This window comes from Coxiella-like endosymbiont (assembly GCF_030643785.1).
Classification (GTDB): Bacteria; Pseudomonadota; Gammaproteobacteria; order Coxiellales; family Coxiellaceae; genus Coxiella.
This window is the reverse complement of the sequence record NZ_CP094378.1, coordinates 807,400-922,742: the sequence shown is the minus strand read 5'-3', so window position 1 is coordinate 922,742 and position 115,343 is coordinate 807,400. Positions and strand designations below refer to the sequence as shown.

Sequence of the window (115,343 nt, the reverse complement as noted above, 5' to 3'; positions counted from 1 at the left end):
CCGCCCATCAATTCTGATTCATTTTCATACTTAGCTAACCATCGTGCAGCTTCACTAGTTGCTCCCCGTTGAGATAACGCAAACACAGTTGCCCCATGAGCATCAGAATTTTTATAAGCATCAGCATGAATAGCAATAAACATATCGGCTCGATATTGTCGAGCAATACCTAGTCGTTGGCGAAACGTTAAATAATAATCTCCTTTCCGGGTTAAATAAGCTTTAAATCCCAGCTGCCGGTTAATGTCTTGTTGTAAATACCTTGAAATTTTTAATACAATATCTTTTTCATGAGCACCTCCCAATCCTGTTGCACCTGGATCACGTCCTCCGTGCCCTGGATCAATTACTAAAATCACATCGCGTGATCGATTAGTCGATGAGGAAAATTGGATCGGCGAAGGGGCTGTCTTTTGGGAGTGTGCATTTTTGAAAGAAGAAGGCGCCTTGGCAGAAAAATTCAAATCAATTATCCACTGAGTATCTTTTCCATGATATTCAGGTTTCAACACAAACGTTTTTATTTTCACAGAACGTTTTAAATCAAAAACAATCCGCAACTCATTTTTTTTACGGACTGCATCGCGAATTCTTTCAATAGGTATATTTTTTAACGAAGATTGATCAAAAAGCTTAACCGCATGAACGTTTGGAAAATCAAAAACCAGGCGGTCCGGATGAGATAATTGAAAATAGTGATAATAAAGCCTTGGGCTAATTCGAAATATTAAACGACAACCCAGTTTTTGAGAATAAATATGTAAGGATATGATTTCATTGTTTTTAGTAACCCCACTTAAAGGTATAAGAAAAACAATTAAAAATAGCCAATATTTTCGCATAAGCTACCTTAACAATGCTTATACGTATTTGGCAAGGGAAGGGAGGGGTCTTCAGAGTAAAAACCATAAGCTAAAATAGCCTCTAATTAAGAAAAGAATCAAACACTAAATTTGACAATACGCTTTTTACCTTGAATATCAATTTCAATCCATAAGGTAGGAGAAGGAAGAAATTTTTTAGACTTTTCAGGCCATTCTATCAATAGAATAGGATTATTTTTTAAATAATCACTTAAACCTAAATTCAAATAGTCTTCAGGTTCCTCCAGCCGATACAAATCTACGTGGATGACCTCTAAGGTCGATAATCTATAAATTTCTACTAAAGAATAGCTAGGGCTTTTAACGAAGCCTATATACCCGAGTCTCCGTAAAAATCCGCGCACTAAAGTTGTTTTCCCAGCACCCAAATCTCCTGATAAATAAATAACAGTCCCTTTTGGGTAATAATTTGCTATTTCTTCACCCAGTAAAAGCATGGCTTTCTCACTCGAAATAATTTTAGGAGTAAAAGAAATAATCAAAAGTATTTACTTCCGCTAGGATTCACATTCACTAAAGCACGCAAATGAGGGAACAAATCTGTAGCCAATAATCCTCTCTCCCCACCTTCCTCGGCAGCACGATCTGCCGCCAGCGAGTGAATAAAGACTCCCGCTTGAGCAGCCATCATGAAGCTTAATCGTTGAGCTAACAAGCCCCCAATGACACCACTTAAAATATCTCCCATACCACCGGTAGCCATGCCAGGATTTCCTGCAGAACAAACAGAAATCTCCTTTTCTTTTCCTTTAATTAAAGTGCCGGCTCCTTTTAAAACCACTACACCCCGATAACGCTGGGCCAGTTGTCGAATCGCTTCGAATCGATCGCTTTGAATTTCTTGACAAGAGACATTCAATAATCGCGAAGCCTCACCAGGATGAGGAGTTAATATCCAATCTTCTCGGTAGATAGGGTTTTCTGCCAATAAATTCAAGCCATCAGCATCAAGCACCTTAGGAATTCTCGTAAGTAATACTTTGTTTAATAACGCTTTTGCCCAGTCTGATTTTCCTAATCCTGGCCCAATTACTACTACAGTGGCTGATTCAAGGAGACTCTCTAAGTCATTCGCCTCAGCTACTTGATAACACATTAATTCGGGTCGCGATCCACTTACAATCGGTACATGCTCAGAACGAGTCGCAACAGTCACTAATCCGGCTCCCACCCGAGCAGCAGCTTCAGCCGCCATACGGACTGCTCCCCCATTCCATAATCGCCGCCAACTACTAATACATGGCCATAATTACCTTTATGAGCATCACGTTCTCGTTGGAGAGGGAGCAAAGGTTGTACGTAGGACCAATCCAATAATTGGGTATGCGTTTTTACCTGCGCAAATAAAGGATCAGGAAGACCCAATGAGGCTAATACAAGTTCACCACAATAAGCTGGTGCTCGAACGGTATATAATCCTTGTTTCAATCCTATAAAGGTGATGGTTAAATTGGCTTTTACAGCCGTTGCTTGTACTTCTCCCGTATCGGCATTAACACCCGAGGGGACATCAACTGCTAGCACAGGTTCTGCGGCTTCATTAATCGCTGTGATAATTTCAGTATAGGGTGACTGGATTTCTCCTTTTAGACCACTTCCTAAAAGGGCATCTATGATCACCCCCCTTCGAAACAAAGTGGAGAAGGAAAAGGTTGAATCGAAATGCCTTGTGTTTCACAAACCTGGGCTGCTTGAGCAGCAGGACCGCGATAGTCGGTAGGTTTGACTAGAGAATAAACCGTAACCTTAAAACCTTGCTGATGCGCCAAACGGGCGATAACCAATCCGTCGCCACCATTGTTTCCCTTTCCGCAACAAACTGTGATTTCTTTAAGGGTGGGCCAACGCTTGATCAGGCTTTTAAAAGCAGCCTCCCCGGCACGAACCATGAGCTCGTAAGCATCGATGCCAGATTCGGTTGCCAATTGCTCTAGTTCACGGATTTGGTGATTCTGATAGAGTTTGACCATTCATACCCCAGTAATGCGTATTCTATAACTAATTTTCCTCTTCAACCACAAAGTCGATTTTGCGCTCATCCAGGTCTACACGAACTACAATGACCCGAAGCGGATCACCCAGACGGTAAGTTCGGCCGCTACGCTTTCCTCGCAAGAGATGATGGATGGGGTCATAATGATAGTAATCATTCTTCAATGCCGTTACATGAACCAAACCTTCAACATAGATTTTGTCTAATTCCACAAATACACCGAATCCAGTAACATCCAAGATGCGGCCATCAAACGCTTGACCCACTTTATTCAGCATATACTCACATTTCAGCCAATCTACCGCATCTCGGGTGGCTCGATCCGCTCGCCGCTCCGACATGGAGCAATGTTCACCCAAAACTGTCAACTTTAGTTCATCATAAGGGAACTTCTTCACTGATTTTTTTGCAACCGGTGACAAACTCCCCGGTGAACAATTAAGTCAGGATAACGTCGAATAGGAGAAGTAAAATGACAGTACCCTTCATAGGATAAACTGAAATGACCTACGTTCTCGGGAGTGTAAATAGCTTGACGCAAGGAGCGTAACATAACGGTTTGTATCAAGTGTGCATCAGGACGTTTTTCAATTCGAAGTAATAATTTTGCATAATCCATAGACGTTGGCTTATCCCCTCCAGTTAATCGAAGTCCAAATGCCCGAAGAAATTGCTTAAGATCGTGCAATTTTTGTTCGTCCGGTCCTTCATGAACTCGATATAAAGTGGGGATATTTCCTTCCTGCAAGAAATGCGAAGCTGACACATTGGTAATTAACATGCACTCTTCAATGATCCGATGCGCTTCATTACGAACCACTGGAACGATCCGTTTAATTTTACCTCTCTGATCAAATTCAATTCGAGTCTCAGTCGTATTGAATTCAATGGTTCCCCGTTTTACCCGTTGTTTTAATAATTTTTGATACAACCTATATAAATTTTTAATGTGGGGTATCATTTCTGAATTTTTGGTTTTTTCACCTCGCAACATGGCTGCCACTTGGTTATAAGTTAATCGAGCGTGAGAATGAATAACTGCCCGATAAAACTGATAGGTTTTTATTTGCCCTTCCGAGGAAATATGCATTTCGCAAACGACGGCTAATCGATCTTGGTGGGGGCGAAGCGAACAGAGATTATTTGACAGCGCTTCTGGCAACATAGGTATAACTTTTTCCGGAAAATATACCGAATTACCCCGTACTTCGGCTTCTTGATCTAAGGTGCTGCCTAATTTTACATAATGTGCAACATCAGCAATAGCTACATAAAGCACGAATCCGTTTTTTGTCGGTTTACAATAAACAGCGTCATCAAAATCCTTAGCGTCTTCCCCGTCGATGGTTACTAATGCCAGATGGCGTAAATCATTTCGTTCCGCTTTATCGTGCTCCAGTACCTCAACAGATAACTGTTTTGCTTCTCGGAGTACTTCCGCAGACCATTGATAAGGAAGTTCATAGGAACGAATAGCAAGTTCTACCTCCATGCCCGGAGTTAGGTGATCACCAAGAATTTCTATTATTCGTCCTAATGCTTGTCGTCGTTTGCTTGGTTGTGCTGTTATTTCAGCAACGACGAATTGGCCAGGTTGAGCTTTACCCTGCTGTCCGAAAGGAATTAAAATTTCCTGAGTGATTAGCTTATTATCCGGATCAACAAAAGCAATACCACTTTCTTCAAAATAGCGCCCTACAACTTGGTGAGTATTTCGCTCCAATACCTCAACAATGGCCCCCTCACGTCTTCGCTCTCCTCGATTGGTAAGGCGAACTAAAACCACGTCATCCGTAAATACTATACGAATTTCTCGGGCTGGCAAAAAAATATCTCCCGAGCCATTGTCGGGAATTAAAAATCCAAAACCATCTCGATGAGCTTGAACACGCCCTCGAATTAATTCCATTTCTTGAACTAAAGCATAACTACCACATCGATTTGTGATAAGCTGACCATCCCGAGTCATTGCCACTAAGCGTCGATGCAATCCTTCTTTTTCTTCTGATTTTTTCAACTCAAAAGCTGTTAGTAAATGTTTGAAACTAACCGGGCGATTGATTTCTTTCAAATATTGGATAATAAGTTCTCTGCTGGGAACGGGATGCTTATATAAAGACGCTTCCCGCTCATGGTAGGGATCCTTTTTTCGATAGGGTTTAACCACTGACTCCCCCTTTTGATTGACTTTTCGCGAGTTAGATAATAACTCATCTATACTATTTATTATAATTACAAATCAAAGGAGATGAATCAAAGGAGAAAAGAAATAGATAAAATCCTTATGGTTAGTTGCTTCTTTGCTGCCATGTCGGGATGTGCGGAATACAATCACCTTTCCCACCCGAAATCCACTTATTGAGTGCGGGTTGCAAAAACTGTTGTGCTTCTTTCTGAGTTTATACTCGTTAGTCCCATGGCTTCATAATCATTCCAGCTAATATTGTATTTATAGTTCCAAAGCCATTAATTACGAAATAATTCTTAAGTGAAGGAAGTTAAAATTTGAGCGTAATCATCCGAATAAGTCTCAATATCATCAATATTGGCGTATTGGGGGGCATTGGGGTTTGAATAAATAAAACTCCTTGATTCTTCTTCAGGGGCTACTAGTTCTGAAGTGGTATTAGTATAAAAAAGAAAACAACTCGCTAAAACCGCAATAGCTAAAACAACAATTAATGGATGATGATCCAAAACAGCTGATAATCACCGAGAACAAAATTGCTTCATGCGATCGAATGTCCGATCAACCCATTGAACATAAGGTTGCTTTTTAATATTGGGAATTAATAATCGAGAACACATCCTTGGTGACAAGGTTAGTGCAATAATTCCGTATACAATCACAGTTCTTGTTAAAGTAAATGCGAATTCAGTAAAGAGAGCTCTTGTTAACCCTGTCATAAATCCAATCGAAACATAAACTGCTGCCAGTGTTAACGTCATAGAAATGATAGGTAAAACAATTTCTCGGGCTCCTTTAATAGCCTGCATGAAAACCATTCATCCTTTCTTCAACATGTTGAAACACATTTTTAACAACAATAATCGTATCATCAACAACTAAGCCAATCGCTAACACCATCGCTAATAATGTCAATAAATTAATTGAATAACCTAAGAACCACACAAAAAAAACAAACACTGATTAAAAAAGTAGAATAGTAACTACAGGAATGGTCATGGGCCGGATGGAATCTAGCAAAATAAAAATAACAACAATTATATATAGTTTCTAGAATAGTTTTTAAAACTTCAAAAATTGAATCTCTAATGTATAAGGTCGGATAATATTTTTTTAACGCGCGCCCGATGTCATGTATTCAAATTAGAGTATTTTTTTCTTGTTTGATTACTAAGTTCCAAACGACTGGATGTTTTGAACGTCGGTCTTTGCTTGAATGTAAAGCGTAATAAAATCATTTTTTTATTTGTTTCTCCGCTCCACTGATTGAAAATTATTAGCTAACAAAGCATCAACTACATCTTCAGGAGTCACATTAAGAGCAGCCATGCGTCGAGTATCTAACCAAATTCGCATAGCAAAAAAGGTTCACCACTAAAATCCACACTTGGGAGACCAAAAAAACCGTTTCAATTTTAGGTTGAACGACTCGAGTCAAATAATCATTAATTTGCACCGTAGTCATTTGATCACTTGTAAAACCAATATACATTAATGCTGTTTGCGTTTCCGTTAGTTTTTGAATAACGGGCAATTAAGATTCTTTAGGCAGATCATTTTGCACTTGAGCAACATCACTCATAATATCAGTAAAAGCAACGTTAGAGTGAAAATTAAGTTTAATAAACATTAATTTTGCTGGTACCTTGAGTGCTCGTGGAGGTCATCTAATTGATACCTTTAGAGCCAGCAATTGATTTTTCAATTTGAGTTGTAATAAAACCTTCTACTAATGAAGCTGATTCCCCCAGATAAGAGGTGCTGATTGTAATGAGTGTATTATCCATTTTTGGGTATTGGCGTACCTCCATTTTCGTAATGGCATGCAACCCAAAAATGAAAATAATCACACTCACCACAACGGCGAGAATGGGTCGCGCAATAAATATGTTAGTAAATCTGGTTATTAGCTTCCTGTCAAAGTTGCAGATTTCGATGCTTGTTTATAATACCACACTATTATGAATTTTAACGGGGTGGTACCGTCCTGCAGTTTATTTTGACCTGAAGTCATTACTTATTCGCCAGCCTTTATACCTTTTTATAATTACTTTATTATTTTCTATATCACCAATCGCTGCTGCTCGTTACCGAGAAATCAAAACAGAATTGTCTTTTGCATCTGTGCCCAATTCCACAAAAAATACTGTATCACCATATAAAGAATAACTAACGGCCGTTTGCGGGACAGTAATTACTTGTTTTTCTTCTGGCAAGTAAACCGTTACTTCGACAAATACTCGGGGATAAAGACAATAATTCTCATTGGGAAGCGTCCCTTGAAGATTAATATTACGAGTTTCTTCAGTGATTTCTTCAGTGACAAGCACATTAATAGCCGTAATTTTTTAATTCAACAACGAATCTTTCAAATATTGTTAGAGTAAAGAAAAATTCACGTATAAAGAATTCAGTGATTGCAAGCTAACTAGATTTTCTCCTACATTAACATATTGGGCCCAAATTAATCTGTCAAATATCAATTTTTCTGGGAAAAGAAGCACGAACATTTTTTTGACTGATAGCAACTAATATAGATTGTTAATTTGAGCTTCGGATCGCTGTAAATTTTCCAACGCTTGATCATAATCGCTTTGCGAAATTGCAACTACCTTAAATAAAGCTGCTCTTTGCCCATAAACAATTCGATTTAAGTTGAGTGTTGTGCTTGTTTTTTAAATTTTGGATATCCGTAGAATTATCGAGCTAAATTAAGAATTTCCCTCTTTCAACTAATTTACCGGATTCAAAATTAATTCCTATAATTGTTCCGATCACTTCTGAGCTGACATTGACGCCGTTTATTCCTGCTAAACTACTACCTACCGACGTTAATACTAGCTGCCAATTTTCACGGATTGCTTTCGTCACTGAGACGGTATAACAAGTGGAGGAACATATCCTCTCTTCAGTAACTCTTTTAATAAGATAACCCCCGCAGGGCGGCATGGAAAAGTAAAACTAAGAGTAATATCAGGATTAAAACAGAAACAACAATAACACAAACCAAATCAGGCCCTTGCGTTTTGTCATTTTAAGATACACCCCTGTAAGATGCTTCCTGCCAATAAAATAATCCTATGATATCATTATATATCAAAGTTTCTTAGTTTCTTAATAAGCCCCGGTGGCACAGTTGGATAGCGCAGTCTCCTCCTAAGAGACAGGTCGCAGGTTCAAATCCTGTCCGGGGCACCATTATAAAAATTGAGGTAATTAATTATGGTCACACGAATTGAAAAGGATAGTATGGGGGAAATTGAAGTTCCCGCTGATAAGTATTATGGAGCACAATCCCAGCGTTCATTAATTAATTTCGCCATCGGCCGAGAAACTATGCCGCCTGAGCTTATTCGAGCTTTTGGAATTTTAAAAAAGGCGGCTGCCCTCACTAACAATGAATTGGGTAAACTCTCTTCAGAAATTTTAACTTATATTATTCAAGCGGCTGACGAAGTTATCGAAGGTAAATTAAACGACCATTTTCCACTGAAAGTATGGCAAACCGGCAGTGGCACCCAAACTAATATGAATATTAATGAGGTTATTAGCAACCGAGCTATTGAATTAGCAGGTGGAAAACTCGGAAGCAAAAATCCTATTCATCCCAATGATGATGTTAATAAATCCCAATCATCAAATGATACCTTTCCAACCGTCATGCATATTGCTTGTGCTGAAATGATCGCTCATCAACTTATACCAGCTGTAAAAACCTTACGGAATACCTTGCAAGAAAAATCCAATGCTTTCGCTCATATTATTAAAGTAGGGCGAACTCATTTACAAGATGCTGTCCCTCTTACTTTAGGCCAAGAATTTTCAGGTTATGTGGCGCAATTGGATCATAGTTTAGAAGCAATTACTAATGTTTTACTTGTTCTTTATCGATTAGCATTAGGGGGAACTGCCGTTGGTACAGGGCTAAATGCGCCACCCCAATTTGCTGAAAAAGTAACGGAACATATTGCAAAATTGACAAAATTATCTTTTTACTCTGCTCCCAATAAATTTGGAGCATTAGCAGCACACGATGAAATTGTGTTGGTGAGCGGGGTTTTAAAAACACTCGCTTGCTCATTAATGAAAATTGCTAATGATATTAGGTGGTTAGCCTCGGGACCTCGTTGTGGAATTGGAGAAATTTTTATTCCGGAAAATGAACCAGGCTCCTCGAGCATGCCAGGAAAAGTAAATCCAACCCAATCTGAAGCTCTAACAATGGTATGCGTACAAGTAATGGGAAACGACGCGACAATTACGATTGCAGGATCTCAGGGTAATTTTGAATTAAATGTTTTCAAACCAGTAATGGCATACAATTTAATTCAATCCATCTATTTATTGACAGATAGTTGCCGCTCTTTCAATGATCATTGCGCCATTGGTATTGAACCGCATAAAGAAAAAATTGATGCCTATCTTAGAAATTCTTTAATGCTCGTGACTGCCTTAAACCAAATTATTGGTTACGATAAAGCATCTGAAATCGCCAAGAAAGCTTATAAAGAGGGACTCACACTTAAAGAAGCCGCGTTGAAATTAAAATATTTGACGGCCGAAGAGTTTGAGAAAGCTATTAATTCTCAAAAAATGGTGGGACTTTAAAATTTCTATAATCGATTACCGATACGGTGCCAACGGACACGGCGGTTGTGAGAATCCCAACTCATCCACACAAATAAAGTACGTCCAATAAAGGCATTGGCTGAGACAAATCCCCATGACCGGCTATCATCGCTGTCATCTCGATTATCGCCCATTACGAAATATTTACCTTTAGGTACTAAAAGGTCTTTAAAATTTTGAGCGAAGCGATCGGGGCGACAGAGAATTAAATGCTTAATCCCATCTAGATTTTCTTCATACTCTTTAGCTTTCCAGGTTTTACCATCATCACCAATTTCAAGTGTATCCTTGATAAATCTCTGAGAAATCTTTTTGCCGTTAATAGAGAGAACTTTGTTTTGATAACTAATATGATCGCCGGGAAGTCCAATAACACGTTTGACAAAAGTAACAGCTGGATTAACCATCCATCGGAGCAAAGCGATTTGTCCTCTCTTAGGCTCGCCGATAGTAACAAATTTTTTATTCCATAAGGGAAAATATAATCCATAATTATATTGATTAACTAAAATTAAATCCCCCGGCATAATCGTGGGCTCTAAAGATCCCGTCGGAACTCGGTAAGGTTGGAATAATAATGAGCGAATAATTAATACAATTAATAAAATAGGGAAAAAAGAACGTGCATAATCGATAATCAGTGGATGTTTACCATTTTTCTCGATAGGTATTTTTTTTACGCGACGCCATATAATATCAACTAAGCAAATTATCCCAGAAAAAATAGTCAATAACGATAAAATATTAAGAAAATCAAAAACCATTTTAATTAAGTTCTCTTATTAAATGTTAGGGACAGCATAAATAGCAATGCCTCGGAAAATATAGGAGGATAACTCTCCTTTTACGGCCCCAGGGATAGTATGGCCAAACAGAGTCACGATAATTCCATTAGCCCCACCTTGTGCCGCCATTTTTTTGACATATTGTTGAATTTGCGCCTCTCCCTCCGGAGTAGCTTCTTTCGAAGAATATTCAACATTCATATAACCGAGCTGTTTATATGCATACAGGACTGTTACGGGATTATAAAAATTCACTTGGTCCAGAGAAGTAGGCACGGCTAGCGGAGCCGTTGGCAAAAAAATACCTTGAGGGGCAAGCTTAAGTGGTGGAACCGATAAATAAACAGCAATTACTACAATTAAAGCAATCACTACAGCAACGATACTGCGCTTGGTAGCATCTAAATCCAATGCTATTTCTCCGCTTTTCAAACTTTAACGATCCACACTTTATCACGCAGTCTAAAGAAATCCAAGAATTTAGGAGTTATGTTTAGTGGTAAATATGAGCAATGCTTTGTAAAATTTCTCCTATTCGTATATTCGTACCTCATGATACTACCAAGTTACCTGCTCTTTCCCAACTAAAGCCTCTAAATTATTCTTAATAAAGATTTCATTTATCATTAAGGAATCAACAAGGTATAAACGCCGGCTGGGTTTGTGGTCCAACGGAGTATCTCAGGATTTAATTAATGAATTACCTTTGGTGAAACTCCAGCTAACCGCGCAGCTACACCGCGATCAATTTGAGAATTCGTATTAAAAGAGGAAAAATAAGGGCAATCGGGGGGTATAGGGCTGAGGGCTGCATTTCTAATAATAAACGCCTAATAAACGCCAGAGCTAATAAAACGCCAGAGCTAATAATTTTGGTACATACTCCCAAGAGTCTCATTAGGGAGAGTGGTGGGGCAAGTCCCAGAAATTGGTGCTACAGCCCATACGTGCGTTGTATTGTTGAGAGCTACTTGGTGCACGTCAACTCCTGCATCATAAGGCGGCCATAGTGGCCATCCAATCATGAAAAGTACTCTGTAAATAGAGATAAATAATTTAAAGCAGCCTGAGAGTAGCTACTACAGTGCCTCTCCTGGCGTCATACCACCAATTGATCTCGAGCTATAAACTGGATGCCGTACCCGGCATCATCTGCGATAAATCTGTAGAGCTCCCACTGCTGAATAAGCAAAATGGATCATAACCCCTTTCGAGCATCGGCAACAGTGCAAATTCGGCAGGCATATTATGCCTTTGTTAAGTTTGCTCATATACATAGTAAATATAGGGAACAGTATTGATAGGGAACAGCATTGGAGAGCATTTGGTTTAAAATTTGCTTGTGACTCGAAAACCATATAAGAATACGCAGGACATCGGTAACACTGCACTAGCAATTCTCAACAGCAATAAAAGGTTATGCTACGGTTATGCTAATAATCTTCCTCATTCCCCCCCTTTTTTTAATCTCTTATTAAATGTACCCTAGGAAGCTTAAAGTAGTATTAACACTCTCCCCTTAAAGGACGAAAATGAGCTTTTTATTTTGTCGTGTACAGAGTAGAGTACACTCAGGACTAGAAGAAAAAGTTTCCGCGAAATCAGATTCGGTGGGATACTCAGAAGGCCCACTGGTAGAATTAAAAAGCCGATTACAATTCTCTGTTTGAGAAACTACACTGCCCTTAGCCTCCAGGAGTCCTAACTCTTGCATCTTTTAATTCAGCCAATTTTCCAAACACTCGTGGTTATTTTTCCTCGCTACATCAAGATCAGTAGAAACCTGACGATTCTTACCAAATTGATTAATTTCTATGGTGATTAACAATTTTCGTTGTATTGATTAAAAACTAACAATACTTGTTTATAGTTCTCCGAGATATATTGAAAGATTTTCTTGGCAAGTTCAAAGTGGCGCTAATTACATTTACATGCTGTAAAAAATGCCATATTACAGAAATTAATATCTTAAAATTTTTTGGGTTTAATAGCTCTGTACCAAGCTATAGTTTTTCGCGCATTATTTTCAATCGCTTTATAAAAAGGTTTTGGATTTTCAACCCACTGATCGAATACCTCTTAGGGGATTATCTCCTGAAGCCATTCAACAATAGTGATATGATTGTGTTTACGTGATTTTTTAAATAGTTTTTTATAATTCGCTAATTCATTTGAATCAATCCGATTATCAGTAATCATATCAGCATGATAAGATTTTACAGCTTCTAACCGTCTTTTTTTACAATCTCGCATTAAATCTTCTATAGAAGATTTCGAGAGTACCCATTCCTCACAAGGAAGAAAGGAAGACTTGTGGAAAAGAACCATTCTTCCTATGGAAGAATAGATGATCTTTCTTTTATACTCTTTATTTCTGGAAGCACCTCTTGATAAAACCAAGTCAAAATTTCCCTACTATCGGAGTTACTAACTCCTCTCATAGCATCTCTATAATTATTTACAAATTATAGAAGTATGAGTCTATATATATATTATATTCAGATATTCTTCGCTCAAAGTATCCTGAACAGCATTAATAATAACTTCCAGAGATACATTCTTCTTTTGACCCAATTTCAACAGGAACATTTTCCACAAATTTAACAACTTCAAATTCTTCTGTAATTTCTTCATCATCAACCTGTTCATTAAATTCTGGATTATCCCCTCCATTTCTAATTAATTCCATAGCTTCAACCACTTGATCAACGCTTATTTTTCACTTCAGGTAACATTGAAGATAAGTCAAGCATTCTCTTAATTCCTTCATGATCAATGAAGGAATATATCTAGCTATCTGTGTTCTTTTTGACAAGCAATATATAAAGAATCCCCATAACTAAGTGATCTATCTTCCTTGATAAATAATTTTTATAATTGTTAATCATTAAACACGAGTTCTTCTTTAATTATTTTTTTCTAAATCCGAAAAAACTTCAGCAGCGATTTCTCTTGTAAATTCCTTAAGGGTAGATAAAAAATCTTCTAAATTTCTGGGATATTTTAGGGATATCATCAAAGACATTTTTTCTATATCCATACCTGTAAAGATATTCTCATTTAATTAACTCGCTTATATCTATTTTAAGTTAGAAAAACCTTCCGATTTTCGGGACCCCCATTCTCTCTTAACCCCCAACGGGGATATTCATTCGGAAGTATTTATTGAAATATACTTATAGTTTTGATACGGTATACCTTATGGAGAAACAAAACGATACATCACTCGTTTAATTGAGATCGATCTCGGCCATCGAGAAATGGACGAGCATTTTAAATACTATTCTATTCACGGAAATTGGGTTAAAATCGAACTAAATTTTAGTTTACGGCCCAGACTCATTGGTTATTGCATTTCCCAGGAAATCTTTCTAGCTATGCAGATTTCGTTTAGTGATTTCCCTCATCTTAAAATCTTTTATATCCGACTTTATGAAACGCCCAATTTCTGAGTTGATATTTACGAAAAAAGTATTTCTGAAGAAGAAAGAAAATTTTTTTGATTGTCGTTATAAAAAATCATTAATTTATATAAAATTGAAGAGCAATTAAACTTTTTACAAGAAAAAAATAATTTTGACCGAGCAAATAAAAATATCTCTGATCACGTAGATGAGGAATATTTAGAAATAGCGGAAGCGTCACTTAAAAAAATTGTTTTCGATTATGCTTAAAATTTTGCTTATTGACACCAAAAACGGTTACAACCTCGAAATACTGTATGGACGCTATAAATAACAACCCAAAGCCTATCGTTTTCCCAATATCAATCCTAAAAATGATATCTATATGATTGGACTAAGTAAAAGTTCGCAGTTTATGTGCCCAGCATCTTTTTCCGATCGAAGGAGATTTATGGTGCAGTGTTATGTATGAGAGTAAACTATTAGGCTCATCTAAATTCAAGTGTATCATTCAAGCGTATCGTAGATTGAGTAATGGCAAAACCTCAAATTCAAAAAGAAGCCATTGAGGAAGTAACTGATGTTTTGGAGCAATTAATTTAACCAAAAGGTGTAAGAATTTATATGATGGCAAGGTATTCCTTGTATGCTATGGAGTGGTGTGAAGGGTGATACTATGACATTCTCAAATTATTCCAAACGTATCATTTTCACCAAGGATGATTCTGTTTTTGCTTCTTTCATATAAATGCTCTCTTATACACTACCCAAAATTTAAACTTTCAATACTCAATCATCAACTTACTATCAAAGCATCTCGTAAAAAACCTATATAATATATCTAAAAAAGCCTATAATATATCTAAAGAAGCAGGAGATAATAATGCCAAACATTCTACGCCAATTATGGGAAAACATCGTGCCTATCGTTGGTATGATTGTTTTTGTCATTTTATTTATTTTAGGAATCTTTCTTTTTTTATCTTTTAATTATTGGTGCTCTTATTGGCTTAATCATACTTTTCATCATTGCTTTTATTCAATTAAAAATAACCCAATGGAGGCGACAAAAGAAAAAGAAATCATCTCCATCGGGCTATACTATTGAACACGATGAAAATCTTTAATTTAAAAGAGTTAAAGGTGGGGTGAAATCTTTTTTCAAATCATGAGCGACTCCTTCGTGTGTTAAATGGCCATAATAAACATTTAGTCCATTTAAAAGATGAGGATCCTCTAAAACCGCTTTGCGATAACCCTTATCAGCCAATGCCATGACAAAAGGTAAAGTGGCATTATTCAAGGCTAATGTGGAAGTACGCGGCACAGCACCAGGCATGTTGGTCACACAATAATGAACAATATCATCGACAACGTAAATGGGTTCTTTATGAGTCGTAGGCCGGCTTGTTTCAAAACAACCCCCTTGGTCAATAGCTACGTCAACTATAACCGACCCTGGGCGCATTTGCTTTAGAATCTCGCGTGAGACTAATTTAGGCGCCGACTGACCGGGCACTAAAATAGCCCCCACCACAAGATCAGCATCTATTACGTGTTGCTCTATGCTGCCCCCGGTTGCATAAGCAGTATTTAAACGACCTCCAAATTGGAAGTCTAACTCTTCTAAACAACGTAATGATTTATCAAGCACGGTTACTTGCGCTTTTTTACCCATCGCCATACGGACCGCGTTTGAACCCACTACCCCACCGCCAATAATTGTCACTTTTCCGGGATAAACGCCCGGAACACCACCCAACAAAATTCCACTCCCGCCAGCCGGTTTTTCCAAACAATGAGCACCGGCCTGAATAGCTAGACGCCCTGCCACTTGGCTCATAGGTGATAAGAGCGGCAATCCTCCTTTACTGGAAGTAACTGTCTCATAAGCAATAGCAATACAACCCGATTTCACCAATGCATCTGCTTGTTTAGGATCAGGAGCTAAGTGTAAGTAAGTAAATAAAATTTGCCCTTCTTGTAACAAACTATATTCACTCGGTTGTGGTTCTTTTACTTTAACGAGCATTTCTGCTTGTTGATAAAGAGATTCAGCCGTATCGACAATAGTAGCTCCCGCTGCCATGTAGGCTTCATCAGTAAAATTGATAGCACTGGCTGCATTGTGTTCAACAATAACTTTATGACTTCGATTTATAAGTTCACGAACACTATAAGGAGTTAATCCCACACGGTATTCTTCGGTTTTTACTTCTCTTGGAACGCCTATTAACATCAATTTATCTCCGATTAATAACCAATTTCAGAAAGAGCCTGTTTTCCATTGCGATAAAACTTTTCGTTCAAATCTGCGACTAAGCCGTAATCTGCAACTTGAAATATGGGCGTGTCGGGGTCTTTTTATTAATGGCCACAATAATTTTGCTGTTCCTCTCATACTCACCAAATGCTGAATGACTCCCCGAGATACCTACAGCCAAATAAAGCATGGGCGACCACCACCACGACTTGTCCCGTTTGACCGACTTGAAAATCATTAGGTGTGCACAAGACTCTGCATCAACCGCAGTCCAAGAAGCCCCCACTGCGGCTCCTAATCGATCTGCAATTTTTACTAAACGTTCAAAATTTTCTTTATGTTTTAAACCGCGTTCCCCAGAAATTAGAATTTTTGCCAAAGTTAACTCTGGTCGATCTTTTGCATAGTCTTCTTCATTAATAAAAATAGAGAGATCGTTTTTTAACGCAAATCCAACTTGCTCAATCGGCGCTGATTTTTCACCCAGCTCCATAGGTGGGGGAAACGCCGTAGCTCTTACAGTAAGCACTTGAATAGAATCCTGAGAAGAAAGAGTAGCAATTGCATTCCCGGCATAAATAGGCCGTTGATAAGTTTTTCTATCGAGGATAGCTATAACATCACTAATTTGCTCGACATTCAGCTTTCCTGCTAACCGAGGCAAGATATTTTTTCCAAAGGTTGTAGCTGGTGGTGCAAAGACAAGGAAATAATTAAATTTATTAGCATAATGTGCCAATAAGGGAGCAATGCTTTCCGCTAAAAAATGCTGGTAACACTTATGATCCGCTAACAAAATATTATCTACCCCTTTTATTCAAGTAAGCTCTTGCGCAACGGCTTGGCAGCTATAACCTGCCACCAAAATCGAAATGGGTAGCCTTTAATCCATGTACTACAGTCACAACAGACCGAGTGGATAAAGCGCACCTTAACATTATCATGCTCAACTAAAATAAGAATACTCATGGCAAAACCTGTGCTTCTTTTTTAGAATCTTTTTTAGAATCTTTTTTAGAATATTTAATAATTTATTGATAGTATTTACTTTAATTCCGTCGCTTTTCTCAGCGGGATGCTCAACTTTTAAAATTTTTAAATGGGGAGATAGAGTCACGTTAAGTTCTTAGGGAGTTAATATTTTTAAAGGTTTATTTCTTACTTTCATAATATCAAGTAATGTCGTATATTGAGGCGTGTTTAAGTCCAAATTAGTGGTAATTAACGCCCAGCCGAAGCGAAATATTAGAGTCCTCCATCCACTTATCGAGCAACTTGCATCCGACGCCCCTCTTCAATTACACATTTTGAAACAAACATCCCCTGATGCCAATCTAATAAGGCCGGCTAACATTTGACCAGTTTGGTTGCAATCATCATCAATCACTTGCTTACCCAAAATAACGAGTGAGGAGGGATTTTCTCTTGCTACGACAGATTTAAGCAAGTGCGCTACTTGGATCGGTTCTAGAGGTTGACCCGTAGTTATTAAAATGCCCCGGATCCGCCCCCCATAGCAAATGCGCTGTGCAAGGTTTCTTGGCAGCTCGCTGAGTGAATAGAAATTATAATAACTTCCTGTACTAATCTTTTATCTTTTAAACGAATAGCTTCTTCTACAGCAATTTCATCAAACGGATTCATGACCATTTTTACTTGATTGGTTTCAATTCCAGAGCCATCAGCCTTTACTCGGATTTTTACAGCCGAGTCGATGACTCGTTTAACGGTAACCAAATAACGGTAACCAAAACCTCCACTCAAAAATCTCCTCAAAAAATTGAATAACCTCAAAGCCAGGAACGCTTATTTCACTTGCGGATTGTAAACGGTACCCATCTTAAAATCATTAACCTCGGGACTAGTAAATGCATGCATAGTTCCACCAAAAATGTGCAATTGTTAGCCCCCCACCTTCGCTTCCGTCATTTCTCTTTCAAATTTGAGACAGCATCTGTGGGGTCATAGGGTTATCATGTCCGTGTTTCGTGCTAAATCCAGTACACAAAAAAGCTCTCCAAAACAATATCCCATGGCAGTAATTTTTGTTTTATCTACTTACGTCAACTTGCTTATCCGTCTCTAACCCCATCACTAGTTGACGAAGCAACATCTTGTGATCTTCCATAAAAGGCTGCATTATTTTCGATTGGTTTCTAGCCCATCACCTAATACACCCTTATCAATAAACATCCATTGCAAAACCGACATAACCTAATTCAGCTAAATAACGTGCTTTTTCTTCAACAAAATCATCTCGACCCGCGCCCAAGCATGAGCAACTAAGAACAATATGTCGTTTTTGCTTCGTTGAATCTTCATAAGCCACATAAGCTTGTAATAGGGTGTGTTCATCTCGATAATCGATCGTTTGAGTATGCATCTTATGATCTTCCTTTCAATAACCGAATCTGAACCTAATCTAGAGTGAAATCAGGTCTGTTTGCTAAAAATAATAATTGCGTAGATAGTACACTGCTTTTCTTAGCCCCACAAATGCCATATTCTGTAACATCTATGAAAGAAAATTTTCACCGCAAATCAATTTCGATGTATCAATCGTGGGTGCAGGGCGCAAGTCCCGCTGGGTTAAGCGTTGCAATTCGTCTTACTCAATCGAAAAACTCTTCACTTTCGACCACGATTTTAGAAAAATACGCAACTGTCTCGGAGCCCACATTCTATCGGGCGCTGTATTAAAACTAGAACCTCGCGCTTTAAATGAGTTATTTCCCTATTGGAAAGAACAAGAGACGTCACTTCGGGTTCCAATTACTCACAATGCTTTCTATTTTTTAATAGAAAAAAAGCCTAGTCACTTCCCAAACTAAAAATTATGAAAAATAAAAATAATTATAAAATAAAAATAATTATATCATAAGCTTGGAAAATTTTTGTAAATGGTTAAGTGAGCAAGCAGAGAATTTAGGCGTTAATATTTTTCTAGGCTTCATCGCCAGTAGTCGACCACTTTTCAATAAAGAAGATGCCATGGTGGGTGTTCAAACAGAGGGGTATAAGGGATTAAACAAAGTTGGGCAATCTGCAGAACACTATCAACCTTGGCTTAATTTATACGCAAAACAAACTTTACTTGCCAAAGGGTGACGAGGATCATTGACGGAAGAATTAATCCGACATTTTAATGTATGTCTTAACTCTGATTCTCAAAGTTATGGGATTGGAATTAAAGAATTATGGAAGATTTCTCCTGAGAAACATAAAAAAGGTGCTATCATCCACACAGTGGGTTGACCTCTAGATTGTAACACTTATGGAGGATCTTTTATTTATCATTATGAAAATAACCTACTTGCTCTGGGTCTTACTGTGGGATTTGATTATCAAAACCTTACTTAGATCCTTTTTAAAGAATTACAACGACTTAAAACACGTCCCTTTATCTGAAACCCCGCGTTATTAGAAAATAGCGAATGCGTGGGTTTATGGTTATGGAGCTCGCAACTTAAATGAAGGAGGATTACAAATCCATTCCAAAAATTATTTTTCTGGGAGGAATGCTAGTTGAGCAGCTGCATTTTTAAATTTAGGGAAAAAGTACTCACACCACCATGAAATCAGGAATTTTAAAGGCCCTCTTTTAACAGAGGATTATGGCTAGGCCTTATTATTTTGCCCTAGATCAGTTTATTTTACGCGGCAAAGCGGGGGTGGTGTGGCCCCCTCCACTTGGACATTTCGTTATCAACCCGATCACCAAAAGCATTAAAACCCATCAAAGAATTCCATAAAATCCTTTATCCTAAACCAGATGGAAAATTAACCTTCGACAAATTAACTCAGGTGTATTTAACAACAACTACTCGCCACCACGAAGATGAACCTTGTCATTTAATCGTTAAAAATCCTCAAATCGAAACTAAGATAATGATTGCTATAAGATAACGATTGCTAAATATGCAGCTCCTAAACAACGTTATTGCCCGCCCAGGTTTACGAAATTATCGAAAACAAGCACAGTTCCCCCGTTTACAAATCAACGCCTCGAATTGCATGCATTGCAAAACCTGCAATATAAGCGTTAATATAAGATTTATGGAATACCAAGATTATTATAAAATTTTAGGCATTTCACGTAATGCAACGGCCAATGAAATTAAAAAGCGATATCGGCAATTAGCCCGAAAATATCATCCCGATGTCAATAAGGAACCAAATGCAGAAGAGAAATTCAAGCAAGCAAAAGAAGCTTACGAAGTTCTCAAAGATCCTGAAAAACGAAAGGCTTACGATGCCATGGGTGCGGAGTGGAAACAAGGACAAGACTTTACCCCTCCTCATAGTTGGGAATTTCATCCTCGCAGTGAAGCTTCTTATCAAGAATTTCGTCAGGGCAATTTCAGTAATTTTTTTGAAACCCTTTTTGGAGTATTGGGCGAAGGCAGAAGATGGACTCGAGCGAAGTTTAGTCGGCGAGGCCAAGATCAACATAGTCGTGTAACTATTAATTTGGAAGAAGCTTTTCGGGGCACAACCCGAACACTCACTTTTCAAGAGCCAACGCTTAATCCAAAAACCGGCCAAATAAATTACACAACGCGAATCCTACGAGTAAAAATTCCCGCAGGGGTTACACAGGGCCAACAAATTAGATTACAAGGGCAAGGTTTGCCCGGAATAGGGGTGCACCCAACGGCAATTTGTATTTGGAAATCCATTTACAGCCCCATCAACTCTACACGATGGAAGGCAAAAATATCTATTTAAATTTACCCGTAATGCCCTGGGAGGCAGCACTTGGTTCTAAAATTACGGTTCCTACCTTGGGCGGTCCTGTTGACCTCACTTTGCCTGTAGGCTCTCAAACAGGGCAAAAACTTCGTTTAAAAGGACGAGGGCTCCCTGGGAAGCCACCCGGAGACCAATATGTGCTTCTAAATATTTATATCCCAGAGCCTAAGACGGATCAGCAAAAACAGTTATACCAAAAAATGTCGGAACTCATGCATTTTAATCCACGTAAAGAATTATTGAGGCAATCATGACAAAACAAATTTTACAAGGTATTATCGTGGAACAATCTGCATCGCTTAATCTGGAAGAATTAAGCCAAGCAGTGCATTTACAGACGCAAGTAGTTATCAAAATGGTTGAACATCAATTAATCGAACCTGAAGGTAGTGCTCCCAATTCCTGGCGATTTGATAATGCTTGCCTAAAACGCGCAAAGATCGCAGCAAGTTTTTATTGCGATCTCGAAGTTAATATGCCTGGAATTGGTATTGCATTGGACCTCTTAGAGAGAATCGAATATTTAGAACAGCGCTTACAAACTCTGGAGTGTTTTGAAAAAAAATAAAGAGAAAAAATATGTTACGATCATTATGGATGATGAATTATGGATGCTGATTTTAGTAATTTCTCTTTTTATTTCACTATCGAGTTTCTCCTAAGCACGACTATGCGGCTTGCTTTGGTACCTAGCATAGAAATTAACATAGAAATTATTTACTGACGTCCTTTTAATCATCTAGAAACGTTGCTTAGAGCCATTAAGCTAATGTGCTTGCGCCAGTCCCATCTGCCCAAATGATTTTTGCATGAGCAATCCTACCTACCCCAACCCCCGTGCCGCCATCCCCCATAAAAATTATGGGCACACCCAGGCACTGAATAAGCACATGAGTCCAATAAAAGCTTCCTCTTTTATCTTAATCATTGATTTTCTTCCAGAGTTTTTTTACATAACCGCTCAATTAGCAATGCAGAATGAGTTTCGAATGCTGATAAATTCAGAGCGTTTTGTATTTGAATTGCAGTTAATTGTTTGGCTTCTTCAAAAGTTTTGTTTTCAAACCAGCCACAGACATATTCACAAGCCGCAATGGCGGAAACAGATCCATAAGCCTGAAATTTGGCTTCTTTTATTTTAGTGTGATCATAACGGACATAAAGCTTAAATAAGTAACCTTGCTCGCGAGTCCCTATTTCTCCCTGCTTTACTGGAGGATGATCTGCCTCTTGCAATATTCCTGCATGTTGCGTATCCAAAAAATAATCTAAAACTTCATTAGAATAACGCATGACTTGATCTAATCGATTAACTTTTTCTTAACGTTCTCCCAAAGAGGAGACATTTCGCGCAAGCGATTCACTTGCTCCGCAATATGGACAATCGCTGCATCGACTTCCTCTTTAGTAGTAAATCGTCCCAAGCTAATGCGAATAGAATTATAAGCTTCTTCTCGGTTTAATCCCATTGCCAATAATACGTGAGAGGGATTAGGATTTGCGGAATTGCACGCTGAGCCACTCGAAATTGCTACTTTTTGTAATCTTACCATTAACGATTCACCTTCCACTCCATCAAATCGAACATTCAGACATCCGGGAATTCGTGGAGCTGTTTCAGCATTCAGGTGAACACCACCCAACTGGGATAGCCCTAACCATAACCGATCACGCAGTTGGGTAATATTTTTTACATCATCTATCATGCGTTCTTGAGCTAAGACAAAAGCTTTACCCATACCCACAACCTGATGCGTGGCCAACGTCCCAGAACGTAAACCTTTTTCATGGCCGCCCCCATGAATTAAAGGTTCTAAGCGGACACGAGGAGTGCCACGCACATATAAAGCTCCAATACCTTTTGGCCCGTAAAGTTTATGGCCCGAAAAAGACATTAAATCAACTTGCATATAATTTAAATCAATAGGAACTTTACCTGCACTCTGTGCAGCATCTACATGAAAAAGGACACCGTGTCGGCGCGTAACTTCACCAATAGAAGCAATATCTTGAATAACACCAGTTTCATTATTAACATGCATAAAGGACGCTAAAATTGTATCCGAACGAATAGTGGCTTCAAATTCGGCCAAATTTAATAAGCCATCACCTTGAGGATTTAAATAAGTGACTTTAAAACCTTGGGAAGAGAGATAAGCACATGTGTCCAGTACAGCCTTATGCTCCGTGCTTGTAGTAATGATATGCTTACCTTTACGATGGTAAAAAGAGGCCGCTCCTTTGAGAGCCAAATTATCTGATTCCGTTGCGCCGGAAGTCCAAACAATTTCTTGAGGATCGGCATTTACTAACTTCGCAACAGACTCACGTGCTTTATTGATTAATTCTCGCGCCCTCCATCCATAAATATGACTTTCGGAAGTGGGATTTCCAAAAATTCCTTCTTTAGTTAAACAGGCTATCATTTCCTGCGCTACAATAGGATCGACAAGCGTAGTTGCCATATAATCCAAATAAATAGGTAATGCCATCATTTCTGCCTAGTGCCAATACGATAAAACCACGTACACAATGCTAAGAATACAAGGATTCCCAACACGCTCGCTATTGGAGCAAATCCTCGTTCTACTAACGCTAATGCATTAGCACTTCCCATTATAACAAACGGAATCGCTAAAATTACTCCCATTAAGGCGCTCCCTGCCACCATTCCGCAAGCCATTAATACTCCGTTTTGATGGCCAACCATTCCGTCCTCTTTCTCTGAACGTTTTTTTATCTGCCATCGCTTTTTAACTAAAAAACTTACCAATCCACCGATGACTACAGGGGTAATCACCTCGGGAGGTAAATAAATACCTAAACCAACTGCCAAAGCAGGCAACCTAGAGTTACGGCGCTTTAGAAATTCATCGATTGTGATAATAATGACAGCCACTACCCCACCAACAATGATCATTCCCCAATTAAGATGACGGGTTAATACCCCATGAGAAACAGCCGCCATTAAGCCCGCCTGAGGTGCTGACAACATCTGGGAAAGATCCATTCCCGGACGTGGGTAAACACCACCCATGCCATAAGCATCGAATAGAAGTTGAAGCACGGGACCGATAAAAAAAGCTGAAACACCGACACCGATTGCCATCATTAATTGTTGCCGCCAGGGCGTGGCTCCTACCATTTTACCCGCCTTAAGGTCTTGGATATTTTCTCCTGCAATCGAACCAATACCCGCAAGAATAGTAGCAATTACAATAACCGCGGATGCAATATAATGTGCCTGCTCCGATTCGCGAACACGAAATATTAGTAAGAATAAAAATGAAAGCAACAAAATAGCAGTAATCAAAAGACCTGATAAAGGATTATTGCTTGATCCTACTAATCCACAAAAATAACTCGATATAGTTGCTAAAAGAAAGCCAATAATTATTACATAAATAACCGAAATAAAAGCTACAACCCATAAATAATTGACAGTTGCTACAATATGTGCTCGATGTAAATAATAGAAAGTATAAAAAAATAATGAAGCGACAATGACTAAAACACCAACAACAATCCACATCGGTGGCATATCCATTTCAGTTCGTAAACGGCGCTTGCCAAAACTCCCTTCTAAACCTTCTCGAAAACCAATAAAAGAAAGGTGTATTCCTTTTCCAATAGGCTTCAATAATCGAAATAATGTCCATATTCCGCCGATAAGCATTGTTCCTACGCCGACAAAACGCAAATGCGCATCCCACAACTGCGTAGCTGCATCATAAGCTGAGGTTACATTGTCAGGTAATCCATAATAAAGTCCGATAAAAGGCAATAGGATTAACCAACCTACAAAAGCTCCGGTAAACAAACTCACGGCTACTTCAAAACCCACAATAAACCCTGCCGCTAAGGTAGCAGGAGTAAAACCTACCGAAAAACCAAAAATGGTTCTCCCCACAAATGTCCACATTTGCAAACTATCAGCGACCACTTTTAAACCAATTTGTGCAAAAGCTACTAGCCCACCGACTAAGCCGCCCTGAGTCAATAATTTCAGTCCGGCTTTTCCTTGTGCACTTACTCTGAGAACATTTCCGATAGCCGTTCCTTCAGGAAAATGTAAGGCAGGGAGATTAAGCATGATTCGGCGCAAAGGAACCGCAAATAAAACCCCTAAAAGTCCCCCTAGTAAAGTAATAATAGCCGTCTCCCAATAAGAAAAACCTTTCCAAATATGGAGAAAAATCATAGCCGGTAAAACGAAGGCTATAGCAGCTGCAACGCCTTCCCCCGCAGAAGCTGCCGTTTGAATTAAATTGCTTTCTAAAACATTATGTTTTTTAAACAGCCGTAAAATTCCTAATGCAAATACTGATGCGGGTATGGAAGCAGAAATGGTGGTCCCAATTTTTAAAGCAAGATAAGCGTTGGCTGCCGATAAAATAACAGCAAGAAGAATAGATAATATAATGGCTTTAAAAGTGAATTCGGGCAGTTGAATAGAAGCTGGGATTAATGGTTCATTTTCTCTATTAGTATCATTCACTGATATTTCCTTAACTAAAAATAGGAATAAGATTTTAACAGTAATCGTCTCGTTTATAAATAGCACCCAAGATGCCTCGTAAAAGATGCCTCGTAAAATATTCGTAAAATATTCAACTCAGTTTCATCAATCTCAGCGCGGTTGAAGAGACGCTTTAACCTTTTCATAAACATTTTGGGTTGCTTAGGATCTATAGATTTATGGCTATTAGCGTTTTTTCCAAATGATCATAAAAACCCAAATATTTATTCAGCGGTTGCTTTTTCGGTTAAATTTTTCTGATGGTTTTTTTGCTTTCCTTCTAATGAAGCCATATGCATTTCATACGTAATAATTTACATAAATTGTGCTAAATTAAAGAGCTGAATTCTTTTTCGGCTGGTATTGTCACATGATAATGACAATAAGCAAGCTCTTCATTTGTAAGACCTGATCGTTCCTAGCCCAAATACGATCGCTATTTCACTCACCTGTGTAACAACTTGTTTACCACATACCACACTGCCGTGCGGTTTTCAGAGGCCATGTCAATGTACGAACTCGGGTATTGGTAAGTTATTCCATACACGGAATTACAACCCTTGAGTCCTGTATTTAAATTATCAACCACAATGGTTTAAGCCAAGATATAATTTGCCCCTGCCGCGGCCCCCGCAGGCTATATGAGGAAAAAATTCCGGTTGGACCAAGTACAATCTTGAGAAGCCCATGCTTTTCATAGCTCAAGCAGTGGCACAGATTTTTCCAAGATAGCTAAGGTTAACCAAAACTATTCGAAATAAAAATCCAGGTTACTTTTACAGGCATAACTCACATGCTATCATTCTGAACCCTATGACCCAAAAGAAGTACACTTATGCACCCAATGCTTAACATCGCTATTCAAGCTGCTCGCAACGCCGCACGTATCATTGTTCGTTTTGTGGACAGACTCGATACGGTCGATGTTAAAGAAAAACATCAAAATGATTTCGTCACCCAGGTAGATCAACTTTCCGAACAAGAAATTATTCAGACTATTCAGAAGGCATATCCGGATCACACTATCTTAGCTGAAGAATCGGGTCTTCATAAATCTAAAAATGATTTCACCTGGATTATTGACCCTTTAGATGGCACTACTAACTTCATTCACGGTTTTCCTCAAATAGGAATATCTATTGCTTTAAAGTATCGAGATAAATTGAGTGTAGCGGTCGTATATGATCCTCTCCGTCAAGAATTATTTACCGCTACCCAAGGGGGCGGTGCTCAATTAAACAATCGTAAAATCCGGGTTAGCACTCGCACAAAAATAAACGAAGCGCTTACCGGTACGGGTACGGGTTTTCCTTTTAAAGAAAAGACACTTTTTCAAGCATATCTTAAACTTTTTCAAACTATTTTTCCTCAAACTGCAAGTGTTCGCCGTTCAGGTACAGCGGCTTTAGATTTAGCTTATGTAGCAGCTGGACGTTTAGATGGTTTTTGGGAAATGGGCTTAAAACCATGGGACATGGCCGCGGGCATTTTACTCATTACCGAAGCAGGCGGTTTTATAGGTGATTTTCAAGGAAAAAATGATTATATGGAAAATGGTAATTTAATCGCCGGTAATCCTAAAATTTACAAAATCCTAAACGAATTAATTTCAAAAAAAGACAATTACCGAAATGATAGAAATAGTTAAAAATAGTCTCTCAGGTAGGCTCAAAATTCGATCTATTTTTAATTCTTATGCAAAGAAGCTCTGGCACAATTAATTTCTCCACCATTTAACTCATCAATTGCTTGCATGTAATCAATATTAGGCACAGGAGCAATCCAATCAGCGGCTTTCTTCCATACGGAATGTTCCACCTTGTTTAAAACGACTTTGTTAGCACATTGATAAGGATACTCTCCGAAATATTTGTCGATTGGCTCGTGAGATAACCTTCAATTGCTTTCTGGCAAATTCATTACCAGCATCTGCAACAGACTCATAAAAATAATAGCCCTAGCTCTATCTATTGGAACGCCCACTCCAAATTGATAAATACGATTTAAAGGGACATTAGCTTTTGTTCTTCCTGCTTTTGCTGATTTTTCGTAATAAATAGGAGATTGACCTAAATCAATTTTCTGAGCCACCCCAGTTTCACTCATTAAACCCAATTGATATCATGCGTTAGGATCATTTTGCTTTGTTACGCATTTGAAAGCTTTTAAAGCCATCATCGGTTTGAATCGAAAACCGCCGGAAACCCTTTCAGATACATTTTTGATATTTAAAAGGGTGTCAGGGATAGACCCATACCGAGAGGCTTGTGCGTAGAGTTGAAAAGCTCTTTGGTAATTTACTGGAATTCCTTTGCCATACTCATATATCAAACCTAAATTGCACAATGCTTGAGGATTATCTGATTCAGAAGCCATTGCATACCATTGTATTGCTTTAGCATAGTTGTATTTACTCATTTCATAAATAAAAATAAAATCAAGATTAACTTCAACAGAAATATAACGTTGAGCCGCTAATATCATCAACCATTCAATAGCTTTATCCACACTACAATCTATCCCAATGCCCTAAGTAATACATATTTTCCAATAAAAATTGGGCAATGGGATGATTCCCTTGATCTACAGATTTTTGGTACCATTCTAAAGTCTTTTGATAATTTTCTTTAAAAATGATTCCATGTTCGTTCATAAATCCTAACTTTAATTCGGCAGCAGAATCTTATTTTCTGCTAATTATTGGTAAGATATCCACCGATTTTTTGAATCTTCGGAATCAGATCAAATAATAATTAGCCAATAATTCTTTCAATAATTCTTTTCTTTCAATAATTCTTTAACTTTATCGTAATGTTCTGCAGTCTTAATAAGGAGAGACAAAAAGTTCTCTCCAGATTTAACATAGAGATTTTTACTTTGCTAAGATCACTAAATTATACTGAGCAAAATCATTACTGAGCAAAATCATTTCCTTGCTCTGCGGCCTTTTCTAATAAGTGGATACTTTCTTGCTGTTTCCGTTTCTCAGTAAGGTAATTAAGTATCCAACATAAATTCAGCAATCGCATTGTTCGCATTGTTTTCTTCAGAAAGTTTTTTAAAAACTCCATGGCTCTTCTTCGTATGACTATTAATGCCAATACCACGATCATATAAAATAGCCAATAACATATTTGGATCGTTTGAACTAGCCGTTTTTTAACACTTTCGATGAGTTTTTCAGATTCGGGAATTAATTTCTTTTGCTGCGCATAAAAATAAACCAATTTTAATAAAGTTCTTCCAAACGAAAAGCAGCCACTACTAAACCACTATTAACAGCTAGATTATACATTGCCTTTTCGTTATTATTAAAATTATTAAAAATAGTTTTCCCTTTCACCTTAATACCATATTCATAAAATAGTGCTTAAAACAAACTGTGCCTGGAAACTTCTCTTTAGAGCTGATTGGGTGAGCGAATTAATCGCTTTCTTATAGTCTTGGGAAACGACTTTCCCTTGTAAATAGAACAAACCTAGCTTATATTGAGCTTTAAAGTCTTCTTACTTAGAAGACTTTAGATAAGTACTGAAAAGCAGTATGCAGATCTTTTTGCAATCCCAAGGCATTCCCAAGCCATTATCATACATCTGTCCTAATTTAAATAGCTTTTGAGGATTTCCAACATAAGCCAAGCCTGGCTTGATAGTAACTTAAAAGCTTACTGATAATTAGCTACGCCAACCAGTATTTCAAAAGTATAATGAGAGGGACCCACCAATTCAAAATTTCTTTTTGATAATTAAATCATATCATATGACTTAAGATTTCTTCCGGCGATATATTTTGAGGTTCTGCTAAATTAAAATTTAATTTAACAATAGAAGCTTTATGAGGGTTATAGGGCACGGCGTCATGGTTAAGGAATTTGAGGTTCCCGCAATTATAGTAGAATTTTTAAGCTGAATGTTTGCTTTTTTCATCATAGATTTCATAAACTGCCAATGATTAGTTTTACCAATATATCGTCGTTCTTCGTTGGAATCTAAATCATTTTGAGAATCTTCTGTTTTCGCTTCGTTGATTTTCTCTAGTTGCTGATCAGCTCGTTTGTTACCGTTTGAAGCAGCTTTTCTAATCACTCAATTCCTTGTGCATTATCTTTTCCGTCTTTGCTTTCATAAAGAATATTACCTAGCAAATAGCAAATATTGAGTTTCAGGATAATTATGATTTTCAGCTGCTTTGATGAGCCAAATCCTTCCAATTCGTTTATCACTCAGATGTTTTTTATTGGATAAAAAAATCTTTGCTAATTCGTAATTTTTTTAACTCCACATCCATATAGGATAACTAATTCCGGTAAATAATTGAGTATTGGCATCTGCTGCTTCTTTAAACTAAAGAAGAGAATTTTCTAAATTTTTTTGTTCGCTAATTTTTGTTCGCTAAAATAATAATTCCCTATCCCAACAATTTCCTCGATTATTATCATCATAAAGGCCTAGGTCTTCAAAACTAATCACATTTTCTAACAGTACGTCAACTAACGCTCCATAACCATTGCTCCATAACCATTTGCGTAACGGAAGAAAATTGCTTGGAGAAGCCAAGAGTATTTTTTTCCTATCTTTAACAAAAATTCTTCAAAATTGGCAAGCTTTTAACTCACCTCCCAGCAGAACAAAATTTACAGTCCAAGGACCGCAAGAGGATACACTGGCTAAGGATCGATAAGTGGTAAGTTTACCTCCAAAAATGGAAATTAAGAGGAATCGTTCTGTTCCATTATAATCATTTAATTCTAAGTGATAATCTCCAATTAATAAAGCGAGTTTCCACTCAAACCGATAGCAGCCAGTGTTGGGGATACGGCTGGCGTTTATTTAGTCCCATCATTTACTTACTGGTCTCGGAAGTTCCTTATTGGGATCCAAGCGCTCGCGGTGCTTTATTCGGATTGACACGAGAACACCCAAAAAGAACGTATTGTCCAAGCTGCCTTAGAAGCTGTTTGTTATCAGACGCGAGATTTTAATGCAAGCGATGCTAAACGGATGGGGCGAGTTTGACTACTCTGAGTGTGGATGCGGGTGTCAGTAAGTGATTGATTATTATATTTTTTAGCGGATATTTTAGGTGTTAATGTGAACCGTGCCCACTGTTTTACTGCTTTCTTAGCAGGGTGGCTTAATGCAGTCTCCCTACTACTGAGTGAAATGATGAATCTATCTTATAGTTCTGGAGGAAATTAGTTCTGGAGGAAATATCCAAGCTTTGGCGAGAGCAGATCGTCACTTCATTTCTAAAATGATCCCCAGAAACCTGAAGAGCTCTATCAGATCTGGCAAAAAGTCATAGAAAAGATTGTTAATCCCGCAAACCCACCCCTTTTTTCATAAGTAAATAAGTGATGCCAAATAAAATAACAACAAAAACCAGCATCAAAAAATAAGAAAGAATAAGTTGGCTGTCTGCAATACCCAAAAACCCATATCGAAAATTATCAACGATGTAGCTAATAGGATTTAGATAAGAAACATATTGCCATACCAGAGGTAATAAATTAATCGAATAAAAAACACCACCCAAGTAAGTTAATGGAGTTAAGACAAAAGTAGGTATGATTGAAATATCATCAAAACTTTTTGCATAAATAGCATTGATCAATCCGGCCAGTGAAAAAATACTGGATGCTAAAAGCGCTGTTAGTATAATTGTCATTAGGAAATGGATATGTAAATGTGTAAAAAAAGCGCAATGATGGACACAATAATTCCGACAATAATTCCCCGCAAAAGACTGCTACTCATGAAACCTAAAAGTATCGTTATGTTAGAAGCTGGAGAAACTAATATTTCTTCAATATGCCGTTGAAATTTGGCTCCAAAAAAGGCGGATACCGCACTAGCATACGAGCTAGTAATTATATTCATCATAATAAGACCAGGAGCAATAAATTGAACGTATTTATATCCTCCCATAAATCCTACTCGAGTCCCGATAACTCGCCCAAAAATAATAAAATAGAGAATGCTTGTTATTGCAGGAGGCAATAAAGTTTGGGACCAAATTCTCAGAATGCGTTTTAATTCCGCAACGACTATCGTTTGATAGGCTATTCGATCTTGTTTAAAACCCATTATTTTTCTGCCGTCAATTTGAGAAATAATTCTTCCAACAGATTGGCTTTATTTCGCATACTATTTACTTTAATTTTGTGTCGTTTTAAGTCCTCAAACAAACTACTTAAGCTTTGTTCTTTAAGGACTTCAACTTCCAGAGTTCGTGAATCTTTTATCCAAAATTGATAACCTTCTATCATTGGTAATTTTTCTAGGGGTTGATCAAGGTAAAGAATAAATCGTTCAGCATCAAATTTAGTTAGAATATCTGCCATAGTGGTATTTTCGATAATTTCCCCGTGGTCAATGATGGCAATATTGCGGCATAAATATTCGGCTTCTTCAAGATAATGAGTTGTTAAAATAATTGTTATTCCTTTTTGATTTAATTCTTGCAAGAATTGCCACATAGAACGTCGAATTTCAATATCTACGCCCGCTGTTGGCTCATCTAAAATTAACATGCGCGCCCTGGTAATAAGGGCTCGTACAATCATCAACCGACGCTTGAATCCTCCTGAGAGTTGCTGGGCCATACTATTACGCTTTTCCCATAACCCCAATTGTTTTAAATATTTTTCCGCTTGGGGCATCGCGTCTTTTCGGGAAATGCCATAATAACCTGCTTGTTGAAGTACGATATCGAGTACCGATTGAAAAATATTGAAATTAAATTCTTGAGGAACAACTCCTATACAGGCCTTAGCCGCTGCAAAATCTTTATCAATATCGTGCCCATAAACAACTACTTTCCCACTGGTTTTATTTGCTAGGGAGGTAATAATCCCAATTGTAGTCGATTTTCCAGCCCCATTAGGACCAAGTAGCGCAAAAAAATCGCCTTCACTTACTGAAAAGTTAATACCTTTCAAAGCTTGAAGGCGGTTTGCGTATGTCTTTTTTAAATTTTCTATGATAAGTGCTTTCACGTATAAGCGTGCTGTTCTCTTGACTTAGCAATTCGGACCACTAACGATCGTCCTTGTAAATCTTTGCCATGTGCACTTAGTGCTTTAACAGCTTGTTTTGCACTAGTATAAGTCACAAATGCATAACCTTTAGAGCGGCCTGTACGCAAGTTTCTTACTATTTTAATGGTTTCAATAGCTCCGAAACGAGAAAAATGATTATGTAAATCATTCTCGCGGACATGGTAAGGTAAATTACCTACATAAATTTGATCATTAGAAAAATCTTCGGAGGATTGATCTAACTCCATTCGATCTCTTCCTCGAAATACCGAAACAGCAATGATAAAAAGTAGCAATGTGAAACATGATAATGCTGTAAAAATAATTGAATTTGTTGACATGGCATTCCCATTGTTATTTAAAAAATTAAAACGTTATGTAATTGTAAAGAAGGTGAAAGGGCTTGTAAAGATCAAAAAAAATGAACCCCCTTTATTTAAGGGGGGTAACGGTTCCCTTTACCTTTAATGCCAGAAAAAAATTAAAATTTGTAAGTAAAACCGCCTATCAGCATATATTATCATAGACAGAAAGTTATCGATTTGTAGAGTTCTTGCCACTTTTGTAAATTAAGCCCCACTCGATATGATATAGAATACCCTACTCCGATTCCCCATAAGGTAAAACTTTATTATATTTATTTTATTACATTTTATTTATACATTTTATTATGGTTATAGGCACTGGATGAACCGATATCATTGAAGTAAGGTCGGGAATATAGGTAGTTGAAACACGTACCGCCACGCGCCGGCGCCCCCACCTTTGAAAAAACTTTGTAGCCATTTGGAAGCGGCGCTATACCTTTCCTCCCAGCCGCATAAATTTCAGTATCACCCCCTTCGACAGTAGGGCCATTATACTTTTTATATTTAGAAAGTGGTTATTATTTGGAAAGTGGATATAAACCCCCACTGCCCTTTAAAGCGAAAAAATTATCAAATTGATAACCATACCCCGCCGGTACTATAAAAAATTCCATTGTCATCAATAGAATTGAGATTGTCAATCGAGGTATGGGTATTTCCGTCACCTAACGTTCCATCCAAACGTTCCATCCATATAAAGCATAAAACCCCCTGACCCTTAAGAATTGGCTAATGGCGCTTTCCGACAAACCAAAACTGGCTGTACTAAAAGCAAAAATAGTATAACCGCAAAAATTGTTAAAAAATTGTTAAAAGAGAACTTTTTTTAATCATTCTAGCTTGTTGGTCTTAAATTAATCAAAAAAATGATTTGACACTATGGCACAACTTAACCTTTTTAACCTTAAAGCCAAAGATGGCTACTACTAATGGATAAATTATGAAAAACAAAAAAATATAATCTATTTCTAATTTTTTAGATTAGTGTTAAAATTAGAATCTTACCTTGAATTTTACCTTGTAAGAGCCCGTTGTGTTATACACCTCACTCATAATTTGCGCAATCTATGAAAGGAATATCTAAATTATTTATAAGAATTATCTATAAGAATGGGGGTGACTTGTAACAAGGCTGTTACTCCACCTTCCCTTGAATTGCAAGAGAGGAAAAAGCCCATGTCATCTAAATTCTTAGTTTCAATAGTAAGTTTGTGTGTTGTTAGTGCTTTAACTCCTTCGTTAGCAGCGACAAAGCAACAAATTAACAAGCGAATTGACTATCTTCAGGAACAAATCAATCAACTTCGAGCACACCAAAAACAAGCTCAAAACAAACCCACTCATACACACCATTATCAAGAGTACACCTGCCAAAATGGCAAATGTGTCTATCATACCTCTCGTTTAGGGATAGGCCCCTATCTAAATACCCAAGAGGCTTTTGATGGGTCGGAACTTATCATCAATACTCCCACCATCCGAGAAGATGCTCGAATGCTTATTAACCAGTATCAATTGGAACAGGAATGTAGCGAGATGGGAATTCCCACTCCTTTCCTCCCACGCGTAACCTTTAGTGGAAAATTGGAAGGCCAGGTAGCTTATGGAAGCACCTATGCGGGATTAAGAACAACAAATATCAACTTTAGTGGCGCAGAATTGGATACCTATATTCAAGGAAATTTGTGGGTATCTGGTTGTATGGACTTAGATTATGATCCCGATGAGTTGGTAAACAGGTCACGTGTGTTTATGAATCGCGCTTTTGTTACTATCGGAAATCTAAGTCGATTTCCTTTTTATATAAGTATTGGTCAAGTATATGTACCGTTTGGGCGGTATAACAGTTTAATGATCAGCTCCCCGGTGACCTTGGGACTCGGACGAACCCGTGCTCGCGCTTTGACAGTAGGCTACCAAACTGGTAAGAACGCTGCTTTGCATGCTGAAGTATATGGTTATCAAGAACTAACCAATAATCTGTCTCATAGTAATCAAAACAATCGATGGGGGACGGATATTGGTTATGAATTTAATAATGGGGGTCGCGTAAGTGGTGAAGTGGGAGCAAGCTTGATTTCTAACCTTGCGGATTCACAAGGAATGCAAGCCACGGTGTTCTTGCATGATGAAACTTTGCATCGTACCGTCGAAGCAATTGATTTTTATGGAAATATTTTCATTGACCCTGCGGTTTTTATTGCAGAATATGTAGGGGCTTTAAGGAGTTTTGACGTTGCTGATGTCAGCTTTGCCAACCAAGGCGCTCGCCCTACTGCTTTCCACGCCGAAGCAAACTACACCTTCCATACGGGTTCAAAGCCTAGCTCTCTTGGTATTGGGTATGGGCACACCACCCAAGCTTTAGCTCTAGGACTACCTCAAGTCCGTTATAGCATTTTCTATAACGTTAATGTTTGGAGGGATACGAATTTTGCTTTGGAATATCGACACAATATTAATTACTCGCGAAACGCAATCAGTACCGAAATCAATCTTATCCCCTCAGGTATGGCTGCTTATTTAGGAAAAAGCGATAACGTTTTAACGGCGCAATTTGACCTTTTTTTCTAAAAAACAATCCGTTGGATTAAAAATCAATCCCTCTCTTTTCAGAAGAGGGGTTTTCTTTTTTCAGTTTAATAAAATCCAAACCCCAAATTTTATGACCTAAAATCGTCTTCCGCGTTTTTCAAATTTGGTAATTCTAGGGTGATCTCTTGAGGTTAAAAATTCCCCCTCCCCCAGATAGGTTTTCTAAATATTTAAAATCGCTTATAAAATCGCTTACAACAGCCCATCCATTTTCATCGCATAAGTCCTTCCCTTCGTCGCCAACCGTAATCGACTACCCTTCTTAAGTTTTTGAGCAGCCAAAGTTATAATGAAGGCGTCTTTTATGATGGTGCTTTTTGAACTAAGGATTACGAACATTCTGAATGCGCTCTGCTTTTAGAAGCTGACATCAACGTGGAGCGATACCCGCCCCCCGGTACTAGCTTCTCTCCTATCCCACAAGAAAATTAAGGTCGGGATTTGTTTTGGCCATGGTCAATAAAGCTTACCCATTATAAAACCAATTTCCACTATTACCTCACCACCTCTTGAAAAAATTTTTTGAATCAATCAGTTTTCAGAAAAAAATTGATCCCATACGACGTTGGCCATAGAGATTCTAAAACAAATTTTTGTCCTAGAGTAAGACGACATTCGGGATAAACAAAGATGCGAATAGTTCGCTTGATAGCTTTATTATTCATTAAACTGGATCCTCAATTTTGAATTCGGTAGCATTTCACTTAGTAGGTAGCCTGCATTTTATGCAAAGTCTCCCTAGCTAAGACAAGAATCTTAGCTGAGAACTCTATAATTTTATACAATTTTTCGGGTGTAGTTAAATGGTAGAACATAAGCTTCCCAAGCTTAAAACGTGGGTTCGATTCCCATCACCCGCTCATTATTAAATGGGCGGAAGGTTATACACAATTCCTTTAAGATTCTAGCCGGCATTTTGACTGTCATCATTGCAGTATTTGTTATTTCAATCATTATTTTAATAAAGGTGGTCAATCCAAATAATTACAAAAATTGCATTGACCAATTCGTCCACAATGAAACAAGCCGTCATTTAATCTTAAAAGGCAACATGGGCTGGTCCTTTATCCCCTCTCGCTAGAGGAGCGAATCTTAAGCATGGTTATAGAAATTGGGCTAATTAGAATGAAAATAAAAAAGTATTGCATTAAACAATAGTAGTAATAAAACTATCCAAAATAAATCTATCGAAGCCCCTAACTGAGTTAAAAATTGTTGGTGCAGACACATTAATACCGCAGTCAATTTGATTAATCTCAAAACTCATTCAAAAAACATTTTACAAAACCTTAACTTAATAGCGGTTCTCCTGAATGTTTAAACTCTTCAATATAAACTTTATCAAAGGATACTCTCGCTTTCTACAGCATCGATTTAATCGCATTCTCGTACGATTTAGGACCACAGATAAAAATATCAGCCGTTGGGATGTTGTGTAATTAGTCTTTGAACATTTGATTCGCTAAAATATGCCCTTGTTGTCTGGTAATTCTTACAGCGACTAAGATTTGGTCGTAATGTTTTGGCCATTTCTTTAATTCTTCCCAAAGAATTAAATTAATAAGCTGCAATACAGAGTAATCAATATGTAATCTTCGTTCACTTTGACTTGTAATTAATTTACGAGTAAAGGCAATGGCGGGCGTAACACCAACGCCAGCCATAAAACAAAGAGCCGGATCCTTTTTTCGGCCTGAAAGATGAAAGAATCTTGAGATTCGAAAATTCGTAAAACTGTTCCAATTTCGGCGTGCGAGAAAAGCCAAGGAGAAAAAATTCCGAATTTTTCATTTTTCACTGTAATCTCATAAAAATCTTTATTTTTTGAGACAGAAATTGTATATAAGGACGTGTAATCATAAACCCATTAATATTGACTTCTACAACTCAATAGATTATAATTAAAAAATTTTAATCTCTTCATTATGTTTTATGACATTGACAATTTTAATATACATCTACCTCCTCTCCTCACCTAATTATCTTTAATTTATCTTTAATTCTAGGACGACAATTGCTGCATAATAGTCCCTGCTGCAGTTTTTTTGAAATCGCATCTAAAGCAATTACTTTCTGTGTGATCATCATCTTGAATAACTGGATATTTCAATTGCATACATTCGCACAACATCTCTTTGCACGAGAGACACATTAGTTGCATTCAACTGACCCGTTTTAAAAAATGCTGTAGTTCATCTGAAGTAAACGAAGACATTTCATATACCAATCGAAAAACTTCTTCGAGATCATCCAACTGGCCCACACTCACTAACTTATTATCGGCTAATTCAATCTCACGCCATTGGCTTTCTATCCTTGGAACGATTCTTTTCGGGATTCCTTAATTTCCGAATAATAAATCGCAAAAATATCCGCACCAATCACTCAAGAGAGGCTATAATGATCTTATCGTTTGATTTTCGAATGGTTGTGGTGATTGTGAGGTGCTCTAAAAAAACTACTTTGATATTCAGCTACCAAACCAACAACTAGCACCAACAGCTAGCACTTCATACAAATCAGTCTGAGAATTAATGAGATTTTTTAAATTTTTGAATGTCTTTTGATAAAATTTAGAAAATGTTTTTGCATCAATAACTGCCACTGTTACATCTATTACAGCAATAGCTGTTCCTAAACTTGAGGTTTTTTCAATCACACCTAGCTCACCAAAAAATTGTCCAGGATTAATTAATCGTCTTGATATTGGCTCGGTCTTCACACTCAAGAAATTGTATTTCTACTGTGCCGTTTAACAAATAATAAACTCTGTCGGATTTATCTCCCCCTTTAAAAAAGATTTTTCTCTTTGAAAAATCCTGGATGCGCTTAAAAATCGACATTGCTATTTTTTTTGCCTTTCCTCATCTGTGTTGTTGTCAATAAAACCTGCTCTTCAAAATAATCATTCACTTTCATACAAGCCAGCACTATTTTATTTCCTTTCTTATCGTAGGAAAATCTGCAATGTCCTAGAAATGATTATATAGAGTTGATCTCCCAATTCATCTTCCTTTAGAATCGATTGGAAAGGTTGATAGGTTTTTAAATATAGCTTTTTTAGAAAGTACCTCGATCTCTATAAAAAAGATGTTTAAATAAGCTTATTTTCCTAAGCTTATTTTTGGTAATAGCGGTTTAAGATCCTCAGCTATAACAATTCCTGTCAACAATGATGATTATAAATTCAAAACGAACACTATTCGAATTTTAACGGTTCCCATTTTTTATAAAAATCAATAGCCGCTTCATTAGTAACTCGCATTTCTAACAAAATACAAGTAGTTAAACGTGCTCTGGTAAAATCCATCGCATGAATCAAAAAATATTCAGCAAATTTTCTTCTTTGGTATTGGAGTTTTATAGCAATATTCATCAATTAGTATTCGGCATGTTGTAATAATATTACAATAAAACCAGCAACTTGATGATCATATCCCAAAAATCCACCCGAAATACTGATTTTTCAAACAATCACGAGAAATGTTTTCAGACTAAAGATACGGCATACTTATTTTTGCAATTTCAACGAGATTCGTAATAGTAATATATTAATATATTACTCCTACTCCGTGAAAAATGGATTTTCATTCTCTCATCAATTTTATGGCTGTTTTTAAGTCGTTCCATGCTTGAACTTTTAACGCTATATTTTGCAACAAATCTGCTGGAGAATGGCTTCTAATTATTTGCGATTGCTTCGAGGAATTAATTAAATAGGTGACGGCGACACGAGAACCTAATAAAATAACACATTTAACACATTCCACGAATTCACTGGACTCCCAAGGACCCATTTGAAGACCACCTTTAACTCGCTTTTTCGTAGCTTTTGCAATTTTTTCTACTAATTGAGCCTCTGCTTCATTTAGCAATACTGCATCAGCCAGTAAAACACCCACCCGGTGATTCTGAGAGTCCAATAAATCATACCTGTAGTATTTAAATGAAACCGACGTTCGAAAACGCCAGACATCAATACCCATCAACCGCAAATAATGTCTCACGACTTAACTTTACTTATCCAATTAATATCAATTCCTTATCTCAATGCCTTATCCTACCATAAGAGGATTAAATTTGCCTCCTCTTAGCGAAATTCTTAGAGCAACACTAAGATACGAAGATTCTGACCGCGTGAGCTTCATTTATCAAAGTCGCCTCTTATGTTAAGATAGCCCCGCATTATGATAAAGAAGATCATTAAAGTTGTTTTGCCTCTTTTGCTCATTGCCATTCTGCTTATCAGCGGTTATTTTTACTGGTGCCATGAAAAGCGTTATCCCAGTACGGACGATGCCTACATTCAGGCAAATGTAATTAATATCGCTCCCCAAATCAGTGGCACTATTGTTAAGGTGTACGTTCGTGACTACCAGCACGTCCAGAAAAATCAGCCTCTCTTTGATATCGATCCGGCTCCATTCACCATCGAGCTCATCAAAGCTAGCGCACAGCTCGATGAGACCAAACAGAAAATTCAAGCTGCTGACATGGCTGTACAATCAGCCAAAGCAGTAGTAATCGAAAGGAAAGCGAAACTTATTCATGCTCGTCTTGTTACCCATCGCATATTGGCTTTAATGAAAAAACAATTTGTTTCCCGCGCAGACGGCGACCTTGCCATTAAAAATTTAGATGTAGCCAAAGCCGCATTAACCGCAGCTAAAAACCAACTGCAAGAATTAATTGAGAAACGAGGACAAATTGATGATAAAAATGCTCAATTGCGATTAGCTAAGGCAGCCATAAAAAAATCGCGCCTCGATTTAGAATACACCCATGTTGTTGCTCCAGCCGATGGCTTCATAGCTAATTTTAACTTGCGGCGAGGCGATAATGTTAACTCTTATCAAATTTTATTTGCCTTAATCGAAGATAAGGTTTGGTGGGCTACGGCTAATTTTAAAGAAACTCAACTTGAAAATATTCGATCCGGTCAATCAGCCACCATTAAAATTGATATGTATCCTGATCAAGTTTTTCGTGGGCACGTTACGAGCATTAGCGAAGATAGTGGAACGAGCTTTTCCTTACTGCCCCCGGAAAATGCTAGCGGCAATTGGGTTAAGGTGACTCAACGGTTTCCTGTAAAAATTATTATTACCGATCGAAAACCCAATTATCCGCTCCGCTTAGGAGCAAGCACCACTGTTACTATTGACACAACTGCTGTTCACTAATTTATGAAGACTGCCGTACTACTAATAAATAACGACAATCTCTATTCCCGAAGATGGCTTGTTATCACAACTATTATGATGGTTGCTATATTAGAAGTGCTAGATTCCACCATCGTTAATGTCGCTTTACCCCATATAATGCCTTTACTCGGAGCTAATCAAAATCAAATTACGTGGGTATTGACTTCCTATGTCATCTCTTCAGCCATTATGTTGCCTCTGACTGGATTTTTTAGCAGTCGCATCGGTCAAAAACAATTACTTTTAACGAATATCACTGGTTTTATGGTAGCGTCCGTTTTGTGTGGAATTGCACAATCCTTACCAGAAATCGTCATTTTTCGAGTTTTCCAAGGACTTTTTGGTGCTTCCCTTATCCCCTTATCTCAATCTATTTTACGAGAAACTTTTCCCCTGGAAGAACAAGGTAAAGCGATGGCTATTTGGGGAATTGGAATTATGGCTGCGCCGGTATGCGGACCCACTTTAGGTGGTTTTATTACAGAACATATGAGTTGGCGGTGGATTTTCTATATTAATCCTCCAATATGCCTATTAGGGTTAGCATTGACGTTAATGGTAATTCCTGAAACAGAACGTCGTTATCAACGTATCGACTGGTTGGGGCTAATTTTAATGATCATTGGCGTTGGCGCTTTACAAATTTTTCTCGACAAGGGCAATGAAAATGACTGGCTAAATTCCAATCTAATTTTAATACTTTTGGTAATGGCAATTTTTTGTACGATATATTTCATCATTCGAAGTTTAACCCATTCTTCTCCAGTCGTTAAATTAAAAATTTTTAAAGATCATAACTTTAAAATTTCCTGCCTGGTGCTTGCTTTATTTTCCGGCTCGTTATTTAGCTTAATTACCTTAGAACCTATCTTATTAGAACGTTTATTTAATTATCCTGCTCTAACCGCAGGATGGACCATGGCGCCTTTGGGAATTGCTAGCTCGGTTTCTATGATATTTTTGCCACAATTAATGAAACATATTAACATTAAAATTATTTTAATCACCGGTATGGTGTTTTGCATTTGCGGTGCCATTCGATTTACACACATCAATCTAAACTCATCGATTCAGGAATTTTTAGCGAATAATGCCTTCTTAGGTTTTGGTATGGGATTTCTAATGGTGCCACTTACTACTTATTCCTTAGCTACTTTACCTAAAAAAGACATTACGGAAGGTGCTGGTTTATATAGCTATTCGCGAATGCTCGGAACATCAATAGGAATTTCTCTCTTAAGCACACTCGTCAGCCGTACCACACAAATTAATTGGAATGCTTTATCAAGTCACATCACCATTTACAATCCTAATCTTCATCAATGGGTTGCCTCCCAACAATTGACTTTTCTGCATCCTATAGGAATCAACCGCCTCGGTTTGATTGCGCAACAACAAGCAAGTATGCTCGGTTTTTTGGATGGATTCAGAGTCATTGCTATTATCTTTATCTTATTGATACCATTGCTACTCACTTTGAAAACCATTGAATTACGCAGCGATACTAGCGTTACTTCACATTAGAAAGGTGAAAAAATGGAATGTACTTTCTGCAAAATTGCTAAAAGTGAACTTGGACAATTAATTTATGAAGATGATCAGGTAGTAGCTTTTAACGATATTACACCTCAAGCTCCTACCCATATTCTCATTATTCCGCGTCGTCATATTTCTACAATTAATGATATATCCCGAGCAGATGAGCAACTTTTAGGACATGTGATAATCACAGCGACTCAACTCGCTCGGGATAATAACATGGCGGATTCAGGCTATCGTCTCGTACTCAATTGTAACCAGGGCGGAGGACAAGCCGTATACCATATCCATCTTCATCTACTCGGGGGCGCCAAATGAATTGGCCGCCAGGCTAACTCTATAATCAAATTGCGGTTTCGGCATGCCCTAAAACTCTACAAGACAATCGGAAATTTAGAAAATGACCAATACTACAGAAAAACATGTTGAATCTATTTTAACCAACTTGGGGGAAGATATTCGCCGTGAAGGCTTAAGGGAAACCCCTCGCCGCTTTCAGAAAGCCCTAGAATATCTTACCTCCGGCTACCAAGACAAATTGCATGAGATTGTTAACAAAGCTATTTTCCAATCCGATATGGACGAGATAGTTATCGTTAAAAATATTGAGCTTTATTCTCTATGCGAACATCACCTTCTGCCTTTTATTGGGAAATGCCACGTAGCTTATTTGCCTAATGGTAAGATCATTGGTCTTTCAAAAATTGCACGTATTGTGGATATGTACGCCAAACGCTTACAAGTCCAAGAAAATCTCACCAAGCAAATTGCAGAATCTATCGCTAAAGTCACGGATGCCAAGGGAGTCGGTGTCATTATTGAGGCAAAACACCTTTGTATGATGATGAGAGGGGTAGAAAAACAAAATTCTGACATGACAACCTCCATGATGCTTGGTACCTTCCGCAAAGATGATCGAACTCGGGCCGAGTTCTTGAGTTTGATTAGGAATTAGCTGATGGTGTATACTAACCTCTCCCTTAAGCCGAGGTGGCGGAATTGGCAGACGCGCCGGACTCAAAATCCGGTGGTGGCGACACTGTGAGGGTTCGAGTCCCTTTCTCGGTAGTTAAATCAAAGTGTTACAACACTTCCCCATTAACCACTTTATCGTTGTATTTTTTGCGTGACTTTTTCGGAAGTGAGTCTCGTTCTTTTTTATCGTAAAGAGTAATGACCTGAGCCAAATATAAATGTGGCATTAATATAATTTGGCGTTAAGGATAGGATAGTCCATTAAAAATGACGTGAATAGCTACTTATTTAAATTAAATGCGTTTTAGGATTTTGTTAACAGAAACTTGTTATTGTTATACAGCTATGTAGAATCAATCGTTATATTACATCTTCATTGATATCGTTGGATAATGTTAATGTGTAATTTGCTTTAATATTATAAAAATTGCCGGCGTATACTATTACAATATTGGGTGCATATTATGTCGCGTCAGCTTAAGCGAGGTGTTATTATCCTGAGAAGAACTACTCTACCAATCCAATTGCATAGAAACTTATCATTTTGGTCTAAAGTTATCTTATGGTGCAGGCGCAGATGTTAGAGATGTTAGAGATGTTAGAAAGATCGGTGCATCTATCTATAACCTATGATGAAAAAACCGTTGCATAAATACATTTAAAAGACCACCACCCCCGGAAGCGCCTATAAAAATAAATCTAAATATCCATAACCCATAAAAAAATATCAATACGTTAGAGGTTTTAGCGCGATAAGATAGTAGGTAAAGTTCCAGATCAAATAACAGAATGCGCTGAAATGCTCAAAAATTTCGAAGCTTACGAGAAGCTTACGAAAAGATGGGGTCAGAATGCCTTCAGATCTATTGATGTTCGTGGTGGGGGGCCTCCCCGGCCCCCACAGGCACTGGGAAAACAAGCCTTGTTAGGGGCCAGCAACTAAAGAAAAAGAAGCTAATATATGATGGTTATCAACAAGTACAACGCAATTTAATAATTGCATACTTTGGTAACTCCAAAAAGAATGTACGTGATGCATTTGAAAGAATGCAAAAAAAGCGAAAAGAGAATAACAACCAACTATTCTAATTATAGACGAAATTGATGCTATGGGCTTACGTCTTAACTCTAATAATGATAGTGGTGTAAATCGTAGAGTATTGTTAAGTGAGTTTCTAGTTCAGATGGATGAAAGATCTAGTAAGAATGAGAATATTTTTGTAATTGGCGCAACTAATGCTCCTGATATATTAGATAGATCCTACATTAAAGCGCCCAACTTGTAAAGTTTTATCTATCATTAAAGCAACGATTTTTGCAGTAAGAAATCATGCAACAGCAATAAATAGAAATCACATGCTAGAAGCTATCAGAAAATTTAAAGAGCACGATACCAATGCCACTCAAAGCCTACAAGATATCTATGTTCTGAGACGATGAATGGTGATAATGGCTTAACGAAATGACATCGACGATACAATCACAACATTTAGCGTATAACAAACACCTGGTGAAACTAAAACGGTAATAAAAGAGCCGTATATAAAACATCTAAGAAAATGACCTTAGAACATAAATCACCCATCTAATCTGCTACAAAATGCAACTTTCTAATATTAGAAAGTTTAATCATTTTATTATTTTTCTTTTTTTAATCGATCTCTTAAGAATTTAGTAGCCATATTGCGTCCACACGGACGTCCTAAATAAAAATGATTAATTTAGATCAAATTAAAAAGATTTTAACTAAATTTCTCTTCGGGCAACAAATTGGTGTTACACTTTAGTCAAAAAATAGTTCTTTTATTTTTAAAAATGCGTTCTTTATATGGGGAGATCCATGCTATACGATTTATCTTGATTAGATAAACCAAATAATTGTGTATATTATCTAAAATCCAATGATAAGGATTTAATTAAAATATTGGAAATTTTAAAAAAGACACTCACGGCCACATGCTGTAGTTTAATAAATCTAACTAACATACATGAACATGATTATTATGGTTGTTTGATTTCAAATATTCAATACCCCCAATCAAAAACAAATTATTTATTTAATGTATATACTTTATGTACTTCATATTCAGTTAACAGTATAAATTCACTTCAATTTTCTTACAAATAAAATTCTCAATAAAATAGAAAACGAAAACATTAGCTTTAAAAATCTTTAATTTAAATTTAGAAAAGCAGCCGACTCTCACAACGCTAAGATATACTGATTATTATCGATCCGCATCTAAATGTACTTATTTAAAAAATTTGAAAAATCGCTGGAGTAAGTGAGGAGTTTAAACTGCTTCAAAGTGAAAATAATCTATCGAATGAAAAACTTATTTTTAAATACGAATTTATACTTACCTGCCATCCGCTTTTAATCGTATTTGTTTATTAAAATGAAAACGTTTTCCTCGGAGGCTTTATCTGCCTTAATCAAGTTCGAGGAGAGTGCTTACATATTTTTCCATTCGTCTATGGTTACGTGTAAACTTGCTAAAACTCTTGTCTTTTTAGTTCCCAATAGTAAAAAATCCATAAGTACGAAGCCTTTTACTAAAAAATTCTCGTCTTTTTAAATCGAAATTCTCGATCGTCTGCATGAAACATTACTAATTCCGAAAGAATATATAAAAATTCCTCAGTATCTTTATGATAATAAGGTTCGATTACTGACAGATAAAACTTCACTTAGTCTTTTCTAGAAAATAATAATGAATTTTTATATCCTCAAATTTTTAATAATAAAATTATTTATTATTTAGAAAATAACTTTATTGACCATGATTAATGACAAAATAAAAATAATAAAACGTAAACTTCTATTTCAACAGGACAGTATTTTGAATCATATTTATTTTCTACTTGAATGGTATGGTTTGTTACTTATCACCTCTTATGAAAGGAAAGAGATAACTAAGTCATTGCAAATAGGTCCAATATTTACCGGTTCGACGTATAACATAACTAAGTTAAAAATACCATCTTTTAAGAAAAAATCGCTTGATAACTTGATTTTCTATGTAATCGACATTAAGGCATAGTACCAATTTATTCAAAAAAATCCTACATTCGAAAAATTCTATAGCGCTCTTTTAAAAGATTTATTAATTGAAAAAGAACAGCATGAATTGAGTCTTCTTTAGGACTCACCTCAAAAAAGATATCAAAATTTTTATCGAAATATTCAGATTATCTTAAAAGAATTCCTCAATGGATGGTCACCACTTATCTGGGTATTACGACAGAAGCCTTAAGTCACTTTAAAAAAATAGTTAAATAATAGTCTCTATTATTTAGAATATAATTTTACACCTTCCATAAAAATTAAATTAGGATTTGTTAATCTATTTATTATTGTAACATGGTGTAGTATCTCATTTTTACAATGAGGACATTTTATATTTTCTTATAGAAGAAAATTTTTCTTTATAATTAAAATTAGAAAAAGATTTGACTACATCTCATAATAAATCCTAATATATATTATTCTAAATAACTTTTTTAAAATCAAATTTCCTTAAAATTAAATTTTGGAAGATATTACAATAAAAATGTGGAAAATACCAAGAAATCTAGCTATATCTCATAAAATGAAAGTTATAATTACAAAAAGAGTGACCAAAATTTCTCAGCAAAAGAATCTGGATAATGATATTATTTATCTACGTTTCGGTACGACGAAAATCGTTAAAAAATTATAAAATGAACACCTATAAATGTGAGTACTATAGAGCCAGATTATTTTTATCTATTAAAAATATATGCCGCATTAAAAGTAGAAATATTTTATAAAAAATTATTAATTTTTTTATCCTATCGATTCTAAATTCTTATCAGAAAATGATCCGAATTTTATTAATCTATTTCTAATATCACTTAAATCTTTATTGAAATATTTTTCAAAAAATAATTACTCTCAATGTATTACATAGATCAAAAAATAAAACTTCTTTTCCTCCATTTTTCTTTCTATTATTAACAACTTATCTTTCACATACAGGATTAGTCCCTTTATATCATTTATACCAATCGAAAATACATGCTTACAGGCATTCCCATATGAACTACTTTTTATTGAATTTCGATATCTTTCCTTTAACTTAGAAAGATTAGTAAAATGATATAATTTATGTTGTTCTATTTCAAAAATTATTAATATAAAATTTTTTAAAATATTATCATACATATTTTTAAAAATATCGATTTCTTTTATAATTTAAATAAAAATCGATTTTTTTAAATTATTTCTTAAATTGAATGATTCCTTTCCTCTCTGTTTATTTTAAAGCCTTCTATTATTTGAAATTCCTGATAAAAGATTTTTTAATTTTTTAATATTTTTTCAGAAAAATTATTCCTATTAATTTAGAAAATCTTTTATCTATTTTTTCTCCAAAATAAAATGACATAGTTAGATAAAAATTAATTTTACAAATTTTTATCAATAAAAAATGAAATAATATAATTTTTTTCAACGATTTTCAAGTCAACTAATTCTTGATAAGAATCAATAAAAAAATTAATTTCCGATATTATTTCTAGAAGGTGTTTATAGATAAGATTAGAAACACTATTAATGTATGATTCAAGTTAACTATCCGATATATAAATATCTAATTTATATTTATTTTTTTAGATAAACTATCCTATTCAAAGCAGTGGTAGTCGATTCAAAATTAGTACAAGACAAATTGACATCATTATCTAAAAATTTTAGTTTATAAGTTTCTAAATTATCCTGAATATAATTAATTAAATAATAAAAAACAGAAACACTTAATTTTTCTTCGTTTGAATTATTGATAAACTCAATACTAGAATTTCGAATATCTTGAAATAAATTTTTAATTCCTTTATTTCGATTTATTCTATTTTCTTCAATTAAATTTTTATCTAAATTTTCTTTTAGAGAATTAATCTGATTTTATAAAATAATTCCTTTATGATTTTATATAATAATTAATAAATTCCTTTAAAGATTAAGCATTTTTAACTAGATGATAAGGAAATTTTCCTACCCTATTGATATTTCTCTGTTTTTAGTTTTTAGTTTTTAATTTTTTTAACTAATAGAAAAGTCAATATTAGATACAGATATGAAATTCTATAACAAAAAATTATATATTCCGGAAGAAATATAAAACTTATCAAAAGGCATACTTTCGAATTTCATAATAAGTAGAAATATTTTATAATTTCTATCTGTATCTAAAGAGAGACATTTTTTTCTGTTCAGGATTCCATAAAAAATCTAAATCAGTATAATTCCAATAAATATTAATAATTAACTGAAAACTCTCCTCTTTTAAAAGATTTTCTAAAAAATAATTTTCTATAAATTTTTTTAAATCAGTGTACCATTTAACATGACAACGAAGTTGAAGTTGATTTATAATAATAATATTTATAAATAAATAAAAATATTTAATAGAAATCTTTTTTCTATATTCTTCGAACGAATAATTTTTTAATAAATTTTTTTAACATAAGACTTAATATCACCTTTTATTGCCATAAAGATAAATTATTGATTAATTAAAAAACCTATTTATGAAGAAATCCAAACGACAATTCTGAAGAAAATATTAAATTTAAAAATTAATTTTGGTTTTCGATTTCTTTAATAAAAAAGTCTTTGAGTTTCTAGATCAACGGAATTAGTCAGGATTTTAATTAAAAAATATTAATAGGATTCATCTATCCTAATAATAGATAAGAAATTTTATATAATCTATTTTTAGTTATTAACTAAACTATATTTAATGTTTTAGAATTTTTATTCATTGTGATTCTCAGAATTAATTATAAGTTAATTTAAAATATTAATTAGTGATTGTTAGTCAGATTTTTTGATAGTTCCAAAAAATTCTTTATCAATATCTTCGAAAATTAAAACTAATTTTTTATCAAAATCTTTCCTTTTGTGATGATGGTAACTGACTTAGCTTAAGTATCTTTATAATACTCATTCTATTTAAAGAGATTTAGTAATACTAATTTTTTTAATGAATTTAATAATGTTATTTTATACAGTCTCGTTTGTAACGAAGAAATATTTTATGGATGTTGGTTCCTTTCTTCATACCATAATAAAATCTATAAAATAAAAAACTGAGAATATAATATTCTATAAGGATCAATCACATTTTTAATAAAACTTTAGTAAAAATAATGAATTTTCTTTAGTTATGTTGAAGAGAAATGATATACTAGGCATTCTTTAACCTTTCATATTTAACTAAATTATCTATTTTCTTTCGTATTAGATAAATTTTTAGCTACTAACTTTATCTATAAAAAAGCAAGCGGGTCCTTGATAGTTTATTGTATTGATAATATTAACTCCCTCAGGAATTTATTTAAACTCATTCGAATTATATACAACTGCATCAAAAAATTTAAAATAATCTGTGAATTTAGTATTGGGAATAACTTAAAATAACTACAAACGCACTTTGAACCGTATTTTAGCTTTAAAACAAATTAATTTCCTGAATCAAAACTACACTTTATATCGCAATATTCCAGATTAGTATCTTATTGATGCAACTATTTAAATCAACCCATTTTTTCCAAATGACTTCTTTGTTGATATTTTGAATATTCCTTGGTAAATGTTTTCTTCCACTATATATTCGTGCTTACATGAAATAGATTCTCTCTATTGACATAATTTTCTGGAACGTTAATTTTTTTCACAATAGTTTCAATTAGATTATCCGGTATGATTGATAATTTCGAAGCAGCTTCCTCAAACGCTTCAATAATTGATTGGCAGACTGTCTATAATTCATCATTTAATTTTCCGATAAAAGCGATCTCTTCTTTTCAGAGAATTATAACTTTAGCCTATAAAAATAAAATTTCCGTTATAGTGACAAAATTTTCTAAATATAAAATCTTCTAAATAATCGTCAATATTTTGATACCAACCAGTAATCCATTTTCTTTGGAATCAAAGGGCACCACAGTTGACGGGAATCCAAAAAGAGAGATGTTACATTGGAATATTAGCACCAATGAAAGCAGCAAATAATCTAAGATAAATTCGGATAATTTCTGCAAGATCAGGCATGTCTGTTTTATCAGAAATTTTCACACCTAATTTAAAAAATATTCTACAAAATTATCAATTAATTTATTGATAATGATTTATTAATAACTGTAGCTTTTGGACAAAACGGATAATTATTGATGACAAGTATACAAAAATCTTGAATACAGTTATGTCGAGAAGACGGCAAATTCATTTGGTAGCCTTTGCTATCCCATCATTTATCCAGTCCAACTAAAACCTTTAATCCTAAAATGAAGTCGATTGCACTTCACTCCAGATTGTTATTCGTTCAATAAATGAAGTTATAGGTTTTCCAGTCTTGTAACATGAAAGGCACATTCATTTTACCAAACACAATAGTTCTTGCTTTTTTAGGACGACTAATAACCAAAGCATCTTCGGGAGAAGAACAACTTTTAAAAACCGGATTATCCTACGTAGTAGGCAACCCAACAACATTAAAAGATTCTTTAACTATTATTAGAAGACCTAATAAAGATAATCGTTCATTGTTTTCAATTGCTTTATCTATTGCTTTATATGCTATACGCGCCCGTTCGAAATCACCAACGGCAACGGCATTAATTTTTTTATCGAGCAATCCTATGTAATTAATTTTTTTAAGAAATTTCTCTGAAGAGATTTTTTTGTTTTCCAAGTTAATAACAAGCTCTATGGAACTTCAATATTGTAATTCGCTATCAGTCTTCATATATTCCTTTATTTAATTAGATTTTTAAAACTAATAGCTAAATAGTTCCATCTACTTATCGTAATAATTGCCATCGTTAACTCAATAATTTCATGTTCATTAAAAGAATAAAAATTTTATTATAAACATTATCTGAAGCATGGGATTCAGATAAAAGATTAACCTTTCCAATTCAATCAAGGGTAGCACGTTCTCTATCTGTAAATAGTGGAAATTCCTTAAAAGATAAAATTTCATATAATAAAGTCTCTAATTCTCTTTTTTATAAGATTTTTTGTGCATACCAAAAGTAAGAACAACGATTAATTTTTTAAGCTCTAATTTTTATAAATTCTATCAAAGATTTTTCTAAATATACTTTTTAAAAATATCTCTCAAGGACCAACATAATATCAACGGCGTCTGGTAAAAATTTTTATAATTGATTCTTTTCTACATAATTTCTCTCTAGGTTTAAATAGACCTGACCAAAAAAATTCTCGATTTTTGCTTTAATCTACGGTAAAATTGATAATTGAAATACAACGCCGATAATAATTATTTCCATAAGAAAAACAGTTTTAAAAAAATTAGTATATAAAAAATCTTAATTTTTATCTATTTTATACATGAAAAATTTATATCACACTAACTTAGTGCAAAAAGTTACTAGATTACTATTTCATAACTATAACATTACACGAGACTTAATGATTAGTCCTTTTGAGAATTGAAACAACCCATATATTTTAAAAATGGAAACGAGATTGATAATGAGGAAAAATTGATCTCGATATTTCATATAAAAAACCTAATCGCTCATCTAGATCCTGCATATAATTCAAAGAAATGGTTATGATAATCGTAAAAAATATTTTTCTTCAGATTTTATACTCTTACGACTTAGTAAAATAGATAGTCCAGTTTTTTATTTTTTTCAAATTTCTTTAGATCAAATACATCTACTGAAAAATATAAATGATTATAGTTCTTTTAAATAGGATCTCCTTCCATCATTTCTATCCAAATTCTAGAAATATAAAAAATTTTCTCTAAATATTTAAAAGGTTTTATCTCCAATAGAATAAATTTGTTTGGAGTTGAAAATTTAAAAAATTAACTATTTTATTTATATCTTTACAAATAAATGTGATGTGACTAAGACTTTTTATTTTAAGATTTGATACAATATTGCAACAGAAATTTTCTGATCGTATTTGAATTATTGAATCTACATTTTTATAATATACATATTTTTAGATATGTATATAATTTTATTGTATTGTATCGGAAAATATATTTTTTTAAAGAGAAAATATAAATCTTAACGTACTACCTTCTGAATAAATAAAATGTGGAGTTATTCGAAGTTTTTGGAGAAGAAAAAATATTTGATTCTAAATAGATGGTAGATCCTCTAAATAAAATATTTTTAAAAAAATACTTGAAATTATTGGTGAAATAATTTTCTGAACATTTTGAGCCTATTCTTTATATGATTGCATTTATTTTTTAATATTCCCATATGTCTCCATGCAGTAAAAAATGGTAGAATTATATTTTAATGTTTCTTATATAGAGCTCACCAATGATATTACTTTTTTTAAATAGTTCTCCAATGATATCAGGCATAAATTTTTTCCTAAAGTTTTTTTATTTTATTTCGTTCAGCACTAGATTTTTTGATCTTATTAGAAATAATTTCTGATACTAACATAATTTGATTATAGTCTGTGGATTATTTATTTACTGTAGATGGTGTATAAGTGACTAGATGATTAAAAATCATCAACCGAATTCGCTATGCAAAAATTGAGGACGAAAGTGGATCCAATCACTTCGTCCAATCGATTTTCTAATCGATCTTTAACATTAATCTGTAAATCGAAATAATTAAATTAATTTAGTGTTTAAAATTTTAATGAAAATAACTTTATAAAAATTAAATTCGTTAATCAGTGTATACAGTGTGGTTGGAATTCCAAAATCTATTGTATGAAATCATGATTTTTGAGAATCTTTATAAATTTTCTCTTATTAAAAAAATTCTAAAGAAATAAATAGAATTTAAAAATTCCTGTTTTTATTATAAATTTTTATTTCTTAAATCGATCAGATCTAGACCTTAAATAATTTTCTCTTCTTGAAAAAATCGGATATCGTGACAAGAATAATCTCATGTTTTTTCAGATTTATTTCAATTAACAATAAATACATTTTATATGTTTTTAAATAGCAGAAAATATATGTAATTGATTATTGACATTATGAGAAACATCTTATTTTTTGATCTATTTCTAAAATTTTTTATTCATCAGCCCTAATATCTTTATATTATTATTTAATAAAATTTAGAAGATCATTCAAATATTATAAAAAATTGTTATTTTATTTGATAAATAAATTGTCATACTTTATTGGCACATATCTGGTAGAATTTTAAATTTTAATCAAATCGTTATGACGATTTAATATTCTGTCGATCAAAATTATCTTCTCTAAACTGCCATATATCAACCCGTTAGAAAAATATTCGGTCGCTATATAAATTTTTTTGTAAACCGATTTTCTTGTCTAATATAAGGAATATCATCAGCAGGTTGATAATTTTGCGCAGACCATCTATATGTAATTTCACTAATTCCAAAATGTTTTCTTAAAAATCTTTCTATTTTAGTATAATTTTCTATTATATCAGGTCCTTTCCTGATTTTATGCTGGATTCTAAAAACTAATAAAAGTTATACATCTAAATGTTTAACGATATGAGTTGAAGAAATTTAATGATGGTCATCAATTCTCTAACAATATCTCTCGGGAAGTTTTATATCTTTTAACCGAACTGCTATAACATAGCTACGATAAGAAGAAATCTTTATTCAAAAATTTTGAAATATAGTACAATTTTTTTATGCAAAAAATTATCGATTTCTATTAAAATTGTAAGATGTTAAAACGAGATTGATTTTATAAGATTTTCGAATTTTAAAACTAAATTATTGAAGAGTCAATGAATTTATAAAGTAAATAGATACTTTAATTTTTGTAAAATTTCGACTTCATCTTCCAGAAATTTAATTTTATCTTTATCAGATCTGTATAAATAAGATGACCGACGATTAAAATGATAATCTATTTTTTTATTTATCAAACTTTTTATTAATAGCTTGAAAATAATGTTTCGGTAGAATATAGAGATTTTCTATGGAGAAAGCAGTAGTTCCATTTATAATTTGACCTATCTCAATAAAATCTAATTTATTTCTTGCCTCCATTAACTGAAGAGCGGCTGTAAGCCCCAAATACTAACTCCAATAATAGTACATCGACTTTTAAATTTTTATTAAATGGGATAGTCATTTTTTCTCAGAAATAGGCTTTTATGAGGATAGATTTTCCATAACACATCTCTAAATCCTTAGAATTACTATTCTATCAAGAAATTTAATAATGCCTAGATTTTTTAAACTTTTTCAAAATCCTAAACAATAATCTCAAAAGTTATTGCCGAAGCATTCTTAAATTATAGGTTGGTGTGATTTCCTCAGTACTTCGGATAGGATTGATATCTAATCCTCCTCTTCGTGTATATTGCCCCTGAACCGTTAATTTTTTTGATGGCAATTGGTTAAAATATCGATAAATAGCCGTTCCACACATCGCTCATGAAATTCATTATGATTTCTAAAAAATACGATATATTTTAATAATACAGTTTTATCAATCTTTGGGCCTTTATAAATTATTTCTACAGAACTACAGTCAGGTTGTCCAATTATCAATCAATTGGACTTTAACAAATCCGAATAAAGGGATTCTTTCACTGTCGTTTTTAGATCGCCTGGCAAATAGTTAGGCATAACATGATAAGTGTCGCATTCTATATCGAGTGCATTTAAACTTTCTCAACAAAATCCTTCTATTTCAATACCACAAATTGATTTTGGCTCTGAAAGAGTAACAACCACTAGTCCCTAAACAGTTTTCGTAATTCCCTGTTTAATGAATTTAAATAAAGTTTAAAAGATTTAGATTCAATAATATTGCTCGATCAACAAGCAATATCAAATCGTGCAATTGCTCTACTACGGGCTTCCCTTTAAGGTTTAACCACAAAACTTCGTAAGGATTCCAAATGTCAAAACCTTTAAAAGGTATTAGCTTCGAAACCCTTATTTTGTCTCTTTTAATTTTCCTCGCAATAAGGAAAAAGCAAAAAGCAAATCGGTAGATAGACTTTTTGCCTAAAAGTGCTTTTGATTTAAGGTAGGACAGGTTTCCTTCTCTCGGGACGATTCCGCAGTTCTCGATTTAGTCATTTTTGAATTCTATTAAAACTTGCTAAATAATAGCATTTTTTCTTTTAGTCCCCAATAATAAGAGTTGAACAATCCGAAAATCAGTTTGATCCTCTCTGATCTTAGCAGGAAATCGGAACAACCACCTTCAATCTCTAATTAATGCTACATAGTATTTTGGAACTGCGTATCTCTAACTTCGCTATTCTCAAAAGGGAAAGGATCGAGAGGGCTCCGATTTCCTTTGGTATGGACAAGAAGTTCGCAGGATATTCAATTCCGAAGCAGAACTCTACTCAAAAATAACTCCAGTCTTTGGAATTTTTTTATGTTACACAATTTACTAACATACTTTTTCCCAATCATCTCCAGCAAGAATATGATTTGGCTCAAATCTAGCTTTTTTGAGATCTAATAAAGAAAGGAACCACGGGATTAGTATGGATAATCCTTTTAACCTCTTCAGTTAAAAGATTATTATTGTCTAAGAGTGTTAGCGCTTCACTGACTTCGAGGGGATTGATTTGATATTCCGTTGATGATTTTTCTAATCGATGGAATCACTTCCCCGTCAGCATAGATTCCATCTATAATCGCTTCAATAATTTTCTCTTGAAGCTGTTTATAAATGGGTTGTTTGTCTTTCCAGCGCATCATCTCTGGTCTTATTCCTTATTTTTAGTCTCGCTTTTATCTTCAGCCTCATTTTCAATTATTTTTCTGCTTTGCTCTGTTGGGTGCCCTCTGACACGATGATCCACATCAAAATATAAGCAATAATCGCAAAGCCTACCAAAAATAAAATCACTAAAATAAAGAGCAGCCGCAGATTATTGGATCAACGTTGAAATTCCCCCACCATTCCAGCAATCTTACGGTTGGTACGGGAACGATATAAGCGTTTAATTGTATTAGGCATTATTAATTCTCCGATGTGCTGTACTGAATAATTACAACACCATATATTACCCAGTTAGACAACCGTTTTTTTCCACATAACATCATAAACTCTAGCGTAGGATGGATTACGCGCCTACGGGCGCTAATCCATCTTACCTAATCGCAAAAGGTCTCTAACTGCATAGTCGAGGGTTCTTTTTTTAGACTCTTAGTATATTATCTAACGCGGCGGAGGATGGGTTGTATATTAAGCTTAAAGTATTTACAAGCTATAAATAAAAACGCTTTTCGAATAAATTTGCAAATATTCCCTGATGACCCCCGCATCAATAAATCCTAAAGATGAAATCATATTCTTTACCACCGTGCACTTGACGGATAATATTCATAACATGCTCGGATCGTTTGGGAAATGTTCTGCTCTTTAATCCATAAATAAATCTTTAACTTCATATGGCAGACGAACCAGAGTATAGTTCGCATGCTTTACTCCCGCTTCACTTGCTGCTTTTAAGATATTCTCTAATTCCTTATTATTAATCATAGGTATCATCGGCACTGCTATCACGCGAACTGGAATACCTGCTGTTGTTAAATTCGAAACGGCTCGTAATCGCGCTTTAGCTGTGGAGGCTCTGAGGTTCTAATATTTCTTTTAATTCATTAGAAAATGAAGTAACACTTATCGCTACTGTTGTTAATCGCCATTTTGCCATGTCCGTTAAAAGATCGATATTCCGCTCAATCATTGAATTTTTGGTAATAATATATATTTACTGGGTGATTATGGGTATTCAAGACTTCTAAAATACTACGAGTTACTTTTAAGTTTTTCTCTACTAGCTGATAAGGATCGGTATTAGCGCCTAATATAAGAAGAGATTTACAGATATAACTGGTCTTATTAATTTTTTTCCAAGTAATTGTACCACGTTAACTCTATAAAAGATTTTCGTTTCGAAATCGAGTCCTGCCGACATGTTCATATAAGCATGACTCGGTCTCACGTAACAATAAATACAGCCATGCTCACAACCCCGATACAGATTAATCGATTGTTCAAAACCAATATCCAGAGAATCGTTACAGGTAATAACAGGTAATAACCGTTTTGGCGTTATCTTTAAAGAGCGTCGTTTCTAATGGGGGCAGCGATTTGTCTTCTGCGTTACTATCCCAACCATCATCAAACTTCTCATATTTTTCTTTCTCAAACCGCCTTTCCGGATTGATAATAGCACTTCTGTTTTTGGTAATTATGATATTCCTCAATATAAGTACAGCCTTTCAGCCTTTACTTAAAAAAAACGTAGACTGATGATTTCACAAATGAATATTAACTTTCTTGCAAGAGATAAGAGAGATTTTATGCCTCATGCAGAAACTGTTGGAATTTTTTTAAAATGGTCCGACACTGCTTTCTGCTGTTGTAAAAGTCGTTTACTAAAACCTTCCATCCAGAATTCGACAATCATTAATCATTATATTTGTATTTGTATTTATATTTTCTATAAACGAGCCTCACCGGGATTTTCAAGACAGTTAAGTATTTGAACCAAAAAGCCCACTCCACGCTTCCATCCAGGATCTCGATAAAAAAATTTATTCCATATTTACAATGATCAATCTTTATTGATACATGCTCATAACGTTCCTGACCTGTGTTCGTAGATAGAACAGTGGTTTTTCGAAAAAAATGTGTTGTAAGAATGGCCTTGTAATTCTTCAACCAAAGCTTTTTTCGTAGCATGGACTCTTTTTTTCCTATTCTTGTGCGTTTTACAGGACCAAGAGGCTTCATTAAGTCTGTTTCTAATTTTTTAATTTCCTGATTCAAAATTTTTATATATTCTTTATTTTCTTGATCTAATTTTTTATCAGGACAAATAAGGGATCTGAATCTTTAATAACTTGTTGAGCTTTCTAGGTTTGTTGATACTTTTCCGAATCCTTTTACTTCTAAAGTAGTATGGCTTCTTTTTTTAGGACCGTCAGTCACGTCTCCATGCAAGAAGAAGTACCATCAAATCTCCAGATCTCTTCATTACAAGCATGAATCATTCTATAAATTTCTTCATTGCTTTTTTGATCTTCACGAACGGCCTTGACCACTATCATCCAAAAGGCAAACCCAATCATGGAGTTCATTCCGCTCTGGATGTCAAAGAGTTTCCAAACTAAAGTATTTCAAGAATTATCCTTGCTTGCTTTTGATGCATTTAAACGACTATTCAAAAATTTCTCTTCTTCTACAGGCATCATAATGTCTGCTTTGTTTCCAATAAAGGACAATGAAATTTAAGAAGCCATCTAGGGGTATGACTGTATTCTGCATAGATATCCACTAACTGCCGTAGCCCGTTATGCTAAACCAATGCAAAAATTTATCTTCAAACACCTGAAACACTAATATTGCACCAATGATAATACTCAATAAATCGAGCCAGGGAAAATCTAAGAGCCGTGCTTAAAAAGGATGATTACGACGAAAAACGATTCCAGAACTTCGCTCTTGATGAGCAAAGCGCCGATTATCGAGAAATAAACTAGCCAAGGTGAGAATAATAAACCCAACCGCGGTTTCCAAACCCACAAAATTGGAAAACTAATCAGGTTGTTAGATAAGTAATTAACATACCAAAGTAAAATGCCCGATAAAAAAATAAGAAAAAGATTCGCACAAAGTTGATCATTTTGAAATACCTTATATCCCAAAAATCCTGAATGTTTTTTTCGATTGAATAAAGCATGATCAAGTAACGTCGCTAATAAAATACACACCTTATAGAGAAAAGGAAAAAGATATTCAAATAACCATGTGCCAAGAACACCCCATGCGCTAAAAAATAATAAAAAAGAAATATTATCATGGTGCTAACTAAAAAAAATCATAAAATTAATGATATGGCAGTAACAAAAAAGAGAAGAGCTATTAAGGGGGCCAATATCCATGCGTAAAGATTTACAAATAATAAAAGTTCTTGAAAACAAGCTAATATGTTATGACTAACCAAAAGCAGCCTTTGATGCATCCCGCTTGCAGAAAAAACTCGCTGTTAATAATTCAAAAAATTTATTTAACAAAACAGCACCAATTACTAAAGATCAATTACTAAAGTAAGAATATCTATTAGCTAATTGTGCTAAGATAATTTCCGATACAAGGCCCTAATGGCTTTTTCCAAAATTTTGCTTTCGTAAATATCATTACACCCACTCCCTTCTATCCAGAAAATCAAAAAAATTAAGCCTTGTCAATAGAAACTAAGCTATACTGAGCAGCTAAACGAATAAGACCAATGTCATTTTTGTATCCGGCAATTAAAAATCCAAGATCACAATATCTGGCTCGTTTTCGCGTATTAGCTTTAGCCCTTCTTCACCGGTGCTAACTTCACCAACAACGGATATACCTTTAATACCATCCAATATCAAAGGAATATTCTGACGAACCATCACGTGATCTTCAATTAAAAGTACATTAATCATGACTGGCTTCTTAATTTTAGCGGATACCCACTTGGGTAATTTATCCAATAGTATCCAGATTAATTTTGAAACAAACAAGGGATCGTTCTTATAATTATAAATATTTAATTACATTTAAAATTTACCTGGTTAGGTATGCTATATTTTGATTTTGATTAATGAGTAACATTTACTAGCAGGAAAACTATAGTAAGTTAAGGAAGTTATGTCTAAGAAACCAGCTTATCTATCCCCTACCAGTAGCATAAAGGAAGCGGCTAAAAAAATGGCGGAATTAGATTGCAACTTTATTCCGGTAGGAGAAAATGATCATTTAATTGGCACCATCGCTGATAGAGAGATATTGTTGTACATTCCATTGCAAAAGGAATGCAAAAGGAAAAAATCCCGATCAGACCTCTATGCGCGATGTGATGAGTCAAGGCATCGAATATTGCTTTGAAAGCGATGATTTGGATGAAGCTATAAAGCATATGGAAGAAAAACAAATCCATCGCTAGTATAATGACCAAAAAAGACTGACAGGAATCCTTTCCTTAGGCGACATTATACAAGACAGTCAAAAGATACAGGACTAAATGGAGAAGCTATCGAGAGAATCTTAGAAGACCAAAATCGTATCCACTAATCCACTAAGCCTCTTTTTAGTTCTCGAATCTACGCCGCTTTCCTCGTTGAAAAATACCTAAAGCGGCTTTATTCTATTGGCTTCTTTTAAAGTTGGCTCTCCACTATAAGTTGCAAAATCCTAGGTAACTTTAAGTTACCTAGAGAGGCTGTTATTTTGGATTTTAATTAAGCGTAGATCATTTAGCTAATCAATATCACTTTATTGACAATTTTTTGTATTATAGTAGGTCTAGGAGCAGGTCTCACATATGATCTTTTTGGTGGTGAGTCCAGCTTAATTCTGATGCCAGGCTTCTATTATGTGTTAGATCATTTTGTGTTCTTGCTCACAATTATAAAATGCAAATAGCTATCGCAACCACCGCTGCCGTAAGCGGCTCTGTCTGGAATACCCACTACTCGAGTCCAATGGCGAAATCAATACATTGACTTTTTTGCTTTTAAAAAAATCGCACCCGGTTTATTAATAGACATTCTTTTAGCAGTTGTTTTGTTAAAGATAATCCCCAGTACTTTATTAAAGCGCTTATTTGTGGCAGTGGTAATGCTTGTTGCTTTTTGGCTAGGGCTCCTACCATCAAGAATGGGACAAACACGTTTGGTCACTATCCTCTTTTAAAAATCGAATTCTATCTACTATTATAGGTTTATTATAGTTTTTGCTCGAAATTGCGGTATTTACAGTTCCTTACCTACATAAATGCGGATTAGATCTTAAAAGAGCTATTGGATGTACCACTTTAACAAGCAGTATATTTTCGGCAGTATCTGCTATTTTGTTAATGATAATAGGATTATTCAAGGTTGGTCTTTCAGGAGACCTCGTTGGATTTGTCAATTTATCCTTGCTTGGAATCGCTGTAATTCCAAGCGCTTTAGCGGGATATTTTGGTTCAAAATTAAGTATAAAATTGCCAAGATCACAATTAAAATACGTATATGTCGTCTTACTTAGCGTTGTGGAATTTTTAATGCTCTGGTAAATGCTCCTTAGAGTCGAGCTTACGCAGCCATTTTTCCAGTTCATATAGTACTCCGATTAAATGCTCTAAACAAAATTCAAAAGCATGAACATTAATAATTCGATAAGCCACCCCTGTAGATTGAAAGAGAAGCCGTATTACTTTATCAATTACCGCATAAATTTCTTCTTTAGGAAGCAAAGTAATTTTGGGTGTTTGTTTCGACGAGAGGGCACTTAAAAAATCAAATAAATCTAATATTCGGCGATGAAGCTCAGAAAGCTCCTTATTCTGAAAGAAACTTCGGATTTGTGCCGACTCCGCTAGAATAGTTTGGAGAAGCATATAGATGCTTCTCAATAATTTTCTTTCGATCAAAAAAATAGCTTGGTAAATAAAGCGTTTCTTTTTTACTCGAGGATCTTCATTTATTGCCTCTTGCAATAACGTGCTCTGCTTTAAAATCTCACTAATCATATTGTTTTCCATTTTTTCTTGCTCTTTTAAAAAATCGAAGGTCAATTCTTTAGTAACAAAGAATTCAAAAAGTGCCTGGAATTGCTGTAAGGTATTGGTAATGCTTACACGAAGGAGCTTTTTGGCGTGCCGAGGAAAAACAAAGCGGCTAACAACGATAGCAATCAAAATTCCAAGGAAAATTTCTAAGGTCCGGTCAACAGCTGTTTTTAATGTAGGCGCTCGGGTATCCAATATCATCACCATCGTCGTGGCACCCAGTAAACCAAATTGAGCTATGTCTGTCGAACTGGAAGCCAAATAAGCAAAAACTCCTATCAATAAAATTAATAGAAAATGAATGATGTTAGGGTGATCTCCTATGAAAAATAAAGCTACACCTGCTAAAAACGCGCCTATAATTGTTCCTAATAGTCGAAAATAAGATTTTCTTATTGCTCCGCCAATACGAATATTCGTGGCCATGACTACCACGATGGTAATCAAAATCCATTGCGGCATTGCCAAATGGAATATTTCTCCGATAAGTACACCGATCAAACAAGCTAACGCGGTCTTAAAACTCCCAACAATGCGCTCTCCGGATAAACGGTTAACCGAATCAGTTAACTTATTGAAAAAAGCGTTCATAATGACTTAATTACTAAATTAATCATCAATATTGCTACTGGTTTGCGGTTTTTTAAAGGAGATTAATTCAAACAATAGAAAGCTGATTAAAATCAAAAGGCTTCTAATATTATTCAAATAAATTTTTTCTCTATTGGGAAGATAGCTGAAAACCCTATCAAAAACAGGTTCAAAATTATAAATTAATGCTGCTTTGCCCACAGACACATATCGCTGATACCGCAATTGCAAATAAAATACAAGACAGGTAGCAAAAATTGAGCAAAATAGAATGGATATAACAACAGACCATGAAAAAATTGCCCCTGTATTTTTATACGAAGAAGTCAGAAGAGGCAAAAACAACGAAAAGGCAATTTGATAATTTAAATCTAAAGTGGTATCTTCTGGCTTTAATTTTTTAGAGAAAGCTTGTAATGCCACAATATGACAGGCGTAATAAACAGGCCCAATAATAGGCACAAGCGAGCGTCTAAAAATCTCCACTAACCGATGTAAATACATCGGCACCTGTTAGAATAAAAATTCTTACCAGCAGGCATAATAATGCAATAATGCAGACGAAAAGTCAAACCATTGTAGTTTGTTTCTAAGGAACAATAATGTGAGAAAAGGTACCACAACTACACCAAAGGCTATCAAAAATGTATAATTTGCTGAACTGACTGTTTCTAATCCTATGGATTGGAAAACACAAGTGACGCTTTGAAAAAAGCCAAGTACTACTTGTCCACTTTATCATTGTGAATAACATCTTTTTTGATAAGTAAGGATAAAAAGGTAACAAAATTAAGCAATGGTTAATCGCAAGACGACAAAAAGAGAAGGTGGTATTACACTCACAGCCTCTTTGATGAAGAGAAAGCTCAACCCCCATAACACAAGGTTAGGAAAAAAGGGGCGCTATCTGCCCGTGCGAATTGATTCATAGCTAGATTTTATCATACAAAACCACCTCTTATCCTCATCTTTAATACTTCAACCACGATTTAATTAGACGGAGTAATCTAATATTCAAGTTCCACTTTTTCTTTGCCACACAATTGGCTGAGTTGACTCAAAAGCTCTTCGCTAGGCTTAACCTTCCAGGTTTCACCCAACATTAATTCAGCTGATGCAGTTTCGCCTTGGTAAGCAATGGCGATAGGGCATTGTCCTTTCAGATTGCCATTAACCAACAGAGGCAGCTCCGTGAGCAATCGATCGACTTCTTCCTTTGCTGTAACTCGAATTAACAGTCGTTTGGCCTGTTTTCGCATTTTATCCAGCGTGTAAATAAGGTCAGCCACAATTTTCAATCCGCCTGTAAAGTCATCTTTTCCTACCGTCCCACGAACAATCAAAATGGTGTTTTTATCTAAATCCCATGCTACCTGCTGATAAAGCTCGCTAAACAAAGTGACTTCTATGACTCCGGTACAATCTTCAAGCTTAAGAATGGCCATCCGCTTGCCGCTGCGGGTTATTAAATTGCGTATCGCCAATACCATACCAGCAATCACCACCGAGTTTTTTTCCGAAGCAACTAACTGGCTAATGGGAACGGCCCCTATGGTTTTAATTTCCTTCTCACAAGCTTGTAAGGGATGACCAGTTACGTAGAGACCCAAGGTTTCCTTTTCCCCCGCAACCGCTCGTTATCATTCCATTCGGACGTATTCTCATAATTTTTTTCCTGTTTTGCATCCGGCTCATTACCAAATAAATCATTTTGGCCCACTTGGGCATTACGATTTTTTTGCTCAGCTGATTGAAGCGCCTTATTTAAGGATTTCATCAAAGAGGCACGCGGAACCCCAAAAACATCCATTGCACCTGACTTAATTAAAGGTTCCAATACACGCCGATTAACTTTTCGCAAATCCACTCGATGACAAAAGTCAAAAAGCCCTTTGAATTCGCCTTCTTCTTCGCGGCAAGCCACAATGTGCAAAACAGCAGCTTCACCAACCCCTTTAATAGCCCCTAAACCGTATTCAATTTGGCCATTGACGTTGACTGTAAAAGAATATTGTCCGCGATTAATAGATGGCGGTAATAATTCTAACCCTATATCGCGACATTCATTAATAAAACCAACAACTTTATCGGTATTATCCATATCCGAAGACAAAACTGCTGCCATAAACTCAGCAGGGTAGAGAGCTTTCAACCAAGCTGTTTGATACGCAATCAGAGCATAAGCCGCTGAATGAGATTTATTAAATCCGTAACTCGAAAATTTCTCTATTAAATCGAAAATTTGGTTCGCTAAATCAGCCTTTAATCCACGGGAGGTGGAACCCTTTATGAAAACTTCGCGTTGTTTAGCCATTTCTTCAGATTTTTTCTTACCCATCGCATGACGCAAAACATCAGCAGCTCCCAACGAGTAACCTGCCAACACTTGAGCAATTTGCATGACTTGCTCTTGATAAAGAATAACCCCGTAAGTCGATCTTAAAACAGGCTCTAAATCAGGATGAAGATAATGGACACTTTGTTCACCATGTTTACAAGCGATAAACTTATCTACCATTCCCGATTGCAAAGGCCCTGGACGAAATAAGGCTACTAATGCCATGATATCAGCAAAATTATCAGGTTGTAGACGACGAATTAAATCCTTCATGCCTCGTGATTCTAATTGAAATACCGCGGTAGTCGCACAACTTTTTAAAAGTTCATAAGTCTTTTTATCGTCTAGTGGAATAGTACTAATGTCCAGCAAAGGTTCATTTTGCGTTTTTCGTTTCGCATTCACACTTTGCACTGCCCATTTGATAATAGTCAACGTACGCAATCCCAGAAAATCGAATTTGATAAGACCGGCTGCTTCTACATCATCTTTATCAAATTGGGTAATTACATGATCATTATTAGGTTCTGAATTAGGTTCTGAATAAAGAGGTACAAAATCTGTTAATTTAGTGGGTGCAATTACTACACCTCCTGCATGTTTCCCCGCATTACGCGCGAGTCCTTCTAATTTCATCGCAAGATCAATAAGATTTTTGATTTCGTCGTCTTCTGCGTAACGTTTTGCTAATATTTCCTCTTGATCTATGGCTTTTTTTAATGTCATTCCCAGTTCAAAAGGAACAAGTTTCGCAATTTTATCGACATATCCATAGGGTAATCCAAGTACGCGCCCTACATCGCGTAAAACTGCACGCGCAGCCATGGTGCCATAAGTAATAATTTGTGCTACAGCGTCATGACCATAACATTCTGCTACATAATCAATAACGCGATCTCGCCCTTCCATACAAAAATCAATATCGAAATCGGGCATAGAAACGCGCTCTAAATTTAAAAACCGTTCGAATAACAATTCATGTTCTAAAGGATCCAATTCCGTGATACCTAACGAATAGGCTACTAAAGATCCCGCTCCTGAACCACGACCGGGACCAACTGGAATATCACTTTTTTTAGCCCAGGTAACAAAATCGGCGACGATTAAAAAATAGCCTGCAAATCCCATTTTTGTAATAACATCGATTTCTCTTTCTAATCGTTCTTCATAAATGTTGTTTATTTTTGATTTACCCAGGCGCTCTTCTAAACCGCGTTTTGCTTGTTCATGGAAAAAATCTTCTTCAGTTCGATTATCTGGAACAGGAAATTTAGGTAAAAAAACTTCACCTAAAGAAACTTGAACATTGCAGCGTTTAGCAATTTCCAAGGTATTTTCTAACGCTTCAGGGATGTCAAAAAATAGTATTTTCATTTCCTCCGTACTTTTCAAATATTGTTGATTACTATAACGGCGAGGACGACTGGGATCATCTAATAAATATCCCTTGTGGATACAAACCCGAGCTTCATGTGCTTCAAAATCTTTTTGATGTAAAAAGCGGACATCATTGGTCGCTACCACGGGAACGTCGTAAGCCAAAGCTAATGTAACAGCGGAATGGATATATTCCTCTTCTTGATCACGTTGGGTTCGCTGTAATTCCAGATAAAATCGATCGGGAAAATACTTTAACCATCGTGCTAAACGTTCTTCTGCTAGAACATTTCGATTCTGCAACAATGCTTGGCCTACGTCTCCTTGCTGTCCTCCTGATAAAATAATTAAACCTTTTTTTGCTTCCATTAACCATTCCCATCGAATGAGGGCATGCTCACGTTGACGTCCTTCAACATAAGCTCGAGATAATAATTGAATAAGATGACGAAAACCAATTTGGTTTTTACAGAGGACCGAAAAACGGAATAATTCTTCACCTTCAGCTAATATTAATTCGGCTCCAATAATGGGCTTTACCCCTTTGTTTAGTGCCTCACGATAAAATTTAATGAGTGCAAAAAGATTAACTTCATCGGTTAAAGCAACCGCTGGCATTTTTAAATCCACAATGCGTTGCAAAAGTTGATCCACGCGTATCACACTATCAACGATTGAATATTCGCTATGAACTTTTAAGTGGACAAACGAACTCATCAATTAATACTCTGTTTTGGGATTCCCTCTGGATTAGAGTTTCTAAACTATCCAGGCCGAACAAACATTGGATTCTAATTGTTTCTGTCACTGTTTGTTAATTGGATAACGACGAATTAATTTTTGCTGATTTTGATGGCGCTCCAGCGCCAATTCAATTAACAGATCTAATAATGCTGAATAGGATAAACCTGTCGCTTCCCACATTTTTGGATACATACTAATATTGGTAAATCCTGGAATCGTATTTATTTCATTTACCATTATCTGATTTTGGGGAGTCACAAAAAAATCTATCCGCGCCATTCCGGAACAACGAACAGTCTTGAAAGCATCAATAGCTATCTGTTGGATTTTTTCAATTATTTCTTCTGAAAGATTCACACTGGTCGTGGTAGTCGCACCATTAGGATCAAGATATTTTGCCTCGTAAGAATAAAAATCATGGTTGGATATGATTTCGGCTGGCAACGAAGCTTTTGGGTGTTCATTTCCCAATACAGCACATTCGATTTCCCTTCCGCGAATTCTAGGTTCAACAATAAGCCGATCATCATAACAAAAAATATTCTCAGCTCTTTTTTGAAATTCTATTGCACTTTTGACAGGAAAAATAGCTACGGAAGAACCCAAGCTCACAGCTTTCACGAAAAGCTCAGTGGTTTCCCATTGATCAATCAGACGTTCATAAACTCCTTTCAGCCGGTCAAAAGGCCACAAAGTGTGCCAGTCGACTACTGGTACCTTCGCCGCTCTTAGTAAGCTCTTAGTAATATCTTTTTCAATACAAATGGCAGAACATTGAACATCAGCACCCACGTAGGGCAGGTTCGAAAGTTCCAGTAACCCCTGGAGGGCCCCGTCTTCACCTTGAGTTCCATGAATCACAGGGAAGACACAGTCCAGTTCATAAAGATGCTTTTCACCATTAAGCGCTCGCCAAGGTCTTATTTGTTCTCCCAACGCAATAGTAATAGGGACAGCCTTCTCAGCAGAAACTAAATCCTGAGGCCCTTGAGTTAAAAAATTTTCTTTATTGTCAATAAGATACCATTTTCCATTTTGATCAATATATACCACCGAAATCTTATATTTATCAGGGCTTAATGCTGCCACAATGTTTCGAGCCGACTGAATAGAAATTTCGTGCTCCGTGGAATGTCCCCCACAAAGTACTGAAACAGATAGTTTTTTTCCATAGAGCCCTTAAACCTCGAGAATTAACTTTAAAGATAATAAGGAATTGATCGGCAATTTGCAAAACTGGATTCAATGTTGTTGAGCACTGTTAAATTGAAATAAGTTGATTATCATTAACGCACATGAATGAATGATCCTATTAAAATTGCCTCACAAGCTGCTGTAACAGCGGGAAATTACATACACGAACAAAGTCACTATCTTAATAAAATTGAAGCCTTAGAGAAAACATCAAATGATTTCGTTTGTGAAGTATATAATAATATTACTGCTGAAAAAATTATTAATAACATTATCTAAGAATTCCTCCCCCGACCACGATTCCCTCTCTGAAGAAAATAGTCAAAGATACTCCAACGCAAACTATTGAACCCAAACTATTGTTGGATAACTGATCCCTTGGATGAAACTAATAATTTTTTACATGGTCTGACATTCTATACATTTCTATCATTCTACAAATGAAAGGAGAAATCACAGAAGGGGTTATTTATAACCTTTATATTAGATTAATCATTTTATGCCTCAAAAAACAAAGGCAGAACTACTCTAAATGAAAAAAATATCAGTCATATCCAAACCAGATTTTCACGGTTTTTTATTCGCTGCCACATTTCTCCCTCCCATGCTTCGATTCTAGAAAAAACTTATTTGCTCACCCTCCCAAAATTGCGCGATAAAATTACGGGTTTCGCTACAGCGAATCATTTGCATTAGATATAGCTTTTATGTAGCCTCCGGTTACTCTACGACGCAGCCTGGACAGGTCATAGTAACTGCTGGGACAGCGTTGCTAACTCTTTAGTTAGTAAAATAAGCAGGTAGTGTACTTATGAAATTAATGTAACAGAAAAATACCTTGCTAACGGCAGTATAATTGCAGGAAATCCTATAATTGTCTCCAAAATTATAAAAATGCTCTCTTCTGATATAAACAAAAACGATTGATCCATTAATATATTTTAAAGCTACAAATACTAAGATTCAATCAATACAGGTGGATAAATTCAATCCTAACACATTTTTCCATTCCACAGCCATGTTACTTCGTAATTGAGATGTTTATCTTATCAAATAAATTTGATAAAAAAGAATAATTAAAGAATAATTAATGGATTTAACGTTTGTACTAAATGATTTGTAAAAACAATAGCTAGTGCAATCAGAAGACTGGATAAAAAAATAAATATTTGACTAATTTTTCTTTGAGATACTCTCATAATTCTTAAAAATAAAAAAATCTTAAAAATATTCCAGGATATATCCACATTCAACAGCTTAAATCTTTCTTATAAAATCATATCTTCTATTCTTCTTTTTTACTAATATTTCACTACTGTATGAAATGAAGGCGTTGCTAAATGATGTCCACCAAAAATATAATCTACGACAAGTAATTTGAAAATTCGGATTCCTTATAAAGTTAAAAAATTCTAATATAGACTTAATTTTCGAAATACTTTTTCACTAAGTTTCCAAATCCAAGATAAAATTTCACATGACTGATTGCATTTTGTTTCGCTTCAGATTTCTTGTTTTTTAAAATTGTACAATACATTTTCTTAAAGGCCACATACAGTTTTTTAATTTTCTCTTGAGTTTCAATCTTCTTTCGGAATTCTTTGTCCGTAGTTGCATGATTTTCAGAAAAAGCTTTCCAACAACTTTCATAAGTATCTTGTTCTGAAAAAAATTTTTAATCGTCATATTTCTTTATATGTCATATTCTTTATATATGGATACTCCTTATAACATCGGACTGGCAACAATCGCCTTTAGCTTCATATTCAATAAGCGAATCCAAAATTTCAGACTCAGAAAATATTTTATTCATACCTAATCCTAATCTTCAGAGCGAGGAAAAAGCATCATTTGCCTCACTGGTTCAAAACTTTTTCGATGAATAGGCGAAAAAGCCCAATCGATAAATTGCTTTCAAGTGAGGCGAAGTTGCGTACCCTTTATGTTCAGCAAAATCATAAACCGGATATTGTTTCTCATATTTAACTATCTCCTGATCACGAGCAACTTTCGCTAAGATAGATACCACGCTAATGGCAGGAATACGGCTATCCTCTTTAACAACTGCTTCTACAGGGAAGGATAATTTCAGACAAACGCCACCCATTTACTAGAACTTTGTTAGGAGGGAAATTTAATTGATTCACCGCATGCTGCATAGCTAATAAACTTGCCCCAAAAATATTGAAGCAATCAATTTCATTGACATTAGCACTTGTAACTGATGATTATTGGGGAAGGTGATATCTCCTTATTTGGAAATTCTATCGTTGAAAACGATGAATTTGTTTGCACAAATCTTCAAAAGTCCCTTTATCAAAAGTCCCTTTAAATAAGTCCAAAATCATAAAACATAAGGGAATCCAAAAAGCTTATTTAGGTATCAGGAGATAAATTAAATTCAGGAAAAAACTGCTGATCATTAAAAAAATTGACCATAGCCGTAAAATTAATAGTCATCTGTAAAAATACAGAAGTAGCCAACATAAGTATTGTGAAGACAAAACAAAGATTAACGCCTTCCCTTCTAAAAATCAAAAAATCGAATCCTGTCACCTTTTCCGAGGTGCCTCTGAATTTTCTTGTGCCTAGGTTTTCCTGTTCTTTTTTCATTCTTTACTCCCACTCAATCGTTGCTGGCGGCTTATTGGTAATGTCATAAACCACACGCGAAATTTCTTTAATTTCATTTAAAATTCGCTGACCAACGCTTGTTAAAAATTCATAAGGTAATTCTACCCAGCGTGCTGTCATAAAATCCATTGTTTTCACAGCCCGCAAAGCTACTACATAACCATAATGACGTGCATCTCCTTTAACACCCACCGATTTTATCGGCATAAAAACAACAAACGCTTGACTCACCTTGCGGTAATAATCATATTTTTTTAATTCTTCAATAAAAATTGCATCGGCACGCTGTAATATATCAATGTATTCAGCCTTAATTTCCCCCAAAATACGAATAGCCAAACCCGGCCCTGGGAAAGGATGGCGATAAACTAAATCGTAAGGCAAGCCTAACTCTAAACCCAATTTCCGAACTTCGTCTTTAAATAATTCCCGCAATGGCTCAATAAGTTGCAAATCCATTTTAAGCGGTAATCCTCCTACATTATGATGTGTTTTGATGACATGGCCTTTTCCGGTTTTTGTTTTTGCGGATTCAATTATATCAGGATAAATTGTTCCCTGACCCAACCAATTGACGTCTAACTTTTTAGCCTCTGTCTCAAAAACTCGAATAAATTGTTCACCTGAAATTTTACGCTTTTCTTCTGGATCCAAAACCCTTTCCAAGGCTTTCAGAAAACGCTCTTTCGCACCAACACAAATAACCGTTACACCCATATGTTTTTTGAATACATGCAATACTTCGTCCGCTTCATTTAATCGAAGTAACCCGGTATCCACTAATACACACACCAATTGATCACCAATCGCTTCGTGTACAATAGCTGCTGTCACAGCAGAATCTACTCCGCCTGACAAACCCACAATGACCTTCCCACTCCCCACTTTATTGCGAATCTCATGAACACTTTCTTCAATAATATTCTTCGTTATCCACGTTGCTCGACATTGACAAATGTCTTTAACGAATTGAATTAAGATTCGACGTCCCTGAGGCGTGTGCGTAACTTCAGGATGAAATTGCAAACCAAAAAACTGTCGTTTAAAGTCAGCCATTGCTGCATAAGGAGAATTATCGGTACTGGCAGTTGCTTCAAATTCCGGGGGCAATTCTGTAACAATATCACCGTGACTCATCCAAACATCTAACAAGGGAATACCTTCAGCAGAAATGCGATCATCAATGTTTTCAAATAATAAGTCAGACTTTAATATTCGCACTTCCACATGACCAAATTCAGCCTTAGCGGTCATATCCACTTTGCCGCCTAATTGATAGGCCATCGTTTGCATCCCGTAACAAATTCCTAATACCGGACAACCAATTTCAAAAACAATGGAAGGGGCACGCAAAGTGTAGCTTAACGTGACCGTTTCAGGACCTCCTGAAAGAATGATACCGTGAGGATTATAATTGCGAATGGCTTTCTCATCCGCTTCGCAGGGCATTAACTCGCAATATACGCCAATTTCACGCACCTGCCGAGCAATTAATTGCGTATATTGCGAACCAAAATCAAGGATCAAAATTCGATGGTAATGGATATCTTTCGGCATATTTTATTTTTAATTGTTATTATCCTTTCTATGATATGAAAGGAACATAAAAAATAGAAAATAATTTATTCTTACTCTTTTACTGAATAATTCGGCGATTCCTTTGTTACGGTTACATCGTGGGCATGGCTCTCTCGAATCCCTGCACTTGTTACGCGAACAAACTGAGCTTTCGTTCGCATTTCCTTGATCGTCTTACAACCCGTGTAACCCATCCCCGAGCGCAAACCACCAGTCAACTGATGAATCACTCCTCGTAAAGGACCTTTATAAGGAACACGACCCTCGATGCCTTCAGGAACGTATTTTTCTTGTTTCTCTTGAGCTTCTTGAAAATATCGATCGAATGAACCATAGGTTCCAAACATAGCTCGCGCAGAACCCATTCCCCGATAAGATTTATAGGAACGACCTTGATATAAAACCTCTTCCCCTGGCGCTTCTTCAGTTCCAGCAAACAACCCACCAATCATGACAGCGTGTGCCCCTGCTCCAATGGCTTTACAGAGATCACCAGAAAATCGAATTCCTCCATCAGCAATGATGAAAACATCATCATTTTTTAATTCAGAAGCTACCTGCGCAATGGCCGTAATTTGTGGAACTCCTACGCCCGCCACGATGCGTGTAATACAAATGGACCCAGGCCCCATTCCGACCTTAACCGCGTCAACCCCTGCATCGGTTAATGCTCTTGCTGCCGAAGCCGTAACTATGTTACCAGCAATCATGGGCACATCGGGATAACACTTCTTAACCCATTTCACTCGATCAATAACTCCTTTCGAATGGCCATGTGCGGTATCCACCACCAAAATATCAACGCCTTCGGCTACCAAAGCAGATATCCGATCCGGAGTTTCGTTTCCTGTACCGATGGCTGCACCCACTCGCAATTGTCCCGAAGCAGTTTTACAAGCATTAGGATTTTTTGTGAGCGCAGAATATCTTTCACAGTAATTAATCCACGTAATTCAAAGTATTCGTTGATTACTAGCAATTTTTCTACACGATGTGGGCGGAAAAGATTAATAATTTCTTCGCGTGTGGCGCCTTCTTTGATGGTAATAAGACGTTCTTTTGGAGTCATCAAATTAACGACTTTTTGCTCCATATTCGATTCAAAACGAATATCGCGATTAGTAATAATTCCAACAAGCTGCTTACCTTCTACAACAGGAAGCCCCGAAATATTGTATTCGCTCGTGATTTTTTTGAGTTCACCAATAGTACTAGCTGGCGAAACAGTGATAGGATGAAATACAACACCGCTTTCAAATTTTTTTACTTTTCGGACTTCACTCGCTTGGCGTTCGGGGCTCATATTTTTATGTAAGATTCCGATACCACCTGCTTCAGCCAATGCAATGGCTAAGCGCGCTTCGGTCACAGTATCCATAGCAGAGGATAATAGAGGAATATTAAGAATTATGTCGCGAGTCAGACGCGTGGTGAGCGAAACATCTTTGGGTAAGACTTCGGAGTAGCCAGGTAGTAACAAAACGTCATCAAAAGTCAGAGCTTCCTCGTTAATCCTCATCATCATAATCGCGCCCCTTCAATAAGTCTGGAAGTGTAGCCACTTCTTAGCGATTTGTCGAGTTCTTAGCGATTTGTCGAGCAGAATGGAGTATGAAGCCAGCCCATGAAGCGGATTTTTAGCCCCCCTATAGGGGCCCCCGCCAGTGTTCCTCCGGCCTTAATATTAGGGGTCCGTATGAGAAAGGAGACGAGATCCCTCTCGGGGGAGAGGAGGGACTTGAATCTACGAAGTGCTCAGTGCCACTTTCGCAAGCCTATCGCAAACCTGATTCGTGATTTTTATAATGACATTCCAGCCCGACAAACACAGCACGACACCCAAGGAGGCAAATTATTCCAGTTAAGGAAAGAATAAAACCCTCCACTCCCAACCCAAGAGAGCAATGAGTGACAGAAATTCAATGGCATTTCTTCTTCTCTCTTGGCTCACGTAAACCGGCAGTCCCGGAATCACCCCTAAGCCTGCTCTGGAAGGTAGTGATTGAGCGGTTGAATCACAGTGGGTTTTTTTGCCTCTTACCTCACTCGAAACGGTCGTTTAAGAAACCTCTGTGAGGGGAAGGCTAATTTTCCCTCGGCAATTGCCCTAAAATCCCTCGGACGTGTTCCGAATGGCCGAGTCTTGTTCATAGTAGTTGGCCATTTTCTCAGCCGTTCGTTTTAGATCGCTAAAAGAAACTCTCTACTTACAATAATCCGGCCCACCCCGATTCCATTCGGCACTTGATTTCAATCAAATCCTCTTCATCAATCCTTTGATTGCCGATGCAATGAGTGAATTACAGCATCTAATTCTTCATGAAGAAATCGAGCGGGTCCGTAACCGGGCAATAATATAAATTCATCACATCGGAAATAATTAATTCTAATTGATGGCGGTGCTCTTTAGCACTTAATCGTAAATTCCGTAGCTCTAGCTCTGGGTGAGCTGTGGGATATCCAGAGGTTTAATCATTTCTAACAAAAGCTTATATGTTTCAGCATCGATATATCGATACGCGCGCTCTCCCTTCCCTAATCGTGTAGATTTCTCCACTATAGCGACAAGGGATATCCGATTTCTCTTTAATCGTGTAATCTCCGGGAGAAATAAAATGACCCCCTCTTGATCTGTTTTTTTGAAGCATTTGAAGCAACTGAATAAAATAGTGTCATATTTTTAATTTTTAAAAGCGCCAAAGCCCAAACTTCTTATAAGTTATTTCTTTTAAGCTGTTGTAATGAGTTTCATAGTCTTGCTAGCACCCAAACCTGAATAGATTCGGAGGGTTCCTTGGTGTGTTAAATGTGTTAAAACGTGTGTTAAAAATAATTGGACCCATTCTTCATCTTTGCCTTGCACAATCATGCAGTACCTAATAGGTAATTAACAACATAAATTAATGAGAGTTGCAACCTCAGAAGGAACATAAAAAAATTGTGCTAATTAATTAAAAAAATTTTGTTTATTGCTAAAGATTGCTAAAGTAGGAGAAATTAAATAGCCAATCGTCCCTGCAATAAAGGATAATATAGCAGGATACCAAATAACATTTTCTATCTACTGGAACCAGATCGCAAACAAGCCAACACCAAAAGCACTTTTTACCCATGAGCAAGAGTAAATCCCACCCAAATCTTTACTCGTCGATCGAAGCTCCTCTGCTACCTACTACGTACTTGGTAGTAAGAAAAAGATCGCACCTAGAATAAAAAAGAAAACTGAATAAAAAAAAGAAAATTAATAAGCTACCAAACAGAGCCGTCGCTGGTAAATTCCGTATACTATCGGGGGAGGATCCCCCACGGTAATCATTGCTAAACTAAATACACCCAGTATGCGCTTTATTTACTACATAACTCATTAATTTATAAACCTTTGAGAACCCGTCTTACCAATCCTACGTTTCGCTTGCCGAGTAAAAATTTTTATTTCATCCGATTTTATGTGAGGCAACTGATTGACTACCATCACTAACATTTCGGCCGTCTTTCTTATAGTTTCTTCGTCGTGTCCTTCCACCATTACTCGAACTACGGGTTCCGTCCCCGAAGGACGTAATAATACACGCCCCTTACCACTTAATCGTTTCTCCGCTTCTGCTACCGCCTTTTCAATAGTCGGATGTTGCATATTAAGCATCCCATTAACAGGAACGTTAATTAAGACTTGTGGGTGCTTAACCATTACTTTTTTAAGTTCTACCAGAGAATTATTGGTTTGTTGCATGATTCTTAATATCTGTAAAGCAGTAATAATACCATCTCCTGTAGTAGTAAAACCAAGATCGACAATATGACCAGAAGATTCGCCTCCCAATAACCAGCCTTTCTGTTGCATCAATTCTAAAACGTAACGGTCACCCACTGGCGAACGCTCAAACGCAATATGATGGCACTTTAATGTTTGCTCTAATCCTAAATTACTCATTATGGTGCCTACTACTCCCAAGGGGCAATTCTCTTTTAAATGTAAGCGATCGATAGCCATAATGCATAATAATTCGTCTCCATCTACTCTAATACCGTGATGATCTATCATAATCAGACGATCGCCATCGCCATCAAAAGCTATACCGACATCGGCTTTGTGCTTAAGAACACTCTTTCGGAGTTTCTGAGTATCAGTGGCTCCATATTCATGATTAATATTAAATCCATCGGGCTTATCACCAATCGCGATCACATCCGCACCCAGTTCATGAAAAATACTGGGTGCAACAGAATAAGCAGCACCATTGGCACAATCGACGATAATTTTTAATTTTTTCAAAGATAAATTTGAAGGAAAAGTGCTTTTACAAAATTCAATATAACGGCCATGGGCTTCGCTCATTCGCGCTGCTTTTCCTAAACGGTCAGCTGACACCGTACGCATAGGTTTATCAATATGATCCTCAATAGCCAGCTCCAACTTATCAGATAGTTTAAAGCCATCCTTATTAAAAAATTTCACTCCATTATCAGGATAGCTGTTATGCGAAGCACTAATTACAATTCCCGCATCAGCGCGAACAGAATGTGTCAAATACGCAATGGCAGGAGTAGGCATAGGTCCTGTCAATTTAATGTTAACTCCAGCAGCAGATAATCCTGCTTGCAAAGCCGATTCAATCATATAACCTGAAATACGTGTATCCTTCCCAATTAAAACCGTCGCCGAATGTCTATTTGCTAAGACTTTTCCTACCGCCCAACCGAGCTTAAGCATGAACTCACCGTTAATCAACGATTTTCCAACTTGTCCCCGAATTCCATCGGTTCCAAAATATTTTTTTTGCATTTCCTTTCCCTCTATTTTTTTATCCTATCCAATGAGATTAACCTTGCGGGCATAGGCAGCAATACGAACTGCTTCCCGACTAGCTTTAACATCATGAGTGCGAATGATAGAAGCGCCCTGATATACGGCTAGCACATCAGCAGCGATGCTGCCAAATAGCCGGTGTTCTGGCAATTGGCTTAAGATATCACCGATCATTGATTTTCGCGACCATCCTGATAACACCAGTAACCCTAAAGATAAAAATTTAGATAAGTGATTTAATAGATAAAAATTTTCCTTCAGATTTTTTCCGTAGTGACCTTGACCAAAGCCAGGATCAATAATTATTCGATTCCGAGAAATCCCTTGGCTTTCACAACGGTCTACAGCAGCGTTCAAGTCCCGCTTCACAGTTTCTAAAAGATGGACGCACGAAGTTGAACCCGGTTTTCGCTTCGAAGTAGGAAAATGCATTAGGCACACAGGACTTTTTAATTCTCTTGCGGCTATTAATGCGCCTTCTACCTGCAAGGCCCGTTGGTCATTAATAATATCCGCTCCTGCATTTATCGCTTCACGCATAACTTGAGGTCGACTGGTATCGACGGAAATTAAAATATTAAAACGTTTTTTTATTTCTTCAATGGTAGGTATCAATCGATCAAGTTCCATCTGAAGAGAGGGGAAGTCCGTATCAATATTTACAAATGGGTTCGTAGCCTCACCGCCAATATCCAATATATCAGCCCCCTCACGGGCCATTTTCTCTGCTGTCTGGAAAGCAGAATTTAAATCTAGATGCGGATTGTAAAAAGAATTAGGAGAAACATTAATGACTCCCATAATGGCAGGCTCGTAAAAGGTGATCTTTCGGTTTCCCCTTAATTGCAAATGAAACTTTGCTTCTGACATCAAGGACCCTCCTTACATTAACCTTCCCCCGCGGGCGGGAGAAGGAATGTGAAGACGACATTATAACGGCTGGCCATCTCTTCGGCAGGAAAAATTTTTCCTGAATGTAAGGGTTTGGATTCACTATCTCGGGAAGATGAATCTTTTTTCACAGCTTCTGAAGCAGCCCCATCATCCTCTTTCCACCCAGGAGGTGGAGAAGGCTCTTTTCCCGCTAAAATTTCCTTAATTTGAACCTCATCAATAGTTTCATATTTAATTAATGCATTAGCCATAATGTAAAGCTGATCCATATGTTCTTCAAGCGTTTTCTTCGCCGTGTCATAAGCCGTATCAATAATACGACGCACTTCAGAATCAATTTCTTTACTGGTTGCATCGGAAATGTCTTTACGCTGTGTCACGGAACGTCCGAGAAAAACTTCGCCTTCTTCTTCCCGATAAGTTAAGGGACCTAGTTTTACCGACAATCCCCACTTTGTTACCATATTGCGGGCAATCTCAGTAGCTTTTTCAATGTCGTTGGATGCACCTGTGGTCACCCGTTCTTCACCAAAAATAAGTTCTTCAGCAATTCGTCCACCAAACAATCCCGCTAATTGGCATTCTAAACGACGTTTGGTAATACTATAGCGATCTTGTTCCGGCAAGAACATTGTCACGCCTAAAGCCCGACCTCGCGGAATAATCGTGACTTTATAAACGGGATCGTGCTCAGGCATATGCAATCCCACAATTGCGTGGCCTGCTTCGTGATAAGCCGTCAATTTCTTTTCTTCATCGCTCATTACCATTGAACGTCGTTCGGCTCCCATCATAATTTTATCTTTCGCACGCTCAAATTCAGCCATTCCAACGTCTTTCTTGTTTTCACGCGCCGCAAATAAAGCAGCTTCGTTGACAGTATTGGCTAGATCGGCCCCAGAAAACCCTGGGGTCCCTCGAGCAATGACAGAAGCTTTAACGTCAGACGCCAATGGCAATTTACTCATGTGAACTTGGAGGATACGTTCACGTCCCTTAATGTCTGGCAAGGAAACCACTACTTGGCGGTCAAAACGCCCCGGCCGTAATAAGGCGGGATCAAGCACATCAGGCCGATTAGTAGCGGCCATTACAATAATGCCCTCTTTGCCTTCAAAACCGTCCATTTCTACTAAGAGTTGATTGAGGGTTTGCTCTCGTTCATCGTGACCACCGCCTAAACCAGCACCACGGTGACGACCTACGGCATCGATTTCGTCGATAAAAATGATACAGGGCGCTTGCTTCTTGGCTTGATCGAACATGTCACGAACCCGGGAAGCACCTACACCCACGAACATTTCGACAAAATCGGAACCCGAGATAGTAAAGAACGATACTTTGGCTTCCCCAGCTACCGCTTTAGCCAGAAGGGTTTTACCGGTTCCCGGAGGACCAACTAGCAATACACCGCAGGGCATTTTCCCTCCTAAGCGCTGAAATTTACCGGGATCGCGCAAGAAGTCCACTAACTCTTTGACTTCTTCTTTTGCCTCTTCTACGCCAGCAACATCATCAAAGGTTACCTTGACTTGATCTTGGTTGAGTAAACGAGCTTTACTACGACCAAATGACATGGGACCACCGCCACGGCCTCCACCTTGCATCTGCCGCATAAATAAAATCCAGACAAAAATCAAAATGAGGAAAGGTAGCCAACTAATAAGAATATGTAAAAACATACTTTGTTGTTTTGGAGGCTCACCTTTTACACTCACGCCCTTATCTATTAATTGATTAAGCAGAGCTTGATCTTCTATAGGCAAATAGGTCGTAAAATGCTTGTTGTCTTTGGTTATCCCTTTAATCTCATGATCCTGGATAACCACACTGCTGACTTTGTCAACATTAACTGCTTGGATAAATTGCGAATAGCTATAGGGCTGAATATCGGGTTGTCGTGCACCAAAATTACTGAAGACCGTAATAAGGACTACTGCAATAACCAACCAAAGCAGTAAATTTTTAATAATACTATTCAAGGTGTTACCTCGTTTTTACTCATACCTGCTGATTATAGCCCAGAAATTCGGTGGCGAGTATATAAATTTCACTCGACCGAGCTCGTGAAGCACTCGGTTTGAGGAGTTTGACATGCTTAAAATAAGGACGTAAATCAGTTAAAAAAACATCAACACCAGGCCCTTGGAAAACTTTAGGCAAGAAAATCCTCCACCTATTATCAAAAATTTTTGAGCACAATCCCACGCTAACTCAACCAAATGCAACGATTTCGGCTGATTAATACTCTTCATACCTGAAATATTGGGGGCCATATCCGAAATAACAAGGTCTATTCGTCTTTCTTTAGTTTTTTTATGAATCACCTCATTCAACTGATGAAACGTTTCCGCTTCATTGAAATCTCCTCGGATAAATGCAACGCCTGAAATTGGGTGCATGGGCAAGAGATCGAAGGCCACGACCACAAGCCCTTGGGTCTACGAGCTCTTTAGCCACCTGCGACCTGCGACCACCCTCCCGGAGCCGCTCCTAAATCGACTACAGCCATTCCCGGCCTAAAAAGCTTAAATTTTTTATGCATCTCTAAGAGCTTAAAAGATGCTCGTGAAGTATAGCTTTTTTCTTTGCACGGTTTACATAAAGATCTCTCTTGTGTTCTTGGAGCCAACGTTTACTTTGGGTCATTCTTAATTTAAGTCGCTTACCGTCTAAATTACTAATAAAAAATTCCTAATTGCAATTTAGCAGCATCAGACATCATCTCTCGGTCCCACGGAGGGTCAAAGACAATTTCTACTTCCACATCGCTTACCTCAGGAATAGTGAAAATTTTGCGTTTAACATCTTCCACTAATACCGGTCCCATCCCACACCCAGGTGCTGTTAACGTCATTTCGATAACCACACGAAAAATATCTTCTTCCAATCGCTCAATATCGCAAGCGTATACCAATCCCAATTCTACAATATTGACAGGAATTTCCGGATCAAACACCGTACTGAGTTGAGCCCATACTTTATCTTTGATAGTGGTGTCAGGTGGCAAATCTTTCATAGGGTTTTTAATTGCTTTTCCTAAAGCATCGGAGTCCCTCCCTTCAATTCGGACTAAATTTCCAAAAACATTTACCGTAAATGTGTCACCCGAACTCTGTACTACAGTCACCTCGGTTCCTTGAGGGACTCTAATAGGCGTCCCCGACGGCACCAACATTGCCGTCGTATCGCGACTTAGTACAATAATTTCTTTTTCGTGTTCATTATTCATTATCATCAACGTTTTTTTCTTCTCTTAAATGAAAACTTTCTCCACAACCACAAGCACCAATCGCATTAGGATTATTAAAATATAATTGATATTGCCCAAAATCTTTTTTTACATAGTCGACTATTGTGCCATTGAGAAGAGGCACACAATGAGCATCAATTAAAACAGTTAATCCCAACGCAGTTTTGAGAGAGATATCGCCCTCTTGTGGTCTTTCTACAATCTCCGACTGGTACATGTAGCCTGAGCAGCCCGTTTTTTTCACCGATAAGCGGAATTGTGCTTCTTTTCCACGTTTTTTTATTAATGATTGAAGGTGTTTATAAGCGGCCTCTGTCAGTTCGATAATTTTTACATCATTCATTATTCTGTCCTCACGGGTATCTCAATCTGACCACACAGAGCGGCAAGCATAGTGTGCCAACATAAAGTAGCGCATTTCACCCGCGTAGGAAATTCAGCAACACCAGCTAAAGCAGCTAATTTCCCTAATTCCTCTACGTTAGAGCTTTTCCCAGTCACCAAATCATGAAATTGAGAAAATAAAATTTCACTTTGCTCAAGGGTTTTTCCTTTTAAAGCCTCCATCATTAGCGAAGCCGAAGCAATAGATATGGCACAACCACTCCCTTCAAAAGTTGTTTCTTTTATCACACCTTCTTCTTCACGAAAATATACCGTTAATCGATCACCACACAGCGGATTATAGCCATCATGCACGTGTGTAGGATATGCTAAACGCCCAAAATGTCGTGGCTTTCGACCGTGATCGATAATTATTTCTTGATATAAATCCTGTAAATCATTCATTCTTTCTTTTAATCTGCCAAACAGCTTTCATTAAATATTTGATTAACCCAAACTAAACCATCAATCAACCGATCAATATCGTTGAACGTATTATAGAGACCGAACGTAATTCGTGCCGTTGCAGGCAACTTAAACCGCTCCATTAAAGGCATCGCACAATGATGACCAGCCCGGATAGCAATCCCTTTATGATCTAAAATCGTCGCAATATCATGCGGATGAACCTGTTCCATAGTAAAAGAAATTACACCGGCTTTATTCGGGGCGTTACCTATAATTTTTAACCCAGAAATTTGGTGTAATTTTTGCGTCACATAATTCAATAAAGCTTTTTCATGAGCATTAATTTTTTCAAAACCAATCGCCATAAGGTAATCAATGGCTGTCCCAAGCCCAATAACACCAGCTATATGAGGCGTACCTGCTTCAAATTTATGAGGTAACACGTTGTATTCCGTTTTTTCAAAGGTGACTAGGCGAATCATATCCCCTCCCCTTGATAGGGAGGCATCTTTTCTAACAAGTTAGTCTTCCCGTAAAGAACACCAATCCCTGTAGGGCCATACAATTTATGTCCGGAAAATGTATAAAAATCGCAATCTAAATCTTGAACATCGACAACCATATGAGGAATCGCTTGTGCACCATCTAATAAGACGGGAATATTTTTCTCATGGGCTAAACAAATCATTTCCTTAACAGGATTAACTGTGCCTAATACATTAGAAACATGAATTAGTCCTACAATTTTTGTACGTTCTGTTAAGAGTTTTCGATATTCGTCTAAATTTAAAATTCCATTATCATTAACGGGAATTATTTTTAACTTTGCCTCCACTCGCTCACATAACAGTTGCCAAGGTACAATATTGGAATGATGTTCCATTGCTGAAATTACAACTTCATCGCCTTGTTGGACTTGCAGAGTGCCAAAACTAGAAGCAACTAAATTAATCGACTCTGTCGTCCCTCGGGTAAAAATAATTTCGTGTGTATGGGCAGCATTGATAAATGCTTTAATTTTTTTACGCGTATTTTCATAAGCGGTCGTTGCCCGCTCGCTGATAGTATATATCCCCCGGTGCACATTGGCATTGTCATTACAATAATAATGACTCATAGCATCAATCACTATCTGGGGTTTTTGCGCCGTCGCTCCAGAATCTAAATATACCAGTGATTTCCCCCGAATCCGCTCTTTTAAAAGAGGGAAATCATCGCGTAAAGAATCAAGTGAATTAATCATGACAATCTTCCGGGCAATTCAATAGCGCTAAACATTTAATAATTCTTTGATGGATTCGCTCGGCAATAAACTTATGAGGTAATTTTTCTATAATTTCACTAGCAAATGCACAAGAGAGTAAATGCTCGGCTGTAGAAAGATCAATACCGCGACTACGCAAATAAAATAGAGCTTCATCATTTAACTGGCCCACTGTAGCGCCGTGGGTGCAATTTACATCGTCATTATAAATCTCAAGCTCCGGTTTTGTATTAACCTCAGCTTCATTTGAAAATACTAAATTTTTATTGATTTGATGCGCGATCGTTTTTTTGGCCTCTGGATGGACAAAAATTTTTCCATTAAACACAGCTCGAGATTTATCATTAATAATACCCTTATAAATTTGTTGGCTCACACATCCAGAAACACCATGATCAATACAAGTGTGATTATCAATATGCCTCCCGCCTTTCAAGTGATAAAATCCTAGCAACTGACACGAAGCATTATGGCCTTCTAATACGTAATTCAAATCTTCACGCGCCAGCGCTCCCCTAATGAAACATGACAGGAAATCACTTGACTGTTTCGCGCTTGACAAATTTGGGTATTTGCAATATGAAAAGAATTGTCATTTTCTCCCTGCAATTTATAAAACACCAAATTAGCAGAGGCTCCAACATTTATTTGAGTCACGATGTTATTAAAATAAGTTGTGGGATAGACCCCCTGATATTCTTCCAAAAGAGTGACATTAGCATTTTCTTCAATAAAAATTAAATGACGCGTTTGGGTCATAGCAAATGGAAAATTGGGCTTCATCAAGTAAAGGAGATGAATCGGTTTTTTAAGCTCACAATTTTTCAGTACACGAAGAAACATGCCATCTTGAAAAAGACTATCATTTAGCAATGAAAAAGGAGTTTGACAACTCCTCATCTCACCTATAATCTCCTTTGGATTTTCTTTTAGCACTGCCTTTAACGATGTTAATTGAATCTCAGCTGGCAGTTGCATCAAATTTGATAAAGTGGGTGAAAAATGTCCGTTAATAAATACTATGCGATGGGTATCCTCCATAACAAAACGGGTTATATCACAATCAGCTATTTCTCCAAATGAGAAAGTTTGACAGGCAATTGAGGTAATGTCCGTATATTTCCAATTTTCTATTTTGCAATTGGGGAAGCCCGTCAACAAAAACGTTTTTAATTGTTCGCGTTGCCATGTCTGTAAAGAATTACAGTTTTGATTTTGCAATCTCTTTAAACGAGCTTCTGACCAGCCTTCACTAAGCATTCTCATAACCAACCATACCCTTTCTTTTCAAGCTCATAAGCTAACGAGGGACCACCCGATACTGCGATGCGACCGTCAACCAAGACATGCACAAAATCTGGATTAATATAATCTAAAAGACGCTGATAATGAGTAATCAATAAAATAGCTCGTTTAGAGTTACGTAAACTGTTAACCCCTTTTGAAACCATTTGTAGGGCATCTATATCGAGACCCGAATCGGTTTCATCTAAAACGGCAAGAGAAGGTTCGAGCATTAACATTTGCAAAATTTCATTGCGCTTTTTCTCCCCCCGGAAAATCCTTCATTAACGGATCTTTTTAAAAATTTATCCTCCATATCAACCAAGGCTGATTTCTCCTTGACTAAAGTCATTATATCCAGCGCATCTAATTCTGGTTCACCATGTTTTTTTCGGATGCTATTAACAGCCGTTTTCAAAAAATAAAGGTTATTCACACCAGGGATTTCGACAGGATATTGAAATGCCAAAAATAAACCCTCCACAGCACGATCCTCAGGTGATAGTTCTAGTAAATTCTGATTGAAATAGGTCACTTCACCTGCTGTAACAGCATAATTATCCCGACCAGCCAATACAGACGCTAAGGTACTTTTACCAGAACCATTAGGCCCCATAATAGCGTGAACTTCACCAGCATTAACAGCTAAATCCACTCCGCGGAGAATCTCATTATTATTTACGTTCACATGTAAGTTTTTTATTATTAACATGGATATCTCTTTTTTAATTATTAATCCGCCAATCCGCCATCATCCCACAGCTCCTTCTAAACTGACCTCCATCAATTTTTGTGCTTCGACAGCAAATTCCATTGGCAATTTTTGAAAAACTTGTTTACAAAAACCATTTACAATCATTGATACAGCGTCTTCTTCAGTAAGACCGCGTTGACGACAATAAAATAATTGATCCTCTCCAATTTTGGAGGTCGTAGCTTCATGCTCAATACGTGACGTGGAATTTTTTGCTTCAATATAAGGAAAAGTGTGAGCGCCGCAATGACTTCCCAACAATAAAGAATCGCATTGGCTATAATTACGAGCATTTTCAGCAATTAGTCCAACACGCACTAAACCGCGGTAACTATTTTGCCCATGGCCGGCAGCAATTCCTTTAGAAATGATTGTACTCCGGGTATTTTTACCGATGTGGACCATTTTCGTACCTGTGTCAGCTTGCTGAAAATTATTCGTCAGAGCTACTGAATAGAATTCTCCAACGGAATTATTGCCTCTTAAAATAACACTAGGATACTTCCAAGTAATTGCAGATCCCGTTTCAATTTGTGTCCAAGAAATTTTAGAATTATTTCCGCGACACATACCCCGTTTTGTCACAAAGTTATAAACCCCCCTTGTCCATTTTCATCTCCTGGGTACCAGTTTTGTACCGTGGAATACCTTATTTCCGCATCGGCTAAAGCTATTAATTCGACCACGGCAGCATGTAATTGGTTTTTATCCCGCTGTGGAGCAGTGCAACCCTCCAAATAACTCACATAGCTTCCTTCATCAGCGATAATTAACGTTCGCTCGAATTGCCCCGTATTAGCTGCATTAATTCGAAAATAAGTCGATAATTCCATAGGGCAACGAACCCCTTTCGGCACATACACAAATGAACCATCGCTAAAAACAGCAGAATTTAACGTCGCGAAAAAATTATCACGATAAGGAACAACACTGCCTAAATATTTTTCCACTAAATTTCGATGTTTTTGTACTGCTTCAGAAAACGAACAAAAGATTACTCCTGACGCAGCCAATTTTTCTTTAAATGTTGTTGCTACCGAGATACTGTCGAAAACCGCATCCACGGCAACACCAACCAGTCGCTGCTGCTCATGTAAAGGGATGCCCAATTTATTGTAAGTCTCGAGTAATTTAGGATCGATTTTCTCTAAGCTTTTAGGTTTCTTTTTCGATTTTGGTGCCGCATAATAACTAATAGCTTGATAATCAATCGGCTCGATACGCAAATGAGCCCATTGTGGTGATTCCAGAGTCAACCAATGACGATAGGCACGGAGCCGCCATTCTAACAGGAAATTGGGTTCGTTCTTCTTGGCTGAAATAAGCCTGATTACCTCTTCATTTAACCCAGGCGCGATAACATCCGTTTCAATGTCCGTAATAAAACCATGTTCATAGGTTTTATTAACAACTTTCTGTAAATAACTTTCATTCGTCATTATTTTCCCCAAATTCAAATCATTAGCGGAGGAGTTTTCTGCCCACGCTCACGGAGAGTCACTGCACTGGCAATAATCACATTGAAAAGTGGTTGTTCGTCTTTTAGTTAATGGTTTTTTCATATCTGCAAGATTCAAACTATCCAACACTTCAAATACCAACCCATTAATGAACTGCCAATTGTTACGTAATCCGCAAACAGTGTCATGTTTGCATCGATTCTCAGTTCGGCTGCATTCGGTCATCGCCGGCTTGCCATCAATGGCAGTGATAATTTCGGCTATACTAATCGCTTCCGGTGATCGTGCCAATTGATAGCCCCCATTAACACCGCGTTCAGAATTAACCAACTTGCTTTCATTCAAAAGCTTCAACACTTTACTTACGGTAGTCATTGAAAGAGGTGTCGCCCGTGTAATTTGTGCCGCACTAAAGCGCTCTTGTCGGGAAGCTAAGATGGTCATTACCATCGTGGCATAATCAGCTAATCGACTGATTTTCAACATTTTATCTTTACCTATCCTCTTCTATCCCGAAAACTTTCTTTACTTTCCTGCAGGACGAGGGAAACCCCCTGGTTTTTCTATTTTTGTCCTGTAGAGAGCATATTACTCTTGCCTTTGCTTAAATATTGATAATATAGTACCATAATTGTCCTGTTTCGCAATGAACAATACAAACACTGCTATGATTTTTTCAAAAAGCAAAAATCGCCACCTTTCCACGCTCTTGAGCGTTTCGCTTATAAGTGCTTTCGTAAATACCTTACTCGCTTTATTTAAAATTGGTGTGGGAATTATTTGCTATTCTCAAGCTTTAATTGCTGATGGAATTCATTCTTTATCAGACCTCCTTACTGACGGGCTTGTAGTCATAGCGGGTCATCTTGGGGCCCAATCACCAGACAAGGAACATCCCTACGGTCATGGGCGCATCGAAACGATTGGAGCAATTATTATTTCGCTTATTCTTATTTTTGTTGCTCTGGGGATCATCACTTTTGATACCCTCCACCATATCATTCATCGGGTTCACTCCACAACACCCACTTTTTCCGTCATTGTTGTGGGCATCGTTTCTGTGATTGCAAATGAAAGCTTATTTCGCTACACCCTAATAAAAGGTAACAAAATTAATTCTGACCTATTGCGTACTAACGCGTGGCATAACCGAAGTGACGCCCTCGTTTCATTGATCGTTTTAGCCAGCGTGATTGGTACTCGATTAGGCATCACTTATCTTGATTCCATCGGTGCCTTAATTATTGCACTTTTAATCTTGCGTATGGGCCTCAAAATGATATGGAAAAATATTCAAGAACTCATTGATGCAGCTGTCGACGACGAAACTCTTGAAAAAATTACTAACATTATTTCCACTGTCCCTGGTGTTCTTTCCATCCACCAATTACGAACGCGTTCACACGGAGGTAATATTTTCATAGATGTTCATATTCAAGTCACCTCTAACATTAGTGTATCAGAGGGACATTACATTAGCGAGCAGGTACATGTAAATCTTATGAAAAATATTTCCCATGTCGCTGATGTTACCATGCATATTGATCCGGAAAATGATGCTACTTCAACACCTTTAGTAAATTTACCCAATCGTGAAGATATTCATCGTTTATTAAAAGTCCATTGTCAAAATTTACCAAGTTTTAAAGAAATCCGGCGGACGATCTTACATTATTTGGATAGTAAAGTTTATATTGAAATTTATCTGCCATTAACAGCCGTTAAAGATCAGAAAGAACAGTTAGAATTGCAGTATCAAGATATTATCTCTCGAGTAAAATATATTGCCAAAGTATCTCTTTATTTTGAATAGAGGGGCGCTTTATGCCATGAAAAAAAACTTATTTATTCTATGATATCGAAACTACGGGTTTAAATAAGTGCTTCGATCAAATTTTACAATTCGCTGCTATTCGAACTGATGAATCATTAAATGAACTAGAGCAGCATGAAATTCGCATTCGCCTTAATCCCGACATTATCCCTTCTCCTATGGCAATGATCACCAATCGAATATCAGTTGCCAAAATACTTTCCGGAAAACATGAAATTGAAGCCATTCGAGAAATCCACCAATTAATGAACAACCCTGGTACTATTAGCATTGGGTATAATACGATCGGTTTTGATGACGAATTTTTACGCTTTTCCTTTTATCGAAATTTACTACCACCTTATACCCATCAATTCAATAATCAATGCAGACGATTAGATCTTTTTCCAATTACCATTTTATATTACTTATATAAATCGGATATTTTAAATTGGCCAAACCCATTAAATATGAAATTAGAAAATTTATCCAGAATGAATCAACTAGCACACGGGCAGGCTCATGATGCCATGGTAGACGTCAATGCATGTATCAGCTTAGCTAAAAAATTAATGGCTCACGAGGAAATGTGGCAATACGTCATCGGATATTTTGATAAGAAAATAGAAACTCATCGATTAACCCAATTACCAGCGACAATTAAGAGCGAATTTTATCATCATCGGGAAGGGCTTTTAATCCAAGGAAACTTTGGCTCAACGCTTGCTTACCAAGCCCCGGTAATTGGATTAGGACCTCACAATCATTATAAAAATCAATATATATGGTTGCGCCTCGATCTCGAGGAACTATCAACTACCACTGAAAAAACCATTCCAGAAACCACTTACACCATCCGCAAAGTTTCAGGTGTTCAACCCATTGTACTACCTGCTCTCGGGCGCTATCTCCATCATTTGTCACCGAAGCGATTCCAGCTAGCAAATGAAAATAAACAATGGCTAGCCACCCATCTCAATATTTTCCAGAGCATTTGCGATTACCACCAAAACTTTATTTATCCTAACGTTCCAAATCTAGATCCTGATGCAGCTTTATATGAAATTGGTTTTTCTACGCCTTACGAAGAATTTTTATTTCAACACTTTCATCTTGCCGTACCAGAAGAGAAAGAAAAATTTCCTTTGAATTTCCCAACCTAATTCGCAGAGAACAAGCTTTACGGTTAATCGGCAGACATTATTGGAATCTCTTATCTAAGGAAAACCAACAAAAATTTTCTGCTTATTTAAAGCACACGCATGATGGTAAAGAAAATTTATCTTTCGATTATCGGGGAAGAATCCGACTCACTCGAAAAAATGCTCTAAAAGAGATTGCTTTTTTAAGAAAAGAAAAAAATTTAGATTCAGAACAGTCTATTTTATTAGATGATTTAACTAATTATTTATTAAAATAATATTTTAATATAATTCCAATTGGAAATTTTAAAATAAGAAGTGGCCAATGTTAGCACTTTATAAATACTCTCACTCTCTAGCAGTTTCTAAGGGCTGCTATTATGAGGATTTTTCAATTAAAGAATTAAAAAACATGGCAATATTGAATTAGGGACATTTGACTCATTAGATGGAAAGTTGGTTATAAATTGATAATGTTTTCTATTACTGCGAAATAGGACGTGTACGAATTGCACAAGATCATGAACCACTTCCTTAGGCTGCTATTATTAAATTACAGTAAATTACAGATGGAAAAAAATTTTTTACTATAATCCATATTCCATCTTTAGAGGAATTAAAGACATCGCTATTGACTCATCTATCTTCTAAGAACCATCCCGTTACATTTTACATTAAATTTAATGTAGAGAATATAGTTTTGGAAAGTATACCAAAATAAAAAAACCTTATAGACTAAACCAATTTCAAAAATTATCGACAGTGTTATGCTTATAAATACCGAAAAAATTAATGTCAACGTAGTTGGATTTTACGCATCTTGATTTATGTATCCAATGAAATTCGACGGCCTTCATCTACATTTTTTAGATGAAGATATTAAGTATTGGAGGCCATGTTTTAGACATTAATTTAACTTCAGGGAAAATCTATTTCCAACAAATAATTTCTATAAATATCATATTTCTTCAAATGGAATTTTATAAAAATACGGATTGAATCTTGCCGACTAGACCCTTATTTACCAAAATTTGAAGATAAGCTTAAATAAATAAAAAGATCGAATAAGTAAATAAAAATCAATGATTCAATTACTTAATCATTCCCATTTCATGGATTTCTTTTTTTAATTGCTTTATTCCGGTACTCAACTGAGCTTCTACTTGTTGAATTTGATTTTGAAAAATATTGATTTTCTTTTGCATCACCTGTTGTAATTGGGTTATCTCTTTCTGATTTACTGCGGCTTGTGTTTTAATTTGCTAGGGAACACTGTATTGCACTTACTAAACTTGGTTTTGCAAAGTTGAAATGACAGTTTGTATATTGCCTGATGGCGCTACCACTGAATTAGCAGCGAAACTGTTTGATAATCTAAAAAATGAGAAAAAACATATTTTAATTGTCAATAATTTTAGCATAAGACACCTCGCTTTACATAGGCACACCATACCATAAAAACATTAAAAAAAGATTAAGAATAGGGAAATTCATTTTTGAAACTCCTTTTCACATGGAAAAATAGATAATTTTATGAAATAAAAAGAAAAACTACTAGATATTCAGTAGAATTTCTGATCTTACTGAAGAATAATAATGGTACGTAGAAGCGATGAAAAATTAGAAATGACTAAATCCAGTGGTAATGTATTTGCTGATATTAACTTACACGATACAGAAAATTACTCAGCCAAAGCAGAGTTAGCACGCCATATTAATCATATAATACTGAAAACAAAGAAAAACCGACTCTTGTGGAGAGCAGCATTACTGGTTTCATTCCATTTAACAAAAAACCTGAATAAAAAAATTTAGTTAAATAGTTTAGTTAAATAGTAAGGAATCATTATTTTGGATTGACCAAATAAACCGTATCAATTTCTAATAACCCTTCTAGGATATAAAGTATTTTCATCATGTTGTAAAGTTTAAGTTGTGTTGCTTAGTCATCTCCCTTTCGTGCACCATACGCCCAGTCATAAGCAATTCAGTCTGTTATCGACATATTACCACGTATCATCATACGACTTACCATTCGTAGAATTTCAATATTTCGACTATCAATGTATCCAAAATTTTCATTTGAAAAAATCTATAGACTTTTCTGGAGATAATCTGATGAATTTCGCTAATTTCAGGACCCGCCGCCAACCAAAGCATGAGAACAGCTAGGAAGTAAGTAAATGGGCAACAATAAGGTTATCATTTGGATAATAATAAAAATGAAGTAATTGGCTGAAAAAAGTGATCTGATCGATAATATTAATTGGGCGGTTACAAAACCCTTCTAAAGATACTGATTTGAACTTAAAAGGAATTAAACAATTTTCTCCTTTAATATTTAGCGTTGTTATACACTGATCCGGATGCGTTGTCGTTTCGATGTCCAAAGATTGGCATTGGGTATACTGAGGAAAGCTCAACCAGAGGGATATTGTATCTGTAGGGGTAAAATCAGTAATTCGAATGTGATTACTTCTCGCCGTCACATATACGGTTTCATAACCAGAACCAGTCGTAATTATGGTGTTTCCTGCGTATATTTGATCGTTTCTGGGTCCCGTTGTAACATTTTCGATTGAAGGAAGTGCCTGGAGCAAATTGAAAAAAATTATCACCAACATTGCTGAATTGATCGCTACCCTCCTATAAAAAGACACATATCACCTGCGTAATCGGTACAATCAAGTGTATCAATCATTACCAGCCGGGGGATCCCAAGAAGAAAATAGTATCGCCGGAATTAATTGCTCTATTGGCACCATAAACTTTTTGTAGTGTGCTAATATCTAATGCTATCGGTATATCAGACCTACAAAAATAATTTCTGCCAAACTGATAAAAACAATAGGCTCCGTTTGCCAAAAAGATAACTCTGAAGGATAAGCCGCCATCATGCTATCATTATAATTAGCTTTCTTTATAGATAAATATGAAGGGTAAACATCCACATTCCGAAATATCCACAAAAATCGTTGTATCGACGCAGGATGATCTAGCCCAAGAAAATGTCCTAATTCATGTAAGACAGTCCTATAACTTCCAGATTTAAAAAAATTCTTTGATTTAATATAATCAAATTCCCATCGGCTCCACCTGTTTTATCTCCTAAATCCGCAAAAAAGCAAAAAATAAATCGATCTGGGATGAAGTAATAAATTTGATATCGATAAAATGCTCTAATTCCTACAATGCTTTTTATATCGCTAAAACTATTTCTTTATTCTCCGCTTTTATGACTTCAGCACAAATGAAATATTTTATGTCCTTTGTAAAGCCCATTTGCAGAAACATAAATCCGCTGCTGAAATGGGCAATTAATGCGTTATTGGGCGGAGAGGATATAGATTTAGCCCTAACCAAACAACTCTAACCAACAAAGAGCTTGTGATCTGTCAAATAGCAATTTCGGTCGTTGTTTAAAATAAAGCGGATCGGACATGATATCTTGTGATATAAGACACATCATTTCCTTAGGGATTTTTTCTCACCTGAAAAATTAATTTTTTCTAATGCTAGCGCTTGAGGTCCAGTTTCTGGAGACGATACTGGCGGTGCTTCCCGTACATCAACCAAATGGGATTATAAGCTTGTCAACCATCATCATTGCCAATATCTAAGTGGATGAAGCTAAAAAAGGAAAACCCCCTCTGTTGTTGGTGGTGAATGACCCGGCGATGGGGGCAGAACTCCCCAAGTGTCGCCTCTCCTGTTTTGCATATCATCTCTGAATTGCGTGAAGAATCGACTGTTAATGATAATACTGGCTCTTCAAGTTCAACGTCTATCAACAACTCTTCTGCTTGGAAGCATCTATTTACTCGAAGTGCTAAAAGCACCCCTGCAATTGAGCTCTGAAACCTTCATTAATTTAGACACCAAATTGAGGAGCCAGAAAACCCCTCCCAAAAGGATAAGAGTAGCGATTGACCCAATTTGAACTAATGGCTGATTAGGACGAGCCGCTAATGCTCCTTGTCCCACTTGTTCTAATTATTCATCGTTTAAGTTTCTTTGGCCACTTCCCATTGAACCTCTCTTAATTTCTGATTGTTTAGAATATACAGTATAAATCTTAATCAAATCTTAAAGACATCCCTCAAAACGCAAGGGTCCTCTGTACACTGACAAAAACGAAAATAGATAATTTGATGAAATAAATCGTCTCATGATTTTTATCGTATACAGAGTTAAAACTCTTTCCCAGAGGAACGGGCCACTTTTTCGCGAATATATGTAGGTTCTGCTTTTTCAGGTGGTAACACATCACCTTGCTTAAATTTCTGATGAGCAATCATGGCTACTGAAGCGGCGTCAGGATAGATTTCCTTCTCTATGAAGGGGAAATCCGGCGACAAAGAGGCTCGATATACGGTCCACGCATTTCCTACGCCTATTCCATTTTCCGTTGGAAATTGGATATCTTCCGGATGGTCTACATGATCACCCGTAATCGCTTGCATGATTTTTCTATCATCTACTTGGTAAACACCCCAGTAAATAGAATCCATTCGTGCGTCCCAACCTGCAATCACCCGCTCACTATTTATTTTTTGATAAGCTGACTGAGCTAACGCCTGTAACGTTGATATGGGGATAACCGGGAGATCGATTCCATAGGCGATTCCTTGCGCAACGCCCGTAGCAATACGAACACCCATAAAACTTCCCGGCCCCGATCCGAAAGCAATTGCATCAAGGTTTTTCAAATTTATTCCTGCATTGCTCAGCAACTCATCAACACAATCCAAAAGAATATCCGAATGTCTCTGCGGAGCAATTTCGAATTGTTCAATAATCTCTCCATTTAGCCACAGCGCAACCGAGCAAGCATCCGTGGCAGTCTCAAGGGCTAGCAGTTTGGACATCTTCAACCAGCGTCTCATTAGAAATTGTTTTTATTGTCACATTCGTATTTTGTAAGCGCACATAACCCAAACTCGACAGATCATTATAGGTAAAACCGTGCTTCCACAGTGGATTATAAGTCAAAAGTAAAGTCCCCTTGGCTTTTGCAAAGTCGTAACGACTTGGATCCATACTTAACGTTAATCCATCATAACAAACCGTAAGCTTAGCGGAATGAGCTTGGTCCCAGCTCGTTAATTGAACGTGCTGGCATTTTCCAGGAGCAGTTTTAAATCTTGCCGACTTAAAATAATAAGCTTGAAAAAGCGGCGGCATCAGAGCTATCCCTCCAAAGAGGGCGACTTGAATTCTAGGACCCTGGTAAACAGTTTTCAATTCAAGGGCATTGTGAATTTGGTAATAGTTCGCTCGTAACTGTTTACGTTCTGTGGGATTCATCATTTGCCATTGTTGAGGTGTAAATCCCAATTCTCTGGGCCAGACTGTACAACCTGTCAACCAAAATGCACTAAGAATAAGAAGAATTCGACCTACCATATTTACTCCCATTGAAGGCGCCCATCATAGGTCCATCATAGGGCTGTTATAAGATGAGAGGCAGTGTCCACAACCCGATATAAAACCGTCTAATATTCAACTCCAACATTCTTTGGATGCTATTATAAGCACATCATGAATCTGTAAGTTTGATATGTTCTTAGAAAACAGCGTCATTTCGTTTCTATAAAGAATTCAATAATTTCCTACCCCCCAATATCGTAAAAACCCGTTTTTCCTACATCATTTTACCGAACATCCATCCGTTAAAGACGTTATTGAATCTCTAGGCGTGCCTCATACGGAAATTGATCTCATTCTTGTGAATGGTCAATCTGTAAATTTTAATTTTCTGCTTCAAGAAAATGAAGAAGTTTTTGAAGCTATTGATATTACACCCTTTGTCCGCCTTCTTCAGCCCAAACCACTGCGAGAAATAAAATTTTTCTTAGATATCCATTTAGGAAAATTAGCTCGTTATTTACGACTTCTAGGACTCGATACGCTATATCACACCATGCTTGAGGAAAATCAGATTATTCTAACATAGAATAATGGGATCCTAAAAAATAAAAAGTAAACTATTATGGCTATTGGATGCAAGAAACAGATCCTGAACGACAAATCCGCGAAGTTATTATTAGACTTATTATTATTAGACTTAATAAACGGATAATGGCTTTTGTAGATCGATTAATTAAAAGTATTCAAAATTAAAAGTATTCAATTATAATGATTAAATCGACTCTAAATGAAGGAATAACCATGTTGAAAAATATGGAGGATAAAAAATTTATGACCTTAGTTTTCGATTTGGTTAAGAAAGCGATGTTAGAAAATCATGGTGGGCCTTTCGGATCTATCATCGTAAAAAATTCTTAAATTATTTCCGAGGGAACTAATCAAGTTACCGTCATTAATGACCCAACCGCACACGGAGAATTAGATGTCATCTGTACACTAATTGCGAACTGTGCCCTATGTGCCTGTGCGCTTGTTATTGAGCAAGAATCGATAAAATCTTTTTCTCGTTAGAAAAAACCGATGCGGACAGGATTGGATTCGATGACGCTTATTTCTATGAGAAAATTTCTAAATCTGTTCTTAAGCGCGACCTACCGATAGTACAATTTATGAGAAAAGAGGATAAAATGCTGGGATAAAATGCTGTATTAGTAGGTTACGAGGTGTTGGATCTAATTCATACCATCTCGTTGCACCAACCGTAGTCAGTGACAAATGTCTTGGTTGTTTGCATAATAACCAGATGAATCTATTCATTAAAAATCAGACCCTTATTAATCCATCGCTTGCAAATGCAAAAACGGTCTATACCGTCTCGCAAATTAATTCTGAAACTCGTGTCTTTTTAGAAGAGCGTTTTCAACGCCTATGGATTACTGGAGAAATTTCCAACCTGTCGCGGCCAAATTCCGGCCATTTTTATTTCTCTTTAAAGGATGAGCGTGCCCAAGTTCGATGTGCATTTTTTCGTAATTACCACTGTCAATTGAATTTTATACCCGAAAATGGCCACCATGTATTATTACAGGCCCAAGTTAGCCTCTATGAACCACGGGGTGATTTTCAATTGATTGTAACGAAAATGATTATGATAGGCAGCGGAGCTTTGCAAATCGCCTTCGAACGATTAAAACAACGACTTGAAAAGGAAGGCTTATTTGCTTCCGAAAATAAAAAGCCTATTCCTACTTTCCCCAAGACCATCGGAGTGATCACCTCTCCTTCCAGTGCGGCAATCCGGGATATTTTAAAGGTGCTAAAAAGACGATTTCCCAACGCTCCAATAATCGTTTATCCCACATTGGTTCAGGGTAAAAAGGCTGCCGCTCAAATCATAGAGGCGATAAATAAAGCTAATAAACGCAAAGAATGCGACGTGCTCATACTAGCTCGAGGGGGCGGATCTTTAGAGGATTTATGGCCGTTTAATGAAGAAAAAGTTACTCGAGCAATCTTCGCTTGCCAAATTCCTATTGTTTCAGGAATTGGTCATGAAATCAATTTTACAATTTCTGACTTCACAGCTGATCAACACGCGGCTACCCCTTCCGCTGCTGCGGAAAAGGTGAGTCCTAATCGAATCGAATGGTTACAACATATTCAAACTTTCCAACGACGCTTAAGTCATTTAATAACTACTCAATTGCGTCACTGTCGGCTTCAATTGCAACCAATCATGGCGCGCTTGCAGCGCCCAAATCAGCGTTTAGAAGCTCATTGCCGTCGGATTGAATCACTTCATCACCGACTAATCATGGCGATGGATTACGATCTTAATCGGCGACAACAAGGGCTCGCGGCTAAAGCCCAAGCATTACAAACGATGAGCCCGTTAACAACGCTAGACCGTGGCTATGCCCTTGTCACTCACCAAAATCAAATCGTTCGAAAAGCAATAGCTCTTAAAGTTGGAGATCGAATTTCAGTACAACTATCCGAGGGACAAATAGACTCTTGCGTCAAGAGAATTTATGCAGCAACATCATCCAGCCAAGATAAAATAACCGTTCCAGATAAATATTCTAAGCTTAAAGACTTTAGGAAATAAAGCCAGATAATCTAAAACACGAATAAAAAAATAAGAAAATTTTTTGAGTGTTAAAAATTTATTATCTAGAAGGCAAACCCTCTATGCAAATGGTTAGTTCTTGGCGCCGTTTATCTCGCTGTTTTCACTACGACTGACTAAATACACGGCAGTAATGAATGCTCTCCTGACGATGAGTAATGAATTGCATTTAACTTCCCATTTTGTTGCAATGGATTGTAAATTCTTATCTTCTCGCCTGTGCTTCATTTATCGTGATCGGAGGGTCAACTCGATGATCTTTTCGATCGTCGAAATATGTTTTTAACAGGAGACTTACTATTTATTGTCGCTTCCTTAATTATCACAACTGGCCACACGGAACTTACTATTATAATCATCAGTCGGTCATCAGTCGGGCTTTACAAGAGCTTAGCCGCCGCTCTCATTACTCCAATGATCCTATAGCCATAGCCAAGATAGCCTTTTCCGGTAGTCAAGAAGATTTAGCTGTCATTTTCTGGACGAAGATAGTCGGTCTTAGCTTTGCTTTTGATCCAGTTATCAGTGGAATTTTCACTAGTTATGACACATGGCGCGATATCTTCTGGACTAACATTCCACTTATGGTTATCGCCATGATTATTGCTCGTTTATTCGCAAAGAAAACGAGGGATGGAAGAGAAAATATCTGGAATATCAGTGGCCTTATTTTATTAGCTTTTGCACTAATCATTTTGACTTTAGAGTTAGTCGAAGGCAATGTATGTGGATAGACTTCTCTAAAAAATTAATTTTATTAATTGTGGGAGTGGGAGTTTCATTGCTGATAATTTTTTGGTTTGTGGAACATAAAGTCAAAAGCCCCCTGGTTCATTTTTATCATTTTTATAAACGCTTATTTATTGCAGGTAATGTAGGGTATTGCGACGAGCATATTCACAATTATGGGCGTGCTTTATTTTTTAACAACTTCATTCAAAGCCCTTATTTAATAAACTATTCATCAATTCATGCAGGAACCGATATTTTACCGATTAGAGTTAGTATTTTTTTTATTTTCACTTATTACTTCGAGAATTACTCGGCATTTTGGTTATCGACTTCCTATGATGGTGGGAGCTTAACATTAATTGCTCTTGATGCCTTTTTATTTTATTGGACACCTCTACATGCCACCTATCATTTTTTCTGGTTACCACTACTTTTAACAGGACTCGGTCTTGGTTTAACGTTTCCTTAACAGCCCTGCGCTTGGAGGAATGCAAGCGCTACCTAAAAAAGCTGGGCGAAGAAGCTGGCATTATTAATACCATTAACTATTTTCAGGCATTCTTTGTATTCCTATCAACACGTTGCTTTCAATCCTTTTAGGCCGCAATTACTTCAATCAAGGCCCTTGCCGACAATAATTTTTTTCTGCTGAGTTAGATCAAATCGATCGAGTTGTCTTCAGCTATCATCAAAGCATGCAACAAGTTTTTAATCAGCTAAAACCCGATACTCAAAAGTTTTAATCTACTCCTTACAAACAAGTAACCCTTAAAAGTTTCATGGCGGTTATAGCTATGTGTTTCATTGTTACATTAGGAGAGCACTCGTGGGAATTTTCTTTTTTTGTAAAAAATGAGAAAATCAGTTATTAGTTAGGCCTCTTCATAAGGATTAGGATCGGTTTTTAATTTGATGTGAACGGGAACTCCAATAAAATTAAATGTTTTTCGGAAATAATTAGCGAGGTAGCGAGAGTACGATTGAGGAAGGGATTGAGTTTGTTTTCCGTGGATAACAATAGTCAAAGGATGACGACTGCCAAGATGCGCAAACCGTAATCGAATTCGTCGACCTTTCACTAACGGGAGCTCATGCTCTAAAACTGCTTTTTCCAAAGTTTTTGTCAGTTGGCTCGTAGTTAATTCTTGCTGAGTCGATTGGTAGGATTCCTCAATTGCTCGAAATAATTTTTTTAGCCCCGTTCCTTCTAACGCAGAAATAAAATAAAGGCGAGCAAAATCTGTAAAAGACATTCGTCGATAGATGTCTTGTTTTACTCGTTGGCGTTCATCATTTTCTAAACTATCCCATTTATTAACAGCTATTACTAGGGGGACACTTGCTTCAATGATTAAATTTAACAATCGTAAATCCTGCTCGCTTACACTTTCATGAGCATTTAAAACAAAAATAATCACATCAACGACATGCATAGCTTGCATTGATTTAATAATTGAAAATTTTTCTACTTGATTATGAATTCTTGCTCGCCTACGAATACCCGCCGTATCAATTAAGGTGTAGTTTTTATCCTTTCGGACAAAAGGGATATAAATACTATCTCGCGTTGTGCCAGGTTGGTCATAGACGATAACGCGTTCTTCATTTAACAATCGATTAATAAGTGTAGATTTTCCAACATTCGGTCGGCCAATTACCGCAATTTTAATTCTTGGCTCCTTTTCAAGGATTTCTTTTCCAACGACTTCTTTTTCTAACGTCAATTCACTAAGAACATTAGTCATCAAGTGTTTAATGCCATGACCTTTTTTTGCTGAAATTACGTAAAGTTCATTAAAGCCTAATCGATAAAATTCGCTTCGAACCGTTTCCGCTTCAGTTCCATCTGCTTTATTAACCACAAAAAAGATTTTCTTATTTTTCTTCCGCAATCGTTCCGCTACTATTTCATCGGCGGAAGTAAGGCCTGTTTTCGCATCCACCAAAAATAAAATACAGTCCGATTCTTCAATTGCCTGATCTACTTGAGTTTCTGCAAGTGCTGCTATGGCAGGTTCTTCTGAATTTACTAATCCCCCCGTATCCACCACCAAGATAGATTGGGATCCAATTGTCGCTTCTCCATATTGACGATCCCGTGTAACTCCAGGAACATCAGCCACTAATGCTGCTCGACTTCTCGTTAAACAATTAAATAATGTCGATTTACCAACGTTAGGTCGGCCAACGATGGTGATGACTGGAAGCATTTCTATACCCCTTATCCGTGCTTTCCCTGAAAAGAGGGACTTAGTTTTTAGCTGAATATTTTCATTTTTAAATACGGATCGTCAATCCCAATAACTTTAATTTCATTTTGTACTACTTCATAGGATTTTTCAGCAGCCGGCTTATTATTACCTATCGCGGCATAAATATCACCTTTAATATTTTCAATAAAGAGATTAAAAGTAAAATCATTAATTGTTCGCAATAAATCTAAACGCTTGATTAGGCTGGTTTTGAGCAAGATATATTGGAGCGGCCCGCAAACGGGCGATCCCTTTTAAAGGGGAGCGGTGTTATCCATAACCCAATGCAATTGTTTTAGCGCCTCTGCATAATTTTCTTGTATTACAGCATTCTTAGCATTTAGTTTAGTAATGAAGCCATCGCTCTATAATGGGTTTTCGCGTACTTTTTAATAAGCTAATTCGTTAATTGATTTGTTTTTCCCGATTCAGGATGACTGGTTAGTGCTTGCAATTGTGTACAAAGTTGCGAAGCTCATTCTGTTTTCTCAATATGGAAGCGATGCCAATACCACCAACCAAAACCGATTAAAAGTCCGATCATGATAGCAATAGCAATATACCGACCGTAATCGCGCCATCACTGTTTAATCATTTCAATTTGTTCTTTATCGGAAAGATATTCTGTCATTTTATCATTCCCTCACTGCTCTCTAATCAATGGAAAAGAAGGATAGTTAAGTTGTTTTTTCATGTAAATTTTTTCACGCAAATAAGCTATTACCTCATTATCTTTGAGGTGTTGTTGTGGTAATGCCTCACATAAAGGTTTAAGGGTTACCGTATTCGTTTTCATTTCTTCTTCACCAATAACCAGTGCCCATTTTGCACCGCTTTTATCCGCAAGTCTAAATTGACGTTTAAAACCACCTCCGCTGAGATGCATCTCAATAACCAAGCTGGGTAATGCATCGCGGAGATGTTCTGCTACCATCAATCCCCGTTTCACTGCCAGCTCTCCATTAGCCATGAGATAAATATCTGAATGAATAACGCATTCCCGCGTCGCCTGCAACAGTAAGACGACCCGTTCCAAACCGGCAGCAAATCCAGCCGCTGGTGTTGAGCGATCACCCATTTGTTCAATGAGATCATCATAGCGTCCTCCTGCACAGACAGTCGCCTGAGCACCTAACTGACCTGTTACCCATTCAAAAATAGTGTGAGTGTAGTAGTCAAGCCCTCTAACTAAGTTGGGATTAACAATATAAGACAAGCCCTCTTGCTCTAAGAGGGCTTGTAATTGATCCCAATGACGACGAGATTCATCATCCAAATAATCCAGAAGTTTTGGCGCTTCCATGATAATAGGTTGTAGGACAGGATTTTTACTATCCAAAATCCGTAAGGGATTGATCATTAGACGTCGTTGACTATCTTCATCCAATTCTGTTTTTCGCGACTCTAAATAATTAACCAGTCTTTCCCGATAATGGAGTCGGCAATTCAGTGTGCCCAAGGTGTTCAATTCTAAAGTAATGTATTTCTCTAAACCAAGCATTTTCCAGAAGCGACGGCCTATTAAAATTAATTCGGCATCAATAGCAGGATTCTCTATCCCATATGTTTCCACGCCAACTTGGTAAAATTGACGATAGCGTCCTTTTTGAGGCCGCTCATAACGAAACATGGGGCCTATATACCATAATCGTTGGATTTGATTGTAAAAAAGACTATTCTGAATACCTGCTCGAACGCAACTAGTCGTTCCTTCGGGGCGCAACGTGAGGCTTTCTCCATTGCGATCTAAAAAGGTATACATTTCTTTTTCCACAATATCTGTAGCTTCGCCGATCGTGCGTTTAAATAAAGCAGTTTTCTCTACCACAGGAAAGCGGATTTCCCGATAGCCGTAAGAAGTGATAATGGTTCGAAATATTTCCTCAAGGAAAGACCAATAAGGTGTCTCATCGGGGAGGACATCTCTCATTCCCCGAATCGCTTTGATGGTTTCTGTCAATGATCCGTTCCTGAAAAAATAATCTTATTTTTCGTTGTTAGTGTTGCAGGTAGAGTTGATTCCTTCGTCGTTTCTTTCAATGGTAATTCTTGGCTCGGTGCCATAACCGATTGAATTTGAACCATAAAGTGTTTCTTCCCCTGCCACCAAACACCGACCAATATAATCAAAATAGCCAAAGCAAGAAAAGTGATCCAACGAATCGTCTTGCGACTAATCATTCGAGTCGAACGCGAGATTACGGGAACGGCTTGATGTTTCACTGGTTTTTCTTCTCGCGCTTTAATTCGCTCAAACTCCTCGTTTAAAGCTAAGGCGTCGAATGCAGCTATAACTTCTTCTGGGATAAGTCCAACACAACGAGCATATGCACGCAAATAACCCCGCACATAAATTAAAGCAGGCGCTTGGGAATAGTTATCCTTTTCCAGGTTTTTTACCCACTGAACGCTCAAATGCATTTGTTTCGCTACGTCCTCATACTTGAGGTTTTTAGCTTGACGAGCCTCACGCAATAAGATTCCGGGCGTTTTAATAACGCTGTTAGATAATTCAGTATGAACTTCCATATCTTCAATTACACTTTCCGTCATTGGGCAGCATTCCTGGTGGTAATAGTTAATTTGCATTATAACTGAGTTGATGACTTTCTAGAAGCACATCATTCTTGTTCGTATTGAAATTTCCAATGGATTACGTACCGGATGCTTCTTTTTTGTAGGAACAATATGCCCCCGTTCTCAGCTAGCGTTGATGACGCCCTGTGCGATCTTGAAATTGTCTAGCTAATTGACCACAAGCGCCTGCAATGTTATTCCCACGCATTTGTCGAACACGAATTAAATCCAGATTCCATCAACCTTTTGTGAAAAAAGTCGTAATAGCTGCTTCCGTTGAGCAGCGATAAACAGTTTCTCCAAAAGAATTAAAGGGAATTAAATTTACTTTATACAGGTCACACATCTACCAAGAACCGCATCAGCTACTGCGCTTCGACAAGGCTGTCATTAACTGCATCAATCATTACATATTCGAATATGACGCAACGCTTGCTCACTCGTGGATAATAATCCTGATAGAGGGGAATTGATTCCTCCAAGGGAAAATTAAAACTTTTTATAAACTTTTTATTAAGTGGAAAGAAAATATCTCGCAATTCGTTGTTGGGAGCATGGAGAGAAAACAATCAAAGCTACAGGTCTTTCTCGACAAAGACACTGCATTACATGGACAATCTCGATGTACTAAGGGTTATTCGATACCTTAAGATAAGCCATAGGCGTGATCATGCATCATCAAATATATGGCTGCCACAACGGGATCGTAATTTAATAAGTGCTCTCCCATCCTCATCATGACCACATTAGTAATCTTGTAAGAAGATTTTTTTAAGAGCTGAGTAGCTCCTCTTACTCAAACTTGCCCAATAATTTCAGCCAATATGAGGTTACAATTAAATCCTTCTTTTTCCGTGACGCAAAAGCTACAATTCAACACGCATCCTATCTGGGAAGACACACATAAAGTCCCTCAATTACGGTCAGTAATAAACACAGTTTCTATTTTTTATTATCCGATAAGAAAAATAACCATTTATGGGTTCCATCCTGGAATACATGATCCAACCCCAATTCTAGCATCTTAACTACACAGCCTTTTAACTACAGCCTTCTTAGTTAATTAGTGTCGGAACGATTTACTAAGGTCTGTCATCAAAGAAAATCCACTACCGCCCACTGATGGATCCATTGCAAAAGCTGGGTCGTACAATAAGGTGGCTGACCACAAGAGATTACAAACTTCCTAAGCACTTTCTCGTTTAAATCCAAAAGATTTATCTTTTCTTTCATAAATTTTAATAGAAATTAAATAGGCAAATTTATCTAATTCTCTTTGTTAAGGCTACTTCCGATCTCTCAATCGAGGACCGGCTAATAATCGCTTCTAGCCCGCTAAAAAGTAGGGCCCAATCCCAAAATATTTGTAAAATATTTGAATGAAAAACTTCGATTATTGCAGATTTTTCAAGCAAGAAAAACTAAAAAAAATTAAATTAAGGTTAAATTTCAATTCGATATTTTTTATATTTTTAGCTAATGTATTTTATAGTTAGGACTATAATATAGTCTATAGAGAACATCTAAATTCATCTACCAAGTCTACATTTTAAACCGCACAACTACCAAGCACAAATTACATTTAACATAAAGATATTTTTATGTCTTTTATGCGCCCAACACTCGATAAAATTACTAATGTTCCCAAATTGCTCGTTCTCTAATCCGTAAATATTTAGAAACATTCAAATTACTGTTAATTCCAGAGTTAGGTCCCATCTGATATAGATATGACGCGCGAAATTACCCACCTTAATTATCAGCTAAGAATTTCAATGGCCCATACAGAATTTTTTAATTTCGTTATTCTCTTTCTTAATTCTCAAACTCAAGCAAAGTTTGATGAACAAACTCAAAAGAAAAATCTAAACGAAGCTATTCAAGTTATTCGAAATACTATTGAAGCAGACATACTTCCTTTAAGAAATGATGAAAAATGCTATATTCCTTAAATTCAGGCTATTCGGAACGCCTTTGGGTTACATCCTTCTTTCCAACCCAATTTACCCAAAATTGAAATGAAAGATATGCACCGTTTTTATTGGAGAAAGTTTCTTGACAACTTTAACAGGGATTGTAACAACAATCTAAACAACGAAGGTAATTTCATTCAACAAATTCAAGTATTTTGCCAAACTCGCCAAAGAGAGTTCGATAGGGAACAAAGTATTCTCAACCCAATCGACAGGCTTCTTGCTCAGGCTGCTATTCGATTAAGAAATCGAACACTAAATCGAGTAAAATCGGTAAGCGGCGTATTAAGAATACAGCCTTCTCCTGACGATATACATGCCCTCTACGCTACTGGACACTGATGGTAATGGCAACGGAAGTTAGCCAATCACCAAATAACACAGAAGGTGACAGTTCAGAGATTTTATTAACATCCACAGAGTCACCATCTTCTCCACCAGAAGAAGCCATCCCTTCAGAAGAAGGGAAAAAGTTATCTAAAAGAAAACTACCTTTTTAATTCCCGAAGAAGAAAGTGTCTCGCTTCTTATCAAATCGATGTAAATACAACCGACTGGCACCTCGATCGGTTTAGTCAGGGAAACACACCGTTACATTATGCGCTTGAAGCAGGAAACCAGCAGGCAATTTATTTGTTTTTGATTAATGGTGCTCGACTGGATATTAAAAATAAGAAAAATGAATCTCCTCTTGACCATCTAAAAGCAAATGAATTTCTACTGAATTTACTGATCCAGACATGGGTAATAGTCCTTTCATTTATCAGTAATTAATGGACAAATAGAATCTTTCCAAGCTTTTTTTCGTTTGCAAAACGAACATTAAAAGAACTATTAACCCGAAAAAACAATCAAGGCCTAACCCACCCTTAGAAATAAATAGACAGAGAAAAAAATACGGTTTTATCTCATTGCAAGTAAAATAGCGGGCGATGAAGAAGCCCATCTCGAGATGATTTATGAATTAATGCTTTTTACAGAAAAATTATTGTAAAATTAAATCGCAAGCCTCTTATAATGATGAACGTAAAGAAGCTGACGAAGGTAAAGAAGGTGAATATGATACGCATAAAATTAAATCTTTACTATTCTTTACTATTACGAAAAAATAAAGCAGCATAAAAATGCTTCGAAGCTTCTACTCTTAATAGCAAGACAAAAATGGGAAGATCTAAACAAAATACTGCCTCAAGAGCAATAGGCAGAAATAGAAAAAACATCTACAGTACTCCTGCATATGCATTTGAAAAATCCTGCAAAATGAATAACAAACGATATCGAACTTTAAAAGCGAAATTAGATGACGTACATATGGCTATACATCGAATGGCTATGCATCGAATTCGAAAAGGAGAAAATCAGGAAATTATATTAAATGATTTGCAAGCCCAGCTTACTGATACAGCATGGTGTTGCCCTTCCACAAAGATGGTCTAATCTAGTTAACGAAATTAAAATTTCCAAGGCACAACAAACAACAACTCCATATTCGAAGAAACTCTTGCGAGATTTTAGACGATTACATAAACAAATATGGCAACACAATTACCTTGATGCAAAACTCACTTGTAATGAAATTCTCGACGGAGCGTGGTCCAATTCCTTGGGTGGTTTTATTGATCTTTAAAAAAGATCATCCTGAAATTAAAAATAAAGTGATTAAAGATTATTTCTACCCTCACTGTCCTCACGTACCGTTGGAACTCGCTTTTTGGCAAGCAGCTACTCATCAATGAGAGCGTAAAAAAACTCTTAACATTATTGCGGACAGTATTACTTCGGCAGTTTTCCTTAATCAAAGGCTATCCTCATTACAGAAAAAAGAGGCATAAAACTAGTTTTGAAAAAAGTAAAATATCAGAAAAATTAGCAATTGTTCGCGAGCAACGACAAATGCTAATGTGCGAAAAAAGAAGTAAAATAGCGGTTATATTGGAAGAATTAATAAAAAAGAAACAATTAAAACACAAAGACATTGGTCCTTTTGGAAAAAGTCCACACGCACCTAAAAAAACTGGCTGAGAAAGAGCTTCGCCAAGTATCATCCACTCATACCGCTTAAGCACCTTTTTGTCGATGATTTTGAGATAAAGAATTAATTATCAAATTAATAAAAGTTGTATTGCCACTTAAAGTTCCTACTAATTGCTCTGTTTTGTTAAATAATAAATCAATACGTTCGCCAATAAAATTTTGCGTTTTTGTATCCATTTCAATTTGATCATCCAAATCATCTTGCCATTGAAAAATTAATCCAATAGTTGTACCCAGTTCACGCAATTTTGGAAGTACGATTTCATTCGTGCAGTTGGCGCAAAGCGCACCTAGTTCAATAGCCGCACCAAATAAGGCACCTGTTTTTAATTGATAAACAAACTCATTACCTTTACCACCTAAATCGAGTTGTTGGCCGCCAGCCATACCTAAAGAACCTGAAGCACGCGCTAAAATGGCTACTAAACGAGTACTGTCTTCTCGAGCTAATATTTCAAAGGCCAACGACTGCAAAGCATCGCCTACTAATATAGCCGTTGCCTCATCAAAAGCTCTATGACAAGTGGGCTTTCCTCGCCGGTAATCATCGTTGTCCATTGCCGGCAAATCGTCATGAACCAATGAATAACAATGAATAAGTTCAATAGCACAAGCTGCGCTATCCATTCGCTTTGGCTCAGCTTCAAAAGAAAGACCTGTTGCATAAACCAATAAGGGACGTAAACGCTTCCCTCCTGACATAACGGCATAATGCATCGCCTGATGGAGACGTTCAGGCGATTGCGCGCGATCCGGTAATAAATTTTCCAGTTGATGATTAATACGATCTTGATAGGTTGATATAAAATTAATCATTTAACTACTCGAAAAAATTTCTTCCGGCTCGAAAAAAAGGAAATCTCTTCTTTCGCTGTCTTTGGGCCGTCGGAACCATGCACGGCATTGGCATCAATAGAATCTGCAAAGTCAGCTCGGATCGTTCCAGGTACCGCTTCTTTAGGATTAGTGGCTCCCATGAGCTCGCGGTTCTTAGCAATCGCATTTTCGCCTTCAAGCACTTGGATCATGACGGGGCCCTGGGTCATGAATTTGACTAAATCCTTATAAAAGGGACGTTCTTTATGAACAGCGTAGAACGCTTTTGCCTGTTCCTCACTCAGATGTTGCATTTTCGCTGCAATAATTTTAAGGTTGACCTTCTTAAAACGCATATAAATTTCACCAATAACATTCTTTGCAACCGCATCCGGCTTAATAATTGACAAAGTTCGTTCAATACCCATGATTAATTCTCTACTGTAAAAAGAAGTTGGTAATTATATGATTTTAGCTAAGAAAGTTCCACCGGATCTTAAATCACGTTAAAATTGACCAGGACTTTAGACAAAACCTGAGGGATAATTAGGTGGCTGCATTTGAGATAATGCCTTTCATTCTCTTTCTCATCGTTATTGGTACGGCCATTGCGGAACTAATTAATGGTTCCCTACCCGCTCTCGTATTAGTGATCATTAGTGATCATTAGTTTGTTAGTGGGCTTAATTCTGGGAATTCCTAATTGGCACCCTCCTAGTCCTATTGTATTCCCTCTTTATCCTACTTGTATTCCCTTTATTTTTATCGCTTATTTTATATCACCTATTTTATTCGCCGCAGCCAGGTTGATTTCTTAGAAAGTTATACAAAATAATAAAAGCGAAATTATCTCTCTTGCCTCCACTTCGATTCTCAATTAGATGAAAATACAAAAACATATTATCCACAGTTTAGAGGTAGAGAGCTTATTCAATAACGTGGGTAAGTATTGTGCTCTATCAAATCAGCTCTTTTATTCGTGTTTATAAATTCAATTGATTTATTACAAACTGGCGAAAATATGCTAGTGGTTGTTGATCTGGGTAGGGGGGCGGCATTCTTGTTGGATTTTTGTTTTCTTATTTCATAAGATTAATTGTAAAGGAATTTTTAACAGAATCTGAAAATGAATTGCCCATTATTATGAGTATCATCTTCGCTTACATTTCTTTCTTATTTGCAGAATGAATTGGTATTTCGGGAGTTTTAGCCACAGTTGCTGCCGGACTTTTTCATAAGCGAACAGAGAGCAAACTAAACTATTAAAGCGCCAGAACACGCTTGTCAGAAAAATCCGTATGGGATACGCTGATTTTTTCTCAATGGTTTGATATTCATCGTTATTGGAATGCAATTTCTTAATTAATTTAGGTAAAGTTAATTATATTCCTCCCCAACTAGTTAATATTTTTTCAACAATTACTATATTTACTCTAATTTCTTGCGATTTTTTTGGGTGATAACTACCGTACTTCTAGTTAATTTATTTTCTCGTTTAAAATAAAGAGAAAAATATCATTATTTTTTTATGGACGAAAGTCCTTATTTCTTCTTCGTCGGGTATGCGCAGACTCGTATTGTTAGCATTAGCCATTGCATTGCTCATCATGCTGCCTGAAGCCGTACCGTTTCCTAATCGCAGTTTGATATCGCAGTTTGATTGTTTTTAACTATAATTACTATTTTATTTACGTTGTTAGTACCAACAAGGTTTATCTTTACCTTATCTTGTTAGTATCTTATTAGTTATAGTTATTAAAAGCAGAAAAAAGCGATGTGGCTTTCATCAAAAAAAGTACAAAAATTTATCAAAAATTAACTAGGGAAGCCATTAAATATATCGATATAATATATATCGATATAATATCGATATATCGATTACTTATATCGATTATTTGGAAGCAAGGAAACAACGTTTGCTCTGAAAATGCGAAAAAATTAGTAAATAGTTATTACGGTTACTCCAATTTAAAGTAACTTATCAAATTGAATGCGACACGCATGAAGTGGGTCATGAAGCGGGGAAGCACTATTAGACAAAGAAGCACCTATTAGCCAAAATATTAAACTATGAGCACAGTCGATCACATGATATGCACTCTAAAGGAAAAATTTTCGAAGAAGTTTACATATGCATTCTTTCTAAAATCGATCGCAACGAAATGGGATTTGCTTCTTACAAATATCCTAAGCTATTAATTTTTATTAAAAATTTTTGGACGTCCTTTTCTATTAATTAACAGAAGTGAAAAATTCCAACGTGTATTTGACACGTCGGTAGCTTATTTATTAAGATTACACTCTTAATCGGACCTCACTAAGGAAATGTTAATCATTTCCTTTCTCTTAGTGTTTCATCTGATGGATCTTCATTTAATCCAGCACTGGTTCTGGATGAATAATCACATTACGACAGTAAAAAAGAGGAATAATCATTATGTTGAAAAAATTTGCAATCGGCGCAACAGCTGTTGCCACTTTTGGTCTTTGCGCCGATGCTTTAGCTGATTCGATGGATTCATCGGGTTCCGATGGTACTGGTTTTTACGTTCGCGGCGAAGGAAGTTACGGATGGGCTGACTCCAAAGCTAACAAAGTTATTGGTTTTCCAGCCGGAATTGTAGCTCCACTGGGTATACAACCTACATTAAGAACCAATAATAAAAAAAGTCGTGGATTTACGGGTCGTATTGGTGCCAGTTATAGCATCAACCAATATTTTGGTATTGAAACCAGTTTTAGCGTATACCATCCAGCTTACCGATCTCTGACTTTCAAAGGTAATCTTCCTTTACCTCAAGGAACCGGTACGGGAGCTGTAAAAACTTCCTTGTATGCTTTTGACTTAATGGGAAAAGCAACCATCCCCTTCAATAATTTTTACGCTTTTGTAGAAGGCGGTGGTGCTTACGTTCACGCAAAAAATAGTGCTTTAACAGCAAACTTTGGTAACAATCCAATAACCTTCTTAAAAGCAAGTTCTAAAGGTTTTGTTCGACCCAAAGTTGGTGCGGGTATTGGTTACAACCTTATTTCCAATTTAGCTGTTGATGTTTCCTATTCTCGTATTTTTGGAAAAGGCTCCATTAGCAGTCCTAATTATTTATCTAACTTAAACACCACCATGGTCGGTTTAACTTATAAGTTTTAGGTGAAGCACGTTCACTTAAAAAAAGGGGGCTTTACTCCCCTTTTTTTATAACGATAGATACGATAGGATTCATCAAAATTCTAATAAAATTTATTTCAGGAAATTGAACATGAAGTTTTTATCTTCCCGCGTAAGAGTAATTTTTTTTCATGTAGTCAGCTTGTCTCTTTCTTTTGGGATAGTCACTGCTTGGGCAAGCAACCCAAACAGCATAACCCAACAAAATCTAACTTTAGCAAAAACTGATAGGAATCAAGTACCCGAAACACCTCGCTCTTTGTTCCCTCCGCCCCCGAATTTAAATGTAAAAGGGTATGTGTTGATGGACGCCAATTCTGGTGTAATTATTGCCCAAAAAAATATGAATCAGCGCCTCCAGCCTGCGAGCTTAACCAAGTTAATGACGCTTTATTTAGCTTTCCAAGCGCTTAAGAGTGGGCAAATACATTTAGACGATAAAGCGACTGTCAGTGTTAGTGCATGGCGAACAGGCGGTTCTCGCATGTTCTTAAAAGAGGGCTCAAGTGTACCTGTAGATTCTCTGATTCAAGGAATAATTGTTGCTTCCGGTAATGATGCGTGTGTGACCGTAGCCCAGTATATTGCTGGCACAGAACAGACCTTTGCCCAAATGATGAATCAAACGGCACAGCGTCTCGGAATGAAAAGTTCGCATTATGTAGATTCCCCAGGATTACCCAATCCCGATCATTACTCTACCGCTTATGATATGGCTCTTTTAACCCGTGCTATTATTAAAGACTTTCCTGAATATTATCATTTCTTTTCTCAGAAATGGCTAACCTACAATAATATTAAACAACCTAATCGCAACCGCTTGCTCTGGCGTGATAATTCCGTAGACGGTTTAAAAACGGGACATACCGAAGAGGCTGGTTATTGTTTAATCGCATCCACCCAACGGGAAGGAATGCGCTTAATTTCTGTGGTGTTGGGAGCACCTACTGATAGCGACCGTGCGGACGATTCCGAAGCATTGCTAAATTACGGATTTCGTTTTTATAAAACTCAACGGCTATTTGATGTCAATACTCCCGTTACTCAGAAACGGATTTGGTTCGGTAAGCAAAAATACGCCTCTTTTGGTTTAGCAAATTCTTTATATGTTACCTTTCCTGTAGGAAATAGCAAAAATTTAAAAGCCACTATACAATTTTCAGAATCGCATTTGCGAGCACCGTTAAATAAAGGTCAATCCTACGGCGTCATTAATATCTCATTCAATGGAAAATTAATGGCTACAGCCCCTTTAATTGCGCTGCAAAAATATTCTACGGCGGGTTTATTATCTCGAATGTGGGATCATATAACTTTATTCTTTGAAGGGATTTTTAGCAAAGCATCATGAAGGACGATTTAGCATCTTCTATTATAAAATTTTCTTGCGATTTTACTATCAAAATGGTATAATTAGTTAATGAAGAGTTTGAAAAACTGTATTTTCTTTAGTGAGAAAGTATTTTCCTGAAATAACCGATGGAAAAGTTATAAAAAACGATTAAGCCGTGATGTTCATTTTTAGCCTTGATCATCACGGTTCACGCCGAAAATAAAGCAACGCTAGACGCTTTATACCAAAAGCTAAGTAATTCGCCACTTGTTCTTATAGTTCTCCGAGGTATAACCCCACATATACCAGCTGGCCGTCTTCACTGATAAATACGAACTTGACATTATTGGTAGGCAAGTTAGCGTTTGCTACGGTTTGATTTGTGAAAGTTTGTCCTCCATCTGTTCTGATAGAAAGACCACCAGTGCTTTCTTCCCTCAAGAGACTCCTGCATACATACATAGACTCGCTGACCATTAGGAGTGCTGCTAAGCCAGCAACAACATTCCTCCCTAACCCATTGGCAATAGTTCCATTTACAAAAGTTTGGCACCCACCGTGCGTACTAATCACCGTTCATACTAATTGAAAGTCCTTCATAATTGAAAGTCCTTCAAAAGTTCCCACATAAATACGTTTTCCATAGGGGGTGACAGCAAGTCCTCTTGTGCTGTTATTACCTAAACCCGTCTCCACGTGGTTCGTTTAATAAAGCTCTTGCCTCCATTAAGTACTAATGGAAAGATCTCCGTCAGGTTCATCAGGATTGGGAAGGGGCAAGTAGCCGCAATATAAGTGTTGGCTGTTTTGGCTGGCGTATAACGCTAAAAACCATATTACTGCCTAATATCCATCCGCCATTATTTTGTTAGTAAACGTCTCGACTTGATTTGCACTTTCTCAGCCAATAGAGAGACCACCATTAGTTCCTCCGAAAACAATAGTGGGACCAAGGAAGGAGGTGGAGGGTAGTTGCGGAGGACCGATTAAAGCCAAAAACCTGAACTTAGAAGATCAATGCCTTCTTTACTTCCATGCCTGTATTTTTACTTCCAGCGCACAAGGTCCCACACCATTTGGTAAAGTTTGATTTTAGTTACATGTAATTGTCCCAGAGTCCAATGAAGTTGTTATTAAATGTAAGAGGAAGATAATTAGCTTCATAACCAACATTGGGGATGGGGAAGCCCCCGCTTATGACTAGTCACCGCAAAGAGAGAGAGCTATACAGGACTGTTATTTTTAGGTAAAGTAACTGAACTGATGCTTCTGTTGGAAGCATGTTAAAAACAGGCTTGCGAACTCCCAACAAGGGAATAATTATTAAATTGGATAAAAGAAAAAATAACGTCCTGATTTTTTTCATAGTCCCTCTTCTTACAAAGAGGGTAAACTCATTGTTAGAAAATGAGCACTTAAACACACCCGATTGCAGGGCTTGGTTGGTATTTTGAATGTCACTAGGTTTAAAACCTCACACGCTATAGTTTGATACGTACTCGTAACTAAACCACTGCTAAATGTCGTCGAATGGGCAAGAGACACCGATTTCCCAATGCATAGGCAAATGCACTTTGAGTATTTAGGTTAGAAAAAGGATCATTGGAGCAGCCCGTGTACTTCCTAGCGAAGGTACTTCTGTATATTCCTATAGATGATTCTAGGCCATGCCCAAACCCACAGAAAAATAGGGTTGCACACCATTCCGTGCCCATTTAAATTGACTTTGTGCTAGCAATAAGTAGCTTTTCGTTTCGTAAGAATAATGAAGTGTATCGAAATCAGGGGCGATATTTACAAAAGGATGAACTGTGCCTTCAAAATCAGGATAATCCAAATAAGACACTCGCAGGGCTAATCCAAAACAAAATTGATGCACTAACCATACCCCAAATAAACCTGCCACATCCATGTCACGATCCGATTCATAGCGCGGTTCACTAAAGTTGGTGGGGCGTAGTATCAAGTAAATCATTTTGTGTTTTCCAGCAATAGCAATAGAAAGGCCAATGCCTGTTGTTTTGGGTGCACTAAACCAACCAGCGCCAGCGTAGGCGGGAAGAGCTTGTAAATAGAAAAGATAAAAACGAAAAAATGATAAGAAATTTATCAATAGAGAAAATTTTATTTAAATTGTCCATTTTAATCGGATAATCCTTTCATTAATTAGAATCCAACTATAAAATTTTAAAGATCCATTGTCTACTAAAAATTAAGCTAAAAAATTAAGGGAAAAAGCGGAATGGATAATTGCTTTTTGCTTACCAAAATTCTCCTTACAGTTTTCATTGTTATTTTAATCCCCGTTTATTGGGGATATTATGGACTTCAAAATTTTCTTTGGCTGTCAGATATCGCTTTTTATTACGCTCTTGGGCGGGGGCCCTTTTTTTGTGGCTAAATTCCTCTCTGCTCATCAGTACGGCTATCATTGGCATTCTTATACCGGAATTAGACTGGAATATTGATTTTTTTCAATTAATCACCCGTCGCCGTTTGTTTCAAATTACCAATTACATGTTTAATCCAGCCCATTCACTTTTCCTTCGCGGGTTTTCTCTTTTTCATATTGTCTTACCAATTATTTGGATTTGATGCGTTTTTCTTTGGGGTTACAATCAAAAAGTACTTTTTTTACACTGTGGTTCTGATTTGGGTGGTATTGTTAATTACTTATTTTTTCACTGATCCTCAAAAAAATATTAACTGGGTATTTTTACCTAGATATTTCAAATGGGAAGAGAAGCCTTCGTTCGCTTAGCTTATCTTTCTTTTGTGGGAGCACTTCCCCTCTTTATGATCTGGCCTTTGCACCTTATCCTGAGTAAAATACTATCATCATGGATGTTATCATTC

Annotated in this window: 95 protein-coding genes, 3 tRNA genes and 18 pseudogenes (2 of these 116 only partly in view); 34 read left to right on the top strand and 82 right to left on the bottom strand. The window is 36.6% G+C overall.

What is annotated here, in order from left to right:
- From MRH55_RS04800 to MRH55_RS04740, 13 genes and pseudogenes are all read right to left on the bottom strand, one after another.
- On the bottom strand, positions 1–842 hold the 5' portion of the coding sequence (locus MRH55_RS04800) for an N-acetylmuramoyl-L-alanine amidase (protein WP_304985130.1). The gene continues 169 nt to the left of window position 1, outside the view; the window shows 842 of its 1,011 coding nt (coding positions 1–842); the start codon lies at positions 840–842; its stop codon lies off the left edge, out of view.
- A 98-nt stretch (positions 843–940) separates the two neighbouring features.
- A complete protein-coding gene (gene tsaE / locus MRH55_RS04795) occupies positions 941–1,366 on the bottom strand; it encodes a tRNA (adenosine(37)-N6)-threonylcarbamoyltransferase complex ATPase subunit type 1 TsaE (RefSeq protein ID WP_304985129.1) in 426 nt (141 codons plus the stop codon).
- Positions 1,363–2,079 carry an NAD(P)H-hydrate dehydratase gene (locus tag MRH55_RS04790; protein ID WP_304985128.1) on the bottom strand — a complete coding sequence of 239 codons (717 nt, stop codon included), beginning with the start codon at positions 2,077–2,079 and terminating at the stop codon, positions 1,363–1,365. Before MRH55_RS04790 ends, tsaE begins: the two co-directional genes overlap by 4 nt.
- The gene (locus tag MRH55_RS04785; protein WP_304985127.1) at positions 2,040–2,504 is read right to left on the bottom strand and encodes an NAD(P)H-hydrate epimerase; all 465 of its coding nucleotides are present in this window, start codon (positions 2,502–2,504) and stop codon (positions 2,040–2,042) included. The genes MRH55_RS04790 and MRH55_RS04785 overlap by 40 nt, the downstream gene beginning before the upstream one ends.
- Positions 2,501–2,854 carry an NAD(P)H-hydrate epimerase gene (locus MRH55_RS04780; RefSeq protein WP_304985125.1) on the bottom strand — a complete coding sequence of 118 codons (354 nt, stop codon included), beginning with the start codon at positions 2,852–2,854 and terminating at the stop codon, positions 2,501–2,503. Before MRH55_RS04780 ends, MRH55_RS04785 begins: the two co-directional genes overlap by 4 nt.
- Positions 2,855–2,882: 28 nt before the next feature.
- A pseudogene (gene rnr, locus MRH55_RS04770) lies at positions 2,883–5,044 on the bottom strand (ribonuclease R).
- 317 nt (positions 5,045–5,361) lie between these two features.
- A complete protein-coding gene (locus MRH55_RS04765; protein ID WP_304985122.1) occupies positions 5,362–5,574 on the bottom strand; it encodes a hypothetical protein in 213 nt (70 codons plus the stop codon).
- A 12-nt stretch (positions 5,575–5,586) separates the two neighbouring features.
- A complete protein-coding gene (locus MRH55_RS04760) occupies positions 5,587–5,874 on the bottom strand; it encodes an efflux RND transporter permease subunit (protein WP_304985121.1) in 288 nt (95 codons plus the stop codon).
- Positions 5,861–6,025 carry an efflux RND transporter permease subunit gene (locus tag MRH55_RS04755; RefSeq protein ID WP_304985120.1) on the bottom strand — a complete coding sequence of 55 codons (165 nt, stop codon included), beginning with the start codon at positions 6,023–6,025 and terminating at the stop codon, positions 5,861–5,863. Before MRH55_RS04755 ends, MRH55_RS04760 begins: the two co-directional genes overlap by 14 nt.
- A 707-nt stretch (positions 6,026–6,732) precedes the next feature.
- Positions 6,733–6,921, bottom strand: coding sequence for an efflux RND transporter permease subunit (locus MRH55_RS04750; protein ID WP_304985119.1), 189 nt, complete (start codon positions 6,919–6,921; stop codon positions 6,733–6,735).
- Between the two features lie 231 nt (positions 6,922–7,152).
- Positions 7,153–7,395: an efflux RND transporter periplasmic adaptor subunit gene (locus MRH55_RS04745; protein WP_304985118.1), complete on the bottom strand. Its 243-nt coding sequence runs from the start codon at positions 7,393–7,395 to the stop codon at positions 7,153–7,155.
- Positions 7,396–7,593: 198 nt separating this feature from the next.
- The gene (locus tag MRH55_RS08165) at positions 7,594–7,710 is read right to left on the bottom strand and encodes a hypothetical protein (protein WP_500784518.1); all 117 of its coding nucleotides are present in this window, start codon (positions 7,708–7,710) and stop codon (positions 7,594–7,596) included.
- Positions 7,711–7,771: 61 nt separating this feature from the next.
- Positions 7,772–7,936 (bottom strand): hypothetical protein, encoded by a 165-nt coding sequence (locus MRH55_RS04740; RefSeq protein WP_304985117.1) that lies wholly within the window; start codon positions 7,934–7,936, stop codon positions 7,772–7,774.
- A 250-nt stretch (positions 7,937–8,186) separates the two neighbouring features.
- Between MRH55_RS04740 and MRH55_RS04735 the strand changes: the two genes are divergently transcribed.
- Both MRH55_RS04735 and fumC read left to right on the top strand, forming a co-directional pair.
- Positions 8,187–8,263 (top strand) — tRNA-Arg (locus MRH55_RS04735).
- A 24-nt stretch (positions 8,264–8,287) separates the two neighbouring features.
- Positions 8,288–9,673 (top strand): class II fumarate hydratase, encoded by a 1,386-nt coding sequence (gene fumC, locus MRH55_RS04730; RefSeq protein WP_304985116.1) that lies wholly within the window; start codon positions 8,288–8,290, stop codon positions 9,671–9,673.
- 5 nt (positions 9,674–9,678) lie between these two features.
- On the opposite strand, the gene lepB is transcribed toward fumC, so the two are convergent.
- The 4 genes from lepB to MRH55_RS04710 all read right to left on the bottom strand — a co-directional run bounded on the left by lepB (position 9,679) and on the right by MRH55_RS04710 (position 13,180).
- Entirely contained in the window at positions 9,679–10,458 is a 780-nt protein-coding gene (lepB, locus tag MRH55_RS04725; protein ID WP_304985115.1) for a signal peptidase I, read from the bottom strand.
- Between the two features lie 18 nt (positions 10,459–10,476).
- Positions 10,477–10,890, bottom strand: a complete 414-nt coding sequence (locus tag MRH55_RS04720; protein ID WP_304985114.1) for a hypothetical protein — start codon at positions 10,888–10,890, stop codon at positions 10,477–10,479.
- A 452-nt stretch (positions 10,891–11,342) separates the two neighbouring features.
- The gene (locus MRH55_RS04715; RefSeq protein ID WP_304985113.1) at positions 11,343–11,504 is read right to left on the bottom strand and encodes a hypothetical protein; all 162 of its coding nucleotides are present in this window, start codon (positions 11,502–11,504) and stop codon (positions 11,343–11,345) included.
- A gap of 1,508 nt (positions 11,505–13,012) precedes the next feature.
- A complete protein-coding gene (locus MRH55_RS04710) occupies positions 13,013–13,180 on the bottom strand; it encodes a hypothetical protein (RefSeq protein WP_304985112.1) in 168 nt (55 codons plus the stop codon).
- A 1,586-nt stretch (positions 13,181–14,766) separates the two neighbouring features.
- On the opposite strand from MRH55_RS04710, the gene MRH55_RS04705 reads away from it, so the two are divergent.
- Positions 14,767–14,991 carry an FXYD domain-containing ion transport regulator gene (locus MRH55_RS04705; protein WP_304985111.1) on the top strand — a complete coding sequence of 75 codons (225 nt, stop codon included), beginning with the start codon at positions 14,767–14,769 and terminating at the stop codon, positions 14,989–14,991.
- Between the two features lie 15 nt (positions 14,992–15,006).
- Here MRH55_RS04705 and ald read toward each other — a convergent pair whose 3' ends face one another.
- The 4 genes from ald to MRH55_RS04685 form a co-directional block, all read right to left on the bottom strand.
- Positions 15,007–16,122: an alanine dehydrogenase gene (gene ald / locus MRH55_RS04700; protein WP_304985110.1), complete on the bottom strand. Its 1,116-nt coding sequence runs from the start codon at positions 16,120–16,122 to the stop codon at positions 15,007–15,009.
- A gap of 79 nt (positions 16,123–16,201) precedes the next feature.
- Complete coding sequence (locus MRH55_RS04695; RefSeq protein ID WP_304985109.1) at positions 16,202–16,942, bottom strand: electron transfer flavoprotein subunit alpha/FixB family protein; 741 nt, start codon at positions 16,940–16,942, stop codon at positions 16,202–16,204.
- Between the two features lie 692 nt (positions 16,943–17,634).
- On the bottom strand, positions 17,635–17,910 hold the full coding sequence (locus MRH55_RS08035; protein ID WP_439647872.1) for an electron transfer flavoprotein subunit beta/FixA family protein: 276 nt from the start codon (positions 17,908–17,910) through the stop codon (positions 17,635–17,637).
- Between the two features lie 418 nt (positions 17,911–18,328).
- Positions 18,329–18,529 carry a dienelactone hydrolase family protein gene (locus MRH55_RS04685; RefSeq protein WP_304985108.1) on the bottom strand — a complete coding sequence of 67 codons (201 nt, stop codon included), beginning with the start codon at positions 18,527–18,529 and terminating at the stop codon, positions 18,329–18,331.
- 500 nt (positions 18,530–19,029) lie between these two features.
- Here MRH55_RS04685 and MRH55_RS04680 point away from each other — a divergent pair, with 500 nt between their 5' ends.
- The 4 genes and pseudogenes from MRH55_RS04680 to MRH55_RS04660 all read left to right on the top strand — a co-directional run bounded on the left by MRH55_RS04680 (position 19,030) and on the right by MRH55_RS04660 (position 21,466).
- Positions 19,030–19,254, top strand: coding sequence for a hypothetical protein (locus MRH55_RS04680; RefSeq protein WP_304985107.1), 225 nt, complete (start codon positions 19,030–19,032; stop codon positions 19,252–19,254).
- A 9-nt stretch (positions 19,255–19,263) separates the two neighbouring features.
- Positions 19,264–19,506 (top strand): annotated as a pseudogene (locus MRH55_RS07805) (NAD(P)/FAD-dependent oxidoreductase).
- Positions 19,507–19,950: 444 nt separating this feature from the next.
- Positions 19,951–21,152, top strand: a pseudogene (locus tag MRH55_RS04665) (DnaJ C-terminal domain-containing protein).
- On the top strand, positions 21,149–21,466 hold the full coding sequence (locus tag MRH55_RS04660) for a chaperone modulator CbpM (RefSeq protein ID WP_304985105.1): 318 nt from the start codon (positions 21,149–21,151) through the stop codon (positions 21,464–21,466). The pseudogene MRH55_RS04665 and the gene MRH55_RS04660 overlap by 4 nt, the downstream one beginning before the upstream one ends.
- Before the next feature lie 356 nt (positions 21,467–21,822).
- On the opposite strand, the gene MRH55_RS04655 is transcribed toward MRH55_RS04660, so the two are convergent.
- Genes MRH55_RS04655 through MRH55_RS08160 form a run of 4 tightly spaced genes read right to left on the bottom strand, consistent with a single transcriptional unit; the run spans position 21,823 to position 25,563 of the window.
- Positions 21,823–22,191, bottom strand: coding sequence for an iron-sulfur cluster assembly scaffold protein (locus MRH55_RS04655; protein ID WP_304985104.1), 369 nt, complete (start codon positions 22,189–22,191; stop codon positions 21,823–21,825).
- Between the two features lie 8 nt (positions 22,192–22,199).
- A complete protein-coding gene (locus MRH55_RS04650; protein ID WP_304986133.1) occupies positions 22,200–23,390 on the bottom strand; it encodes an IscS subfamily cysteine desulfurase in 1,191 nt (396 codons plus the stop codon).
- Positions 23,390–25,396: an OPT family oligopeptide transporter gene (locus tag MRH55_RS04645; RefSeq protein WP_304985103.1), complete on the bottom strand. Its 2,007-nt coding sequence runs from the start codon at positions 25,394–25,396 to the stop codon at positions 23,390–23,392. Before MRH55_RS04645 ends, MRH55_RS04650 begins: the two co-directional genes overlap by 1 nt.
- Positions 25,397–25,449: 53 nt before the next feature.
- The gene (locus MRH55_RS08160; protein WP_500784506.1) at positions 25,450–25,563 is read right to left on the bottom strand and encodes a hypothetical protein; all 114 of its coding nucleotides are present in this window, start codon (positions 25,561–25,563) and stop codon (positions 25,450–25,452) included.
- A gap of 689 nt (positions 25,564–26,252) precedes the next feature.
- On the opposite strand from MRH55_RS08160, the gene MRH55_RS04640 reads away from it, so the two are divergent.
- Positions 26,253–27,065 (top strand): inositol monophosphatase family protein, encoded by an 813-nt coding sequence (locus MRH55_RS04640; protein ID WP_304985102.1) that lies wholly within the window; start codon positions 26,253–26,255, stop codon positions 27,063–27,065.
- A gap of 38 nt (positions 27,066–27,103) precedes the next feature.
- On the opposite strand, the gene MRH55_RS04635 is transcribed toward MRH55_RS04640, so the two are convergent.
- The 9 genes and pseudogenes from MRH55_RS04635 to MRH55_RS04595 all read right to left on the bottom strand — a co-directional run bounded on the left by MRH55_RS04635 (position 27,104) and on the right by MRH55_RS04595 (position 32,797).
- Complete coding sequence (locus tag MRH55_RS04635; RefSeq protein ID WP_304985101.1) at positions 27,104–27,235, bottom strand: hypothetical protein; 132 nt, start codon at positions 27,233–27,235, stop codon at positions 27,104–27,106.
- Positions 27,236–27,313: 78 nt separating this feature from the next.
- Entirely contained in the window at positions 27,314–27,523 is a 210-nt protein-coding gene (locus MRH55_RS04630) for an SEL1-like repeat protein (RefSeq protein ID WP_304985100.1), read from the bottom strand.
- 15 nt (positions 27,524–27,538) lie between these two features.
- A complete protein-coding gene (locus MRH55_RS04625) occupies positions 27,539–27,925 on the bottom strand; it encodes a tetratricopeptide repeat protein (RefSeq protein WP_304985099.1) in 387 nt (128 codons plus the stop codon).
- Position 27,926: 1 nt separating this feature from the next.
- Positions 27,927–28,070, bottom strand: a complete 144-nt coding sequence (locus MRH55_RS04620) for a hypothetical protein (RefSeq protein ID WP_304985098.1) — start codon at positions 28,068–28,070, stop codon at positions 27,927–27,929.
- A 344-nt stretch (positions 28,071–28,414) separates the two neighbouring features.
- Positions 28,415–28,549, bottom strand: coding sequence for a hypothetical protein (locus tag MRH55_RS04615; protein WP_304985097.1), 135 nt, complete (start codon positions 28,547–28,549; stop codon positions 28,415–28,417).
- A 680-nt stretch (positions 28,550–29,229) separates the two neighbouring features.
- Positions 29,230–29,502: a hypothetical protein gene (locus tag MRH55_RS04610; RefSeq protein ID WP_304985096.1), complete on the bottom strand. Its 273-nt coding sequence runs from the start codon at positions 29,500–29,502 to the stop codon at positions 29,230–29,232.
- A gap of 1,228 nt (positions 29,503–30,730) precedes the next feature.
- A pseudogene (locus MRH55_RS04605) lies at positions 30,731–31,503 on the bottom strand (ABC transporter permease).
- Positions 31,503–32,414: an ABC transporter ATP-binding protein gene (locus MRH55_RS04600; RefSeq protein ID WP_304985095.1), complete on the bottom strand. Its 912-nt coding sequence runs from the start codon at positions 32,412–32,414 to the stop codon at positions 31,503–31,505. The pseudogene MRH55_RS04605 and the gene MRH55_RS04600 overlap by 1 nt, the downstream one beginning before the upstream one ends.
- Complete coding sequence (locus MRH55_RS04595) at positions 32,411–32,797, bottom strand: RNA recognition motif domain-containing protein (protein WP_304985094.1); 387 nt, start codon at positions 32,795–32,797, stop codon at positions 32,411–32,413. The genes MRH55_RS04600 and MRH55_RS04595 overlap by 4 nt, the downstream gene beginning before the upstream one ends.
- A gap of 1,203 nt (positions 32,798–34,000) precedes the next feature.
- On the opposite strand from MRH55_RS04595, the gene MRH55_RS04590 reads away from it, so the two are divergent.
- The 3 genes from MRH55_RS04590 to MRH55_RS07800 all read left to right on the top strand — a co-directional run bounded on the left by MRH55_RS04590 (position 34,001) and on the right by MRH55_RS07800 (position 36,500).
- Positions 34,001–35,398 carry a CBU_0937 family porin gene (locus MRH55_RS04590; protein WP_304985093.1) on the top strand — a complete coding sequence of 466 codons (1,398 nt, stop codon included), beginning with the start codon at positions 34,001–34,003 and terminating at the stop codon, positions 35,396–35,398.
- Positions 35,399–36,209: 811 nt separating this feature from the next.
- Positions 36,210–36,279 (top strand) — tRNA-Gly (locus MRH55_RS04585).
- Positions 36,255–36,500 (top strand): AsmA family protein, encoded by a 246-nt coding sequence (locus MRH55_RS07800; protein WP_369421001.1) that lies wholly within the window; start codon positions 36,255–36,257, stop codon positions 36,498–36,500. Before MRH55_RS04585 ends, MRH55_RS07800 begins: the two co-directional genes overlap by 25 nt.
- 358 nt (positions 36,501–36,858) lie before the next feature.
- On the opposite strand, the gene MRH55_RS04580 is transcribed toward MRH55_RS07800, so the two are convergent.
- The 4 genes from MRH55_RS04580 to MRH55_RS04565 form a co-directional block, all read right to left on the bottom strand.
- Positions 36,859–37,083 carry a ferredoxin reductase domain-containing protein gene (locus MRH55_RS04580; RefSeq protein WP_304985092.1) on the bottom strand — a complete coding sequence of 75 codons (225 nt, stop codon included), beginning with the start codon at positions 37,081–37,083 and terminating at the stop codon, positions 36,859–36,861.
- Positions 37,084–37,889: 806 nt separating this feature from the next.
- Positions 37,890–38,141, bottom strand: coding sequence for a cyclic nucleotide-binding domain-containing protein (locus MRH55_RS04575; protein WP_304986132.1), 252 nt, complete (start codon positions 38,139–38,141; stop codon positions 37,890–37,892).
- A gap of 477 nt (positions 38,142–38,618) precedes the next feature.
- Complete coding sequence (locus tag MRH55_RS04570) at positions 38,619–38,795, bottom strand: GNAT family protein (RefSeq protein ID WP_304985091.1); 177 nt, start codon at positions 38,793–38,795, stop codon at positions 38,619–38,621.
- 211 nt (positions 38,796–39,006) lie between these two features.
- A complete protein-coding gene (locus tag MRH55_RS04565; RefSeq protein WP_304985090.1) occupies positions 39,007–39,426 on the bottom strand; it encodes a hypothetical protein in 420 nt (139 codons plus the stop codon).
- Between the two features lie 180 nt (positions 39,427–39,606).
- On the opposite strand from MRH55_RS04565, the gene MRH55_RS04560 reads away from it, so the two are divergent.
- The 6 genes and pseudogenes from MRH55_RS04560 (at position 39,607) to MRH55_RS07795 (ending at position 44,423) form a co-directional block, all read left to right on the top strand.
- Complete coding sequence (locus MRH55_RS04560) at positions 39,607–40,602, top strand: HlyD family secretion protein (RefSeq protein WP_304985089.1); 996 nt, start codon at positions 39,607–39,609, stop codon at positions 40,600–40,602.
- A 3-nt stretch (positions 40,603–40,605) separates the two neighbouring features.
- Positions 40,606–42,120 (top strand): annotated as a pseudogene (locus MRH55_RS04555) (DHA2 family efflux MFS transporter permease subunit); the annotation flags it as partial.
- 39 nt (positions 42,121–42,159) lie between these two features.
- A pseudogene (locus MRH55_RS04550) lies at positions 42,160–42,497 on the top strand (histidine triad nucleotide-binding protein).
- A 65-nt stretch (positions 42,498–42,562) separates the two neighbouring features.
- Complete coding sequence (folE, locus tag MRH55_RS04545) at positions 42,563–43,117, top strand: GTP cyclohydrolase I FolE (RefSeq protein WP_304985088.1); 555 nt, start codon at positions 42,563–42,565, stop codon at positions 43,115–43,117.
- A 29-nt stretch (positions 43,118–43,146) separates the two neighbouring features.
- Positions 43,147–43,230, top strand: a tRNA-Leu gene (locus MRH55_RS04540).
- 1,016 nt (positions 43,231–44,246) lie between these two features.
- Complete coding sequence (locus MRH55_RS07795) at positions 44,247–44,423, top strand: AAA family ATPase (RefSeq protein WP_369420998.1); 177 nt, start codon at positions 44,247–44,249, stop codon at positions 44,421–44,423.
- Positions 44,424–50,630: 6,207 nt separating this feature from the next.
- On the opposite strand, the gene MRH55_RS07790 is transcribed toward MRH55_RS07795, so the two are convergent.
- From MRH55_RS07790 to MRH55_RS04490, 10 genes and pseudogenes are all read right to left on the bottom strand, one after another.
- Entirely contained in the window at positions 50,631–50,798 is a 168-nt protein-coding gene (locus tag MRH55_RS07790) for an amidase family protein (RefSeq protein WP_369421529.1), read from the bottom strand.
- Between the two features lie 3,591 nt (positions 50,799–54,389).
- Positions 54,390–54,548: a hypothetical protein gene (locus MRH55_RS04530; protein WP_304986203.1), complete on the bottom strand. Its 159-nt coding sequence runs from the start codon at positions 54,546–54,548 to the stop codon at positions 54,390–54,392.
- Positions 54,494–54,670 carry a hypothetical protein gene (locus MRH55_RS04525; protein WP_304985086.1) on the bottom strand — a complete coding sequence of 59 codons (177 nt, stop codon included), beginning with the start codon at positions 54,668–54,670 and terminating at the stop codon, positions 54,494–54,496. Before MRH55_RS04525 ends, MRH55_RS04530 begins: the two co-directional genes overlap by 55 nt.
- Before the next feature lie 185 nt (positions 54,671–54,855).
- Positions 54,856–54,927: a hypothetical protein gene (locus tag MRH55_RS04520; RefSeq protein ID WP_304986131.1), complete on the bottom strand. Its 72-nt coding sequence runs from the start codon at positions 54,925–54,927 to the stop codon at positions 54,856–54,858.
- Positions 54,897–55,046: a tunnelling fold family protein gene (locus MRH55_RS04515; protein ID WP_304986130.1), complete on the bottom strand. Its 150-nt coding sequence runs from the start codon at positions 55,044–55,046 to the stop codon at positions 54,897–54,899. The genes MRH55_RS04520 and MRH55_RS04515 overlap by 31 nt, the downstream gene beginning before the upstream one ends.
- A gap of 641 nt (positions 55,047–55,687) precedes the next feature.
- The gene (locus tag MRH55_RS04510) at positions 55,688–55,843 is read right to left on the bottom strand and encodes a GntR family transcriptional regulator (protein WP_304985085.1); all 156 of its coding nucleotides are present in this window, start codon (positions 55,841–55,843) and stop codon (positions 55,688–55,690) included.
- A gap of 667 nt (positions 55,844–56,510) precedes the next feature.
- Entirely contained in the window at positions 56,511–56,645 is a 135-nt protein-coding gene (locus MRH55_RS04505) for a hypothetical protein (protein ID WP_304985084.1), read from the bottom strand.
- 61 nt (positions 56,646–56,706) lie between these two features.
- Positions 56,707–56,835 (bottom strand): hypothetical protein, encoded by a 129-nt coding sequence (locus MRH55_RS04500; protein WP_304985083.1) that lies wholly within the window; start codon positions 56,833–56,835, stop codon positions 56,707–56,709.
- 1,246 nt (positions 56,836–58,081) lie between these two features.
- Positions 58,082–58,225, bottom strand: a complete 144-nt coding sequence (locus MRH55_RS04495; RefSeq protein WP_304985082.1) for a hypothetical protein — start codon at positions 58,223–58,225, stop codon at positions 58,082–58,084.
- Between the two features lie 1,185 nt (positions 58,226–59,410).
- Positions 59,411–59,575 (bottom strand): annotated as a pseudogene (locus tag MRH55_RS04490) (response regulator); the annotation flags it as partial.
- 205 nt (positions 59,576–59,780) lie between these two features.
- On the opposite strand from MRH55_RS04490, the gene MRH55_RS04485 reads away from it, so the two are divergent.
- A complete protein-coding gene (locus MRH55_RS04485) occupies positions 59,781–60,017 on the top strand; it encodes a CBS domain-containing protein (protein WP_304985081.1) in 237 nt (78 codons plus the stop codon).
- An 847-nt stretch (positions 60,018–60,864) separates the two neighbouring features.
- A complete protein-coding gene (locus tag MRH55_RS04480; protein WP_304985080.1) occupies positions 60,865–61,188 on the top strand; it encodes a TSUP family transporter in 324 nt (107 codons plus the stop codon).
- Here MRH55_RS04480 and MRH55_RS04475 read toward each other — a convergent pair.
- The 4 genes and pseudogenes from MRH55_RS04475 to MRH55_RS04460 form a co-directional block, all read right to left on the bottom strand.
- Positions 61,174–62,274, bottom strand: a complete 1,101-nt coding sequence (locus tag MRH55_RS04475; RefSeq protein ID WP_304985079.1) for an FUSC family protein — start codon at positions 62,272–62,274, stop codon at positions 61,174–61,176. The genes MRH55_RS04480 and MRH55_RS04475 overlap by 15 nt on opposite strands.
- 18 nt (positions 62,275–62,292) lie before the next feature.
- Entirely contained in the window at positions 62,293–62,778 is a 486-nt protein-coding gene (locus MRH55_RS04470) for an EamA family transporter (protein ID WP_304986129.1), read from the bottom strand.
- A 503-nt stretch (positions 62,779–63,281) separates the two neighbouring features.
- Positions 63,282–66,709, bottom strand: a pseudogene (gene dnaE / locus MRH55_RS04465) (DNA polymerase III subunit alpha).
- An 84-nt stretch (positions 66,710–66,793) separates the two neighbouring features.
- Positions 66,794–67,849: a D-alanine--D-alanine ligase family protein gene (locus MRH55_RS04460; RefSeq protein ID WP_304986128.1), complete on the bottom strand. Its 1,056-nt coding sequence runs from the start codon at positions 67,847–67,849 to the stop codon at positions 66,794–66,796.
- A 183-nt stretch (positions 67,850–68,032) separates the two neighbouring features.
- On the opposite strand from MRH55_RS04460, the gene MRH55_RS04455 reads away from it, so the two are divergent.
- Complete coding sequence (locus tag MRH55_RS04455) at positions 68,033–68,206, top strand: FIG domain-containing protein (RefSeq protein ID WP_304985078.1); 174 nt, start codon at positions 68,033–68,035, stop codon at positions 68,204–68,206.
- Between the two features lie 1,585 nt (positions 68,207–69,791).
- Here the strand turns inward: MRH55_RS04455 and MRH55_RS04450 are convergent.
- The 18 genes and pseudogenes from MRH55_RS04450 to MRH55_RS04365 form a co-directional block, all read right to left on the bottom strand.
- Complete coding sequence (locus MRH55_RS04450; protein ID WP_304985077.1) at positions 69,792–70,034, bottom strand: ribonuclease H family protein; 243 nt, start codon at positions 70,032–70,034, stop codon at positions 69,792–69,794.
- A 269-nt stretch (positions 70,035–70,303) separates the two neighbouring features.
- Entirely contained in the window at positions 70,304–70,540 is a 237-nt protein-coding gene (locus tag MRH55_RS04445; RefSeq protein WP_304985076.1) for a hypothetical protein, read from the bottom strand.
- 3 nt (positions 70,541–70,543) lie between these two features.
- Positions 70,544–72,118, bottom strand: a complete 1,575-nt coding sequence (gene guaA, locus MRH55_RS04440; RefSeq protein ID WP_304985075.1) for a glutamine-hydrolyzing GMP synthase — start codon at positions 72,116–72,118, stop codon at positions 70,544–70,546.
- Positions 72,119–72,189: 71 nt separating this feature from the next.
- Positions 72,190–73,658 (bottom strand): annotated as a pseudogene (gene guaB / locus MRH55_RS04435) (IMP dehydrogenase).
- Between the two features lie 915 nt (positions 73,659–74,573).
- Positions 74,574–74,696, bottom strand: a complete 123-nt coding sequence (locus MRH55_RS04430; protein WP_304985074.1) for a hypothetical protein — start codon at positions 74,694–74,696, stop codon at positions 74,574–74,576.
- Between the two features lie 423 nt (positions 74,697–75,119).
- A pseudogene (locus MRH55_RS04425) lies at positions 75,120–75,455 on the bottom strand (amino acid permease); the annotation flags it as partial.
- 48 nt (positions 75,456–75,503) lie between these two features.
- Positions 75,504–76,922 carry a phosphoglucosamine mutase gene (gene glmM / locus MRH55_RS04420; RefSeq protein ID WP_304985073.1) on the bottom strand — a complete coding sequence of 473 codons (1,419 nt, stop codon included), beginning with the start codon at positions 76,920–76,922 and terminating at the stop codon, positions 75,504–75,506.
- A gap of 24 nt (positions 76,923–76,946) precedes the next feature.
- Positions 76,947–77,816, bottom strand: a complete 870-nt coding sequence (gene folP / locus MRH55_RS04415) for a dihydropteroate synthase (protein ID WP_304985072.1) — start codon at positions 77,814–77,816, stop codon at positions 76,947–76,949.
- A 17-nt stretch (positions 77,817–77,833) separates the two neighbouring features.
- Positions 77,834–79,822: an ATP-dependent zinc metalloprotease FtsH gene (gene ftsH / locus MRH55_RS04410; RefSeq protein WP_304985071.1), complete on the bottom strand. Its 1,989-nt coding sequence runs from the start codon at positions 79,820–79,822 to the stop codon at positions 77,834–77,836.
- A gap of 19 nt (positions 79,823–79,841) precedes the next feature.
- Positions 79,842–80,489 (bottom strand): annotated as a pseudogene (locus MRH55_RS04405) (RlmE family RNA methyltransferase).
- A 31-nt stretch (positions 80,490–80,520) separates the two neighbouring features.
- Positions 80,521–81,072, bottom strand: a complete 552-nt coding sequence (gene sufT, locus MRH55_RS04400; RefSeq protein ID WP_304985070.1) for a putative Fe-S cluster assembly protein SufT — start codon at positions 81,070–81,072, stop codon at positions 80,521–80,523.
- The gene (gene sufA, locus MRH55_RS04395) at positions 81,065–81,436 is read right to left on the bottom strand and encodes a Fe-S cluster assembly scaffold SufA (RefSeq protein WP_304985069.1); all 372 of its coding nucleotides are present in this window, start codon (positions 81,434–81,436) and stop codon (positions 81,065–81,067) included. The genes sufT and sufA overlap by 8 nt, the downstream gene beginning before the upstream one ends.
- Positions 81,436–81,882: a Fe-S cluster assembly sulfur transfer protein SufU gene (gene sufU, locus MRH55_RS04390; RefSeq protein ID WP_304985068.1), complete on the bottom strand. Its 447-nt coding sequence runs from the start codon at positions 81,880–81,882 to the stop codon at positions 81,436–81,438. The genes sufA and sufU overlap by 1 nt, the downstream gene beginning before the upstream one ends.
- 8 nt (positions 81,883–81,890) lie before the next feature.
- A pseudogene (locus MRH55_RS04385) lies at positions 81,891–83,128 on the bottom strand (cysteine desulfurase).
- Positions 83,121–84,409: pseudogene (gene sufD, locus MRH55_RS04380) on the bottom strand (Fe-S cluster assembly protein SufD). The pseudogenes MRH55_RS04385 and sufD overlap by 8 nt, the downstream one beginning before the upstream one ends.
- A gap of 2 nt (positions 84,410–84,411) precedes the next feature.
- Positions 84,412–85,145 (bottom strand): annotated as a pseudogene (gene sufC, locus MRH55_RS04375) (Fe-S cluster assembly ATPase SufC).
- Positions 85,146–85,184: 39 nt separating this feature from the next.
- Positions 85,185–86,626 (bottom strand): annotated as a pseudogene (gene sufB, locus MRH55_RS04370) (Fe-S cluster assembly protein SufB).
- A 48-nt stretch (positions 86,627–86,674) separates the two neighbouring features.
- Positions 86,675–87,133, bottom strand: a complete 459-nt coding sequence (locus tag MRH55_RS04365) for an SUF system Fe-S cluster assembly regulator (RefSeq protein ID WP_304985067.1) — start codon at positions 87,131–87,133, stop codon at positions 86,675–86,677.
- A 181-nt stretch (positions 87,134–87,314) separates the two neighbouring features.
- Between MRH55_RS04365 and MRH55_RS04360 the strand changes: the two genes are divergently transcribed.
- From MRH55_RS04360 to MRH55_RS04350, 3 genes are all read left to right on the top strand, one after another.
- Entirely contained in the window at positions 87,315–88,460 is a 1,146-nt protein-coding gene (locus tag MRH55_RS04360) for a cation diffusion facilitator family transporter (RefSeq protein ID WP_304985066.1), read from the top strand.
- A gap of 44 nt (positions 88,461–88,504) precedes the next feature.
- Positions 88,505–89,623 (top strand): exonuclease domain-containing protein, encoded by a 1,119-nt coding sequence (locus tag MRH55_RS04355; protein ID WP_369421526.1) that lies wholly within the window; start codon positions 88,505–88,507, stop codon positions 89,621–89,623.
- A 1,575-nt stretch (positions 89,624–91,198) separates the two neighbouring features.
- Entirely contained in the window at positions 91,199–91,417 is a 219-nt protein-coding gene (locus MRH55_RS04350; RefSeq protein WP_304985065.1) for a hypothetical protein, read from the top strand.
- A gap of 353 nt (positions 91,418–91,770) precedes the next feature.
- Here the strand turns inward: MRH55_RS04350 and MRH55_RS04345 are convergent, their stop codons facing one another.
- From MRH55_RS04345 to MRH55_RS04335, 3 genes are all read right to left on the bottom strand, one after another.
- Positions 91,771–92,226, bottom strand: coding sequence for a hypothetical protein (locus MRH55_RS04345; protein WP_304985064.1), 456 nt, complete (start codon positions 92,224–92,226; stop codon positions 91,771–91,773).
- 1,566 nt (positions 92,227–93,792) lie between these two features.
- The gene (gene tsaB / locus MRH55_RS04340; RefSeq protein WP_304985063.1) at positions 93,793–94,488 is read right to left on the bottom strand and encodes a tRNA (adenosine(37)-N6)-threonylcarbamoyltransferase complex dimerization subunit type 1 TsaB; all 696 of its coding nucleotides are present in this window, start codon (positions 94,486–94,488) and stop codon (positions 93,793–93,795) included.
- A complete protein-coding gene (locus MRH55_RS04335) occupies positions 94,448–95,008 on the bottom strand; it encodes a hypothetical protein (protein WP_304985062.1) in 561 nt (186 codons plus the stop codon). Before MRH55_RS04335 ends, tsaB begins: the two co-directional genes overlap by 41 nt.
- Positions 95,009–95,285: 277 nt before the next feature.
- On the opposite strand from MRH55_RS04335, the gene MRH55_RS04330 reads away from it, so the two are divergent.
- The 3 genes from MRH55_RS04330 (at position 95,286) to MRH55_RS04320 (ending at position 98,802) form a co-directional block, all read left to right on the top strand.
- Positions 95,286–95,558 carry a Mut7-C RNAse domain-containing protein gene (locus MRH55_RS04330; RefSeq protein WP_304986126.1) on the top strand — a complete coding sequence of 91 codons (273 nt, stop codon included), beginning with the start codon at positions 95,286–95,288 and terminating at the stop codon, positions 95,556–95,558.
- 717 nt (positions 95,559–96,275) lie between these two features.
- Positions 96,276–97,580: an exodeoxyribonuclease VII large subunit gene (gene xseA / locus MRH55_RS04325; protein WP_304985061.1), complete on the top strand. Its 1,305-nt coding sequence runs from the start codon at positions 96,276–96,278 to the stop codon at positions 97,578–97,580.
- Positions 97,581–98,325: 745 nt separating this feature from the next.
- Positions 98,326–98,802, top strand: coding sequence for a hypothetical protein (locus tag MRH55_RS04320; protein WP_304985060.1), 477 nt, complete (start codon positions 98,326–98,328; stop codon positions 98,800–98,802).
- Positions 98,803–99,205: 403 nt separating this feature from the next.
- On the opposite strand, the gene der is transcribed toward MRH55_RS04320, so the two are convergent.
- The 5 genes and pseudogenes from der to rlmN all read right to left on the bottom strand — a co-directional run bounded on the left by der (position 99,206) and on the right by rlmN (position 104,395).
- Positions 99,206–100,543 (bottom strand): ribosome biogenesis GTPase Der, encoded by a 1,338-nt coding sequence (gene der, locus MRH55_RS04315; protein ID WP_304985059.1) that lies wholly within the window; start codon positions 100,541–100,543, stop codon positions 99,206–99,208.
- A gap of 47 nt (positions 100,544–100,590) precedes the next feature.
- Positions 100,591–100,803, bottom strand: a complete 213-nt coding sequence (locus tag MRH55_RS04310; RefSeq protein WP_304985058.1) for a YfgM family protein — start codon at positions 100,801–100,803, stop codon at positions 100,591–100,593.
- 425 nt (positions 100,804–101,228) lie between these two features.
- On the bottom strand, positions 101,229–102,545 hold the full coding sequence (hisS, locus tag MRH55_RS04305; RefSeq protein WP_304985057.1) for a histidine--tRNA ligase: 1,317 nt from the start codon (positions 102,543–102,545) through the stop codon (positions 101,229–101,231).
- Complete coding sequence (locus tag MRH55_RS04300) at positions 102,542–103,138, bottom strand: helix-turn-helix domain-containing protein (RefSeq protein WP_304985056.1); 597 nt, start codon at positions 103,136–103,138, stop codon at positions 102,542–102,544. Before MRH55_RS04300 ends, hisS begins: the two co-directional genes overlap by 4 nt.
- 151 nt (positions 103,139–103,289) lie before the next feature.
- A pseudogene (gene rlmN, locus MRH55_RS04295) lies at positions 103,290–104,395 on the bottom strand (dual-specificity RNA methyltransferase RlmN).
- A 542-nt stretch (positions 104,396–104,937) separates the two neighbouring features.
- Between rlmN and MRH55_RS04290 the strand changes: the two are divergent.
- Positions 104,938–105,114, top strand: coding sequence for a hypothetical protein (locus MRH55_RS04290; RefSeq protein ID WP_304985055.1), 177 nt, complete (start codon positions 104,938–104,940; stop codon positions 105,112–105,114).
- A gap of 349 nt (positions 105,115–105,463) precedes the next feature.
- On the opposite strand, the gene MRH55_RS04285 is transcribed toward MRH55_RS04290, so the two are convergent.
- Positions 105,464–105,586 (bottom strand): hypothetical protein, encoded by a 123-nt coding sequence (locus MRH55_RS04285; protein WP_304985054.1) that lies wholly within the window; start codon positions 105,584–105,586, stop codon positions 105,464–105,466.
- A gap of 83 nt (positions 105,587–105,669) precedes the next feature.
- Between MRH55_RS04285 and MRH55_RS07785 the strand changes: the two genes are divergently transcribed.
- The 3 genes from MRH55_RS07785 to MRH55_RS04275 all read left to right on the top strand — a co-directional run bounded on the left by MRH55_RS07785 (position 105,670) and on the right by MRH55_RS04275 (position 106,871).
- Entirely contained in the window at positions 105,670–105,909 is a 240-nt protein-coding gene (locus MRH55_RS07785; protein WP_369421523.1) for a hypothetical protein, read from the top strand.
- 486 nt (positions 105,910–106,395) lie between these two features.
- A complete protein-coding gene (locus MRH55_RS04280; RefSeq protein WP_304985053.1) occupies positions 106,396–106,572 on the top strand; it encodes a hypothetical protein in 177 nt (58 codons plus the stop codon).
- Positions 106,573–106,688: 116 nt separating this feature from the next.
- The gene (locus MRH55_RS04275; RefSeq protein ID WP_304985052.1) at positions 106,689–106,871 is read left to right on the top strand and encodes a hypothetical protein; all 183 of its coding nucleotides are present in this window, start codon (positions 106,689–106,691) and stop codon (positions 106,869–106,871) included.
- 322 nt (positions 106,872–107,193) lie between these two features.
- On the opposite strand, the gene MRH55_RS04270 is transcribed toward MRH55_RS04275, so the two are convergent.
- Both MRH55_RS04270 and ndk read right to left on the bottom strand, forming a co-directional pair.
- Positions 107,194–107,985, bottom strand: coding sequence for a polyprenyl synthetase family protein (locus MRH55_RS04270; RefSeq protein WP_304985051.1), 792 nt, complete (start codon positions 107,983–107,985; stop codon positions 107,194–107,196).
- A pseudogene (gene ndk, locus MRH55_RS04265) lies at positions 107,986–108,413 on the bottom strand (nucleoside-diphosphate kinase).
- A 2,009-nt stretch (positions 108,414–110,422) separates the two neighbouring features.
- Between ndk and MRH55_RS04260 the strand changes: the two are divergent.
- From MRH55_RS04260 to MRH55_RS07780, 3 genes and pseudogenes are all read left to right on the top strand, one after another.
- Entirely contained in the window at positions 110,423–111,136 is a 714-nt protein-coding gene (locus MRH55_RS04260) for an outer membrane protein (protein ID WP_304985049.1), read from the top strand.
- A gap of 214 nt (positions 111,137–111,350) precedes the next feature.
- Positions 111,351–112,505: pseudogene (locus MRH55_RS04255) on the top strand (D-alanyl-D-alanine carboxypeptidase family protein); the annotation flags it as partial.
- A gap of 176 nt (positions 112,506–112,681) precedes the next feature.
- On the top strand, positions 112,682–112,813 hold the full coding sequence (locus tag MRH55_RS07780; RefSeq protein ID WP_369420982.1) for a hypothetical protein: 132 nt from the start codon (positions 112,682–112,684) through the stop codon (positions 112,811–112,813).
- A gap of 1,334 nt (positions 112,814–114,147) precedes the next feature.
- On the opposite strand, the gene MRH55_RS04250 is transcribed toward MRH55_RS07780, so the two are convergent.
- Positions 114,148–114,600, bottom strand: a complete 453-nt coding sequence (locus MRH55_RS04250) for a hypothetical protein (protein WP_304985047.1) — start codon at positions 114,598–114,600, stop codon at positions 114,148–114,150.
- Positions 114,601–115,327: 727 nt separating this feature from the next.
- Between MRH55_RS04250 and lipB the strand changes: the two genes are divergently transcribed.
- Positions 115,328–115,343: the start of a lipoyl(octanoyl) transferase LipB gene (gene lipB / locus MRH55_RS04245; protein WP_439647871.1), read on the top strand. 647 nt of this gene lie beyond the right edge of the window; only the first 16 of its 663 coding nucleotides appear in the window; it begins with the start codon at positions 115,328–115,330; its stop codon lies beyond the right edge, outside the window.

Excerpts from the sequence above, each read along its gene's own strand:
- MRH55_RS04790 (WP_304985128.1), bottom strand. The coding sequence starts at position 2,079 with ATGGCGGCTGAAGCTGCTGCTCGGGTGGGAGCCGGATTAGTGACTGTT.
- MRH55_RS04780 (WP_304985125.1), bottom strand. The coding sequence starts at position 2,854 with ATGGTCAAACTCTATCAGAATCACCAAATCCGTGAACTAGAGCAATTG.
- MRH55_RS04760 (WP_304985121.1), bottom strand. The coding sequence starts at position 5,874 with ATGCAGGCTATTAAAGGAGCCCGAGAAATTGTTTTACCTATCATTTCT.
- fumC (WP_304985116.1), top strand. The coding sequence starts at position 8,288 with ATGGTCACACGAATTGAAAAGGATAGTATGGGGGAAATTGAAGTTCCC.
- lepB (WP_304985115.1), bottom strand. The coding sequence starts at position 10,458 with ATGGTTTTTGATTTTCTTAATATTTTATCGTTATTGACTATTTTTTCT.
- MRH55_RS04715 (WP_304985113.1), bottom strand. The coding sequence starts at position 11,504 with ATGATTGGATGGCCACTATGGCCGCCTTATGATGCAGGAGTTGACGTG.
- MRH55_RS04705 (WP_304985111.1), top strand. The coding sequence starts at position 14,767 with ATGCCAAACATTCTACGCCAATTATGGGAAAACATCGTGCCTATCGTT.
- ald (WP_304985110.1), bottom strand. The coding sequence starts at position 16,122 with ATGTTAATAGGCGTTCCAAGAGAAGTAAAAACCGAAGAATACCGTGTG.
- MRH55_RS04685 (WP_304985108.1), bottom strand. The coding sequence starts at position 18,529 with ATGCATACTCAAACGATCGATTATCGAGATGAACACACCCTATTACAA.
- MRH55_RS04660 (WP_304985105.1), top strand. The coding sequence starts at position 21,149 with ATGACAAAACAAATTTTACAAGGTATTATCGTGGAACAATCTGCATCG.
- MRH55_RS04655 (WP_304985104.1), bottom strand. The coding sequence starts at position 22,191 with ATGCGTTATTCTAATGAAGTTTTAGATTATTTTTTGGATACGCAACAT.
- MRH55_RS04650 (WP_304986133.1), bottom strand. The coding sequence starts at position 23,390 with ATGGCATTACCTATTTATTTGGATTATATGGCAACTACGCTTGTCGAT.
- MRH55_RS08160 (WP_500784506.1), bottom strand. The coding sequence starts at position 25,563 with ATGAAAAGGTTAAAGCGTCTCTTCAACCGCGCTGAGATTGATGAAACT.
- MRH55_RS04640 (WP_304985102.1), top strand. The coding sequence starts at position 26,253 with ATGCACCCAATGCTTAACATCGCTATTCAAGCTGCTCGCAACGCCGCA.
- MRH55_RS04630 (WP_304985100.1), bottom strand. The coding sequence starts at position 27,523 with ATGAGTGAAACTGGGGTGGCTCAGAAAATTGATTTAGGTCAATCTCCT.
- MRH55_RS04620 (WP_304985098.1), bottom strand. The coding sequence starts at position 28,070 with ATGAACGAACATGGAATCATTTTTAAAGAAAATTATCAAAAGACTTTA.
- MRH55_RS04615 (WP_304985097.1), bottom strand. The coding sequence starts at position 28,549 with ATGTTATTGGCTATTTTATATGATCGTGGTATTGGCATTAATAGTCAT.
- MRH55_RS04595 (WP_304985094.1), bottom strand. The coding sequence starts at position 32,797 with ATGTCAACAAATTCAATTATTTTTACAGCATTATCATGTTTCACATTG.
- MRH55_RS04590 (WP_304985093.1), top strand. The coding sequence starts at position 34,001 with ATGTCATCTAAATTCTTAGTTTCAATAGTAAGTTTGTGTGTTGTTAGT.
- MRH55_RS04580 (WP_304985092.1), bottom strand. The coding sequence starts at position 37,083 with ATGGCTGGCGTTGGTGTTACGCCCGCCATTGCCTTTACTCGTAAATTA.
- MRH55_RS04570 (WP_304985091.1), bottom strand. The coding sequence starts at position 38,795 with ATGAATATTGCTATAAAACTCCAATACCAAAGAAGAAAATTTGCTGAA.
- MRH55_RS04560 (WP_304985089.1), top strand. The coding sequence starts at position 39,607 with ATGATAAAGAAGATCATTAAAGTTGTTTTGCCTCTTTTGCTCATTGCC.
- folE (WP_304985088.1), top strand. The coding sequence starts at position 42,563 with ATGACCAATACTACAGAAAAACATGTTGAATCTATTTTAACCAACTTG.
- MRH55_RS07795 (WP_369420998.1), top strand. The coding sequence starts at position 44,247 with ATGGGCTTACGTCTTAACTCTAATAATGATAGTGGTGTAAATCGTAGA.
- MRH55_RS04530 (WP_304986203.1), bottom strand. The coding sequence starts at position 54,548 with ATGTGTGGAACGGCTATTTATCGATATTTTAACCAATTGCCATCAAAA.
- MRH55_RS04510 (WP_304985085.1), bottom strand. The coding sequence starts at position 55,843 with ATGATGCGCTGGAAAGACAAACAACCCATTTATAAACAGCTTCAAGAG.
- MRH55_RS04500 (WP_304985083.1), bottom strand. The coding sequence starts at position 56,835 with ATGATTGAGCGGAATATCGATCTTTTAACGGACATGGCAAAATGGCGA.
- MRH55_RS04495 (WP_304985082.1), bottom strand. The coding sequence starts at position 58,225 with ATGATTGGGTTTGCCTTTTGGATGATAGTGGTCAAGGCCGTTCGTGAA.
- MRH55_RS04485 (WP_304985081.1), top strand. The coding sequence starts at position 59,781 with ATGTCTAAGAAACCAGCTTATCTATCCCCTACCAGTAGCATAAAGGAA.
- MRH55_RS04475 (WP_304985079.1), bottom strand. The coding sequence starts at position 62,274 with ATGAACGCTTTTTTCAATAAGTTAACTGATTCGGTTAACCGTTTATCC.
- MRH55_RS04470 (WP_304986129.1), bottom strand. The coding sequence starts at position 62,778 with ATGTATTTACATCGGTTAGTGGAGATTTTTAGACGCTCGCTTGTGCCT.
- MRH55_RS04455 (WP_304985078.1), top strand. The coding sequence starts at position 68,033 with ATGAATGATCCTATTAAAATTGCCTCACAAGCTGCTGTAACAGCGGGA.
- MRH55_RS04450 (WP_304985077.1), bottom strand. The coding sequence starts at position 70,034 with ATGGGTGGCGTTTGTCTGAAATTATCCTTCCCTGTAGAAGCAGTTGTT.
- MRH55_RS04445 (WP_304985076.1), bottom strand. The coding sequence starts at position 70,540 with ATGAAAAAAGAACAGGAAAACCTAGGCACAAGAAAATTCAGAGGCACC.
- guaA (WP_304985075.1), bottom strand. The coding sequence starts at position 72,118 with ATGCCGAAAGATATCCATTACCATCGAATTTTGATCCTTGATTTTGGT.
- glmM (WP_304985073.1), bottom strand. The coding sequence starts at position 76,922 with ATGCAAAAAAAATATTTTGGAACCGATGGAATTCGGGGACAAGTTGGA.
- folP (WP_304985072.1), bottom strand. The coding sequence starts at position 77,816 with ATGTCAGAAGCAAAGTTTCATTTGCAATTAAGGGGAAACCGAAAGATC.
- sufT (WP_304985070.1), bottom strand. The coding sequence starts at position 81,072 with ATGAATAATGAACACGAAAAAGAAATTATTGTACTAAGTCGCGATACG.
- sufA (WP_304985069.1), bottom strand. The coding sequence starts at position 81,436 with ATGAATGATGTAAAAATTATCGAACTGACAGAGGCCGCTTATAAACAC.
- sufU (WP_304985068.1), bottom strand. The coding sequence starts at position 81,882 with ATGAATGATTTACAGGATTTATATCAAGAAATAATTATCGATCACGGT.
- MRH55_RS04365 (WP_304985067.1), bottom strand. The coding sequence starts at position 87,133 with ATGTTGAAAATCAGTCGATTAGCTGATTATGCCACGATGGTAATGACC.
- MRH55_RS04360 (WP_304985066.1), top strand. The coding sequence starts at position 87,315 with ATGATTTTTTCAAAAAGCAAAAATCGCCACCTTTCCACGCTCTTGAGC.
- MRH55_RS04350 (WP_304985065.1), top strand. The coding sequence starts at position 91,199 with ATGGTACGTAGAAGCGATGAAAAATTAGAAATGACTAAATCCAGTGGT.
- MRH55_RS04345 (WP_304985064.1), bottom strand. The coding sequence starts at position 92,226 with ATGTTGGTGATAATTTTTTTCAATTTGCTCCAGGCACTTCCTTCAATC.
- tsaB (WP_304985063.1), bottom strand. The coding sequence starts at position 94,488 with ATGAGACGCTGGTTGAAGATGTCCAAACTGCTAGCCCTTGAGACTGCC.
- MRH55_RS04335 (WP_304985062.1), bottom strand. The coding sequence starts at position 95,008 with ATGGTAGGTCGAATTCTTCTTATTCTTAGTGCATTTTGGTTGACAGGT.
- xseA (WP_304985061.1), top strand. The coding sequence starts at position 96,276 with ATGAATCTATTCATTAAAAATCAGACCCTTATTAATCCATCGCTTGCA.
- MRH55_RS04320 (WP_304985060.1), top strand. The coding sequence starts at position 98,326 with ATGTGGATAGACTTCTCTAAAAAATTAATTTTATTAATTGTGGGAGTG.
- der (WP_304985059.1), bottom strand. The coding sequence starts at position 100,543 with ATGCTTCCAGTCATCACCATCGTTGGCCGACCTAACGTTGGTAAATCG.
- MRH55_RS04300 (WP_304985056.1), bottom strand. The coding sequence starts at position 103,138 with ATGACGGAAAGTGTAATTGAAGATATGGAAGTTCATACTGAATTATCT.
- MRH55_RS04290 (WP_304985055.1), top strand. The coding sequence starts at position 104,938 with ATGGCCCATACAGAATTTTTTAATTTCGTTATTCTCTTTCTTAATTCT.
- MRH55_RS04285 (WP_304985054.1), bottom strand. The coding sequence starts at position 105,586 with ATGGCTTCTTCTGGTGGAGAAGATGGTGACTCTGTGGATGTTAATAAA.
- MRH55_RS04280 (WP_304985053.1), top strand. The coding sequence starts at position 106,396 with ATGAATAACAAACGATATCGAACTTTAAAAGCGAAATTAGATGACGTA.
- MRH55_RS04275 (WP_304985052.1), top strand. The coding sequence starts at position 106,689 with ATGCAAAACTCACTTGTAATGAAATTCTCGACGGAGCGTGGTCCAATT.
- MRH55_RS04270 (WP_304985051.1), bottom strand. The coding sequence starts at position 107,985 with ATGATTAATTTTATATCAACCTATCAAGATCGTATTAATCATCAACTG.
- MRH55_RS04260 (WP_304985049.1), top strand. The coding sequence starts at position 110,423 with ATGTTGAAAAAATTTGCAATCGGCGCAACAGCTGTTGCCACTTTTGGT.